Raw genomic sequence first — 105,020 nt, 5'->3', positions numbered from 1 at the left:
CGGCGGCCGCCTCGCCCCGGCCGTGCAGGAGGTCACCCCCGGCGGCGCCGCCGAGGAACGCGACGAGGATCAGCAGGATCGGCAGCAGCTTGCGGATCATCGCATCCCCTCAGTACGGCAGCACGATGTCGGCCAGCTGCTGGCCGTAGCGCGGCTGCTGGACGTCGCTGATCTGGCCGTGGCCGCCGTAGCTGATGCGGGCGCCGGCGATGCGGTCATAGGCGACCTCGTTCTCGCGGCTGATGTCCGAAGGGCGGACGAAGCCGCTGACTGTCAGCTCGCGCACCTCATAGTTCACCCGCACCTCCTGGCTGCCCTGGATGTGCAGCACGCCGTTCGGCAGCCGCTCGATCACCGTGGCCGCGACCCTGAGCGTCAGCTTGTCGCGCCGCGAGATGCTGCCGGTGCCCTTGAAGGTCGACGAGCCCTTGGCCGAGGCGAGCGTGTCCAGGCTCGCGCCCTCGGGCAGGATCTCGTTGATGCGCTGCGGGATGCCGATCATCTGCGGGATGCCGACGCTGTCGGCGGCGGCGCGCGAGCGCCCCGAGCTGTTCTGGATCTCGGCCTTGTCGTCGATCTCGATCACCACGGTCAGGATGTCGCCGCGGGCGGTGGCGCGGCGGTCGCCCACCAGCGACATCTGCTGGCCTGCCCAGAGCGAGGCCGCGCTGTCGGGGCGGACCGGCCCGGGCGGCAGCGGCAGCACCGGCTCGGCCATCGCCTGGAACTCGGGGGTGGCGTGGGTGTCGGTCAGGGCCGGGGTGCGGCCGACCTCGGCCACCCGCCCGCAGGCGGTGGCCGTGAGCAACGCGCAGAGGCCGAGGCCGGTCAGGATGAGGGGGGATTTCATGCGCGCGTGTCCTTCAGCGCTGGGCGACGGTGACAGAGCCGTCGGCGTTGACGCGGGCCATCAGCGTGGCGCGCGAGGAGATGTTCATGACCCGGATCACGTCGCCTTCGCCGCCCGCGCCGAGCGCCCGGCCCTCGGTCTCGATCCTGAGCGCGGCGCTTTCGTAGGCGAGCGTGACGAGCTGGTTGCGGGCGACGAGGGTGGGGGCGGTCAGCTGCCCCGCGGTGATCGGCCGGCCCTCGTAGACGGCGACGCGCAGCTGCTTGCCGATCGCGTCGGGCGGGGTCAGCCCGACCCGCGCCGTCACGGCGACCGAGAGATCCTCGGGGGCGAGCACGGTGCCGGCGGGCAGGGTGCGCGCCGCGGTGATCTCGTCTGCCGCGACCGACAGCGGCAGCAGCGCGAGCAGAAGGATGAGCCAGCCCATCAGCGCAGCTGCACGGTGGCGCCGAGCATCTGGTCGGCGGCGGTGATGACCTTCGAGTTCAGCTCGTATCCGCGCTGGGCCTTGATAAGCTCCGAGATCTCGCGCACCGGATCGACGGCGCTCTCCTCGAGATAGCCCTGCCGCAGGGTCCCGAGCCCCTGTTCGCCCGGCGTGGCGATCATCGGCGCGCCCGAGGCCGGGGTCTCGAGGAACAGGTTCGAGCCGGTCGCCTCGAGCCCCTTTTCGTTCACGAACCCCGCGAGGGTGATCTGGCCGAGGTTCTGCGGCTCGGTCTGGTCGGCGAAATAGGCGTTGACCTCGCCCGTGGCGCTGATCGAGACGCTGCGCGCCTCGGGCGGGATGGTGATGCCGGGGGCGACGGGGTAGCCGTCCGAGGTCACGATCTGCCCGTCCGCGGACCGCTTGAGCCCGCCGTCGCGGGTATAGCCCGAGGCGCCCGAGGGCAGCGTCACCTCGAGATAGCCGAACCCGTCGATGGCGAGGTCGAGATCGCCGCCCGTGGCGCTGAGCGAGCCCTGCGCGAGCGTGATCGTCACCGCCGTGGGGCGCACGCCGAGGCCCATCTGCACCCCGGCCGGGACCATGGTGCCGTCGGCGGCCGAGATGGTGCCCGGGCGCGTGACCTGCTGATAGGCAAGATCGGCGAACTCGGCCCGGCGGGCGTTGTAGCCGGTCGTGGACATGTTGGCGAGGTTCTGGGAAATCACCTCGACCCTCGTCTGCTGGGCCGCCATGCCGGTGGCCGCGATCTGGAGTGCTCTCATGGGCAGGTCGCCTTCTAGCGGGTGGTGGCGGCGATGGCCGCGCGGATGCGCTGGTCCTCGCCCTCAAGGAAGGACTGGCCGAGTTCGTAGGCGCGCTGGACCTCGATCATCCGGGCGATCTCGAGCACCGGGTTGACGTTCGAATCCTCGAGGAACCCCTGGCGCACCACGGCGTCGGGCATCGGCTCGGCGCCCTCGGCCGAGAACAGCGTGCCGCCCTCATGCGTGAGCTTCGCGCGGTCGGGCTGGTCGAAGACCCCGATGCGCCCGACCGGCTGGCCGTCGGCCGACAGCGTGCCGTCCGGCCCCACGCCGAGGCTGCGCGTCCCGGGCGGCACGGCGATCGGCGCCCCGCCCTCGTCGAGCACGCGGTAGCCGTCGGCATTGGTGATCTCGCCCTCGGGCGAGAGCAGGAAGGCGCCGGCGCGGGTCAGGCGGTTGCCCTGCGGCGTCTCGACCATGAAGAACCCGCCCTGCTCGAGCGCCAGGTCGAGCGAGCCGCCGGTCATCGTCAGGCTGCCGGGGGTGAGGTCGACCTCGCGGCCGCGGGCGTTGGCCATCGACAGGGTCTCGCGCCCGGCCCCGCGCGTGGCCAAGGGGGACATGTATTCCGAGAACACCACCCCCTCGCGCCGGAAGCCGGTGGTCGAACTGTTGGCCATGTTGTTGGCCACGGTGCGCATCTCGCGCATCAGGCCGGACTGTCGGGTGAGGGTGGCGTAGATGGCGTTGTCCATCTCAGCCCCCCGCGACCAGAGGCAGCACCCGGTCCGAGAAGAACCCGGCGAGCGTCTGGGTCATGAAGCTCATCGTGACCCAGAACACCACGAGCATCAGCCCGACCTTGGGCACGAAGGTCAGCGTCATCTCCTGCACCGAGGTCAGGGCCTGGAACAGACCAATGGCCACCCCCGTCACCAGCGCCACGATCAGCAGCGGCGCCGACATGGTGACGGCGACCCAGAGCGCCTGCCGGGTCAGGTCGAAGATCAGGTTCTCGTCCATCAGACCGGCATCCGCAGGATTTCCTGGTAGGCCTCGACGACGCGGTCGCGGATCGCGACGGCGGTCTCCATCGCCATCTGGGCCTCGGCGATGGACTGGACGAGCGCCTGGGTGTCGCTGGTGCCGCCCATCGCGCCGATGGCGGCGCGGTCGGCGCCCTCGATGACGCGGGTGAACTCGGCGGCGGCGCTGCCGATCCCGGCGGCGGGGCCGGCGGTGGCAGGCGCGGGGGCGGCGGCGGTGCGCGCCTCGGCATAGGCCGAGGCGGCGCGGCTGCCCGACTGGATCGCGGCGGTTGCGAGCGAGAACATGGCGGCTCCTTTCAGCGGCGGATCAGGTCGAGCAGCGAGGCCGACATCGCCCGCGACTGCTCGAACATCTTGAGATTGGCTTCGTAGCTGCGGCTCGCCTCGCGGGCGTCGGCGACCTCGACCACGAGATCGACGTTCGAGCCTAGATAATAGCCGTCCGGCCCCGCCATCGGGTTGCCGGGGTCATAGACCTCGGGCAGGGCGCGGGTGTCGTGCAGCGTCCGGCTGGCCGCGACGGCGCCGGTGGCGCGGCCGAAGTCACGCTCAGGCTCGAACCGGACCAGCTTGCGGCGATAGCCGGGGGTGTCGGCGTTGGCGATGTTCTCGGAGATGTGGCGCAGCCGCATCCCCTGGGCGCGCAGGGCCGAGGCCGAGATCGCGGTGGCGGACAGATCGGTCATCCCCGCCCCCTTCAGCCGCGGCGTCCGGCGGCGGTGCGCAGGAGCGTCATTCCCGACTGCACCACCGCGAGCGACAGGTCGAACTGCCGCTTGGCCTCGGCCGCGCGCATCATCTCGTCCTCGAGCGAGACGGTATTGCCGTCGGGCGAGGCCTCGCCGCCGGCGTCGATCCGCGCCGCCCTGACCCCGCTACCGCCGCTGCCCCAGTCGCCCGCGCCGACATGGCCGGGGCGGGTGGTGCGCAGCCCGACGCTGAGCGCGCCGGGCGGTTCGGGCGCGAAGGCCGCGAGGTCCGCCGCGCGGTAGCCGGGGGTGTCGGCGTTGGCGACGTTGGTGGCGATCACCCGCTGGCGGGCGGCCGCATGGGCGCCGAGTTCGCGCGCCATGCGCATCGTGTCGATTTGTCCGAACAAGGGATTCTCCTCGTGCCTGGCGATAAACCCGGTCTTAACCCCGAGAGGTTTATAAACCGTTTCGCGGCGCAGATTTTCTGACCGCCCACAGCGAAGCGGAGCGAACAGAGCCATGCTGGACAGGATCGAATCGGCCGCCGCACGCATCCGCGGCCTGCGGCTCGGGCGTCACTTCGGCCGCGTCTCGGCGATTCGCGCAGGCGTGGTCGAGGTCGACGGGCTGAGCCACTCGGCCTCGGTCGGGGACCGCGTGGGCTTCCTGCACGGGGCGCTCTTCGGCGAGATCATCGGGCTCACGCAGGATCATGCGTTGGTGCTGCCCGAGGGGGCGGCGGACGGGCTGTCGATCGGGGCGGTGGTCGAGCTCTTGTTCCGGCCGGTGCTGGCGCCCTGCGACGGCTGGATCGGGCGCATCGTCGACCCGCTCGGCCGGCCGCTCGACGGTCGCCCGCTGCCCTCGGGTCACGCCGACCGGCGCTATCGCGCCCCGCCGCCCCCGGCGGCGTCGCGCCGGCGGCTGGGGGGGCGGCTCGACACCGGGCTTGCGGTCTTCGACACGCTGCTGCCGATCGTCCGGGGCCAGCGGATCGGGCTCTTCGCGGGTTCGGGCGTGGGCAAGTCCACGCTGCTGTCGCTGCTGGCCCGCGGCGTCACGGCCGATGTCGTGGTGATCGCCATGGTGGGCGAGCGGGGCCGCGAGCTGCGCGAGTTCGTCGAACAGACGCTCGGCCCCGAGGGGATGGCGCGGGCGGTGGTCGTCGCCGCGACCTCGGACCAGTCGCCGCTGATGCGGCGGCGCTGCGCCTGGGCGGCGATGGCGGTGGCCGAGCATTTCCGCGACGCCGGCCGGCACGTGCTGTTCCTGGCCGATTCGATCACCCGTTTCGCCGAGGCGCACCGCGAGATCGCGCTCGCCTCGGGCGAGGCGCCGAGCCACCGCGGGTTTCCGCCCTCGACCGCGCAGATGATCATGGCGCTGGCCGAACGCTCGGGGCCGGGCCCGGACGGGCCGGGTCACGAGGGGTCGGGCGACATCACCGCGATCTTCTCGGTCCTCGTCGCCGGGTCGGACATGGAGGAGCCGGTCGCCGACATCCTGCGCGGCGTGCTTGACGGGCACGTCGTCCTCGACCGGGCCATTGCCGAGCGGGGGCGGTTTCCGGCGGTGGACGTGCTGCGCTCGGTCTCACGCTCGCTGCCCCACGCGGCGAGCGAGGCCGAGAATGCGCTGATCGCGCGCGCCCGGGCGGCGATGGGCCTTTATGCCGAGTCCGAACTGATGATCAAGGCGGGGCTCTATGCCCCCGGCACCGACCCGCGGCTGGACGAGGCGGTGCGGCTCTGGCCCGCGCTCGACGCGCTGGCGGCGCAGAAGGCGGCGAACGCGGGGGACAGTTTCCGGCTGTTGCGTGAGGCGCTGGCCGCGCGCGGGGGTGGGCCGGGGCTGTAAAGCGCGGAAGGCGCGGGATTGCGGCCGGCGGGTGCGTGGTCCGAGGGGCAAGCCGTGCGACCGCACGGGAAGTCGGCAAGCCGAGCCCCGGAACTTCGTTGATCGGCGTTGCGCCTGCCTCAGCACGAACACCCGACGGACAGATCACCAAGCGGAAACCGGCTCACATTTGTTAACCGCCTGAACCGGAGAGCACTGCCGGGGGTTCTCGTGCCGACTGCCAACGAAATCGGGCCGCTGCGTCGGCCCGTGTCACCCCAGGGCGAGCCGCATGACCTCTTCGACACCGCGCGACCCGTCGCTTCTTCGCCATGAAGGCTCTCACTTCAACGACTTGGCGCGCGACCGCGACCGGCAGACCGACACCATCGAGGTCGTGGAAGAGACCGCCCGCATCGGCATTCAGCGCCGCGAGACGGGCGGCGTCCGCGTCCGCCTGATGACCGAGGCGGTCGAGGAAATCCTGCAGGCGCAGCTCGGCTCGCAGCGTGTCGAGGTCTCTCGCCACCCCGTCGAGCGCGAGGTCGACGCGATCCCCGCCCCGCGCGAGGAAGGTGACCTGCTCATCATCCCCGTGGTCGAGGAGCGCGCGGTGGTGCGCACCGTCCTCGTCCTCACCGAAGAGATCCATGTTCGCCGGGTGCACGCGACCGAGACGGTCGACGTTCCGGTGAGCCTGCGACGCCAGCGCGCGGTGGTCGAGCCGCTGGAGCCTGGCCCGGCCGACCCGGGCGACCCCGACCCCGGACAGCCTCCGTCCGGCTTCGACGGGCGCGACGGCTGACCGACCGAACGTCGCCCAGACCCACCGCACCCCCCCCGACCCCCTGAAACAAGGACCAATCACAATGGCCATCGAAAACACCGGCTCCACCCGCTCGCTTTCGGCGATGTTCGACACCCGTGCCGAGGCCGATCGCGCCGTGTCGCGGCTCGAAGCCGCCGGCATCGCTGATGTCGTCCTGACGGGCGGCGAGAACGAAGGCTACGGCAGCGTCCAGCGCGATGCGGCCGTCGATACCCGCACCCACGACAAGGGCTTCTTCGAATCGATCGGCGACTTCTTCTTCCCTGAGGAAGACCGGTACGCCTATGCCGAGGGCCTGAACCGCGGCGGTTACCTCGTGACCGTCTCGAACCTCGCGGCCGGGCAGTACGACACCGCGCTCGACATCCTCGATGACGAGGGTGCGGTCGATCTGGACGCCCGCGAGGCCGAATGGCGCGAAGAGGGCTGGACCGGCTATGATCCCGTCCTCGGCACCGCGACCGCCGGCTACGCCGAGGGCCGGGTCGAGACCGAGCGTCATGCCACCCGCGCACCGCTCGAGGGTGACCTCGACGCCGACGGCAAGATCGACGTGGTGGAAGAGCGGCTGATGGTCTCGAAGCGCGAGGCCGAGGGCGGCCGCGTCCGCGTACGGTCCTACGTCCGCGAAACCCCGGTCGAGCAGGACGTCGAGCTGCGCAGCGAGCGCGTCAGCATCGAGCGCCGCCCGGTGGACCGCCCGGCCGACGGGGCGACCTTCGAGGACCGCACCATCGAGGCGCGCGAGTACGTCGAGGCGCCCGTGGTCCAGAAAGAGGCTCGCGTCGTCGAGGAGATCCACCTCAACAAGGACGTCGAGAGCCACGTCGAGACGGTGCGCGACAGCGTCCGCAAGACCGAGGTCGAGATCGAGGACGAGCGCGCCCCGGGCCTGGCCACCGACCGCGACCTCGATCGCCGCTGAGGCAAATCGCAAGATGTGAGGCGGGGGGCGGCGGCCGCGCTGCCCCCCGTTCGCCGTCCGGGTCCGGTGTAACTTTGTTAGCCGCCGGGCGCTGCGCATTGCATCATGTTGGTCCGCCTGACATTTATTCGTCCGCTGCGTCCCTGAAAGACCATCATGGCACTGACTGAATATTTCGTCCGCTATCTCCAGCGCCGCGATTCCCTGAGCGCTGCGGACCTTGAGAAGCTGCGGTCGATTCCCACCGAGACGCGCAGCTTTGCCCCCGGCGAGACGATGGTGTCCGCGGGCAACGACATCGACCGCAGCTGCCTGATGCTGCGCGGGATGGCGGGTCGCCTGCACATCCTGCGCGGAAACTCGACCCAGACGGTGATCACGGCGCTGCACGTCCCGGGCGATTTCGTGGACCTGCACGCCTTCGTCCTGAGCGGGATTGAGCACAGCGTCATCGCCGTGGGCCCGGCCGAGGCCGAGTTCATCGACCATGCGGTGCTAACCGAGATCACCGAGAACTACCCGCATCTGACGCGCCTGCTGTGGATGTCCACGGCCATCGACGCGGCGATCCACCGGCAGTGGCTGGTGGCGGCGAACGCGCTGCGGTCGAGCGCGCATCTCGCCCATTTGATCTGCGAGATCTACACGCGGCTCGCCGCCGTTGGCGCGGCCCGCGACCACCGGCTGACGCTGCCGCTGCTGCAGCGCGAGCTGGCGAACATCCTCGGCTACTCGTCGATCCACATCAACCGCGCGGTCCGCGACCTGCGCGACCGCGGGCTGGTGCGCTGGGCGGGAACCGACATCCAGATCCTCGACTGGCTGGGGCTGGCGCGGCTGGCGCGGTTCGACCCCGAGTATCTCGACCTCGAGCGCCGCCGCCGCTGAGCCCTACTGGCAGAGCCGGAACCCGCCGCGCCGGGCCTTGACGTCGAGGTGCAGGTGATCCTCGTGCGCGGCATTGCTGCCCGGGCCGAGCACGGTGGTGAAGTAGAGGCAGGCCGCCCCCTGCACCGCATTCTGGAACGCCACCGCGAGGTCGCCCCGGTCGCCGGGCGGCGTGATCGGCATCGGCGGCGCGGTGTCGAAGCGGAAGCCGGCGATGTCGATGGCGTTCCCGGTCGCGTGCTCGGAGAGGTTCTGCGGCGTGCCGTTCCCGACCACGCCCCGGCACTGGTAGGTAGTCCCGAGCGAGAGGCCCGTCACCCGCGGCGCACCGGGCAGGCGGCCCGCGGCGGGGACCACGACCTCCGCCATCCAGTGGGCCAGCGCCCGCGCGGTCTCGCAGCGCATCGGCGCGGGCTGGTCCAGCGTCACGCCGGGCAGGATCGCGGTGACCTCGACCGGTCGGGCGATGCCGCAGTCGCGCTGCCCGGGGTCCGAGAGGGCGGGGATTTCGCGGTACTCCACCCCCAGGCGGCGCAGTTCGAGCCGGCAGGCGGCGTGGGCAAAGTCGGTTTCGCGCAGGGTTTCGGGGACCGGAGGGCCTGCGGGGACGATCGGCTCGGGCGGGATCAGCGTGCCGGAGGACGCTGGCGGGACGGTCGGCTCTGCGGCCGTGGATTTTGCGTCGGCTTTGGCCGCCGGGGCCGCAGGGGGCGGCATCTCCTCGGGCGGGATCAGGTGGCCTTGCGCGGCGGGGCGCGGGGACTCGGCCGGACGCCGCGGCGGGGGGGCGGTGTCCGCCGCCCCGGCGTCGGCCTGCGCCGGGCGGGACTTCGGGGCGGGGGCGGGGGCCTTGGCATCGTCGGCCTGCGCCACGACCGGCGCGACGCCCATTACCACGCTCGCCGCCCCGCCGAGTGCGGCGAGCCCGGCGAGCGCCGCCGCGGCGGTCAGGCGGCGCATCAGTTCGTGGCGGCGGGCGCCGCGGCGCCGGGGGTGGGGAGCACATAGGGCTGCGCGCCGGGGGTGGCGCCGGTCGCCTGGTCGAGCGCCTGACCCAGCGGATCGGACCCCGCGCCGCTCGTTGCGGCGGGCACCGCGCCCGGCGTGGCCGCCGGAGTGGTGCCGGGGACCGGCGTAGCGGTGGTACCCGTGGCCGGGGCGGCTGCGCCGGAAGCCGTAGCCCCCGCTGCACCCGCGACCGCTGCCGACCGCGGCACCGGGCGGCCGGACACCGTCACCCCCGGGGTCGCTGCCGCGCCCTCGGCCGTGCCGGCCGCGTCAGCCTCGGGGATCACCGGCGGTTCGACCGGCTTCGTCACATCCGCAATCGCCACCCCGGGCGCGAGGAAGTCGACGATCGTCACCCCCGGCTGCACCATCTTGGCCAGCTCGCGGGCATCCCAATTCGTCAGCCGCACGCAGCCGTGGCTTTCGTTCACGAACAGCCGCGACGGCGTCGGCGTGCCGTGGATGCCGTAGGTCGGCTGCGACAGGTCGATCCAGACGTTGCCCACCGGCCCGTTCGGCCCCGGCGGGATGGTCAGCACCTTGTCGTTCTTGCCCTGCTTGAAGTTGACGTTGGGGTTGTAGGTATAGGTCGGGTCCAGCGCGACCGCCTCGACCAGGTGGCTGCCATGCGGGGACGGGGTGTCGGACGAGCCGACCGTGGCCGGGTAATCGGCCAGCATCTTGCCCGCGCCGTCATAGGCCGCGACCCGGCCGGTCGCCTTGTCCACCACGATCCGGGCCACCTTGCCGGTGATCGGCTTGGCCGGGACGGTGATGGCGATCGTCTCGCCCGGCGCGATCTTCTTGCCGGGGTTCAGCTGGATCAGGAACTTCTCGTCCATGTGGAAGCGCTCGGCCAGTTTCTCGGCGACCGAGGTATAGCCGAGCGTCTCCATCTGCGCCTTTTCGGCGTAGTCGGTGGGGATCTTGTCGACGAGGCCCTTCGCGTCCTCCTCGGTGACGGTATAGGTCGAGGTCAGCGGCTCGCCGGCAAAGCGCTCGAGCAGCGCCCAGACCTTGGGGTCGAGGTGGCCGTCCTGCGGCAGGCCGTGCATCCGCTCGAACGCCATGATGGCGCTTTCGCTCATGCCCCCGCGGAACCCGTCCACCACCCCGGGCGAGACGCCCGAGCGGTCGAGCAGCACCTGCAGCTTGGCGGTCAGCGCCGACTGGCCGGGCGGCAGCTCGCCGGTCCCCGAGAAGGTCGCGGCCTCGATGTCGGCGGGCGTCATCGCCACCCGCTTGTCCTGTGCCGCGGCGGGCGACGCCAGCGCCACCAGCGGTGCGAGCGCCAGCGCCAGCGCCAGCGGGTGCGCCCGCAGCCGGACCGCGCCCCCGTGGCCGCGACCGGGGGCAGAGGGGCGGGCGGCGGCGGGACGAGGGGTGCGGGACATCGGGGCAGGCTCCAGTTCAGGCAAGGATCGGGTCAGCGAGGTACGGTTCAGGCGAGGTTCGGGTCGCGCGACGGTCGAAGGGGCGTTGAAGGGCAATCCGATGGCATCCGCCGCGGTTCCTGCCAAGCCCCCGCCGCACAACAAAGTTTGACCAGCGGCGATTCCGGCCCACGCCTCGCGCCCCCAAGGCGGCCGCGCGCGCGTGACCTTGCGTGACCCGCGGCCCTTCCGCCGCAAGGCCGCTTGCACCCCGCGCCGCCACCCCGCAGATGGACCCATAGCGACGACGCCGCACGAACAGCTTCGGGGGAGGCACCGATGGAAAACTGCCAGATCATCGACCGCGACACCTATCTGGTGGTCGTCAACGACAACCCGACGCGCCGCAACGCGCTGAGCGCCGGGCTGTACGCCGGGCTGCGCGCGGCGCTGGCCCAGGCGGAGGCCGAGCCGCGGATCGGCGCGGTGGTGCTGACCGGGGCCGAAGGGTTCTTCTGCGCCGGCGGCGACCTGAACCTGCTGATGACCGCGCAGACCATGTCCGAGGACGAGCGCCGCGCCCGGATCGAGGATCTGGCCGACCTGATCCGCGCCATCCTCGACTGCCCGCGCCCGGTGATCGCCGCGGTCGAGGGCGGCGCCGCCGGGGCGGGCTTCTCGCTCGCGCTGGCCTGCGACCTGATCATCGCGGCCGAGGATGCGCGCTTCTCGGCGTCCTACGTCAACGCGGGGCTGGTGCCGGACGGGGGGCTGACGGGCAGCCTGCTCGGCGCCGTTCCCCCGGCGCTCGCGGCCGAGCTGTGCCTCGGCGGCCAGCCCGTCGCCGCCACGCGGCTGCACCAGATCGGGGCGATCAACGCGGTGGTGCCCGCCGGTGGCGCGCTCGCCGCGGCCGAGGCTGCCGCGGCGCAGCTGGCCCGCGGGCCAGCCGACTCGCAGGCGTCGATCAAGCGGCTGATCACGGGCGGGCGTCGGCAGCTGCTCGACCGCCAGCTCGAGGCCGAGGTCGCGCCGATGGCGACCGCGCTCGCCTCGGCCGAGGCGGCCGAGGGGATCGCGGCCTTCCTCGGCAAGCGCGCCCCCGACTTCGCCGCCCTGCGCCGCCGCGGCTGACCACCCGAGGTGGCCCGCCCCGCGCTCAGCGGATGCGGGTCGCCATGACTTCGCCCGGCTGCATGGCGTGGCGGGACAGGCTGACCGGGGCGCCGGCCGTCCAGAGGCAGGTCTCATATTGCAGCACGGCGGCCTCGGGCGGGCAGCCGAGCATCTCGGCGGCGTCGATCGCCCCGGCGAGATGGGCCGAGATCCGCTGCTCGATCCGGGTCACCGGCGCATTGCCCGACACCCAGTCGTTCGCCGTCGTCTCCTCCCCCAGTGCGGGCAGCAATTCGGGCAGCGCCCGGCTGTCGTGCCAGCGCCGCTCGGCGCAGATCAGCCGCTCGTCCGAGTAGAAGAGGGTGCAGGTCTCGACCAGCGCGGCGGGGTCGCTGCAGAACATCCGCTCGCACACGTCCGGGGGCGCGGCCCGCCCCGAGACGCCGAGGAACTGGAAGCGGAAGCGGCGGCCCTCGGCCTCGACCATGTCGCGCATCCGCGGCACGCGCTGGCAGGCGCCGGGATGGATGAGGTCGGGCGCGACCCGGGTGCCGATCCGCCGCCGCCGGTCCAGCACCCCGCGGTCGGCCAGCGCGGCGAGCGCCCGGTTCACCGTTGCGCGGGCGCAGCCGAACTCGGACGCGAGCTCGATTTCGGTCGGGATCAGCTCGCCGGGCGGATAGATGCCCTCGGCGATGCGGCTCATGATCACGCCGCGGACCTGCAGCCAGCTGGTCCGTTCGCGCTGCGACCGGCGCAGGCGCGGACGGGCATCGGTGCTGTCGCCGGCGGACGCCGTCATGGTCTTGACCCTCGCTGGATGCCGGGTTTGTGCCACCCCGACCGCCGTGCTGGCAATGCGGAATATGCAGCGCCATGTTCCCCGGCGGCGCCCCGCCGCCCGGCCGGACGCCCCATCCGCACGCCAGAGGCGGTGCGCCCGGCACCCCGGCCCCTTGCACTTTCGCCGCCGCCGTGACGGTCTGGCCGGACCAGCGGCACCCGGACCTGCGAGGGGGCGACGAGCATGATTCCCAGCGCCACGACGACACCCACGGCGGCGGTCCGCACCGGCCCGGTCTGGCCGGTGCTGATCGCCATCAGCGCCTGCCACATGATCAACGACGTGCTGCAGTCGCTGTTGTCCGCGATCTATCCGCTGCTCAGGGACGAGTTCACGCTGAGCTACGCCCAGATCGGCTGGATGACCTTCGCCTTTCAAGTCACGGCCTCGCTCTTGCAGCCGGTGGTCGGCATCGTCACCGACCGCCACCCGATGCCCAAGTCGCTGGCGCTGGGGATGCTGTCGAGCTTCGCCGGCGTCCTCACGCTGGCGCAGGCCGACAGCTATCCGATGCTTCTGGCCGGGGCGATGCTGATCGGCCTCGGCTCGTCGATCTTCCACCCCGAGAGCAGCCGGGTGGCGCGCACCGCCTCGGGCGGGCGGTTCGGCACCGCACAGTCGCTGTTCCAGCTGGGCGGGAACGGCGGGCAGGCGCTGGGGCCGCTGCTGGCGGCGTTCCTCGTCGTGCCGTTCGGGCGGCCGGTGCTGGGCTGGCTCGCGCTGATCGCGCTGGGCGGCGTCGCGGTGCTGTGGCGCGTCGGCGCCTGGGCCGAGGGGCGGCGCAAGGCCGGCGCGCTGCGCGTCCCGCCGGCGCCGAACCTGCCCCGGCGCCGGATCCTCATGGCCATCGGGGTGCTGGCGCTGCTGTCGATGACCAAGGCGTTCTATATGGCAAGCCTGACGAGCTATTACACCTTCTTCCTGATCGACAAGTTCGGGGTCTCGAACCAGACCTCGCAGATCATGCTGTTCCTGCTGCTCTTCGGCTCGGCCGCCGGGGTGATGCTGGGCGGGATCGTGGGCGACCGGGTGGGGACGCTCAAGGTGATCTGGTTCTCGATCCTCGGCGTGCTGCCCTTCACCCTGCTGCTGCCGCATGTAGGCCTCGCCGCGACCGGCGCGCTGACGGTGCTGATCGGGCTCATCATCGCCTCGGCCGCGCCCGCCATCGTCGTCTATGCGCAAGAGCTGGTGCCGGGCCGCACCGGGCTGATCGCGGGGCTCTTCTTCGGCTTTGCCTTCGGGATGGGCGGGATCGCGGCGGCGGTGCTGGGGCAGGTGGCCGACGCGCACGGCATCCGCTTCGTGTTCCTCATCTGCTCGTTCCTGCCGCTTCTGGGGCTCTTCACCGCCTTCCTGCCCCGGCCGCGGGACATGCTGCCCGCGGGCTGACCCGGCCCCGTCCCGGCGTTGCCGCCTGCCGGAAAGCGCGGGCGGGGCGGCTGGACATCGCCCGCCCGGCGCGTGACCCTGCCGGTCGTTCGACGCGAAAGGACCGACGATGCGCTACAGCCGCGACCTGCGAGGCTACGGAGAAACTCCGCCCGACCCGCGCTGGCCGGGGGGCGCACGGATCGCCGTGCAGATCGTCGTCAACTACGAGGAGGGCGGCGAGAACTCGATCGAGCACGGCGACGCCGCGTCCGAGGCGTTCCTTTCGGAGATCATCGGCGCCCAGCCCTGGCCCGGCCAGCGGCACTGGAACATGGAATCGATCTACGACTACGGCGCCCGGGCCGGGTTCTGGCGGCTCTACCGGATGCTCAGGGACGTGCCGGTGACCGTCTACGGCGTCGCCACCGCGCTCGAGCGGTCGCCCGAACAGGTCGCCGCGATGCAGGCGGCGGGGTGGGAGATCGCCACCCACGGGCTGAAGTGGATCGACTACCGCAACATCGACCGCGAGACCGAGGCCGCCCACATTGCCGAGGCGATCCGCCTGCACACCGCCGTGACGGGCGCGCGACCGCTGGGCTTCTACCAAGGCCGGACCTCGATGAACACGGTGGCGCTGGGGTGCGAGGAGGGGGGCTTTGCCTATCTCGCCGACAGCATCGCCGACGACCTGCCCTATTGGCACGTCCACGAGGGGCGGCCGCAGCTCATGGTGCCCTATACGATGGACGCCAACGACATGCGCTTCTCGTCCGGGCAGGGGTTCGGAACGGGCACGGATTTCTTTGACTACCTGCGCGACAGCTTCGACGTGCTCTATGCCGAGGGCGCGGCGGGGGCGCCGAAGATGATGTCGGTCGGGCTGCACTGCCGCCTCGCCGGGCGGCCGGGGCGGGCGGCGGCGCTGCAGCGGTTCCTCGACCATGCCCGCGCGCATGACGGGGTTTGGTTCGCCACCCGGCTCGACATCGCCCGGCACTGGGCGGCCGATCACCCGTTCTGCGATGTGGAACGCCCCTCGGCGATGGACCGCGCGGCCTTCGTGGCCCGCTTTGGCGGGGTCTATGAGCACTCGCCCTGGGTGGCCGAGCGGGTCTGGGACGCCGAGATGGGGGCGGTGCACGACAGCGCCGCGGGGCTGGCTGCGCGCATGGCGCAGATGTTCCGGCAGGGCACCGACGCCGAGCGCCTCGCGGTGCTGAACGCCCACCCGGACCTTGCCGGCAAGCTGGCCGCGGCCAAGCGGCTGACCGCCGAGTCGACCGCCGAGCAGGCGAGCGCCGGGCTCGACGCGCTGACCGACGCCGAGCGGGCCGAGTTCACCCGGCTGAACGAGGCCTATACCGCCCGCCACGGCTTTCCGTTCATCATCGCCGTGCGCGACCACGACAAGGCGGGGATCATGGCGGCGATGGCGCAGCGGGTCGCCAACGACAGCGCCACCGAGCGGGCCGAGGCCGAGCGTCAGGTGGCGCGCATCGCGGCGCTGCGGCTCGAGGTGGCACTGGGGGAGGGGGGCGCTGCCCCCCGCCGCTGACGCGGCCCCCCCGGGATATTTGGGCAAAAGAGAATGGGTCCTGGGGCCGCAGCCATTCCCGGGGGCAACCGTCCGGCAGGGTGAGCCGGGGCAGGCGGGCCCTTCGACCAACGAGACAGAGTGAGGCGCAGATGATCGACGACACCACCCCGACCGGCAACATCGCCCCGATCCCCGGCGAGGACGCGGCGCCCCACCCCCCCGCGCCGCCCGCCGCGCGCGGGCCGCAATACGCCGGCCCGGTTGCCGGGCTGCCGCCGCAGACGGGGCTGACCACCGACACCGCCGTCTTCACCGAGGCCTACGCCGTCATCCCCCGCAGCGTCATGCGCGACATCGTGACCAGCTTCCTGCCCGGCTGGACCGGGATGCGGATGTGGATCATCGCTCGCCCGCTCTCGGGCTTCGCCGAGACCTTCAGCCAGTACATCGTCGAACTCGCCGAGGGTGGCGGCTGCGACGCGCCCGAGGACGACCCCGAGATCCAGTCGGCGCTGTTCGTCACCGGCGGTGAGATGGACGTGACCATCGACGGCACGACCCACCGGCTGACCCCCGGGGGCTTCGCCTATGTCCCGCCGGGGGTGGCGTGGGCGGTCCGCAACGCCTCGCCTGGGAACTGCGGCTTCCACTGGATCCGCAAGCGCTGGCAGCCCGCCGCGGGGGTCGAGCGCCCCGACCCCATCGTCACCAACGAATCCGAGGTCGCCCCCAGCCCGATGCCCGACACCGAGGGTGCCTGGGCCACCACCCGCTTCGTCGATCCGGCCGACCTGCGCCACGACATGCACGTGACGCTCGTGACCTTCCAGCCCGGCGGCTCGATCCCGTTCGCCGAGACGCACGTGATGGAGCACGGGCTCTTCGTGCTCGAGGGCAAGGCGGTCTATCGGCTCAACCGCGACTGGGTCGAGGTGGGGCCGGGGGACTTCATGTGGCTGCGCGCCTTCTGCCCGCAGGCCTGCTATGCCGGCGGGCCGGGGCGGTTCCGCTATCTGCTCTACAAGGACGTGAACCGGCACGCGCCGCTGTGGTTCGGCACCCACGGCTCGGGGCGGTAGGCGGCGCGTCAGGCGCCGCTCACCCGCCACACCGCGTTGCCGACGTCGTCGGCGACCAGCAGCGACCGTCCGTCGGGGCCGACCGCCACGCCGACCGGGCGGCCCCAGGCCTCGCGTTCGTCGGGCGACAGGAACCCGTCGAGGATGTCGCGCGGCGGACCGGCGGGGCGACCGCCCGCGAAGGGGACGTGGATCACGCGGTAGCCTGACAGCTTGGCGCGGTTCCACGACCCGTGCTGGCCGATCACCATGCCGGAGGCGTAGCCGGGCAGCACCCCCTCGGGCAGCCAGCAGAGCCCCAGCGAGGCGGTGTGGCCGCCGAGCGCATAGTCGGGGGTGATCGCGCGGGCGACGGCCTCGGGGTTCGGGGGCACGCGGTCGTCCACCACCCGGTCCCAGTAGCACCAGGGCCAGCCGTAGAACCCGCCCTCGCGCACCGAGGTCAGGTAGTCGGGCGGGGTCTCGTCGCCCAGCCCGTCGCGCTCGTTCACCACGGTCCAGAGCGCGCCGGTCTCGGGCTCGAACGCCAGCCCCACGGCGTTCCGCAGCCCCGTCGCGTATTCGCGCGCGGCGCCGGTGGTCAGGTCCAGCTCCCAGATCGAGGCGCGGCCCGCCTCGGCCTCCATCCCCTCGTCGGCGATGTTGGTGAGCGAGCCGACCCCGGCGTAGAGCCGCCGCCCGTCCGGGGACGCGAGCAGGCTGCGCGTCCAGTGGCCGCCGGGCTTGAAGCGAGCCAGCCGCTCGCCCGGCCCGTCGAGGTGCGTGGCGCTCTCGCGGTAGTCGAAGGCCACCACCCCGTCGGTGTTGCCGACGTAGAAGCGCCCGTCCACCAGCGCCATGCCGAAGGGCTGGTTCAGACCGTCGCGGAAGACGTGGCGGTGCTCGGCCCGCCCGTCGCCGTCCGCGTCGCGCCACAGCGAGATCCGGTTGGCGCTGGGGCCGAGCGCGCTCGCCCGGCGCATGGTGGCGTGCTTGGCGCGGTCGAAGAGCGACTCGGGCTCGCCCGCCTGCTCGCGCGATTCGGCCACCAGCACGTCGCCGTTCGGCAGCACCTCGAGCCAGCGCGGATGCGCGAGCCCCTCGGCGAAGGCGTTGACCGCCAGCCCCTCGGCCGCGCGCGGGGTGCGGCCGCCGGACCACCCCACCGCGGTCGGCATCTTGAGCGTCATCACCCGCTGCGGGCGCGCCTCGGGGATCGCGGGACGGGTGCCCACCGCCTGCTCGGCCGGGGTGGCGCCGCGGCGCAGCGCCACCATGACGCCGCCCACCATCTCTGCCGCCTTGCCGATCCAGTCCGCCATGCCGTCCTCCCCTTGCGTTTCGCCCCACAACGCGCGCCACGGGCCGGGCCGTTCCGCCCGCAGTGCGCGCCTTCCACCCTGCGGCGGGGTGTGGGAAAGTGGCAAGCCCTCCCGCCCCGGCCTGTCCGGGGTGCCCCACCCTCCAAGGCCCTGCCCATGCCCGTCTCTCCCGCACCCCGCCCGCGCCGCCAGCGCCCCACCCTGCGGCACGAGCGCGCCTGCCTAGCCGAGGGCGCCACGCTGGTCTGCGGCGTGGACGAGGCCGGGCGCGGGCCGCTCGCCGGGCCGGTCACGGCGGCGGCGGTGATCCTGCCGGCGCGCGGCATCCCGCGGGGGCTCGACGATTCCAAGAAGCTCGAGGCCCCTGAGCGCGCGCGCCTCGCCGCGCGGATCGAGGCCTGCGCCATCTGGGCCGTCGCCCATGCGAGCGTCGAGGAGATCGCCGCGCTCAACATCTATCACGCCAGCCATCTGGCCATGTGCCGGGCGGTGGCGGCGCTGGCGCAGACCCCGTGCGTGGTGCTGGTGGACGGCAACCGCATCCCGCGCGACCTCGGCCGCCCGGCCCGCGCCATCGTCGGCGGCGACGCGCTGAGCCTGTCGATCGCCGCGGCCTCGATCCTGGCCAAGGTGGCGCGCGACCGGATCATGGTGGATTTGGCGCAACAGCACCCCGGCTATGGGTGGGAGCGGAACATGGGCTACCCCACGGCCGAGCACCGGACCGCGCTGCGCGACCTTGGCCCCACCCCATTCCATAGGCGCGGCTTTCCCGCGGTTCACAAGATATTGTGTCCAGAACTATCGCTAACAGACTGATTCAAAATACTATTTGACGCCGAATCACCTCTGACTCATCTTGGGGGCAAGAAACGGGCGGCCCATGCAGCCGACCCGGACCAGAGAGCAGAGATGACCCGCACCACCACACACCCGCGCGTTTCGCGCGCCGCCCCCGGCGTGCCGGACGACAGCCCCGCCACGCTGCCGCTGAACCAGATCCTCGCCGGAGACTGCATCGAGGTGATGAACGCCCTGCCCGCGGGCTCGGTGGACCTCATCTTCGCCGACCCGCCCTATAACCTGCAGCTGCGGGGCGAGCTGCACCGCCCCGACAACAGCCGGGTGGACGCGGTGGACGACCACTGGGACCAGTTCGGCAGCTTCGCCCATTACGACCGCTTCACCCGCGACTGGCTGGCGGCGGCGCGGCGGCTCTTGAAGCCCGACGGGGCGATCTGGGTGATCGGCAGCTATCACAACATCTTCCGCGTCGGCGCCGAGCTGCAGAACCAGGGGTTCTGGCTTCTGAACGACGTGGTGTGGCGCAAGTCGAACCCGATGCCGAACTTCCGCGGCAAGCGGTTGACCAACGCGCATGAGACGCTGATCTGGGCCTCGAAATCCGAGGGGGCGAAATACACCTTCAACTACGAGGCGCTGAAGTCGCTGAACGAGGGCATCCAGATGCGCTCGGACTGGACGCTGCCGATCTGCACCGGCGGTGAGCGGCTGAAGGGCGAGGACGGCGCCAAGGCCCATCCGACGCAGAAGCCCGAAAGCCTGCTGCACCGGGTGCTGGTCGGGACCACGAACCCCGGCGACGTGGTGCTGGACCCGTTCTTCGGCACCGGGACCACGGGGGCGGTGGCCAAGATGCTGGGCCGCGACTGGATCGGGATCGAGCGCGAGGAGGCCTATCGCGAGGTCGCCACCCGCCGCCTCTCGCGCGTGCGCCGGCTGGACGCCTCGGCGCTGGCCACGACGACCGCCAAGCGGGCCGAGCCGCGGGTGCCCTTCGGCCAGGTGGTCGAGCGGGCGATGCTGCGGCCGGGAGAGGAGCTGGTGTCGATCAACGGCCGCCACACGGCGCGGGTGCGGGCGGACGGCTCGCTGATCGGGCGCGACGTGCGCGGCTCGATCCACCAGGTCGGCGCCGCGCTTGAGGGCGCACCGTCATGCAATGGCTGGACATATTGGCATTTTCGCCGCGACGGACAGATGATACCGATCGACATCCTGCGCCAGCAGATTCGGTCGGAGCTGGCCGCTGACGGCTGACGCAGGGTTCGCCGGTGTCTCGGGCGACCGGGGTTTCCCCCCGCGCGCCGCGGGACGAACTTGCCCCGCCAGGGTGACCTGGCGGGGTTTTTTTTCCGCGCCGGCCCCGGTCAGCCCGGTCCGTTGCGCAGCAGCGCCTTGAGCGCCGCGACCGAGGGGGCGGCGGCGGCGGACGCGTCCGCCTCGATCCGGCGGTAGAGGGCGAGGACGCGCTGTCCGGTTTCGGTCAGCGTCGCCCCGCCGCCGCCCGGCCCGCCGCGGGCGCTGTCCACCAGCGGGGCCTCGAACATCGCGTTCATCGTCTCGACCAGCGACCAGGCGCGCTTGTAGCTCATCCCCATCTCGCGCCCGGCGGCCGAGATCGAGCCGGTGCGGTCGATCCCCGCCAGCAGCGCGGCCTTGCCCGGCCCGAGCATCGCGTCGGGGGCAAGGTAGAGGCGCAGGAACAGTTCGGGGCGCAGATGCGGGTCGGCCATGCCCGATCATCGCCCGCCCGGCGCGGCGCGGCAACCGGGGCCGGCGACGCAATCGGGCCCTGCCGCGGGGTCGGTGCCCTTTTCCCCACCCCGCCGATCCCCCATATTCGCAGCGCACCGGCCGCTGGCCGGAGGGTTGCCCGGCCGGGCGGCCCGAGCCGCAAGGAAGGTCCGCCGATGTCCCGTCGCGCCATGCAGCGCCTGTCGTTCTTCCTGCTGATGGGCGTCACGCTCTACGCCTCGCTGGGGCTGGGCTGATGGCGCGTCGGTTCGGCGGCCCGCACTCGCCCGTCCCGGGGCAGACCGGCGGCGCTTTGCCGCGGCCGCCCGAGCGGCTGCGCCACCCCTACGAGTCGCGCACCTCGTGGGTGACGGCGATGGCCACGCCCTTCCTGCTCGCCGCGCCGTTCCATGACCCGGTCGGCATGGCCGCGAACCTCGCCGCCTTCGGGATCACGGCGGGGGCAATGTGGGTCACCCGCGAGGGGCTGCAGGCCGAGGCCGCCTATGACGCCCGCCGCGTGGCGCGGCGGCCGGCGATCCCGCGCAAGCTCTTCGGCGGTATCCTGACCGGGCTCGGCCTTGCCGTGGGCGTCGCCGAGCCGGGCAGCTTCGGGCCGGCGGCGGTGACGGGGGTGACGGGGGCGATCCTGCACTGGCTCGCCTTCGGCCCCGATCCGATGACCGACAAGGGGATGGAGGGGGTGGACGCCTTCCAGCAGGACCGCGCCGCGCGCATGGTCGAGGCGGCCGAGGCGAACCTGCGCGCCATGTCGCAGGCGATCCTGCGGACCGGCGACCGGCGGCTCGAGGCGCGGGTGGCGCTCTTCGCCGCCACCGCCCGGCAGCTCTTCGAGCAGGTCGAGCAGAACCCCGGCGGGCTGGCGCCGGCGCGGCGCTATCTGGGCGTCTACCTCGAGGGGGCGCGCGACGCGACGATCAAGTTCGCCGATCTGTACGCCCAGACCCGCGACCCGCGCGCGCTCGCGGATTACGAGGCGCTGCTGGCCGATCTCGAGGCGAGCTTCTCGGCCTTGGCCCAGCGGCTGCACGAGGGCGGGCGCACCGACATGGACATCGAGATCGAGGTGCTGCGCGACCGGCTGGCGCGCGAGGGCGTCCGCCCCGCGCCCGACGCCCCCGCCCGCCCCGCGCTCGAGGCGCGGTCCGAGCCTACGGCCGCCGAGACCTTCGGCCAGAAGCTGCGCGAGAGCCTGCGCGACCGCTCGCGCTGACCATGCCCCGTTTCGCGCTGTGGATCGAATATGACGGCGGGCCGTTCGCGGGCTGGCAGGCGCAGGCCGACCAGCCCTCGGTGCAGGGCGCGCTCGAGGCGGCGCTGGCGAGGGTCGACCCCGGCTTCGCGGCCGGGGCGCGGGTGGCGGCGGCCGGGCGCACCGATGCGGGCGTCCACGCCACGGCGCAGGTGGCCCACGCGGACCTGGTGCGCGACTGGGACCCGTTCCGGCTCTCCGAGGCGCTCAACTGGCATTTGAAGCCCGCCCCGGTCGCGGTGCTGGCGGCGGCGCGGGTGGGGGACGAGTTCCACGCCCGCTTCTCGGCCACCGGGCGGCGCTATCTCTTCCGGCTGCTGTCGCGGCGCGCGCCGGCCACCCATGACCGCGGGCGGGTCTGGCAGGTGACGCATCCGCTGGACCTTACGGCGATGCGGGCGGGCGCGGCGCATCTGCTCGGGCGGCACGATTTCACCACCTTCCGCTCGACCATGTGCCAGGCGGCGAGCCCGATCAAGACGCTCGACCGGATCGAGATCACGGCCCATCCAGTGCCGCGCGGGACCGAGTACCGCTTCCACCTCGCCGCGCGGTCCTTCCTGCACAACCAGGTGCGGTCGATCGTGGGCACGCTCGAACGGGTGGGGCAGGGGGCGTGGGCGCCCGCGCGGGTGGCCGAGGCGCTCGCCGCGCGCGACCGGGCGGCTTGCGGGCCGGTCTGCCCGCCCGCGGGTCTGTATCTGAGCGGGGTGGACTACCCCGACCACCCCTTCGCCGGGATCAGCGACGCCGGACCCAGCCCGGACGGATGACGGTCATCACCGTGTTGGCGATGATCCACAGATCCAGCCCCAGCGTCCGTCGCCGCTGGTAGATGCGGTCGAGCCGCAGCTTGGTCGGGATGCAGCGGCGGTAATAGGCGGCCTCGGTCGCCTCGGCCGTGTGGCACTTGGCGAGGATGCGGTCCTCGTGGGCGTGATAGATCAGCGTGGCGAGGCCGGTGACGCCGGGCCGCGTCCGCAGCACCTCGGAATAGCGGCGCGGGAAGCGCTCGACATATTCGCGCAGCGGCGGGCGCGGGCCGACGAAGCTCATGTCGCCGCGCAGGATGTTGAAGAGCTGCGGCAGTTCGTCGATCCGGGTGCGCCGCAGGAACTTGCCCAGCCGCGTGATCCGCCACGCCTTGTGGGCGCCGGTCGCGCCCGCGTCCTCGTCCACCTGCGCCATGGTGCGGAACTTGATGAGGTTGAAGGCCTCGCCCGGGGCGCGCATCCGCTCGGACACGTAGAAGATCGGCCGCCCCTCGTAGATGGCGAGGATCGTGGCCACGGCCAGCATCACGACCGACAGCGGGATCAGCAGCAGCAGCGCGAAGACGATATCGAACAGCCGCTTCGACCAGGTCATACCGGCGCGGCGATCGGCGACCCAGTCATCCGGACACACGCCGGGGCGGACGGGACGCATCCCGACCGCTTCGGTCGCATTCCAGTCATGATGGATCGTCACGCGTCCAGACTCCCGGCCGGTTAACGGGCGATTAACACAGAGGCACGCCAATGGAAACGCGACGCGCACCGAATTGTTCGTGACCCTTGCGCGGATGGGGCGCATTTGTCACGCTGTCGGGCCGGCCTGTCGCCCGGCGCGCCATCGCGCGCCCCCGGCAGGCAGGCGGATAACGGCGGGGAGTGGTCGGGCGATGCGCAAGTTTCTGGTGGTGCTGGACGACAGCAAGGAATGCCTGAACGCGATCCGCTATGCGGCCCTTCGGGCGGCCTCGACCGCGGGCGGGGTGCAGGTCCTGTCGGTGATCCCGGCGGCCGAGATCCAGCACGGCTTCGGCGTGGCCGAGGTCATGCGCGCCGAAGCCCGCGACCGGATCGAGGCGCAGTTCGAGGTCTATGCCAAGTGGATGCGCGACCGCCCGGGGATCGAGCCCGAGCTGGTGGTGCGCGAGGGCGACCCGGGGGGCGAGCTGCTGGCCCAGATCGCCGACGACGCCGACATCGGGGTGGTGGTGCTGGCCGCGGCCTCGGGCAGCGGCGGGCCGGGGCCGCTCATCACCCGGCTGATGCGCGACCTTGCCCTGCTGCCCTGTCCGTTGACCATCGTGCCCGGCGACATCACCCGCGAGCGGCTGGAAGAGATCACCTGACGGCAACCCGGCCTGCCGCTGCTGCGGGCTTGACGAAGCCGGGTGCGGGCAACCATATCGGTCAGGCATGAGGAGCCGCCGATGTTCATCCAGACCGAGACCACGCCGAACCCCGCGACGCTGAAGTTCCTGCCCGGCGAGACGGTGCTGGCCTCCGGCACCGCCGATTTCCCCGCGGCCACCGCGGCGGGCACCAGCCCGCTGGCGCGCCGCATCTTTGCCGTACCCGGTGTGACGGGCGTGTTCCTCGGGTCCGACTTCGTGACCGTGACCAAGGGCGACGCGGCGATCTGGGACCAGATCAAGCCGTCGATCCTCGGTGCGATCATGGACCATTTCCAGTCCGGCGAGCCGGCGCTCGACACCGGCGCCGCCCCGGCCGCCGGCGGCCACGCGACCCACGACGGCCCGGACGCCGAGATCGTGAGCCAGATCAAGGAACTGCTCGACACCCGCGTGCGGCCTGCGGTCGCCCAGGATGGCGGCGACATCACCTTCCACGGCTTCGACCGGGGGGTGGTCTATCTGCACATGCAGGGCGCCTGCGCCGGCTGCCCGTCCTCGACCCTGACGCTGAAGATGGGGATCGAGAACCTGCTGCGCCACTACATCCCCGAGGTGACCGAGGTCCGTCCGGTTGCCTGACGCCGCGCCGCTCGTCCTGGGGTTCGACACATCGGCCGCGCATTGCGCGGCCGCCGTCGTCTCGGGCGGGGGCGTTCTGGGCGACGGCGCCGGGGTGCAGGTCCTCGCCTGCCGCACGGTGCCGATGAGCCGGGGTCAGGCCGAGGCACTGATGCCGCTGCTCGAGGCGGTGCTGCGCGAGGCCGGCGTCGACTGGCCCGCGCTCTCGGCGATCGGCGTGGGGGTGGGGCCGGGCAATTTCACCGGCATCCGCATCTCGGTCGCGGCCGCGAGGGGGTTGGCGCTGGCGCTGAAGGTCCCCGCCATCGGCGTCACCGCCACCGAGGCCGCCGCCGCCGGTCATCCCCGGCCCTGCCGCGCCGTCGTCCCGCTGCGCGGCGACGATGTGGTGTGGGAGGATTTCGGCGCCGAGGCGGGCACTGGCCCTGCGCTGGCCCCGGCCGGGACGCTTCCGCCGGGGCCGGCGGCGCGGACGCCGCGCTGGCCGCTGCCCGTGGGCATCGCCCTCGTCGCCGCCGGGCGCCTGGGCCACGGTGCGCCGCTGCCCCGACCGGCGCCCCTCTACCTGCGTCCCGCCGACGCCGCGCCACCACGCGACGCGCCGCCGGTGTTGCTGGCGTGACTGGGAGGGTGGTTTGGTTTGGCCGAGCGCGGTGCGTCGAGCGTGTGCAGGCCGCTGCGCTGGGGTCGGCTGCCCGGACTGGATTTACGCGGGGCGCGGCGACTGGCTCAGCATCAGCGGGGCTGTGCTTCTGCAGGGCGCCGCTCTACCTGCGCCCCACAGACGCCGCCCCACGCCGCCACGCGCCGCCGGTGTTGCTGGCGCGGCGTTGGGGTCGGCTTGCCTCTTTCGATTTGCGCGGGGCGCGGCTACTCCCCCGGCATGGGCGGCCCGGGGTTCGGCGGTGACCGTGCAGACGGCGAGATGAGCGTTGGGATCGGTTGTGTGCGCGGCCGCATGGCGCCGGTGCGTCCAGTCAGCGATGCACCACTTCGATTGGTGGTGCCCATCAACGGGTTTCCCCATTGCCCTCGCAAATAGTTATCCTCGCATGACCCCTGAAGACCTCGCCCGGCTGCACGCCCAATGTTTCACGCGCCCCCGGCCATGGAGCGCGACCGACTTCCGCAATCTGTCCAATGCGCAGGGATCGCTACTTCTGACGGGCGGCGCCGCCTTTCTCCTCGGACGCGTGATCGGACCTGAGGCCGAACTCCTCACCCTCGCCGTGGACCCCGCCGCGCGCCGGCGAGGTCAGGGCCGCGCCCTCGTCACCCGCTTCCTCGCCGCCGCTCGCGCGCAAGGCGCCGAGACGGCCTTCCTGGAGGTCGCCGCCGACAACACCGCCGCGATTGCTCTCTATGCCGCGACCGGCTGGACCGAGGTGGGCCGCCGCCGCGGCTACTATGGCGATGGGATCGACGCGCTGGTCCTGCGGCGTGACCTGAAACGGTAGTATGCAAGTTGACGAGATGTGGGGAGGTGCTCTGCGGCGCGCTAATCTCAACGACCGGGAAGGCGGTGAGGCGTTTAACAATGCGTCGCCCGAGGTTCCACAGTGCGGCTGACCGCGTCGTCGTGACTACGGGATTGGCAGAAATGGTAATTCCCCCCCCCCGCTCGGGTGGGGGTTTGACACCAATTGCGACTGCCGGCTGGGCGCCCTTTTAAGGCCGGCAGGAAAGTCACGTGTGCTTTGACCCGCGTATTTCTGGAGAGCATCACACTCGACCTTCATCAGCATCTCGAGTCCGGGAAATAAATCGGCGTTGAAGTTACTGATCTCAAGATTGATGCCGCGGCGCGCAATGAATTGCTCGCGTGCTGGCGCACGTGCGAGCGATGTGACCGTTGTCGCCTGAGCGAACACTGATCACGCCGCGTTCAAGGATCCAAAGATTGGGCGCGGAGTGTTGTCTGACACAACGGCTCCTGCTCCACGCCATACCCCGCCGCACCCCGTCATTCGCTCCGCCTTGCCCGCGACTGAGTGTCTGCGCTGCGCTGGAGGGAGCGAAGCTCGCTCATCGCCTCCGCACGGCCAAAAGCCTGCGCTGCGGCCGCCCGGGCCGCGTCGACGGCAGGCTGCATCCGGGCTAGTGCGCCCTCAGCGCGTTGAACCTCATCGGCCCTGTAGGCGACGAGGGCCGTGGTCAGCCGCCACTGGTCCACCGAGTCCGCGACGGGCGCCCCGATCGCGGCAGCGAGCTCCGCGCGGATCGCCTCCACATGAGCGCGCAGCGCGTCGGACTGCGCCCGGCAGGCGGCATAGCGGCGCAATTCCATGTCCGCCCGCGCCCGCGCGATCCGCGCGAGTTGCCCCAGCTGCTCTGCTTTCGCTCTCATGCGCGGACCCCGGTTCCGCCAGAGGGCCCCGCCGCAGAATGGCGTTCTCGCGAGCCGCTCGCATCCGCGGGATCGCGCAACGGGCGGCCCGGCACGGACACCCTTGCGCCTGTCGCCCTACCCGGCACAGACTCGCGCATCGCTCGGCAGCGACTGTCCCTTCCGCTCCCGGCCCACCCGCCGGCCGCGCCCGTGCCCTGCCTCACGAAACATCGCCTTCTACGGCACCGCGAGCCCGGGTCAGAACCGACGCGCCGCCTACCAGCACCCGCCCGCCAAATCACGCCACACCTACCCGTCACTCTCACCGCACACCCCCCTCGAGCACCCCGCCGTACCCCCGCCGCGCTTTGAGCCGCATCGCCTCGGCAAAGCGGATCGCCGCAGCCACGGGGCCGAACTGGGCGCGCGGGACCTCCTCGCCGATCTTTGTCGTGGCGTGCAGCGCGCGGGCGCAGGGCGGATCGGACCAGATCGGCACCTGATGGCTGCGGGCGCGCTCACGGATGCGGGCGGCCACCTCGTCCACTCCCTTGGCCAGGCAGACCGGCGCCTTGCCGCTTCCCCGCTTCCATTCCAGCGCCACGGCGTAATGCGTCGGGTTCACGATCACCACGTCGGCGCGCTCGACATCCGCCAGCATCGAGCCGAGCGCGAGGTCCACCGCCTTCTGTCGCCGCGCCGCCTTGAGATGCGGGTCGCCCTCGCTCTCCTTGTGCTCGTCCTCCATCTCCTTGCGGGTCATCCGGTTGCGCTGGCGGAAGTCGAGATGCTTCCAGACGAGATCGACGGCGGCAAAGACGATCGCCACCGCCAGCGCCAGCATGAGCACCTGCCGGATCAGGACCGGCAGCGCGGCGATCCACGCCGCAGCGGTCGTCGCCGCCGCAGCGGCGATCAGCGATCCAAGCGTGACGAACAGCACCACCCCGCCTGCCGACACGGCCGCAAGCTTGCCCAGCGAGATCGCAAAGCCGACCAGCCCCGTGCGGCCGAATTTCTGGCCCGCATTGTGGAGGGGGTTTATCCGCTTGAGGTCGGGCGCCAGCCGCGACGGCGTGAACAGAAGTGCGCGCTGCAGCACCAGCCCCAGCACCACCAGCATCGCCGGCAGCAGGGCCGCCCCCAGGACGGCCCCCATCGACAGAAGCGCCGCCCCCCGGACGGCCGCCGCGGAGGTCTCGGGGCTCGCCGCGGCGGCGATCAGCTGCGACGCGCTGGCCATCCACGACGGCAGCAGCGCCGGGACGCCAACCACGAAGACCCCGAAAAAGCCAAGCCAGACGAGCGCCGTCGTGGCCTCGGTCGAGCGCGGCACGTCCCCCTTCTCACGCGCGCGGCGCAGCTTCTGCTCGCTCGGCTCATACTGCTTGTCGTCCTTGTCCGGGGTCTCGCTCATTGCGGCACCGGCAGCTGGATCGACAGCACGTCGCGGGCCCAGATCGCGAGGATGCCGGGGACCAGCAGCGCCATCGCCGCGAGCGCCAGCAGCACCGCGCCGGGCGCGGCCACGAAGACCACCGGCATCGCCGGCATGACCCGCGCGACGACGCCCGAGAGCATCTGGAACAGCAGCCCGCCGAGGATGAACGGAGACGCCAGAAGCATCGCCAGCACGAAGCCGTGGGTCACGAGGCCGAGAAAGCCGGGCCAGAGCGACCCGATCGCGGGCGGCGTGCCGGGGGGGAGAAGCGCGAAACTGTCGGCCAGCAGCTGGCAGATCAGCACCGGCAACCCCATCGCCATCAACACCGCAAGGCCCGCGAGATGCATGAGGTGTCCCATCGGGTGCGGCGGCATGTCCTCGGACACCCCCAGCATCGCCGACAGCGAGGCGCTCTGCGCGAGCGTGGTCGAGGCGATGTCGAGCGCCATGGCCACCACCCGGACCATGAGCCCCAGGGCCAGCCCGGTGACGATCTCGGCTGCCATGAGGGCCGCAAGCTCGGTTGGGGAGGCCGCCACCGGCGCCGGAACCGCGGCGAACAGCGGCGTGATGGCCATGGCGAGCGCCGCCCGCACCCTGACCGGAAGCAGTCTCTCACCGGTGCCGGGCATGGCCAGCAGAAAGGCTTGGACCCGCCCGTAGATCAGCAGGATCGGCAGAGCCCAGGCGGGCAGGTCGATGCCGCTCATGTCTCGACCGTGCCGACCAGTCTCACCCGCGCCTGCGGGTCCACCTCGTCGAAGCCCAGCACCGGCCAGCCGAGGCCTGCCGCGGCCACCATCGCCCGCACCATCCGTCGCCTGTGGTCGGGCACGACCAGCGCCGGCTGACCGTCGGGCGTGAGACCGCCGGCCGTCAGGCGCAGCTTTTCGGTCATGCGCTGCATGAGCGGCGCCGTCAGCAGCCCGGCCCCGCGGCCGGTTTCGGCCTCGGCGCGCAGGAACTCGGCCTCCCACCCCGGCTGAAGCTGGACCACGTCGAGCCGCCCGTCGGGGTCGCAGAGCGCCTCGGTGATCTGCCCGCGCAGGCGGCGGCGGACGAACTCGGCGGCGACCTCGGGGTCGGAGCTGCGGGATTCGTGAATGGCCTCGATGATCAGACCGAGGTTGCGGATCGACACGCGGTCCTCGAGCAGGATCCGCAACACCGCCAGCAACTGCTCGGGCGCGACCTTTTCGGGCACGAGATTGTCGAACACACGCTGGTAGGACTGGGCGCGGCCCTCGTCGCTGAGGCCGCGCAGCTCCTGCATCAACCGCTGCAGCGAGCCGAGCGTCAGCAGCGCCGGAAGCTGCGACTTCACCGTCTCCATCAGATGGGTCGAGAGCACTTCCATCGGGGTCACGACGCTCGCCCCGGCGATCGAGGCCTCGTCCTGGTGCGCGGGCGTGATCCAGCGGGCCGGGCTGTCATAGACGGGCTCGCGCGTCGGCTCTCCGGGGATGTCGGCGAGGATGTCCTCGCCGCCGAGCGCGAGGACGAGATTGGGGATGAGGCGCCCGCGCGCCCGGATGACCCCGTGGACGCGGATGACGTAGTCGCCGCCCGGCAACCCGACCGCGTCGGTGATCCGGACCTCGGGCAGGATCACGCCGTAGCTGCGGGCGATGTGGATGCGCAGGTTGTTGATGCGCCCGCCGAGGCCCCGGGTCGGATCGAGCGCCGCGGCGATCAGGTCGGCCCCGATCTCGACGCAGATCTCGTCGGTGTCGATGACATCCCCGATCCGCGGGCGGGTATCGGCGGGCAGGACGGGGGCCGCGGCGGCCTCGGGCTGGGGCGGGGGGCGGGTGGCGTTGCGCCAGGAGAACCAGCCCGCAGTGCCCGCGATGGCAAGGAAGACCAGCGTCGGCATCCCCGGCACGAAACCCAGCACCCCCATCCCCATCGCCACCAGTGCCGGCGCGTGCCAGCCTTGGGTGAACTGGTGCGACAGCAGGTCGGCGGTGGAATCGGTCGAGCCGCCGCGCGACAAGAGCAGCGCCGCCGCCATCGAGGTGATCAGCGCCGGCACCTGGCTCACCAGACCGTCGCCGATGGTGAGCTGGGAATAGGTCGCCAGCGCCTCGGAGATCGGCACGCCGTGCGAGACCACCCCTACCGCCAGCCCGACGAAGAAGTTGACCGCCGTGATCACCAGACCTGCGACCGCGTCGCCCTTGACGAACTTGGACGCCCCGTCGAGCGACCCGTAGAAGCTGATCTCGCGCTGGTCCTGCAGCCGGCGGCGCTTGGCCTCATCGTGGGTGATTGCGCCCGAGTTCAGGTCGCCGTCGATGGCCAGCTGCTTGCCGGGCAGTGAATCGAGCGCAAAGCGCGCCGAGACCTCGGCCATCCGCCCCGAGCCCTTGGTGATGACCATGAAGTTGACGATCGAGATCACCGCAAAGACGGTGATGCCGACCATCAGCGAACCGCCGGCGACGAATTCCGAGAACCCGCTGATGACCTCGCCCGCCGCATCCGGGCCGGTGTGCCCCTCGGTGAGGATGAGTCGCGTCGACGAGACGTTCAGCGACAAGCGGATCAGCAGCGAGATGAGCAGCATCACCGGGAAGGCCTGGAAGTCGGTGGGCCGGGTGACCACGCTGGCCATGACGAGGATCAGCGTGGCCGTGGCGATCGACAGCGCGATCCCCACGTCGAGCAGCGCGGCCGGGATCGGAATGACCATCGACATGACGACGAGGACCAGCGCGCCGGTGATGACGAGCGGCTTTCCCGACGCGCCGATCCGGCCGCTGACGGCGGAGACGGCGCTCATCGCGTCGTCTCGGACTTTGGGGCCGTCGCCTGGGGCACCGCTGCCGGTTGGGCGGACGGGGGGACTGCGGGGTCCATCACCCAGTCGATCGGCATCTCGACCGTCGTGAGGAAACCCATGCGGCGCAGGTGCACGATGACCAGCAGCCGGTCGGCAGGCGGAAGGCTCTTGAGGGTAATGGGATAATCGCGCGGCAGCTCGTCGCCGGCGATCAGCCGGTTGGTGGCGTCATCGATGAAGCGTTGGGCCTCGGCGGACAGCAGCGTCTCGGGTGTCGCGGGGCTTTGGAGCGGGGACACCTGCACGGCGGGGGTTAAGCCTGGAGCGATCACGGCGGGCGGCGAGGCTGTGGCAGTCTCGGCGTGAACGGTGCCAGATGCGACTGCGTCCACAGCGACGATTGCGAGCGAGAGAGCCAGAACAGACCTTGGGATCCGCGAAACCCGATGCGGGAGATGACCAGCAGGTAGACGCAACCCGGCGCAGTTCGCGACGATCCTGAGAGGGAAGCTGACGACGACCGGAAATGATCGCCGGCCCGACAGCGCGGCGCAAAGATCGTCCAGGCCCCGCCCACCCGACCGGCCAATCAGCCGCCGATCCGTGTCCATCGCCACCATCCCCGCCCGACGCTGAATACCCCGACCCATCCCGGCCCGCCGCCCGACCCTCCGCGCGCCGGATCGCACCTGCCCGCCCATCACGCCGCCTTCTTCATGTCGCGCAGCGCCGTCTCGACGTCGACGAAGCTCGGGCGCAGATGCTCGGGCGCTGCCTGCCTGCCGACCTCGACGCAGAGGTTGGTGGCGTGGTGGTGGAGCCCCGCGATCAGCACCGACTTGATGACGTCGTAGAACGCGAGGTCCTGCTTCATCACCGCGCCGAGCCGCTGCGCCAGCGGCGCGACCAGCCCGTAGGCGAGGAACACACCGAGGAACGTCCCGACGAGCGCCCCGCCGATCATCCCGCCCAGCACCTCGGGCGGTTGGTCGATCGAGGCCATCGTCTTGATCACCCCCAGCACCGCCGCCACGATCCCCAGCGCCGGCAGCGCATCGGCCATGTTCTGCAGAGCGTGGGGGACGTGCATCGCCTCTTCCTTCATCAGATTGATGCGCCGCGTCAGCATGTCCTCGACCTGATAGGGGTCGTCGTAGTTCAGGCTCGCCGAGCGCAGCGTGTCGGTGATCAGCGTCACGGCGTTCTCGTCGTTCAGCACCGCCGGGTAGGCCTGGAAGATCGACGAGCTGTGCGGGTTCTCGACGTGCTCCTCCAGCTCGACCGGGTTGGCTCGGGCGAGCTTGAGCAGCTGGAACAGCAGGCAGAGGACCTGGGTGTTGTCGCTCTCGTGCCAGCGCGGCCCCTTGAAGGCGCGCAGGATGCCCGGAACCGTGTGCTTGAGCACCGCGCCGTCGTTCGACAGCAGATAGGACCCGATCGCCGCCCCGCCGATCATCATCATCTCGTAGGGCAGCGAGTGGGTGATGACGGCCATCTTGCCGCCGGCCATGACATAGCCGCCGAAGACCATGGCGAAGGTGAGGACGATGCCGATGATGGCGAACACGTCAGCCTCCTGTCGGGCGGCGCGCGCCCATGTGGGCGGTCAGCACGGCGGCCTGACCGGGGTCGATGCGGGCGATGATGCGGGCGCCGGTCTCGGGCTGGACGCGCATCAGGATCTCGGCGGCGAAGTCGGGGGGCAGGGCCGCGAGGATGGTCGCGGCCTCGGCCGGCTTCATCGCGTCATAGACCGCGATCAGCCGCTCGATCCCCGCCGCAGTGCCGTCGGCGCGGGCGCCGCGCGCGTCGCTCAGCGCCGCCTTGGCGGCCTTGAGCGCGTCGAGCCGGGTTTTGATCCGCGCCTCGGCGGCGGCAAGCTCCTGCTTGCGGCGGTCGAGGTCGGCGAGCGCGCGGTCCACGGCGATGCCGCGCTGGCGCAGCCGGTCGGCCAGCGCCATCGCCTCGGGGACGTCGGTGCACCCGTCAAGCAGCGCCGCCGGCGCCGCCTGCGCGGTCAGGGGCCCGAGCCAGGACTGGCCGGCGAGCGCCGCAAACCCGGCGAGCGAGAGGCCCGCGGCCCACAGGACGGGGCTAGACATCCTTCACCTCGACCGGACGGCGGCGGCGCAGGGTGCGGCGCGGCTCTGCCCCCGGGGGCAGGAACTGGCGCTGCAGCGCCCAATAGGCGCGCTCGGACCGGGCCTTCTCGATCTCGCGCGCGAGCCCGTCGCTGGCGGTCGTGGCGCCCGAGCGGGCGGCGGCGAGCGCCGACTCGAGCCGGGCGATCTCGGCCGCCATCACCGCGATGGCCCCGCCGAGCCCGGTCTCGAGGTCGTTGAGCTTGCGCAGGCGGCGCGACAGCTCCCAGCAGAAGGCGGCGAGCACCAGCCCGGCGGCCACCAGCGCCGCCTGCAGGGCGAGAGCGAGTGTCATTGGATCCTGAACTCCGTGATCAGAAGGTCGCGGACGGCGGCATCGCCCAGCACGAAGCGGGTGCGGGTCGCCAGCTCGGCGCGGATGATTTCGAGGATGCCGCGGCGGCTGAAGGCGGCGGCGTCGATGCGCGACAGGAACTCGTTAAAACTGTCGGTGATCCGCGGCATCATCGCCTCGGCCTGGGCGCGGCCCTCGGGCGGCACCTCGATCATGACCGTGAGCGCGAGGGTCCGGGTGCGTTCCCCCGGCACGGTCAGGATGATTCGCGGCACGTCGACGAAGGTGACCGCCGGCGCCACCGCCACCGCCTCGGGGGGCGGGGCGCCCCCGCCGATCAGCCCCATCGGCGACCACAACCCCATGTAGGTGCTGGCAAAACCCGCCCCCAGCGCCAGCAGCGGCACGGCCAGCGGCAGCATCCGGCGCAACCGCGACCGCGGCGGATCGGCTGGGGTGGGCAGGGCGATGTCGGTCATCTGATTCTCCGTCCTTGCCGGATCGGTCTAACAGCAGCCCACTAACCGAATCTTAATCCGCGCCGTGCCATCACCCTCCCTGTCGAGCCGAGAACGATTCGAGACACCGGGGGACGGATGCAGAAGCTGGCCGAATACTGGAGCGAGCGGTCCATCAGCCAGAAGGCGCTGATCGCGGCCGCCTTTGTGCTGACCTTTCTGGCCGTCGCAGGCTTCGCCTGGGTGGCGAACCGCCCGTCGATGGCGCTGCTTTATGCCGGGCTCGACCCGGCGCGGGCGGGCGAGGTCATGGCCGAGCTCGACAAGACCGGCGTCCCCTCGGAAATCCGCGGCGACGCGATCTGGGTCGAATCGGGCGAGCGCGACCGGCTGCGGATGGTCATGGCGGGCCTCGGCCTGCCCTCGGCGGGGGGCGCGGGCTACGAGATCCTGGACGGGATGTCGGGGTTCGGCACCACCTCGCAGATGTTCGACGCCGCCTACTGGCGCGCGAAAGAGGGTGAGCTGGCCCGCACCATCCTCGCCGTGCCCGGCGTCAAGGCCGCGCGGGTCCATATCGCCGTCCCCGCCACCCGCGGCTACCGGCGCGAATCGGGCGGCGCGGCTTCGGTCACCGTGACGATGGCCAGCGGCACGCTCGACAGCCGGCAGGCGCGGTCGCTGCAATACCTCGTGGCCTCGGGCGTGCCGGGGCTGGACCCCGAGAAGGTCAAGGTGATCGACAGCGCCCGCGGCATCGTCTCGACCGGCGAGGAGACCGTGGCCGCCGACCGCGCCGCCGAGATGAAGCGCAACGTCGAGCGCATCCTTGAGCCGCACGTCGGCCCCGGCAACGCCATTGTCGAGCTGAACCTCGATCTGGTGACCGAGAGCGAGCAGCTCTCGGAGCAGAAATTCGATCCGAACGCCCGGGCGCTGGTCTCGCAGGAGAACGAAGAGACGACGGATCAGTCCTCGAACGCCGACAAGGGGGCGGTGACGGCGTCGTCGAACCTGCCCGAGGGCACCGGCAGCCAGGGCGAGCAGAGCAAGTCCGCGAGCTCCGAGACCCGGCAGCGGCAGAACTATGAGGTGAGCAAGCTGACCCGCGAGGTGGTGCGCCAGCCCGGCGCGACGCGGCGGATGACGGTGGCAGTGCTGGTCAACGGCACGGTCATGACCGCGCCGGACGGAACGCAGAGCATCGTGCCGCGGGCCGAACCCGAGCTGGAGGCGCTGCGCGAGCTGGTCGCCTCGGCGGTGGGGTTTGACGAGGCGCGGGGCGACGTGATCACCGTCAAGTCGCTGCCCTTCTCGGCGGTGGGTGGCGAGGGGACCGCGGCCGAGGCGGGCGGGCTTCTGAACCGGCTTGCGCTGAACGATCTGGCGCGGCTCGCGATCATCGGGTTCTTCGCGCTCGCGCTCGCCTTCGTGGTGATGCGCCCGGTCCTGCGGGCCCGCGCCGCGGCCGCCCTGCCGGTGCCGGCGCTGGATAGCTCGGGGCCGGCGATGCCCGAGCTGCTCGCCCCGGCCGCGTTGAGCCCGCGCGAGCTCGAGCCGTCCGACGGCGCGCTGGCCTTGCCCAACCTCGCCCTCAACGTCCCGGATTTCGAGTTCACGCCGGCCGGCACGGTGGCCGACCCCGTAGCGCGGCTGCGCGACCTGATGCGCGAGCGGCAGGATGAGAGCCTGCGGCTGCTGTCGGGCTGGATCGGCGCGCGGGAGGAGGCGTGATCATGGGCGCCGTCCTGCAACTCGAGCGGTTCGACGTGGCCACCCCGTCCGCGGCCCCGGAGCTTTATGGCCCCGCCGAGCTGGCCGCTGCCTATGCCCGCGGCCGGGCCGACGGCGAGGCTGCTGCGCGCACGGCCGAAAGCGACGCCCTGCGCGCGGCCCTCTCTGACGCCGTCGCGGCGATGGCCGCGGGGGATGCCCGGCGCCGCGAGGAGGGTCGGGCCGCCGGGGCGGCTCTCGCCCCGCTGGTGCGGGCCCTGGTGGACGGCGTGCTGCCGGCACTGGCGCGCGCCCGGCTCGAGGCGGCGCTGCTCGACGAACTCCTCCGGCTTGCCGAGACGGTCACGCCGCTCGAACTGCGCCTCTGCTGCGGGGCGGACCTCGAGCCGTTCGTGTCCGCAAGCCTGACCGCGGCGGGCATCGCGGCGGTCGAGATCGACACCACCGGCCCCGCGGGGACGGTCACGGCCGAAGTCCTGGGCGGCGTCATCGCCTGGGACGAGGCGGCGGTCGCGGCGCAGCTGCGCGGCATCGTTCAGGACATCATGGAAGCGAACTGACATGGACGTGGAACCCGGCCTCATCCCCACCCATCACATCCAGGTCGAGATCAGCATCCGGCTTGGCCGGACCCGCCTCTCGGTCGCCGAATTGGCCCGGCTTAAGCCGGACGATGTGCTGCCTCTGGACCAGGACGCCCTCGACGGCGTCGAGATCTGCATCGGTGACCGGGTGGTGGCCCGGGGCGAACTGGTGGAGGAAGGCGACGACGGGCGGCTGTCGGTGCGGATCGTCGGACCGGCGGCGCCATGAGCTGCGGCAGGGCAGGGCGACGGCTAGGGCAGCAGTGGTGGGGCTCGCGAGGATTTGCCGCGCGGGGCGCCGGCGCGGGGTTGGTGGGGGTGGCCGGCCTGCGGACCCGGCCGCTGAGGGACCAGAGCAGCAACAGGCGTGCCGCAACGTGCGTCGTCGTGGGCGTTTCTCTGTTCTCAAGATTGCTGGCGATGCTGGTGTCGTTCGCGGTCTCGTGTTTCTCGGCACGCTCGGGGCTGTTCGTTATCCCGATCCATTCCGGCGGATCCCCGTCGCAGACCGGGGTTTCGCGCCTCCCGGAACGCGGGTCCTCGTCGCACGGCGAGAGCCGGTCGCTTTTCCCGTGCTGCACAGGTGAGCTGCGTCTAACCCTGTGGCGCATGGCGATCTGTCTGCGCACAGGCGTTTTCGGATCAGTTCCGGCGTCCCGCTTCGCCTCACGGTTCGCTGCCGCCATCGCTGCATTTCTGATCGGACTCGCGCTGTCCGGTCCGGCTGCGGCGCAGGACCTCCCGGGCTTCGGCGCAGGGGGCGAGGCGCTGGGCGGGCTCGGGCGGAATGCGATCCTGCTGGTGGGCGGGCTAACGCTGCTGTCGCTGGCGCCGGGGCTTGCGATCATGGTGACGTGCTTTCCCTTCGTCGTCACCGTGCTGTCGATCCTGCGCCAGTCGATCGGGCTGCAGCAGTCGCCGCCGAACATGCTGATCGTGAGCCTCGCCATCTTCCTCAGCTGGTATGTCATGGACCCGGTGCTGCGCGACGCCTGGCAGGTCGCGGGCGCCCCCCTCCAGCGGGGCGAGATCACCCTCCCCGTCGCATTCGAGCGCGGGGTCGAGCCGTTCCGACGGTTCATGGCAGAGCGCATCGACCCCGACACCATGGCGGCCCTCGCCGACGTGGCACCGACCCCGGGCGCCGCGCCTGTGACTGACGACCCCCAGACGGCGCCGCTGTCGCTAATCGTGCCGTCGTTCATGCTGTCCGAGATCCAGAAGGCGTTCGCCATCGGCTTCCTCGTGTCGCTGCCGTTCCTGATCATCGACCTAGTGGTCTCGGCGATCCTCATGTCGATGGGCATGATGATGGTGCCGCCGACCGTGGTCGCGCTGCCCTTCAAGCTCGCGTTCTTCGTGGCGGTCGACGGCTGGGGGCTGCTCGCGTCCGCGCTGGTGCGGGGATATCAGGGGGGAGGGTAGCGGCGTCCGGTCGGTGGGAACGCGAAGGCGGGGCGGGTGGAACGCTGCGCAGCTGTCAGTGCGCTTGGGGCGTCTGTCGTGGGCGTCTGATTTGCGTTAGATGTCAGTTTTCGTGAGGTGTGAGTTTTGCTTGATGTGTGAGTCTTGCCTGAGGTGTCAGATTTGCGTGAGGTTAAAGTTCCGGGCGAGGTGTCAGGCGTCGAGCATCAACCGCCGGTGCGTAACGCGGTTTCGCGCTGAAGCGAAGAACGCATCTCGCGCGCAGGTAAAAACGCTTCGTGCGTAGCCGAGAACGCCTCGTGCGCGACCGTAAGACGGCTTCCCACTCGCAAGTATGAACACTTGGGCCGAGCAGATGAACGCTTCGGTCGAGCAGGCATGGACGCGTCGCGGGGTCCAATGAACCCGTATCGGGCCAGCGCCAATGCTTCGGCGGGACCAGTGCGGCCCGACCACCGCCCCCGCTCAAGCGTTCATGCCGCGAGGCCCTTCGCACCCATCTCGACGTATTTCCGGCGCCGGGCGCGCAGAAGCTCGGCGGGTTTGCGGCCGGAGAGTTCCTTGAGAAACCGGGCGATCTCGTCGCCGACCCGGGCGACGGCCTCGGCGGGGGCGCGCTGGGCGCCGCCGACCGGCTCGGGGATGATCGCGTCCACGACGCCCAGCCGGGTCAGGTCCTGCGCGGTCAGGCGCAACGCCTCGGCGGCCTCGCGCATCTTCTCGGCGTCCTTCCACAGGATCGAGGCGCAGCCCTCGGGCGAGATCACCGAGTAGATCGAGTGCTCGAGCATCGCCACCCGGTCCGCCGTCGCAAACGCCACTGCCCCGCCCGAGCCACCCTCGCCGATGATAACGCTGACCAGCGGCACCCCGATCTGCAGGCACTTCTCGGTCGAGCGGGCGATCGCCTCGGACTGGCCGCGCTCTTCGGCGCCCTTGCCGGGATAGGCGCCGGGGGTGTCCACCAGCGTCACCACCGGCAGCCCGAAGCGGTCGGCCATGTCCATCAGACGGATCGCCTTGCGGTACCCCTCGGGCCGGGCCATGCCGAAGTTGCGGTGGATGCGCGACTTGGTGTCGTTGCCCTTTTCATGCCCGATCACCACCACCGGCTGGTCGCGGAAGCGTGCGAGGCCGCCCATGACCGCGTGGTCGTCGCCGAAGGTCCGGTCGCCGGCCAGCGGCGTCCACTCGGAAAACAGCGCGTTGATGTAGTCGATGCAGTGCGGCCGGTCGGGGTGGCGCGCGACCAGCGTCTTCCGCCACGGATCAAGGTTGCGGTAGAGGTCGCGCAGCAGGTCCTCGGCCTTGCGGTCGAGCGCGGCGGCCTCCTTTTCCAGATCGACGCCCTCGCCCTTGCGGGCCAGCACCCGCAACTCCTCGGCCTTGCCCTCGAGATCGGCGAGGGGCTTTTCAAACTCGAGATAGGTCATGGACGGCCTTTCCGCTGTTCGCCGGATATATGATCCGCCGCCCGGTGGATTGCAACGCGGGCGGGGAGGGGGCACCGGCGCGGGGCCGGCAGCCAGCGTCGGCCGGCACGGCGGGTGACGCGCCGGCGCCCATGCTACCGCGGAACCGCGGCGCCGCTGGGATGAGTGACACTGGCAGAGGCGGGCACGCTGCTCACGGTGCATCGGCTCTGGTTCACTCATATCAGCCGACAGCGTCGGTATGGAAAGCGTCGGCATGGGCACCTGAGCCTCCCCTGCGCTTTGCCGATCTGCACGAGGCTTCGCCGCGTCCCAGCGGGAGGAGCCTTCGCCGCACTTCCCGTTCCCCGTGCTATAAGGCGCTACCGGACCGCTCCGGGAAATGGACCATTAAACAGGCGCGACTGCGGGGGGCGGCAGAACGCAACGCCATGCGAACCGGATGGCCTCGCTCCCCCGCCGCCCAGCCCCGTCCCCCCGGCTCAGCCCTTGTCCACCCGCACCCGCGGCGCCGGAAGCCCGCGCGCCGTGGACTGCACGACGAAGCAGCACCCGGCCTGCGGGTCGGCGGCCCGGGCGGCGGCGTCCAGCCCCTCCCACGCCGAGGTGGCCATCAGCGCGCCGAGGTCGGGGCCGCCGAAGGCCGGGCAGCTCACCTGCCGCGCGGGCACGGGGACCGAGCCGACGCGCCGCCCCTCGGGGTCGAAGGCGTCGATCCGCCCCGCCCCCCAGAGCGCGATCCACACCCGCCCCTCGGCGTCCGTCACCGCCCCGTCCGGGTTCAGCCCCTCGAGGCCGAGGTCCAGGAACACCCGGTGCGGCCCCGCGGGCCAGCCCGCCGCGTCGAGCGGCTGGACCCAGACCACCTGCGCCGCGGTGTCGGCGAAATAGGCAAGCCGCCGCCCCTCGTCGAAGCAGATCGCGTTCGGGATGGTGATGTTGCGATAGAGATGGCGCAGCGTGCCGCGGTGCCAGCGCCAGATGCCGCCCGCGCCCGGTTCGGCCGCCTTGCCCATCGTCGAGTGCCAGAACCCGCCCCACGGGTCGGCGCGCCCGTCGTTCGAACGCAGCGCGGGCTGGTCGGCGGCGATCGCGACGAGCGGCTCGCGCAGCCTGCGGTCGAGGTCGAAGAGCCAGAGCCCGCTCTCGGACGACAGCACCACCAGCCCGCCGCCGACCCAGCCCATCGCCGAGGTCAGCTCGGGCATCTCCCACTCGGTGCGGCCGGCGGGGCCGCGCTCGTAGAGGCGGCGGCCGAGGATGTCGAACCAGAAGAAGCTCTGCCGCTCGGGGTGCCACAGGGCGCCCTCGCCCAGCTCGCAGCGCGTGTCGTCGAAAATCTGCATGGAAGGCTCCGTAAGGTCCGGGCAGGGGCGCGGGGTCGCGGCGGGGTCAGCCGCTGGCGTCCCAGGCGGCGGCGATCTCGGCCCCGGCGCGGGCGGTGGCCTCGACCGGCTGGCCGGGGCGGTAGAGGGCGGTGCCGATGCCGAAGCCCGCGGCCCCCGCGCGGCGCCACGCGGCGAAATTGGCGGGGCCGGCGCCGCCCACGGCGTAGACCGGCAGCTCGGGCGGCAGTACCGCGCGCAGCGCCGACAGCCCCGCCGCGCCGATCAGCGACGCGGGAAAGAGCTTCAGCCCGGTCGCGCCGGCGGCGTGGGCGGCGAAGCACTCGGTCGGCGTCATCACCCCCGGCCAGCTCTCCATCCCCGCGGCGCGGGTGGCGGCGATCACCGCCGGGTCGGCGTTGGGCGAGACGACCAGATGCGCGCCCATCCCGGCGAGGCGCTGGACCTGCGCCGGGGTCAGCACCGTGCCGGCCCCGATCCGCGCCTGCGCGCCGAAGCGCGCCAGCAGCCGCGCGATGCTGTCCCACGGGTCGGGCGAATTCAGCGGCACCTCGAGCGTGGTGATCCCGGCGGCGATCAGGGCCGCGGCATGGGCCTCGGCCTCGGCGGGCGTGATGCCGCGCAGGATGGCGATGAGGGGGCGGGTCATGGGGCACCTGCGGCGGCGGGGGGCGGGGCGAGGCTGCGGGCGCGGGCGAGCCCGGCGAGGGTGGCCGCCTCGGCCGGCGCGCGCCGCGCGGCCACCCCCTGCGCGGCGAGCCCGCGGGCGTAGAGCGCGGCGAGCCGCCCCTCGCCCACGATCACCACGTCACGGCCGAGCCACCACGGCTTCGCCGCGGCCAGTTCGGCGCCGATCAGCAGCCCCGACAGCCGGGCGCGGGCGGTGTCGGGCGCAAGGCCGGACAGCAGCCCCTCGGCGCGCAGCCCGAACAGCCGCGCGGTCAGCGCCTCGGGCCGGGCCATGCCCTCGGCGAGGCCCGCGTCGAACCCGGCCTCGTCCCAGCCGTCGCCCATCCCGTGGCGCAGCACCGAGTGGCCGGCGAGCAGGGCGAACAGCTCTCCGGTCAAAAAGCTGCGGAAGCTGACCACCTCACCGGCCGAGACCTCGGCCCATTTGCTGTGGGTGCCGGGCAGGCAGACCACCCCGTCCCAGTTCGGCGCGGCGGCGAGGACGCCGGCGATCTGCGTTTCCTCGCCGCGCATCACATCCGCCGCGGGGCGGGTCTGCGAGAGGCCGGGGACGATGGCGACGCTGAGCCGGGGGTCGGAGACGGGGGCCGGGGTCAGCGGCGGGCCGACGGGCGGGCAGGGGAGGGGGCGATAGGCGGCCTCGACCCAGCCCTGCCTTGCGCCGACCATGCCGCAGGCGATGACCTGGGTGCTGCGGCCGGGGGTGAGCCAGTCGTGGATCAGGGCCAGCAGCGCCGGCTCGAACCCTTCGGGGGCGAGGCCGCCCATGCCCGCGTCGCTCTCGCGCCGGTCGAGGACGGCGCCGTCCGCGCCCATCGCCCAGACCCGCAGCCGCGAGGTGCCCCAATCCGCCGCGATCCAGTCGGCCGCGATCAAGTCCGGCACCGCCCCGCCTACCATGCGAAATCGTCGGCCGGCGCCCAGCGGGCGGCGAGGAAGGCGTCGGCGGTCAGTTGCAGCGGCGCCGCGTCCACGTCCGAGCGGCGCAGCGCGATCAGGTCGGCGAAGCGTTCGTAGATGCGCCGGTATTCGTCGGGCAGCGCCCCGCCGGTGCGCGCGACGTCCAGCCCCGGCGCCGACACCACTGCCCCCCCGCGCGAGAGCCTCAGCTCGCCCCGGTCGGTGCGGATCACCATGTCCCAGCGCGCCTCGCCCGCCTCGCGGAAATCCATGTCCATCGTGACCGGCGCGCCGTCCTCGGTCGCCATGACCAGCCGGGCGCCGATCGGCGCGGCGCGATTGGCGGGCAGGTCGTGCTCGGCCGAGACGACCCGCAGGTCGGCAGGAACGATCCGGGTCAGGATCGACAGGGCGTTGATGCCGGGGTCATAGACGCCGGTGCCGCCGGGCTCGAAGATCCAGTCCTGGCCGGGGTGCGACCAGCGCACGTCCTCGCGCCAGATCACCTCGATCCCGGTGATGCGGCGGGAGGCGAGCCAGTCGCGCGCCGCCTCGATCCCCGGGGCGAACTGCGAGTGCCAGGCGGTGAAGAGCACCCGCCCGCGCGCGGCGGCGAGCCGTTCCAGCGTCTGCACCTCGGCCACGGTCACGCCGGGCGGCTTTTCCAGCAGCACGTCGCGCCCGGCCATCAGGGCCGCACGCGCCAGCTCGAAGCGCACCTGCGGCGGGGTGCAGAGCGCCACCGCCGTCACGTCGGGCCGCGCGGCGAGCAGCGCGTCGAGGTCGCCGTAGCCCTCGACCCCCTCGAGCCGCGCCACCGGGTCCACCGTCGCGGCGAGGGTAAAGGCGGGCGAGGCCGCGATCTCGGGGACGTGCTGGTCGCGGGCGATCTTGCCCATCCCGACGATGGCAATCCGCGTGGCGGCGATCCGTGTGGTGTCGATCCGTGTGGGGTCGGGCATCCCGGCTCAGCCCTGCTTGTTGCGGTTGTAGACGTCAAAGATCACCGCGGCGAGCAGCACAAGCCCCTTGATGACCTGCTGGTAGTCGATGCCGATCCCCATGATCGACATCCCGTTGTTCATCACCCCCATGATCAGCGCGCCGACCACCACCCCGATGATCCGCCCCGAGCCGCCGGCCATCGACGCCCCGCCGATGAACACAGCGGCGATCACGTCGAGCTCGAACCCCGTGCCCGCCTTTGGGGTCGCGCTGTTAAGCCGCGCGGTCACGATCATCCCTGCCAGCGCCGCCAGCACCCCCATGTTGGCGAAGGTGGCGAACACCAGCCGGTCGGTCTTGATCCCCGAGAGGCGCGCGGCCTTTTCGTTGCCGCCGAGCGCATAGATGCGCCGCCCGATCACCGTCTGCTCGGTGAAGAAGGCGTAAAGGACGATCAGCACCGACATGACGATCAGCACGTTCGGCAGGCCGCGGAACTGCGCGAGCTTCCAGCCGACGAACATCAGCGCCGCGACGACGATCAGGTGGCGGCCCCAGAACAGTGCCGAGGGCTCGGGCTCGATCCCGAAGCTCGCGTCGGCGCGCCGGCCGCGGACGCCCGACCAGACGATGGCGAGCGCCGCGAGGCCGACCATCACCAGCGCGGTGATGTTGGGCCGCCCGGCGCCGAACACGTCGGGCAGGAACCCGGTCGACATGGCCTGGAAGGAGCGCGGGAAGGGACCGATGTTCTGGCCCTGCAAGAGCCACAGCGTCAGCCCGCGGAACACCAGCATCCCCGCCAGGGTGACGATGAAGCTGGGGATCTTCCAGAAAGCGATCCAGTAGCCCTGCGCCGCCCCGATCAGCCCGCCCATCAGCAGCGTGGCCGGGATCACCGCCCAGACCGGCCAGCCCAGCTTGACCGTGAGGAAGGCCGAGACCGCCCCGGTGAAGGCCGCGACCGAGCCCACCGACAGGTCGATGTGGCCCGAGACGATCACCAAGAGCATCCCCAGCGCCATGATGATGACGTAGGAGTTCTGCAAAAACAGGTTGGTGATGTTCTGCGCCGACAGGAAATCGACGCCCTGCATCGACCGGATCAGCACCGTGAAGAAGAGCACGATGACCAGTAGCGCCAGCACCATGCCGTTCTCGCGCAGATGCCCGCCGAGCTGGGCGCCGATGCCGGGCTGCTGCCCCTCGCGGTCGGTGGTGGTCATGCGGCTTTCCCCTCGCTTTGCAGGATCAGCGCCATGATCCTTTCCTGGCTCGCCTCGGCGCGGGTCAGCTCACCCACGAAGCGGCCCTCGTTCATCACATGGATGCGGTCGCACATCCCCAGCAGCTCGGGCATCTCGGACGAGATCATCACCACGCCCCGCCCCTGCGCCACCAGCTCGTTCATCAGGGCGTAGATCTCGAACTTGGCGCCGACGTCGATGCCGCGGGTCGGCTCGTCGAGGATCAGCACCTGCGGGTCGGTGAACAGCCACTTGGCGAGCACGACCTTCTGCTGGTTGCCGCCCGAGAGGTTCATCACCCGCTGCGCCACGCTGGGGGTGCGGATGCGCAGGTCGCGGCGATAGCGTTCCGCCACCGCCTGCTCGCGCCCCGCCGAGAGCACGCCCGAGGACGAGATGCCGGCGAGGTTCGCCAGGCTGATGTTGCGCTGGACCGGTTCCTCGAGGATCAGCCCCAGCTCCTTGCGGTCCTCGGTGACGTAGGCGAGGCCCGAGGCGATGGCCTCGGTGACCGAGCCGAGCCGGGCGGGCCGGCCCGCGATCTCGGCGTGGCCGGTGATGTCGCGCCCGTAGCTGCGGCCGAAGAGGCTCATGGCCAGTTCGGTGCGCCCCGATCCCATCAGCCCGGCGATGCCGAGGATCTCGCCGCGGCGCACGTCGAAGGATACGTCGTCGATCACCTTGCGCGGCTGGTCGGGGTGCCACACGGTCCAGTCGCGGACCCGCATCAGCACCTCGCCGATCTGCGGGGTGCGGTCGGGATAGCGGTGGGCGAGGTCGCGGCCGACCATGTCGCGGATGATCCGCTCTTCGGTGATCTCGCCCCGCTCGAGCGTCGAGACGGTCGAGCCGTCGCGGATCACCGTCACCCGGTCGGCCACCCGGCGAATCTCGTTCAGCTTGTGGCTGATGAGGATCTGCGTGACCCCCTGCGCCTTGAGTTCCAGCATCAGGTCCAGCAGCTTGGCGCTGTCGTTTTCCTGCAGGGCGGCGGTCGGTTCGTCGAGGATCAGCAGCTGCACATCCTTGGCCAGCGCCTTGGCGATCTCGATCAGCTGCTGCTTGCCGACGCCCAGCTTGCCGACCGGCGTGGTCGGCGCCTCGCGCAGCCCCACCTTGGCGAGGTGGCGGCGGGTCTCGGCCCAGCTGCGCTTCCAGTCGATGACGCCGCCGCGGGCGACCTCGTTGCCGAGGAACATGTTCTCGGCCACCGAAAGCTGCGGCACCAGCGCCAGCTCCTGGTGGATGATGATGATCCCCTCGCGCTCACTGTCGCGGATGTCGCGGAAGGCGACGGGGTGGCCTTCGTAGCGGATCTCTCCGTCATAGCTGCCGTGCGGATAGACGCCCGACAGCACCTTCATCAGCGTCGATTTCCCGGCCCCGTTCTCGCCGCAGATGGCGTGGATCTCGCCGGGTGCGACGCTGAGGTTGACCTGATCGAGCGCGCGGACGCCCGGAAAGCTTTTCCCGATGCCGCGCATTTCCAGAATCGCCGTCATGGCGCGTCCCCCTGTCGCGGTGGCGCGGCCCGGCCGGGGACGGCGGGCCGCGCGCGCCCTTACTTGAGCTGGTCCTCGGTGTAGTAGCCCGAGTCGACCAGCACCTGCTTCCAGTTGGCGGCGGTGACCGACACGGGCTCCAGCAGGTAGGACGGCACGACCTTGACGCCGTTGTCATAGGTCTTGGTGTCGTTCACCTCGGGTTCCTTGCCGGCCATCATGGCGTCGACCATGCCGACCGTGACCTTGGCCAGCTCGCGGGTGTCCTTGAACACCGTCGCATACTGGTCGCCGTCGATGATCGCCTTGATGCCGGGGATCTCGGCGTCCTGGCCGGTGATGATCGGCATCTTGAGGTCGCCCGAGCCTTAGCCGACGCCCTTGACCGACGAGATGATGCCGCGCGCCAGCCCGTCGTTGGCCGACAGCACCCCGTGCACGGGCTTGTCGCCGTAGTTGGCGGACAGGATGTTGTCCATCCGCGCCTGCGCCGTGGCCGCGTCCCAGCGCAGCGTCCCGACCTTGTCGAGCCCCATCTGCCCCGAGGGCACCGCGATCTCGCCCGCGTCGGTCAGCGGCTGAAGGACGCTCATCGCGCCGTCGTAGAAGAAATAGGCGTTGTTATCGTCGGGGCTGCCGCCGAACAGCTCGACGTTCCAGGGCTTCTGGTCGGGGAAGCGCTCCTTCAGGCCCTCGACGAGTGCGGTGCCCTGCATGACGCCGACCTTGTAGTTGTCGAAGGTGGCGTAATAGTCGACGTTCGGCGTCTCGCGGATCAGCCGGTCGTAGGCGATGACCTTGACTCCCGCCGCGTGCGCGCTTTCCAGCGCGTTCGAGAGGGTGGTGCCGTCGAGCGCCGCGATCACCAGCGCCTTGGCGCCCTTGGTGACCATGTTCTCGATCTGGCTCAGCTGCGCGGGGATGTCGTCGTTGGCGTATTGCAGGTCGGTCTGATAGCCGGCGGCCTCGAAATCCTTGACCATGTTGTCGCCGTCCGCGACCCAGCGTGCGGTGACCTTTTCGGGCATCGAGATGCCCACGAGGCCCCCGCCCTGGGCCAGAGCCGCGGCCGGCAGTCCCAGCGCCAGCGCGCCGGCAAGCATCCAGTGTCTGCGTGTCGTCATGGCAATCTCCTCCCCAGGGTGCCGTTACGCTCGCGTATGTCATGCCGGCATCTGCGGCCGGCTTTGTCGTGGGGGCGGGGCGGCCGTGCGCCCCGCCCGCCGGATCACTTCAGCTGATCTTCCTTGTAGTAGCCCGAGTCGACCAGAACCTGCTTGTAGTTGTCCTTGAACACCGGCACCGGCTCGAGCAGGTAGGACGGCACCACCATCTTGCCGTTGTCATAGGTCTTGGTGTCGTTGATCTGCGGCTCTTTCCCGCCGAGCACCGCGTCCACCATCCCGACCGTGACCTTGGCGAGTTCGCGCGTGTCCTTGAAGATCGTCGCGTACTGCTCGCCCGCCTCGATCGACTTCACCGAGGGCACCTCGGCGTCCTGGCCGGTGACGACGGGCATCTTGAGGTCGCCCGAGCCGTAGCCCACGCCCTTGACCGACGACAGGATGCCGATCGACAGCCCGTCATAGGGCGACAGCACCCCGTGCAGCGGCTTGTCGCCGTAGTTCGCCGACAGGATGTTGTCCATCCGCGACTGCGCCGTGGCCGGGTCCCAGCGCAGCGTGCCGACCTTGTCCATGCCCGTCTGGCCCGACGGGATGGCAATCTCGCCCGCGTCGATCATCGGTTGCAGGACGCTCATCGCGCCGTCGTAGAAGAAGAAGGCGTTGTTGTCGTCGGGCGAGCCGCCGAACAGCTCGACGTTCCAGGGCTTCACGTCCGGGAACCGCTCCTTGAGGCCGCGGACGAGCGATTCCGCCTGCTGGACGCCCACCTTGAAGTTGTCGAAGGTCGCGTAATAGCTGACCGCGTCGCTGTCGCGGATCAGCCGGTCATAGGCGATCACCTTGATGTCGGCGGCCTTGGCGTTTTCCAGCGCGTTGGTCAGCGTGGTGCCGTCGATCGAGGCGATGACCAGCGCCTTGGCGCCCTTGGTGATCATGTTCTCGACCTGGCTCAGCTGGGTCGGGATGTCGTCCTCGGCATACTGCAGGTCGGTCTGGTAGCCGGCGGCCTGCAGCTCCTTCACCATGTTGTTGCCGTCGTCGATCCAGCGGGCCGAGGACTTGGTCGGCATGGCGATGCCGACGAGGCCCTTGTCCTGCGCGAACGCGCCGGTGGACAGCAGCGCGAGGCCCATCGCCGCGCTGGCGATCAGGGTCTTGAACGTCATGGGTTTCCTCCCCGTGTTGGTCGCAGGGCGGCCGGTTCCCCGCCGGCTGGCCCTTGCCCCTCACGCTAGCGGGCATTTGCCCGCGCCGGCAAATGCGATTACACGCGGTCGGTATGACATTTCCGGTATGTCAGGGGGGCTGATGTCCGTCCGCGCCGTCCAGTCGCTGAAGCTCTCGCAGTTGCGGCTGATCGCGGCCATCGACCGGCATCGCCAGATCATCCATGCCGCCGAGGCGCTGGGGATCAGCCAGCCCGCCGCCTCGCGCAGCCTGGCCGAGATCGAGCGGCTGCTCGACGCGGCGCTGTTCGACCGCCACCCCCGCGGCATGACCCCGACCGCGGCGGGCGAGATCGTCGCCCGGCGCGCCCATGCGCTGCTGACCGGGCTCAGCGACCTCGGCCGCGAGCTGGACGAGATGGGGGACGGGCTGTCCGGCGTGGTCCGCGTGGGGGCCGTGACCGGCCCGGCGCTGGGCTGCGTGGTGCCCGCGCTGCGCCGCCTCAAGGCGCTGGCCCCGCGGATCGAGATCGCCGTCGAGGTCGCGCCGTCCGCCGCGCTGCTGACGCTGCTCGAGCAGGGGGCGCTCGATTTCCTGCTGGCGCGGGTGCCCGACGGCCACCCCGCCGACGGGCTGCGGGTCGAGCCGGGGGTGGCCGAGACGCTCTGCTGCCTGATCCGCCGCAGCCACCCGCTGGCCGGGCGCGACGGCGTGCCGATGGCCGAGGCGGCGCGCTATCCGTGGGTGCTGCAGGACCGCGGCGCGCCGATCCGCGTCGCGGTCGAGCGCGCCTTCTGGGCCGAGGGGCTGGACCCGCCGGCCGACATCACCGCCTCGTCCTCGCCGCTGCTGGCGCTGGCGCTGGTGCAGGACACCGATGCGCTGTGCCCTGTCTCGGCCGAGGTGGCGCGGCTGGCGCAGGGCGAGGGGCACCGCTTCACCACGCTGTCGCTCGCCCGGCCGTTCGAGCTGTCGCCCTGCCAGCTCATCTCGCGCGCCGCCCGCAGCCTCTCGCCCGCCGCCGAGCGGATGCGGGCGCTGGTGCGCGAGGAGATCGCGCGAGGCGGGCAGGGGCGGTGAGGTGGGCTAGTGGTTGGGGATGGTGCTGGCCTGCGGGGGCGGCGCGGTGAGGCGGCGAAGCGTCGGTTTTCGTCCGAGAACGGACACCTCCTAGTCTCTCTAGCAGCCGCAATCCCCCGGACCGACGCGTAACGCCTCCCACCGCCCCCCCCCCCGCGCAGGGTTGCGGCACGCCCCCCGCTCCGGCACATCCGGGGGGTGGAGACCCCGATGCCCGCCAAGCCCCCCCGCGCCCCGCGCCCCGCCGCGTCTGCTCCCGCCGCCTCTGCCGCCGGGGCGACGCTGCTGCTCATCCGCCACGGGCCGGTCGAGGATCAGGGCCGGCTCGTCGGACGCCGCGACCTGACCATCCGCATCGACCCCGCCGCGGTGGCGCGGCTGGGGCGCCGGATCGGGCCGGTGGACCGGATCGCCGTGTCGCCCGCGATGCGCTGCCGCCAGACCGCCGCCGCCCTCTGGCCCGACCGCGACGCCGCGCAGCTTCCCGCGCTCTGGGAACAGGATTTCGGCGCGTGGGAGGGGGCGTCCTACGCCCATCTGCCCGACCTCGGGCCGCTCTCGGCCGACGACCTCGCCACCACCGCGCCGCCGGGGGGCGAAAGCTTCGCCGACGCCTGCGCCCGCATCGTCCCGGCGCTCGAAGCGCTGGCTGCCGGCGGGGGCCGGGTCGCGGTCGTGGCGCACGCGGGCACCGTCCGGGCGGCGCTCGCCCGCGCGCTGGACAGCCCCGGCGCGGCGCTCGCGTTCCGCATCGCGCCGCTGTCGCTGACCCGGATCGAGGCGTCCCCCGCCGGCTGGGCGGTCAGCTTCGTCAACCTGACCGCGGACGAAAGCACCAACGAGAGCACCGACGAGGCCGGGTGATCGCCGCCCCGCTTCGCGCTATCCCTCGGCCCGAGGAGAGCCCCCATGACCGATTCGCCCGACCCGACCCTGCCGCTTGCCGGCCTCACCTGCGTCTGCATGGCCGCCAACGTCCCGGGCCCCGCGGCCGCGGCGCTGCTGGCCGCGCAGGGCATGGCGGTGATCAAGATCGAGCCGCCCGCCGGCGACATGACCGCCACGATCATGCCCGGCTGGTATGCCGAGCTGAACGCCGCCGCCCGCGTCGAGACCGTGGACCTGCGCGCCGAGGCCGGGCAGGCGCGGTTCCGCGCGCTGCTGGAAGGCGCCGATGTGCTGATCTCCAGCCACCGTCCCGCGGCGCTGGCGCGGCTGGGGATTACCGTCCCGGCGCTCGCGCAGGTCAATCCGGCGCTGGTGTGGGTCGAGATCGTCGGCGACACCGAGGCGCCCGAGGTGCCGGGCCACGACCTGACCTATCAGGCCGCCGCCGGCCTCGTCGATCCGCGCGCCATGCCCCGCACGCTGCTGGCCGATCTCGGCGGGGCCGAGGCCGCCGCGGCCGCTGCCTGCGCCCTGCTTCTGGGCCGCGAGCGCGGGCTGCCGGGGCGGCACGCGCGCGTCGGCCTCGCGCAGGTGGCGCAGCGCTTTGCCGCCGCGGTGCGGCACGGGGCGACGGTGGGGGGCGGGCTTCTGTCGGGCGCGGGGCGGGACTACCGCATCTACCCCTGCGCCGACGGGTTCGTCGCCTGCGCGGCGCTCGAGCCGCATTTCTCGGCCCGGCTGACCGAGGTGGCGGGCGAAGACGTGGCTGGCTTCCTCGCCGCCCGCAGCATGGACGAGGTCCGCGCGCTGGCCGAGGCGCACGACCTGCCGCTCGAACCCTTCAGCGGGTAGCGCGCCGCACCCGGACCTGCCGCCACCCCAGCGCGGCGAGGAACATCGCCGTCAGGATCAGCACGATGGTCGGCGCGGGCGCGCTGTCGAGCCGGAAGCTCAGCGCCACCCCGCCGGCCATCGCCGCAAGGCAGATGACCCAGGCCGCCGCCATCATCTCGCCCATCCGCCGGGTCAGCAGGAAGGCCGTCGCCCCCGGTGCGATCAGCAACCCGACCGCGAGGATCAGCCCGATCGCCGACAGCATCGCCACGATCATCGCCGACAGCATCGCCAGCATCCCGTAGTGCAGAACCCCCGTCCGCAGCCCCGAGGCGCGCGCCTGCACCGGGTCGAACGCCGCCAGCAGCCAGTCGCGCCACTTGACCAGCAGCAGCCCGGCCACCGCGACCGAGATCGCGCCGGCGGTCCAAAGCTCCGCCGGCTCGATCCCCAGCATGTTGCCGAAGAGGATATGGTCGAGATGCAGCCCCGAGCCGGTGGCCGTGTGCAGCACGATGCCGGCCGCGAACATCCCCGCGAAGACCACGCCCATCACCGTGTCGGGCTTGACCCGGCTGTTGTCCGAGATGAACCCGACCGCGACGGTGCAGGCCATCGCGGCCAGGAACCCGCCCACCGCGTAGGGCCAGCCCAGCAGCCACGCGACGACGACGCCCGGCACCGTGGCGTGGCTCGCCGCGTCGCCCATCAGCGCCCAGCCCTTGAGGACCAGAAAGCACGACAGCATCGCCGCCGCCGGCGCGATCAGCATCGCCGCGATCAGCGCGTTCTGCATGAAGTCGAACTGGAACGCGGCGAGCGTACTCATTCCGCCCTCGCCGCCGGGTGGGGCTTCAGCGCGGCGCGCGCCCGGGCGCGGGCGGCCAGCAGCCCGTGGGTGGGGGCGAGGACGAACGCCGCGACGAACAGCGCCGTCTGCAGCAGCACGATGATCCCCCCCGTCGCCCCGTCGAGGAAATAGCTGAGATAGGCGCCGAGCGCGCTCGTCCCCGCCCCAATCGCCACCGCCAGCGCCAGAAGCCGGGGGAAGCGGTCGGTCAGCAGATACGCCGTCGCCCCCGGCGTCACCACCAGCGCGATGACGAGGAACGCCCCCACCGTCTGCATCCCCGCCACCACCGAGGCCGCGAGCAGCGCGAAGAACAGCGCCTTGAGGCGGCGCGGGTTGAGGCCGATGGTGCGCGCGTGGATCTCGTCGAAGAACACCGCCACGAGGTCGCGCCAGCGGACCAGCAGGACGGCGAGCGTCACCCCGCCGATCAGCGCCAGCTGCACCGTGTCGGCGGGGGTGATGGCGAGGATGTTGCCCATCACGATGGTCTGGATCGACACCGCCATCGGCGCGACCGAGACGATGAAGAGGCCGAGCCCGAAGAAGGCGGTGAAGATCAGCCCGATCACCACGTCGCTCTTGAGCCCCGAGCGGTCCTGCAGCGCCAGCATCGCAGCGGCGGCGAGGCCGCCTGCGACGAAGGCGCCGAGCGCGAAGGGCAGGCCCAATAGGCCCGCGATGGCGACGCCGGGCACGACGGAATGGCTCAGCGCGTCGCCGATCAGCGACCAGCCCTTGAGCATGAGATAGCAGGACAGGAACCCGCAGACCCCGCCGACCAGCGCCGCCACCCAGATCGCGTCGATCATGTAGCGGTAGGCGAAGGGCTCGAATGCCGCGCTCATCCCTCGTCCCCCGGCACCAGCGGGCGGCCGCCGTAATGGACGACCGCGCGATCGTCGTCGGTCAGGATCGTCAGCCGCCGGTCGTCGGCGTGGTCGTCGTGGTGCAGGTCCGGCCCGCCCAGCGAGACCTCGCGCAGTTGCCCGCCGAAGGCTGTGGCGAGGTTGGCGCGGGTGAAGGTCGTCTCGGTCGGGCCGTAGGCCAGCACCGTGCCCTTGACCAGCACCACCCGGTCGCAGAACCGCGGGACCGAGCCGAGGTTGTGGGTCGAGACCAGCATCACCCGCCCCTCGGCCCTGAGTTCGCCCAAGAGCGCCACGATCTGTTCCTCGGTCGTCACGTCGACGCCAGTGAAGGGCTCGTCGAGCAGGATCACCTGCCCGTCCTGCGCCAGCGCCCGGGCGAGGAACACGCGCTTCTTCTGGCCGCCGGACAGCTCGCCTATCTGGCGGTGGCGGAACGCCTCCATCCCGACCCGCGCCAGCGCCGCGGTGACGGCGGCGCGGTCGGCGGCGCGGGGGCGGCGCATCAGCCCCATGTGGCCGTAGCGGCCCATCATCACCACGTCCTCGACCAGCACCGGAAAGGACCAGTCCACCTCTTCGGCCTGCGGGACATAGGCCACGAGGTTCTCGCGCAGCGCCCGCGCGACGGGGCGGCCCATCAGCGTGATCTCGCCCGCGCCGGTCGGCACGAAGCCCATGATCGCCTTGAAGAGCGTGGATTTCCCGGCGCCGTTGGCGCCGACCAGCGCGGTGACGGTGCCGCGCGGGACGGCGAAACTCGCGTGCGACAGCGCGGTCAGGCCGTTGCGGTAGGTCACGGTCACGTCGCGGGCGACGATGCCGTCCATCGGGACGTCCGGGTTGGCGTCCATGGGGGGCGGGGGGGTCATGAGGCGGCTCCGGTCAGCCCGCGGGCGATGGTGTCGGTGGTGACCCGCAAGAGGTCGAGGTAGCTCGGCACCGCCCCGTCGGCGGGGGTCAGGCTGTCGACGTAAAGGACGCCGCCATAGGCCGCGCCCGTCTCGCGCGCGACCTGGCGGGCGGGCTTCTGGCTGACGGTGCTTTCGCAGAACACCGCCGGCACGCGATGGGCGCGCACCCCGTCCACCACCGCGCGGACCTGCTGCGGGGTGCCAGTCTGGTCGGCATTGATCGGCCACAGGTAAAGCTCGCGCAGCCCCAGGTCGCGGGCGAGATAGGGGAACGCGCCCTCGCAGGTCACGAGCCAGCGCCGCTCGGGCGGCAGCGCCGCGATCCGGGCGCGGGCCGGGGCGAGCGCGGCCTCGATCCGGTTCAGATAGGCGCTCGCGTTGGCGCGGTAGGCGTCGGCGTTGGCCGGGTTCGCCGCCGCCAGCGCGGCGGCGATGTTGGTGACATAGACGCGCGCGCCCTCGACCCCCATCCAGCCGTGCGGGTTGGGGGCGCCCGCCGTGTGGCCCCCGGCGATGGCGATCGGCGCCAGCCCGTCCGAGACGACCGCCGCGGGCGTCGGCGGCAGGGTCGAGAGGAACTGCGCGAACCAGCGCTCGAGCCCCAGCCCGTTCCACAGGATCAGGTCGGCGCGGGTGGCGCGCACGATGTCCTGCGGGGTGGGCTCGTAGCCATGGATCTCGGCCCCGGGCTTGGTGATCGAGACGACCTCGGCGTGGTCGCCCGCCACGTTGCGGGCCATGTCGGCGAGCACCGTGAAGGTGGTCACGACGACCAGACGCCCGTCCGCCGCGCGGGCCGCGGGCGCCGTGCCGGCGCCAGAACCGCCGGCGGCGAGCATCAGCCCCGCGAGCAGCGCCATCAGCGCCGCCCCTGCCGCCAGCCATCTGCCCGTCGCCGTCACGCCTGCACCCTCATCCTTCGCGCGCCAGCGGGCAGCGCTGTCCGCCAGTTATCGGGAACGATTCTCAACTGTCAAGCCAGACGAGAACTGCTCGCATCTTGATCGGCCCGGCCCGCGGCGCTACCCTTGCCCCATGACCGACCGCGACCCGCCCCTCACCCCTCCACCCGCCGCGCCCCCGCTGCCCGACCATCCCGCCGCGGCGCGGGCGCAGATCGACGAGATGCTGCGCGGCGCCGGGCTGCGCGTCACCCGCCAGCGCCAGGCCATCGCCGAGGTGCTGCTGCGCGCCGCCGACCACCCCGACGCCGAGGCGGTGCTGGACCGCGCCCGCCGCATCGACCCGAGCGTCTCGCAGGCGACGACCTACCGCACGCTCGCCACGCTCACCGACAAGGGCTTCCTGCGCCAGCACCGCTTCGACGCCGGCCCCGCCCGTTTCGAGGCCGAGCCCGCGGCCCACCACGACCACCTGATCGACGTCGATTCGGGCGAGGTGATCGAGTTCGTCTCGGCCGAGATCGAGGCGCTGCAGGCGCGCGTCGCGGCGCGCTACGGCTACCGCATCGTGGACCACCACCTGGTGCTCTTCGGGCGCCGGATCGAGCCCGCACCCGAGCCCGCACCAGACGCCTGAGCGCTTGCGTCCGGGGCGCTTCTCGCTTATGGCCCCCGGGTTCGCCCTCGGCACACGTCCGCGGGCGATTCCTACCCATCAGGCCGTGTGCGTCCCGCCCTTCGCTTCCGGGGACGTTTCCGGCATCAGGAGAAGCGACATGAAACTGAACGAACTGCGCGACAACGACGGCGCCAACCGCAAGAAGAAGCGCGTGGCGCGCGGCCCGGGTTCGGGCAAGGGCAAGACCGCCGGCCGCGGCATCAAGGGCCAGACCTCGCGCTCGGGCGTGGCGCTCGGGGGCTACGAGGGCGGCCAGATGCCGCTCTACCGCCGCCTGCCGAAGCGCGGCTTCAACAAGCCGAACCGGCTCGAGTTCGCGGTGGTCAACCTCGGCCAGCTGCAGGCGATGGTCGATGCGGGCAAGCTGAACGCGGGCGACGCGATCACCGAGGACGCGCTGATCGAAGCCGGCGCCACCAAGCGCAAGCTGGACGGCATCCGCCTGCTCGCCAAGGGCGAACTGACCGCGGCGCTGAACCTGACCCTCGCGGGGGCGTCGAAGGCTGCGGCCGAGGCGGTGGAAAAGGCCGGCGGCTCGCTGACCCTGACCCGTCCGGTGCGCGAGACCGCCACCGACGCGAGCGCCGAGGCCTGAGGCCCGGCGCAGCGGAGGGGCGGAAAGCTGTTGAAGGGGCGCGCGCCGCCCCATAGATAGCGTCCGAGTTGACGGACAGCGCCGCCGCGACCGGAACGGGTCCGGCGGCGCTGCCAAATCCGGCCACGGCCGGACACATATGCCGACCCGCGGGCCGGAACGACAAGGGGCAGTCATGGCGTCAGCCGCAGAACAGATGGCCGCAAACCTGAGCTGGGGCCAGCTCGGCAAGGCGACCGAACTCCGCCAGCGGATCTGGTTCACCATCGGGTTGCTCATCATCTATCGCCTGGGCACCTATATCCCGGTGCCGGGCATCGACGGCGGCGCGCTGCGCAACTTCATGGAGCAGGCGCAGGCCGGCATCGGCGGCATCCTGTCGATGTTCACCGGCGGCGCGCTGGGCCGGATGGGCGTCTTCGCCCTCGGCATCATGCCCTACATCTCGGCCTCGATCATCGTGCAGCTTCTGGCGTCGATGGTCCCCTCGCTCGAGCAGCTCAAGAAAGAGGGCGAACAGGGCCGCAAGAAGATCAACCAGTACACCCGCTACGGCACCGTGCTGCTGGCGCTGTTCCAGGCCTACGGCCTCGCCGTCAGCCTCGAGGCGGGCGGCATGGCGCACGAGCCGGGCTGGTTCTTCCGCGCCGCGGTGGTCATCACGCTGGTCGGCGGGACGATGTTCCTGATGTGGCTGGGCGAGCAGATCACCGCCCGCGGCATCGGCAACGGCATCTCGCTGATCATCTACGTCGGCATCCTGGCCGAGATCCCCGGCCACCTCGCGCAGTTCTTCGCGCAAGGCCGTTCGGGCGCGATCTCGACCCCGGTGATCCTCGGCGTGATCGTGCTGGTCGTCGTCGTCATGGCCTTCGTGGTGTTCATGGAGCGGGCCTTGCGCAAGATCCGCATCCAGTATCCCCGCCGCCAGGTCGGCATGAAGGTCTATGACGGCCAGTCGAGCCACCTGCCGATCAAGGTCAACCCGGCCGGCGTGATCCCGGCGATCTTCGCCAGCTCGCTGCTGCTGCTGCCGATCACCATCTCGACCTTCTCGGGCAACCAGACCGGCCCGGTGATGTCGACGATCCTTGCCTACTTCGGCCCCGGACAGCCGCTCTACCTGCTGTTCTTCGCGGCGATGATCATCTTCTTCAGCTACTTCTACACCCAGAACGTGGCCTTCAAGTCCGACGACGTGGCCGAGAACCTCAAGAACCAGGGCGGCTTCATCCCCGGCATCCGGCCGGGCAAGCGGACCGAGGAATACCTCGACTACGTGGTGAACCGGGTGCTGGTGATCGGCTCGCTCTACCTCGCCGCGGTCTGCATGCTGCCCGAGGTGATCCGCCACCAGCTGTCGATCCCGTTCTACTTCGGGGGCACGTCGGTGCTGATCATCGTCTCGGTGACGATGGACACCATCAACCAGATCCAAAGCCACTTGCTCGCGCATCAATACGAGGCTTTGATCGAGCGGTCGCAGCTGCGCGGCAAGCGCAAGCCGGGCGAGGCCAAGCCGAAACGCCTGCCGGCCCGCCGCTGACGCAACCTTCGCGCGTGCCCGGTCCGGGCGCGCGCGGTGTCATGTTAAAGGGGGGGACGAATTGACCATCAACATCATCCTGCTGGGTCCGCCCGGCGCCGGGAAGGGCACCCAGGCCCGCACGCTCGTCGAGGATCGTGGCCTCGTCCAGTTGTCCACGGGCGACATGCTGCGCGAGGCGCGCACCTCGGGGACCGAGATGGGCCGCGTGGTGGCCGATGTGATGGACAAGGGCCAGCTCGTCACGGACGAGATCGTGATCGGCCTGATCCGCGAGAAGCTTGAGACCGTGGACGCCCCCGGCTTCATCTTCGACGGCTTCCCCCGCACCCTGCCGCAGGCCGACGCGCTCGAGGATCTGCTCGCCGGCATGGGCCGCAAGATCGACGCGGTGATCGAGATGCAGGTGGACGACGCCGCCCTCGTGGACCGGATCAGCGGCCGCTTCACCTGCGGCAACTGCGGCGAGGTCTATCACGACACCACCAAGCCGACGACCGAGCCGGGCAAGTGCGACGTCTGCGGCTCGACCGACCTGCGCCGCCGCGCCGACGACAACGCCGACAGCCTGCGGACCCGGCTGCTGGAGTACTACAAGAAGACCTCGCCGCTGATCGGCTACTACTACGCCAAGGGCCAGCTGCACCCGGTCGACGGCATGGCCGAGATGGACGCCGTAGGCCGGCAGGTCGCAGGCATCATGGACGGTCTGAAGGGGTGAGCCACGGCGGTGCGGCGCTCGCGGCGCTGCTCGTCGCGGTGCCGTTCGGGGCGGCGCGGGCCGACGCGCCGCCACCCACGCTCAGGCTTCTGGCGCCCTGCGGGCACGAGCTGGTCTATCCGGCCGAGGGCGACGACCCCGGCAGCACCTGGCACATCGGGCCCGCGCGGGACGAGGGGGGCGGGTTCGTCAGCCAGCTCACCGAGGTCTCCGGGCACTTCGCCTCGCGCGAGATCGAGCTGGTGGACTGCCGCGCCGGCGCCGAGCTCTTCGTCTCGGACCGCGCCATTGCCCCCGGCATGGCCTGGCCGCTGCCCGCCGCGACTGCCTTCGCCACGCGCCTCGCGGCGCTGCGGGACGCGGGGGGCCTGCGCGACCTTTCGGCGGTCGAGCAGGGGATCGGCGACGCCGGCAACCCCATCCCGCTGGCGGTGGACTGGGGCCAGAACCTTCGCGCCGCCTGCGCCTGCGAGCACTTTTATCCCGGCTCCAGCGGCCTGCCGCCCGACCAGATCCCGGCGCCCGACAGGGTCCACGGGGTTGACGCTCCGGTCACCAGCGACTAAAGACCGCCATCTCCATGCGAGAATCACCCATCCGGGGTGAGCCCTGGCCCGACGGCTGACCGCCGCGGGCCATTGGTTGTGAAAAAAGGGTCTGGTGCTACGGACCCGCAACGAAAAGGAAGACCGGACTTGGCCCGTATCGCTGGCGTCAACATCCCGACCGGCAAGCGTGTTCCGATCGCGCTGCAATATATCCACGGCATTGGCGCCATGTACGCCGAACAGATCTGCGAGGCCGTCGGCATCGACCGCGCCCGCCGCGTCAACGAGCTTTCGGATGCGGAAGTGCTGCAGATCCGCGAATACATCGACGCGAACCTCACCGTCGAGGGCGACCTGCGCCGCGAGACGCAGATGAACATCAAGCGGATGATGGACCTTGGTTCGTACCGCGGGCTGCGCCACCGCCGCGGCCTGCCGGTGCGCGGCCAGCGCACCCACACCAACGCCCGCACCCGCAAGGGCCCGGCGAAACCCATCGCCGGCAAGAAGAAATAAGGAGAGCGCAACATGGCACGCGACAAGACGCGCATGAAGCGCAAGGAACGCAAGAACATCGCCACCGGCGTGGCGCATGTGAACTCGTCGTTCAACAACACCAAGATCCTGATTTCGGACGTGCAGGGCAACGCCATTGCCTGGTCGTCGGCCGGCACCATGGGCTTCAAGGGGTCGCGCAAATCGACCCCCTACGCCGCCCAGATGGCCGCCGAGGACGCCGGCAAGAAGGCGCAGGAGCACGGGATGCGGACCATCGAGGTCGAGGTCCAGGGCCCCGGCTCGGGCCGCGAATCGGCGCTGCGCGCGCTGGCCGCCGTCGGCTTCAACATCACCGCGATCCGCGACGTGACGCCGATCGCCCACAACGGTGTCCGCCCGCCCAAGCGCCGGCGCGTCTGACCCGACCGATTTCTGCCCGGCCCCCGCCCGTCCCGGCGGGGGCCGGTCGTCGCATTTTATACCTCGGGCGTTTCCGGCGGCTGGACATGGGGCCGGAAACAGGAATGGAGGCAATCGCATGATCCACAAGAATTGGGCCGAGCTGATCAAGCCGGCGCAGCTTGACGTCCGTCCGGGCGCACAGGCCGCGCGCGTGGCCACCGTCGTCGCCGAACCGCTCGAGCGCGGCTTCGGCCTCACGCTCGGCAACGCGCTGCGCCGGGTGCTGATGTCGTCGCTGCAGGGCGCCGCGATCACCTCGGTGCAGATCGACAACGTGCTGCACGAGTTCTCGTCGGTTGCCGGCGTCCGCGAGGACGTGACCGACATCGTGCTGAACCTCAAGGGCGTGACGCTCAAGATGGACGTGGACGGGCCGAAGCGCCTGACCCTCTCGGCCAAGGGGCCGGGGGCGGTCACCGCCGGCCAGATCTCCGAGACCGCGGGCATCACGGTGCTGAACCGCGACCACGTGATCTGCCACCTCGACGAGGGCGCGGACCTGCACATGGAGCTGACCGTCGCGGTCGGCAAGGGCTACGTCGCCGCCGACAAGAACCGCCCCGAGGACGCCCCCATCGGGCTGATCCCGATCGACGCGATCTTCTCGCCGGTCAAGCGGGTCAGCTACGAGGTCACGCCCACCCGCGAGGGCCAGGTGCTGGACTACGACAAGCTGACCATGCGGGTCGAGACCGACGGCTCGCTGTCGCCCGAGGACGCGGTGGCCTATGCCGCCCGCATCCTGCAGGACCAGCTTGCGGTGTTCGTCAACTTCGAGGAACCCGAATCGGCCCGCAGCTCGGACGCCGAGGACGGGCTCGAGTTCGACCCGCGGCTGCTGAAGAAGGTCGACGAGCTCGAGCTGTCGGTGCGTTCGGCCAACTGCCTGAAGAACGACAACATCGTCTACATCGGCGACCTCATCCAGAAGACCGAGGCCGAGATGCTGCGGACCCCGAACTTCGGCCGCAAGTCCCTCAACGAGATCAAGGAAGTGCTCTCGGGCATGGGCCTGCACCTCGGCATGGACGTGGTCGAGTGGCCGCCCGAGAACATCGAGGACCTCGCCAAGCGGTTCGACGACCAGTTTTGAGCAGTCGGCGGGGGGGGCACCCCCCGCCGCACCACCCCGGGCAATCCCGCCCCAAGGAGAGTCCCCGCCACGCACGGGGGCCGGACAAAGCAAAACGCTAGGAGACCATCATGCGTCACGCCCGCGGCTACCGCCGCCTCAACCGCACCCACGAGCACCGCAAGGCGCTGTTTGCCAACATGGCCGGCTCGCTGATCGAGCATGAGCAGATCAAGACGACCCTGCCCAAGGCCAAGGAACTGCGCCCGGTGATCGAGAAGTTGATCACGCTGGCCAAGCGCGGCGATCTGCACGCCCGCCGCCAGGCCGCGGCCCGGCTCAAGCAGGACCAGCACGTCGCGCGCCTGTTCGAGATCCTCGGCCCGCGCTACAAGGACCGCCAGGGCGGCTACGTCCGCGTCCTCAAGGCCGGGTTCCGCTATGGCGACATGGCGCCGATGGCGATCATCGAGTTCGTCGACCGCGACGTGAGCGCCAAGGGCGCCGCCGACCGCGCCCGGCTCGAGGCGGAAGCCGAGGCCGAGACCGAATACGAGGCCTGATTCGCGCCCCGCGGGTGCGCAAGTTTGCCGCACCCGCCCGAGGCGAAAATCGTCGCAACGTCGAAAAGAATCCCGCCCCGACCCGGGCGGGATTCTCTTTTTGTTAACGAGTTATGTGCAAGAAAGCCTCAGTCCGGCGAAATTGGGCCGGGTGGTCGGGGCGAGGCGTGGAAAGATGGATCGGATGCGGCGGACCTCCTGTATCCGATTGACGTTAGTGTGTGCAGTTTATCTAAAAAGATATGTCCTCCAGAGCAGAAATCACCGCGATCCTCGCCCGCCTGCGCAAGCTGGCGCCGATGGGGTATTTCATCGGGCTCCATATCCGCTATGCGGCGCCGATCATGCAGTTCCAGGCCTATCCCAAGGCCTGGACCGATCACTACGCCGAGCGCGGCTACGCGCTGCGCGACCCGACGATCGCCTGGGGATTCTCGACCACCGGCTCGATCCGCTGGTCGGTGCTGCCGATCCCCGACCCGTTCGGGATCATCGCCGAAGGCGCGCGATTCGGGCTCAACTACGGTGTCATCGTGTCGTGCGGCGCGCTCAAGTCGCGCACGATCGCCGGTTGCGCGCATGACAAGCGTGAATTCACGGATGACGAGATCGAGGCGATCTCGACACTGGTACGACGGCTCCACGATGCGACAGAGCCGCCGGAGAGCCTGACGAAGGCTCAGCAAGAAGCCCTTCGGTGCATCGCGGAGGGGGACCGTCACGCGGCGGCGGCGGCGAAACTTGGGATCACCGAAAGCGCGTTCAAGGCCCGGCTCATCTCGGTCCGCGAACGCCTGATGGCCAAGACGACGGCTGAGGCGCTGCAACGCGCCAAGGACTACCGCTTGCTGTAAGGCCACGGGACTTTCGACGCGGGCGCTCCGACGGGTTGACACGATCAACCAGGAGAAGACCCATGCAAACCACGACCCTCTCGTTCACCAACCTCCACAACTACGGCGAGCTGTTCGCCAATTTCTTCCGTGCCCGCCGCCAGAGCTTCATCATCCAGCGCAACTGGGACCTTCCCCAGGTCGACGGGATGGAGTTCGACCAGTACGACACCCCCCAGTCGCGTTGGGTAGCCGTGCATGACGGCGGCAAGGTGCTGGCCGGGATGCGGTTGACCCCCACCACTGCAAGCTGCGGCATCTATTCCTACATGATCCGGGACGCGCAGCGCGGCATCCTCGGCGGCTCGATCCCGCAGGACCTGCTCTATGGCGAGGCCCCGGTCGACGACCACACATGGGAGGCGACGCGCCTCTTTGTCAGCCACGATACCCCCCAGTCGATCCGCCGCCGGGTGCACGCCCAGCTCGTGGACACGATGGTGAGCTGCGCCCGCGGCGTCGGCGCGACCCGGCTGCTGTCGCTCAACGGCGAGGCGTGGCCGCGGGTGTTCTCGCGCTGCAAGATCGAGGCCGAGGCGATCGGCCGTCTCTGCTGGATCGACGATGGGTATTACCAGTGCACCGCCATCAATCTCGCCGGGAAGATGCACTGAGGCGACACCGCCGGCGGGGGATACACTCTGCCGGCGGTCGGGCATAGTCTCGCGCCATGCCCGACCTGTTCGATTCCGCGCCCGCCCCGACCCCGCTGCAGCCCCACGGCAGCGGGAAGGGTGGGTCACGGGATCGCCAACCCGCCGCGGACGGGGGCAGGGGCGCCCACCGGCCGCTGGCCGACCGGCTGCGGCCGCAACGCCTGTCCGAGGTCATCGGCCAGGACGAGGTCCTGGGCGAGGCCGGCCCGCTGGGCGCGATGCTCGCCGCGGGCAGCCTGTCCTCGCTGATCCTTTGGGGCCCGCCCGGGGTCGGCAAGACCACCATCGCCCGGCTGCTGGCCGACCAGACCGACCGGGTGTTCGTCCAGATTTCCGCGATCTTCTCGGGCGTGGCCGAGCTGCGGCGCGTGTTCGACGCCGCCCGCCTGCGCCGCGAGCAGCCCGACGGCAAGGGGACGCTGCTTTTCGTCGACGAGATCCACCGCTTCAACAAGGCCCAGCAGGACAGCTTCCTGCCGCATATGGAGGACGGCACGATCCTCCTCGTCGGGGCCACCACCGAGAATCCCTCGTTCGAGCTGAACGCCGCGCTCCTGAGCCGCGCGCAGGTGGTGGTGCTGCGCCGTCTCGAACTCGCCGACCTCGAACTGCTCGCCCAGCGGGCCGAGCGCGAGATGGGGCGCGCCCTGCCGCTCGACGGCCCGGCCCGCGACGCGCTGCTCGAGATGGCGGACGGCGACGGCCGGGCGGCCCTGAACCTCATCGAGCAGGTGATGGCGTGGAAGACCGACGCCAAACTCGACCGCGAGGCGCTGGCGCAGCGGCTCATGCGCCGCGCCGCGCGCTATGACAAGTCGGGCGACGAGCACTTCAACCTGATCTCGGCGCTGCACAAGTCGGTGCGCGGCTCGGACCCGGATGCGGCGCTCTATTGGCTGGCGCGGATGCTCGAGGGGGGCGAGGACCCGCGCTACCTCGCCCGCCGCCTGACGCGCATGGCGATCGAGGACATCGGCCTCGCCGACCCGGCCGCGCAGCGCCACTGCCTCGACGCCTGGGCGCTCTACGAGCGGCTGGGCAGCCCCGAGGGCGAGCTGGCGCTGGCGCAGGCGGTGATCTACCTCGCGCTGGCGCCGAAATCGAACGCCGGCTACCTCGCCTACAAGGCCGCCCGCGCCGAGGCGAAGCGCACCGGCAGCCTCAACCCCCCGGCGCATATCCTTAACGCGCCCACGAAGCTGATGAAGGAACAGGGCTACGGCGCCGGCTACGCCTACGACCACGACGCCGAGGACGGGTTCTCGGGCCAGAACTACTTCCCCGAGGGCATGAAGCGCCCGGTCCTCTACGTCCCCGTCGAGCGCGGGTTCGAGCGCGAGCTGAAGAAGCGCCTCGACTGGTTCGTGGGCCAGCGGGCGAAGCGCGGGGGGTAGGCCTGCCGCGCGACCGTGCCCTGCGCCCTGCCCATACCCGCAGTCCCCCCTGAACCACACCCCGCGCCACCCGGACGCGCGGCACCCACGCCCCCCGAAGCCCCCCCCCTTTCTTCCCTGCCCAAATATCCTCGGGGGGTCCGGGGGGCGAAGCGCCCCCGGCCTCCGGGGCGTTCCGGTTGACTTTGAGCGCAACCCCCCTAGAGGTCAGCCCATGATGAACCCCATTCTCCAGGTCGCGCTCGGCGGGGCGGCGGGCTCGGTGGCGCGCTACGGCGTCACCCGGGCGGCCGCCGCCGTCTCGCCCGGCTTCCCGCTCGGCACGCTGATCGTCAACGTCGCGGGCTCGCTGGCCATGGGCGTGCTCGCCGCGGCGCTGCTGCCGCGCGCGGGCGCCCACGCGCCGCTGCTGATGACCGGGCTGCTTGGCGGCTTCACCACCTTCTCGGCCTTCTCGCTCGACGCGGTGACGCTGTGGACCCGCGGCGCGCAGGGGCTGGCGGTCGGCTATGTCGCCGCCTCGGTGGCGCTCTCGCTCGCCGCGCTGGCGCTCGGCCTCAGCCTCGGGCGGCCGGCATGAGCGGCGTCCAGACCCTGCGCGTGGCCGAGGACGAGGGCGACCAGCGCCTCGACCGCTGGCTGCGGAAACGCTTTCCGCAACTCAACCAGATCGCCATCGAGAAGATGTGCCGCAAGGGCGAGCTGCGGGTGGACGGCGCCCGCGCCAAGCCCGCCACCCGCATCGAGGCCGGGCAGGACATCCGCATCCCGCCGCTGCCCGACGCAGCGCCCGAGGCGCCCCGCGCCCCCGCCCAGGCCCGTTCCCCGCGCGAGGATGACGCGCGGATGATCCAGTCAGCCGTCCTCTGGAAGGACGAGCACATCATCGCGCTGAACAAGCCCGCGGGGCTGCCGAGCCAGGGCGGTTCGGGGCAGGGCGACCGGCACGTGGACGGCCTGACCCCGGCGCTGATGTTCGGCTACAAGGACCGGCCGAAGCTGGTCCACCGGCTCGACAAGGACACCTCGGGGGTGCTGCTGCTCGCCCGCACCGACCGGGTGGCGCGGCGGCTCTCGGAATCCTTCCGCGCCCGCACCACCCGCAAGATCTACTGGGCCGCGGTCGCGGGCGTGCCCTCGCCCGCGATGGGCACGGTCCGCTTCGGTCTCGTCAAGGCCCCCGGCCATGGCCGCGGCGGCGAGGGCGAGAAGATGGTCGCCGTCCACCCCGCCAAGGTCGACCAGACCGAGGGCGCCAAGCGCGCCACCACCGACTATGCGGTGCTCGACCGGCTCGGCACCCGCGTCTCGTGGTGCGCGCTCGTCCCCGTCACCGGCCGCACCCACCAGCTGCGCGCGCACATGGCCGAACTCGGCCACCCGATCATCGGCGACGGCAAGTACGGCGGGTCGGGGCAGGAAAACCTCGGCGACGGCTGGGGCGCGCAGCTGGGCGGAGAGATCAGCCGCAAGCTGCACCTGCACGCCCGGCAGATCAGCTTCGACCACCCGATCACGGGCAAGCGGATCACCCTGACCGCCCCGCTGCCGGACCACATGGCGCGGACCTGGAAAACCCTCGGCTGGCACGAGAACGACGTGCCCGCCGACCCGTTCGAGGACGCGTGATGCGGCTGATCATCTGGGACGTGGACGGCACGCTGGTCGACAGCCACGCGATCATCATGGATTCGATGAACGCGGGCATCGCCGCGGCCAACCTGCCGCCGCTGCCCTCGGCCGCGATCAGCGGCATCGTCGGGCTGTCGCTGCCGGTCGCGGTCGCCACGCTTCTGCCCGAGGCGGACGAACCCGCCCGCGCCCGCGTGGTCGAGACCTACCGCAGCCACTATTTCACCGCCCGCAGCGGCGGCGAATCGCCCCTGTTTCAGGGCGCCCGCGACCTCCTCGACCGGCTGGCCGCGCGCGAGGACGTGCTGATGGCCATCGCCACCGGCAAGTCGCGCCGCGGGCTCGACGCGCTGCTGGCGGCGCACGGGATCGCGGGGCTGTTCGTGACCACCCAGACCGCCGACGACCACCCCTCGAAACCCGCGCCGGGCATGGTGCTCGCCTGCCTTCAGGCCGCCGGCGTGGACGCGGGTGACGCGCTGATGATCGGCGACACCAGCTTCGACATCCAGATGGCGGGCAACGCCGGCGTCCGCGCCCTCGGGGTCGCCTGGGGCCACCACACGCCCGAGGCGCTGCGCGCCGCAGGCGCGGCGGACGTCGCCCCCGACATGGACGCCCTCGGCCGCATGATCGACGCGTGGCTGGCATGAGCGAGTGGGCCCCGCGCCGCTTCTGGACCCGGGCCGCGGCCGAGCCGGTCGCGGGCGGCTGGCAGGTCACGCTCGACGGCAAGCCGATCCGCACGCCGGGCAAGCTGCCCCTCGTGCTGCCGACCGAGGCGCTGGCCCGCGCCATCGCCGAGGAATGGGACGCCCAGACCGACCGCATCGACCCCGGCGCGATGCCGCTGACGCGGGCCGCGAACTCGGCCATCGAGAAGGTCGCGCCGCAGTTCGCCGCGGTCGCCGACATGCTGGCCGAGTATGGCGGCACCGACCTGCTCAGCTACCGCGCCGACCACCCCGAGGTGCTGGCGACCCGGCAGGCGGCCGAGTGGGACCCGCTGATCGACTGGGCGGCGGTGGCGCTCAAGGCGCCGCTCAGGATCACCGAAGGGGTGATCCCGGTGCCGCAGGACCCCGCGACGCTCGCCCGCCTGCGCGACCGGCTGGACCGGCTGACCCCGTGGCAGCTCACCGCGCTGCATGACCTCGTGACGCTGCCCGGCTCGCTCATCCTCGGGCTCGCGGTCCTCGAGGGGCGGATCGACGCGGCCACCGCGCACCGGCTCGCCCGCCTCGACGAGGACTACCAGGCCGAGCAATGGGGCCGCGACGACGAGGCCGAGGCCGCCGCCGCCGCCCGGCTCGACGCGATGCGGGTGGCCGAGCGGCTGCTCGCGCTGCTCGTGCCTGCGGTCTGACCAGCGCCGGATCGGGACGGGGCCGGCCTGCGCGACAGGGTTGACCTGTGGGGAGGGACCGGCAAGATGCTGCCGATACGGTGCGACGCCGCGGGGGGACATCCCGCGCGACCGGGCCGGAGCGATCCAAGAAAACCGCACCGGGCAACACAGTCCGGGCGCCCAACAGAGAGGAATCCCATGCTCAACAAGCTGTTCCTGGCCACCGCCGCCACCGCGGCGCTCGCGGCGGGCGCCGCGATGGCCGCCGAAGGCGAGACGCTGGCGCAGGTCAAGTCGCGCGGCGTGCTGAACTGCGGCGTCAACACCGGCCTCGTCGGCTTCGCCGCACCGGACGCCAACGGCAACTGGTCGGGCTTCGACATCGCCATCTGCAAGGCCGTCGCCGCCGCCGTGCTGGGTGACGCGACCAAGGTGAAATACATCCCCACCACCGGCCAGACCCGCTTCACCGCGCTCTCCTCGGGTGAGGTCGACGTGCTCGCCCGCAACTCGACCTGGACCTTCCAGCGCGACACCGACCTCAAGCTCGATTTCGCCGGGGTGAACTACTACGACGGCCAGGGCTTCATGGTCCGCAAGGACCTGGGCGTGTCGTCGGCCAAGGAACTCGACGGGGCGACGATCTGCATCCAGACCGGCACTTCGACCGAGCTGAACCTCGCCGACTGGTTCCGCGCCAACAACATGACCTACCAGCCGGTCAACATCGACTCGAACGCCGAGGGCGAGCAGCAGTACATGGCCGGCGCCTGCGACGCCTACACCACCGACGCCTCGGGCCTCGCGGCGACCCGGGCGGCCTTCGCCGACCCCGACAACCACATCATCCTGCCCGAGATCATCTCGAAAGAGCCGCTCGGGCCGGCGGTGCGCCACGGCGACAACAACTGGGGCGACATCGTCCGCTGGGTGCTCTACGCGCTCATCTCGGGCGAGGAATACGGCGTGACCTCGGCCAACATCGAGGAGCTGTCGAAGTCCTCGACCAACCCCGACGTGCAGCGGATGCTGGGCGCGACCGACGACTACGGCGCGATGCTGGGGCTGGACAAGGAATGGGCCAAGCGCGCCATCGCCGCCTCGGGCAACTATGGCGAGATCTTCGCCGCCAACATCGGCGAGCAGACCCCGATCGGGCTGGCGCGCGGGCTGAACGCGCTCTGGACCCAGGGCGGGCTGATGTACGCGATGCCCTTCCGCTGAGGGCTGGGGCCGTCCCCCCGCGCGCCCGGCGCGCGCGGGGCGGCCTGACCTGAGCCGGGTCGCGGGCGGCCCTCGCGCCGCCCCGGCCCCCCACCACGACCCAACACGACGCGCGGTCCAAGGCGGACGACAGAGCCGCCGCCCCGCAGGGAGAGTCGACGATGGCGCCCAAGTCGCCCATGTCACCGGTCGCCGCGCCGGGGGACCGCCCGTTCCGGCTGTCCATGCTGATCTACGACCGCAAGTTCCGGTCGCTCACCATCCAGACGCTGGTGTTCATCATCGTCATGCTGTTCGCGGCGTGGCTGGTGAACAACACCGTCCAGAACCTCGCCCGGCAGGGCAAGACCTTCGACTTCGGCTTCCTGTGGAACCGGGCGGGCTACGACATCCCGTTCCACATCATCCCCTATTCCTCGGCCGACACGCATCTGCGCGCCGCGATGGTGGGGCTGACCAACACGCTGCTCGTCTCGGCCCTCGGCTGCGTGCTGGCGACGATCATCGGGGTGCTGGTGGGGGTGCTGCGCTTGTCGCGCAACTGGCTCGTGGCGCGGCTGATGACCGTCTATGTCGAGATCTTCCGCAACGTCCCCCTGCTGCTCTGGATCCTCGTGATCCTCGCACTCTTCACCGAGGTGATGCCGGGCCCGCGCGACTACCGCCCCGACGCGGACGGCAACGCCAAGGCCGAGATGATCCTCTTCGACAGCGTGGCGCCGACCAACCGCTACACCGCCGTGCCACGGCTCGCCGTGGACCACGACCCGGGCAGCGTGGCGCTGGGGCCGGTCAGCCTCGACACGGTGTTCCTCGCCTTCGTCGTGGCGCTGGTGGCGGCCTGGCTGATCCACCGCTGGCTCAGGGGCTGGGCGCAGGCGCGGCAGGACGCGACGGGGCGGCGGCCGCTCACCTGGCCGTTCTCGCTCGCCCTCTATCTCGTGCCGCTCATCGTGCTGTCGCGCGTCTTCGGCGTCCACTTCATCCGCCCCGAGCTCACCGGCTTCAACTTCTCGGGCGGGCTCAACCTCGACAACGGCTTCGTCGTCCTGCTGCTGGCGCTCTCGCTCTACACCGGCGCCTTCATCGCCGAGATCGTCCGCGCCGGCATCCTCGCCGTCAGCCGCGGCCAGTCCGAGGCCGCCGCCGCCCTCGGCCTGCAACCGCGCGGGATCATGGGCCTCGTCATCCTGCCGCAGGCGCTCAGGGTCATCATCCCGCCGCTGATCTCGCAGTTCCTCAACCTGACCAAGAACTCGTCGCTCGCTATCGCCGTGGGCTACCCGGACCTGCGCGCCACGCTGGGCGGCACGACGCTGAACCAGACCGGGCGCGAGATGGAATCGATGATCGTGATGATGGGGATCTACCTCGCCATCAGCCTCGCCATCTCGGGGGTGATGAACGTCTACAACGCCCGCGTGAAGCTGAAGGAGCGCTGAGATGTCCGAGCTGCACGCCGAAACCGTCCCCTTCGTCCGCGACACGATGCTGCCGCAGGCCGCCCCGCCCGCGCGCCAGTCCGGCGCCGTGCTGTGGCTGCGCGAGAACCTGTTTTCGGGGCCGCTGAACACGATCCTGACCCTCGCGGGGTTGGCGGCGGTCTGGTACCTCGTCTCGCACCTCTGGCCGTGGTTCGCCAACGCCGTCTGGAACGCCGGCAGCATGGGCGAATGCCGCCGCATCATCGCCGAGCGCGCGGGCGAGGGCGCCACCGGCGCCTGCTTCGCCGTGATCCGCGAGCGCTGGAACCAGTTCCTCTACGGCTTCTACCCCGCGCAGCTCTACTGGCGCCCGACCGCGACCTGGGGGCTGCTGCTCTTCGCCGTGGCTCCGGTGCTGTTCTCGGAAAGCCCGCGGCTCAGGCGCGGGGTGCTGGCGGTGGCGGGCATCACCGCCTTCGCCGCCTGTGTGGCGCTCGGCGCGCCGCCGCGGGTGCTGATGATCCTCGCCGCGACCATCGTGCTCTGGACCGCGCTGATCGAATACCGCCCCGGCTGGTCGCTGCTGGCGAGCCTGCTCTTTCCCTTCCTCGGGGTCTGGCTGCTCTGGGGCGGCTCGGCCTGGGGGCCGCTCATGGCGCTCGCCGGGTTCGTCGCGGGCTTCCTCGTCTGGCGCGTGACCGCACGGCTCGGCTTCCTCGCCCCGGCCCTCGGCATCGCCGCGGCCATCGGCTGGTGGCTCTGGCTCGGCCCGCAAGCCGCCACCGACCTCCAGGCGATGCTGCCGCTCTCCATCCCTTACGTCGAATCGCGGATGTTCGGCGGCTTCCTCCTCGCCATCACCATCGGCGTCGCCGGCATCGTCATGTCGCTGCCGCTCGGCATCATCCTCGCGCTGGCCCGGCAATCCAACATGCCCGTGGTCAAGATGCTCGCCGTGATGTTCATCGAGTTCATCCGCGGCGTCCCGCTGATCACCCTGCTCTTCGTCGCCTCGATCCTGCTCAACTACTTCCTGCCGCCGGGGACGAGCTTCGACATCATCCTGCGGGTCATCATCATGGTGACGCTGTTCGCCAGCGCCTACATGGCCGAGGTGATCCGCGGCGGGCTCGCCGCGCTGCCCCGCGGCCAGTACGAGGCCGCCGATTCGCTCGGCCTCGACTACTGGAAGGCGCAGCGCCTCATCATCCTGCCGCAGGCGCTCAAGATCTCGATCCCCGGCATCGTCGGCACCTTCATCGGGATGTTCAAGGACACCACCCTCGTGACCTTCGTCGGCCTCTTCGACCCGCTGAAGCAGATGGCCGACACGATCCGCGCCACCTTCGAATGGAAGGGCGCCTATTGGGAGCCCTACGTCTTCACCGGCACCATCTTCTTCTTCATCTGCTTCGCCATGTCCCGCTATGCCATGCATCTGGAACAGCGGCTGAAGCGCGAGCACCGCTGAGAGGCCCAAGACCATGACCCAGACCGACCTCTCCCACCCGTCCGAGCGTCTTGCCGAGCGCCTGCCCGACCGGGCCGTCGACCGCAGCCACATGACCGTCAGCGATCAGGTGGCGATCGAGATCGACAAGATGAACAAGTGGTACGGCACCTTCCACGTCCTGCGCGACATCGACCTGACCGTGCGCCGTGGCGAACGGATCGTCATCGCCGGCCCCTCGGGGTCGGGCAAGTCGACGCTGATCCGCTGCATCAACCGGCTTGAGGAACACCAGTCCGGCCGCATCGTGGTGGACGGGACGGAACTCACCAACGACCTCAAGAACATCGACAAGGTGCGCTCCGAAGTCGGGATGGTGTTCCAGCACTTCAACCTGTTCCCGCACCTGACCGTGCTCGAGAACTGCACCCTTGCCCCGATCTGGGTCCGCAAGGTGCCCCGGCGCGAGGCCGAGGAGACCGCGATGCATTTCCTGCGCGAGGTCCGCATCCCCGAGCAGGCGCACAAGTACCCCGGCCAGCTCTCGGGCGGCCAGCAGCAGCGCGTGGCCATCGCCCGCTCGCTCTGCATGAAGCCGCGGATCATGCTGTTCGATGAGCCGACGTCCGCCCTCGACCCCGAGATGATCAAGGAGGTGCTCGACACCATGATCGAACTCGCCGAGGGCGGCATGACCATGCTCTGCGTCACCCACGAGATGGGCTTCGCGCAGGCGGTGGCGAACCGGGTGATCTTCATGGACCAGGGCCAGATCGTCGAAGAGAACACCCCCACCGAATTCTTCAACAATCCGAAATCCGAACGCACCAAACTGTTCTTGTCGCAGATTCTCGGGCATTGATTCGGAAAACGCGCATAACGCTCGGGGGACGTGATGAACCAGATGTACATGCTGCTGCTCGGGGTGCTCGGCATTGCCGCGGTGGGCAGCCTGCTCAGCACCGGCGACGATGACCCGATCGACGAGGGCACGCCAGTCCCCGATCTGCCGATGATCGACGGCACCGAGGGGCCGGACGAGCTCGACGGCACCGCCGGGGACGAGATCCTGCGCGGCCTCGCGGGCGAGGATACCATCGACGCGGGCGAAGGCGACGACTGGATCTACGGCGGCCTCGGCGACGACACGGTGATCGCGGACGCGGGCGACGACCGGGTGTTCCTCGGACAGGGCGACGACCTCTACGGCGACCCGGACGCAGGCCCCGACGTGGCCGACGGCAACGACACGATCGAGGGCGGCACCGGCGACGACACCGTCTATGCGGGCGCGGGCGACGACCTGATCCTGCCCGGCGACAACGACGACGGCGACGACGTGCTGAACGGCGGGGCGGGCCGCGACACCATCGACGGCGGCGACGGCAACGACACCATCGGCGCCGCCGACCAGGCCGACGACGCCGCCGATTCGCTGATGGGCGGCGAGGGCGACGACCGCATCGTGCTCGGCGCCGGCGACTTCGCCGACGGCGGCGAGGACCGCGACGACTACCTCGTCCATACCTCCTATCCCGACTCGAGCATCGCCTATTCGCCCGAGGACCGGGTGGTGATCCAGTACGTGGGCCCGGCCGAGGCCCCGCCGCGGATCGAACTGGTCCAGGACGGCGACAACGTGCGGGTGATGGCCGACGGCGATCTGGTCACCACGCTGCGCGACACGCTGGTGCGCGACGTGAGCTACCAGGTCCAGGCCCAGCCGGCGGCCGAGAGCACCGCAACCGGCGCCTGAGCGCTCCGCTGCGGCGACCTCCCCGGCGCCGCCGTGACGGCCTGACCGTTCACGCGCGGCAGGTCGCCTCCGCCGCCGGCGCGCGTCGCCTCGGGCTGGAAAAAAATATCCTCAGGGGGTGAGGCCGCGCCCGCGGCCGAGGGGGCGCGAGCGCCCCCTTCTGCGTCGGTCCCGACCCGCAAAACCGTTCGCATGAACTGTGCATGAACATCGCACGAACGATGCACGAACCCTGCATGGGCCGTGCATCGTGATTTTCGCCGATTTCCCGGGAAAACGCCCCGAACCGCCGCCGGCGCGCCGCCACCGTTGCGCGGCGCAGCGCGCGCTGCCGTTGCGCCTCAGACCGCGGTCTTGCGCGACTCCTCGAGGTAGATCTCGCGCAGCCGCCGGGCGAGCTTGCCGGGGGTGCCGTCGCCCAGCGTCGCGCCGTCGATCTCGACCACCGGCATGACGAAGGCCGAGGCCGAGGTGATGAACGCCTCGTCCGCCGCCTGCGCCTCCGCGACGGTGAAATTGCGTTCCTCGACAGTCATTTGCGCCTCGCGCGCCAGCCGCAGCACGGCCGCACGGGTGATCCCGTGCAGGATGTCGTGCGACAGCGCCCGGGTGACGATCGCGCCGCCCGTGACGATATAGGCGTTGTTCGAGGTGCCCTCGGTCACAAACCCGTCCTCGACCAGCCAAGCATCGTCGCAACCCTTTGCTTTCGCTTCCATTTTCGCCATCGACGGATAGAGCAGCTGCACCGTCTTGATGTCGCGGCGGTGCCAGCGGATGTCGGGCAGGGTGCAGACCTTCCAGCCCGTCTGCGCCGCCGGGTTGTCCGCGAGCCCCGGCTTCGACTGCGTGAACATCACGACGGTCGGCGGCAACTCCTTGGGCGGAAAGGCGAAATCCCGGTCGCCCGGATTGCCGCGGGTGACCTGCAGATAGACCATCCCGTCCTCGAGCGCGTTCTCGGCGACGAGCTGGCGGTGCAACTCCAGCCAGGTCGCCTCGTCATGCGGGTTGGCGATCCCCAGCTCCCCCAGCGATCGCGCCAGCCGCGTCATATGCCCCTGAAAGTCCAGCAGTTTCCCGCCGAGGACGCTCACCACCTCATAGACCCCGTCGGCCATCAGGAAGCCGCGGTCGAACACCGAGACGGTCGCCTGATCCTCGGGCAGCAGGGCGCCGTTGACATGGACGATGCGGGACATGGGCTTTCTCCGGGGTTTCTCTGGTCGGGGATGTTCTGCGCCAATCCGCGCGGTGCTTCAATGCCCGCGGGCGCCAGTGCAGCCGCAGAACCGCTTGATGCTGGCGCAGCAACTATCTATCACCGGCGCAGCTCACGACGAAACATCCTTGCCTTACCGAGGTCCGAATGTCCTTCCGCCTGCAACCCCAGCCGCCCGCCCGCCTCAACCGCTGCCAGCTCTTCGGGCCGGGGTCGCGGACGCAACTGTTTGAAAAGATGGCGGCCTCGGCGGCGGACGTGATCAACCTCGACCTCGAGGACTCGGTCGCGCCCGACGACAAGGAACAGGCCCGCAAGAATGTCATCCAGGCCATCGGCGACGTCGACTGGGGCACCAAGACGCTGTCGGTGCGCATCAACGGGCTCGACACCGGCTGGTGGTACCGGGACGTGGTGGACCTGCTGGAACAGGCCTCGGACCGCATCGACCAGATCATGATTCCCAAAGTCGGCAACGCGATGGACCTCTACGCCGTCGACGCGCTGGTGACCGGGATCGAGAAGGCCAGGGGCCGCACCAAGCCCATCGCCTTCGAGGTCATCATCGAATCCGCCGCCGGCATCTCCCATGTCGAGGAGATCGCCGCCGCCACCCCGCGCCTGCAGGCGATGAGCCTCGGCGCCGCGGATTTCGCCGCCTCGATGGGGATGGCCACGACGGGAATCGGCGGCACCCAGGAAAACTATTACATGGCGCGCGAGGGGCAGAAATACTGGTCCGACCCGTGGCACTGGGCGCAGGCCGCCATCGTCGCCGCCTGTCGTACCCACGGGGTGCTGCCGGTCGACGGCCCGTTCGGCGATTTCAGCGACCAGGACGGGTTCCGCGCCCAGGCGCTGCGCTCGGCGACGCTGGGCATGGTCGGGAAGTGGGCGATCCACCCGAGCCAGGTGGCGCTCGCCAACGAGGTGTTCTCGCCGTCCGAAGCGGCGGTGGGCGAAGCGCGCGAGATCCTCGCCGCGATGGACGCGGCGCAGAAATCAGGGGCCGGGGCTGCGGTATACAAAGGTCGACTGGTTGACATCGCGTCGATTCGTCAGGCACAAGTGATCGTGCGTCAGGCGGAGTTGATCGCCGAGGCGGCAACGCGCTGACGAGACGAATACCCGGGCGGCACGGAGGGGAGGCCCAGCCGCCAATCGGGGGAGGAGCGACAGGTCCCGCTGCATTGCGGGGCCTGTCTCTGTTGAAGGGCCCGGTTCGCGCGAGGCGGCGAGGTCCACAATCCCCCGGCATCACTGACACGCTGGAACGTTCTGCCGCACCATCGCTCCGGTGGGCTTGAACCCAAAGCTTTGTTCAAAAACAAAAAAGGCCCGGCACGCGCCGGGCCTTCGTTCTTCGCGGACGACCTCAATCCGCCGCCTTGACCTCGCGGCGCTCGCCCATCAGCCCCTTGATGATCGCGTAGCACGCCCCGAGCAGCACCAGCGTGAACGGCAGTCCGGTCGAGACCGCCATCGCCTGCAGTGCGGTGAGGCCGCCGCCGAGCATCAGCGCGATGGCCAGCATCCCCTCGACACTCACCCAGAACAGCCGTTGCGGCACCGGGGCGTCGACCTTGCCGCCGGCGGCGATGGTGTCGATCACCAGCGACCCCGAATCGGCCGAGGTGATGAAAAACACCATCACCAGCACGATGCCGATCAGGCTGGTCACCTGCGCGAGCGGCAGTTGCCCGAGCATCTGGAAGAGCTGCAGCTCGAGCGCCGCGTCCACCGCGCCGGTGAACCCGCCGAGATACTGCGTGATCGCCGTCCCGCCGAGCGCGGTCATCCACAGCACCGAGATCAGCGCCGGGATCACCAGCACCGCGGTCAGGAACTGCCGCACCGTGCGCCCGCGCGAGACGCGGGCGATGAACATCCCCACGAACGGCGACCAGCTGATCCACCATGCCCAATAGAAGGCCGTCCAGCCCTGGCGGAAGTTGTCGTCGGTGCGCCCGAAGGGGTTCGACAGCGGAATGAAGTCCCGCGCATAGGCCGACAGGTTGCCGAAGAAGCCGGTGGCGATCTGCCAGGTCGGCCCGACCGCGATGATGAACGCCAGCAGCAGCATGGCGAGGATCATGTTGGCCTGCGACAGGATCTTGACCCCGCGTTCGACCCCCAGCCCGACCGACAGCCCGGCGACGATGGTAATGGCGATGATCACCACGATCTTGGTCGTCAGCGAGGCCGGGATGCCGAACAGGTAATGCAGCCCCGCCGTCGCCTGCTCGGCCCCGAAGCCGAGCGAGGTCGCCAGCCCAAAGATCGTCGCGAACACCGCGAGGATGTCGATGATGTGGCCGGGCCAGCCCCAGATCCGCTCGCCGAAGAGCGGGTAGAAGACCGAGCGCATCGTCAGCGGCAGGCCCTTGTTGTAGGAAAACAGCGCCAGCGCCAGCGCCACCACGGCATAGATCGCCCAGGGGTGCAGCCCCCAGTGGAAGATCGTGGCCGCCATCGCCAGCCGGCGGGCGGCCACGGGATCGCCCGCGGCACCCTCGAGCGGGGCCCAGTCGGTGCGCACGCCGTCCTCGATCACCACGCCGCCGAGGGCCGCGTCGAAGTGGCCCAGCGGCTCGCTGACGCCGTAGAACATGAGCCCGATGCCCATCCCGGCCGCAAACAGCATCGCGAACCAGCCGAAGAGCGAGAAGTCGGGCGACGCCTCGGGGCCGCCCAGCCGCACGCTGCCCAGCGGCGAGACGATCAGCCCGAGGCAGAGCAGCACGAAGACGTTGCCGGCGGCGAGGAAGAACCAGTCGAGGTTGCCGGTCAGCGCGCCGCGCAGGCTGGTGAAGGCGGTCTCGACCCCGCTCGGCTGGGCGACGCCGTCGATGGGGGGCTGGGCGGTCAGGATCTGCCCGACCAGGGTGCCGACGGTGAAGAGCGCGATCACCACGGCCGAGACGATGAAGACCACCTTGTGGATGTCGATCTCGAACGTGACGGCGCGGCTGACGTTGTCCTGTCCGATCTCGTAGGGGGTCTCGATGATCTCGGTCGGCCCCTCGGGTTCGGGCAGGGGCTCTGTTGCCGTCTCGGCCAGGTCCGCCTCGGGGACGAGGCGATCCGCGGCGGGGTCGGTCGGGTCGGTGTCGGCGCGTGTCAGGTCACGCGCCCCGGGTTGGCGGGTGGGGTCTGTCATCTCATCCTCGTCATCGGGACTCGCAGGGTTGTGAAGGGGGCGAACCTGTCACAACCCGTCGGCCCAATCCAACCGTCTAGGCGCAGGAGATTGAGAAACCGTTAAGAGCCAGGGACTTGCAGTCGAGAATCAAGGCAGGCGATAGGGCGGGGCCGGGTGAACGGCCCCGTTCAGAAGTCGAAGAGGTCCGACAGGAACGACTCGCGCTTGCGCTTGCGATAGCGGCGGTCGTCGTCGTCATCATCGTCGCGGTCACGGTCGCGGCGGCGTCCGTCGTGCCGGTCGCCGTAGCGGGCGGCCTCGCGCCGCTCGTCGTGGCGCCGGTCGTCTGAGCGCCACTCGTCAGGGCGACCACCGCCCGGCTCGCCCCGGAACTGCGGGGCGCCGTGCAGGTCGGGCGCGGCGGCGGGGTGGGCGGCGGGCGCGGGGGCGAAGGCGCCCGAGCCGTGCGGGGCGCCGAAGCCCGGCTGGGGCGGCGGCTGCATCACCACCGGCGGCTCGGGCGGCGCGGCGCGGTCGATGATCTTGTCCAGCTCGCCGCGGTCGAGCCACACGCCCCGGCACTTGGGGCAGTAGTCGATCTCGACCCCGCTGCGTTCGGTCATCACCAGGGTCTCGCCGTCAACGGGGCACTGCATGGCCGCTCCTCACCTCTGTTCAGGCAGAGTTAGGGCAGGCGGGGCCGCCTGCAAGGGGGGAATGGCGGCGGCGAGGCCCGCATCGTCGGGGGGCGTCCAGTCGGCGGGAATCCGCGGCGTCGCGGCCACCAGCCGCCTTGTATAGGGGTGGCAGGGGGCGGTCAGGATCGCCTCGGTCGGGCCGTCCTCGACGATCCGCCCCTTCTCCATCACCAGCACCCGGTCGGTGATCCGGCGCACCACCGACAGGTCGTGGCTGATGAACAGCCACGCCATCCCGTGCGACGCCCTGAGCCGCGCCAGCAAGTCGAGCACCTGCGCCCGCACCTGCACGTCGAGCGCGCTCACCGCCTCGTCGAGGATCACCAGCCGCGGGCGGATGATGAGCGCCCGGGCGATGGCGATGCGCTGGCGCTGCCCGCCCGAGAACTGGTGGATGTGGCGGGACATGGCCTCGGCGGGAATGCCGACCTCGGCCAGCGCCTCGGCCACGCGGTCGCGCCAGTTCCGGGGGCGGCCGGTCAGGTGGAAGGGCTCGGCCACCAGCCGGTCCACCCGCCAGCGCGGGTCGAAGCTGCCGTAGGGGTCCTGGAACACCACCTGCACCTTGGCCCTGAGCGCGCGCGGCATCCGTGCGGTCACGGGCGCGCCGTCCAAGAGGATGCGGCCCCCCTGCAACGGGTCGAGCCCGAGGATGGCGCGGGTCAGCGTGGACTTGCCGCAGCCGGACTCGCCCACGAGCCCCACCGACTCGCCGTCCGCGACGCTGAGCGAGACCCCGTCCACCGCGCGCAGCACCCCATGCGGCGCGCCGATCCGCGGGCGGGGCAGGCGGTAGGCGCGCACCGCGCCCTCGACCCGCAGGATCGGGGTGTCGTCGGGCGCGACCGCCACCCGCGGCGGCTGGTGGCGGGCGGCGGCGAAGAGGGCGCGGGTGTAGGGGTGGGATTGGGTGCGGAACAGCGCCTCGGTCTCGCCCTGCTCGACGATGCGGCCGGACTGCATCACCGCCACCCGGTCGGCCACCCCCGCCACCACCGCGAGGTCGTGGGTGATGAGCATGAGCGCCATGCCCTCGTCGCGCACCAGCCCGGCCAGCAGGTCGAGGATCTGTGCCTGCGTGGTCACATCCAGCGCCGTGGTCGGCTCATCCGCGATGAGCAGATCGGGGGCGTCGGCGATGGCCATGGCGATCGCCACCCGCTGCCGCTGTCCGCCCGACAGCTCGTGCGGATAGAGCGTCAGCGGAAAGCGCGGCGCCGCCAGCCCCACCCGGTCGAGCCGCGCTCGCGCCACCGCCAGCGCCTCGGTCCGGCCCATGCCGTGATGCCGGGTCAGCACCTCGGCCACCTGGTCACCGATGGTCATCAGCGGGTTGAGCGCCGTCATCGGCTCCTGAAAGATCATCCCGATGCGTCGGCCGCGCAGATCGTTCAGCGCCCGCTCGGGCAGGGTCAGCAGGTTGGTGCCGTCCAGCACGACCTCGCCGGTTGCCGCGGCGCCCTCGGGCAAGAGGCCGATCACCGCCAGCGCGGTCATCGACTTGCCCGACCCGCTCTCGCCCACCAGCCCGGTGACGCGGCCGGGGGCGAGGTCGAGCGTCACCCCCTCGAGCACCCGCTGCCCGCCGATGGTCACGCCGAGGTCGCGGACCGAGATCATTCGACCCCCACGCCGGTGGACCGCAACCGCAGCCGCGGGTCGAGCGCGTCGCGCAGCGCGTCGCCCAGCAGGTTCAGCCCCAGCACCGTGCCGACGATGGCGAGGCCCGGGGCGATGGCGACGTGCGGGGCCACCGTGACCAGCGTCTGCGCCTCGGCCAGCATCCGCCCCCAGCTCGGCGTCGGTGGCTGCGCGCCGAGGCCGACGTAGCTCAGCCCCGCCTCGGCGAGGATGCCGAGGCTGAACTGGATGGTGCCCTGCACGATCAGCAGGTTGGCGATGTTGGGCAGGATATGCTCGAGGCTGATGCGCGCAGGCCCCTTGCCCGCCACCTGCGCCGCGCGGATGTAATCGAGCGTCCACAAGGGCATCGCCCCGGCCCGGGTGACGCGGGCGAAGACGGGGATGTTGAAGATCCCGATGGCGAGGATGGCGTTGACCGCCGAGGGCCCCAGCGCCGCGGTGATCAGGATGGCGATCACCAGCGAGGGGAAAGCGAAGATCAGGTCGTTGCCGCGCATGATCGCCTCGTCCAGCCACCCCCCGCGGCGGGCGGCGGCGACAAGGCCGAGCGGCACCCCGACCAGCACGCCGATCCCCACCGCGACCAGCGCCACGGCCAGCGAGGTGCGCGCCCCCACCATCACCATCGACAGGATGTCGCGGCCGAAATGGTCGGTCCCGAACGGGTGCGCCGCCGAGGGCGGTTTCAGCTTGTCGGCGATGCTGATGCCGGTCACGCCGTAGGGCGTCCAGACCCACGACAGCAGCGCCGCCCCGAGCGCCAGCGCGGTCAGCGCCAGTCCAAGGATGAGGCCCAGCCGGCGCGTCATCGCCGCCTCAGCCGCGGGTCGACGGCCGCATAGGCCAGATCGACGAGGAAGGTGACGAGGATCACCGCCGCGACCAGCACCAGCACCGCCGACTGCACCACCACCAGGTCGCGCTGGGTGATGGCCTGGAAGATCAGCCTGCCGAGGCCGGGCAGGTAGAACACGTTCTCGATGATGATCGCGCCGGCCATGAGGAACGAGAACTGCATCCCGAGGATCGTCAGCACCGGGATCAGCGCGTTCCTCAGGGCGTGGCGCCTGAGCGCCTGCCCGCGCGACAGACCCTTGGCGCGGGCCGAGCGGATGTAGTCCTGTCCCAGCGTCTCGATCAGCGCCGAGCGCAGCACGCGGGCGAGGATCGCCGCCTGCGGCAGGGCCAGCGCGATGGCCGGCAGGATCAGCGACTTCAGCGCCGCGCCGGGGTGGGACCAGCCGGGGAAGCCGCCGGCCGGCAGCCAGCGCAGCTTCACCGCGAAGACCAGCACCAGCAGCATGGCGAACCAGAAGTTCGGCAGCGCGATGCCAAGCTGCGTGGCCCCCATCACCGCCGCATCCGCCGGCCCGCCGCGCCTGCGGGCGGCCAGCATACCGACCGGGAACGCCACCGCCACCGCCAGCCCCAGCGCCATCAGCGCCAGCGGCAGCGAGACCTGCACCCGGGCGAGGATCATCCCCGCAACCGGCGTCTTGTAGGCGAGGCTGGTGCCCAGATCGCCCGTCAGCACCCCGCCGAGCCAGCGCGCGTAGCGGACCGGCCACGGCAGGTCGAGGCCCATCTGCTCGCGCAGCGCCGCCACCGTGTCGGGCTGGGCGCCGGTGCCGAGCATGAAACTCGCCGGGTCGCCGGGGACCAGATCGACGACGGCAAAGATCACCGCCGAGGCGACAGCGAGGCTGAGGATCAGCGAGAGCAGGCGGCGGAGGATCGGCGACATGGCCCGGACGCTAGGCGGCGTCCGGCGTCAGGTCCAGCGCCATGAACATCGCGCGGGGCAAGGGGTTGTCGTTGTAGCGCGCGGTCTCGGCAAAGCCGAGGCTGCGGTAAAGCGCCACCGCCGCGCCGAAGTCGCGCTGGGTGTCGAGCCGGATGCGACGATACCCGCCCGCGCGCGCCGCGGCGACGATCGCCTCGGCCAGCGCCCGCCCGACGCCGCGCCCGCGGGCCGCGGGGCGCAGGTACATCCGCTTCATCTCGGCGCTGCCGCAGGGCAGGGGGCGCATCGCGGCAAGGCCGACGACCGAGCCGTCCAACTCGGCCAGCAACAGCGCGCCCTGCGGCGGGGCGTAGGCGCCGGGCAGGGCGGCCAACTCGGCCTCGACGTTCTGGAACCCGAGGTCGAGGCCGAAGTCCTGGCACAGGCTGTCGATGTAGGCCTTGAAGAGCGCCCGCACCGCCGGCAGGTCGCCGGGCAGGTCGACGGGGCGGATGGAGATCATGTTGCGCGGCTTGCCTCAGCCCTTGGCCTTCTTCCCCTTGCCGCCCTTGTCCTTCTTCTTCTTGCCCTTGGGCGGCGTTTCGGACGATGCGCCGGATGCCGCGGACGCTGCCTTCCGATCGGCCTTTTCGGCCTGCTTGGCCCGCTTGCGCTCGGCCTTCTCAGCCTCTTTCACGCGTTTGCGCTCGGCTTTTTCGGCCGCCTTCACACGCTTCCGCTCGGCCTTCTCGGCGGCCTTGCGGGCCTTGGCGTCGTCGGCGGGATCGGTGGAAGGGGCAACCTTCGCGCTCTCGGGCCGACGGGCTGTGTCGGGATCAGGACCCGGATTGGCGTGACGCCCGGCGGATTTCCCGGTCGTGCGATCGGCGGCTCGGTCGGAGGCTGCCTCGGATTTGGGACGCGGCGCACGGGCGGGCTCGGCCGGGCGCGGGGCCGAGGCTGTGACGGCCGCGCGTCCGCGACCGCGTGTGGCGGCGGCGTCCCGTTCGGCGGCGCGGCGCGTGGCCGGCCGGCCCGTGCCGCGCGCGGTCTCGTCTGAAGTCGTGCGCGGGGTCGCGGTTGGCGCGGTGGCTGAAGCTTCGGCGGGGGCCTGCGGGTCCGATCCGCGAGCAGGGCGGGTTCGGACAGCGGCCGGGGTGCCCGCGGTAGCCTTGCCGCGCGCGGGGGTAGCCTTGGCCGTGCCGACCTTGCCGCGCCGCCCGGCGGGGGGCGCCGCCTCGGGCATCGCATCCGCCGGCGTGTCGGTCGGCCCGACCTTCGCCGCCTTCCCTGTCCGCGTCCCGCGCCCCGCCGGTGTCGTCGCCCCGGCAGCCCGCGCGCGGCCTTTCGCCGGGACGCCGTTCTCGGCCGTGTCCGGCGTATCGAGGCGGCGCTGCGCCTCGGCCTTCACCCGGCGCAGCGCGGCAGCCAATGCGCGAGACGCCTCGGGATCGGCGCCGGCCTTGGCGGCCGCCGCGGCGCTGTCGAGCTTGCGCATCAACCCGGTCAACGTCCGGTCGGCGTGGCGGCCGAGCGCTGGCGCGCGGCTTTTCTCGATCAACGCCGCCACGTCCGGCTGGCGGTCGTCAGAAGGGGTCTTGGCCATGAGGTCGCGTCCTTTTCGGCGCCACGCGGGGCGGAGGGGCCATGCCGCGGGGCGGCAGGCAGGATGGCCGGAATCAACCCGCACGCCGCCGCAAATGCAAGACGCCCGGCGATGGCTCGCCGGGCGTCCGTTGCGTTCGTTCGGTGCCTCAGCGCCCGATCAGCGCCCGATCAGCGCCACGCGGCCGGCACAGCGCTTTCCACGACCGGCACGCCGGCGGGCGACATCGCCACGACCGGGGCGGCGGCGGCGGGCTCGAGATACCCGTCCGGGGTCTCGACCAGCGGCCCCTCGAGCGCGCGGGACTCGGCGGCGGTACGGACCTTGACGCGGGTGCCGGTCGGCACGCGGTCGAACAGGTCCATGATGTCCTGGTTGAACAGCCGGATGCAGCCGGCCGAGGTCGCCTTGCCGATCGACGAGGGGTCCATCGTGCCGTGGATCCGGTACAGCGTGTCGCGGCTGCCCTGGTACAGGTACAGCGCGCGCGAGCCCAGCGGGTTGTCCAGACCGCCGGCCTTGCCGTCCTTCACCGGGCCGTACAGATCCGGCTCGGTCGCGACCATGTTGGCGGTGGGGGTCCAGGACGGCCAGCGGGCCTTGCGGCCGACGGTGGCGGTGCCCGAAAAGCCCAGGCCCGCCTTGCCCACGGCGATGCCGACGCGGGTGGCGGTGCCGCCCGGCTCGACGAGATACAGGAAGCGCGCGTAGGGATCGACGACGATGCTGCCGGCCGGATCGGGCCCGTTGTAGGGCACCTGGGCGCGGACGTTGCGGTCGCGCAGGTAGGCGGGCTTGATCGCCGCGATCGGCAGCGGCTCACCGCCGGGGCCGGTATCGGTGCGGGCCTGATAGATCGCCGGCGTGACGGCCGGGGTGGCGGGGGTGGCGGGGGCGACCTGCGCGGCGGGGTCGGGGCCGCAGGCGGCCAGACCGAGCACGGCAGCGAGCAGGACGGCATAGGCGATGCGCATCGCGAGATCCTCATGATTCGGGACGGCCCTCGGCGGCGGACCGCGACGGGCAGTGAGGTGGCAGCTCACATCGGGCGAATCGCGCGCAAGCAGGGCGCGCAGCCCGACGACAGGACGTCCCCATAGGCGGCGCGGGGGCGGAAAGGTCAAGGCAAACCGCCGTTCGAACGGCCTGCGGACGCCGGTTTGCGTTGCAAGAATGTCGCGCGCGCAGGATTTTTACCGGCCGTGATCTGTGGCCCTGATGTCACAGCGCGCGGAGTTCCCACGACCATCACGCCGAAAACACCCCATCGGCGGAACCCTGCCGGTTTTCATGGGGTTGTGCCGCCGTCTCCGCCAATGACGGCGGTCAGGAACTGCGCTTCGAAAGGGAATCCCATGGGTCTCATCATCGCCATCATCATCGGCGCCATCGCGGGCTGGCTCGCTGGCCAGATCGTCAAGGGCCACGGCCAGGGCACGCTGATGAACATCATCGTCGGCGTCGTCGGCGCGGTCATCGCCTCGCTGCTCTTCCCGGCCCTCGGCTGGAACCTCGGCGCGGCCCCCGCCACCGGCAACACCGTGGCCGGCACCAACATCCTCGGCTCGATCGTGTTCGCCACCATTGGTGCCGTGATCCTGCTGCTGGTGCTGCGCCTCTTCAACCGGAACTGATCGGCGCCTCGCGCTGAGCAAAGAGCGGCCCCGCCCAGCGCGGGGCCGTTTTCGTTTCACCGCCCGGCGTGTCCCGCCACCTGGCGGCGGATGACCGCCCCGAGATCGAGCGCCTCGCCCGCGGCCAGTCCACCGCTGCCGTCATGCCCGACGACCCGTGCAGCGCGGCACAGGGTGCCCGCCGCCTCGGCCTCGTCCACGGCCACCCGCACCTCCGTCGCCGTGACCAGCAGCACCGTGCCGCCGGGCAGCTCCGCGCCGCCGTAATGCGCCACCAGCGCCGGATCGCGCAGCACCACCACCTCGGCGCCGCGGCCATCCATGATCGCCCTCAGCGCCATCTGCCGGGTCCGCAGCACGGCCGGGTCGGTGTCGGGCTCGTCCATCTCGCTCTCCCCCCCTTCCGGGCCTGTTGCCCCACGCGCGGGGGCGGGTCAGAGTGCCGGGCGAGCGCCGATGATGTCCAGACCCGCCCCGCCCCCCTTGCGCGATCCCGCCCCGCCTGCGTCGTCCTCGGCGCTGGCGCCGTTCCGGCACGCGGCCTTCCGCAACCTCTGGGCGGCGACGCTGGTGTCGAACTTCGGCGGGCTGGTGCAGGCGGTGGGCGCGGCATGGATGATGACGCAGCTCACCGACAGCGCCACGCTGGTGGCGCTGGTGCAGGCGTCGAACACCCTGCCGATCATGCTGTTCGCGCTGCTCTCCGGCGCGCTGGCCGACATCTTCGAGCGCAAGCGGCTGCTGCTCGCGGCGCTGGCGATCATGGCGGGGGTGTCGCTGTTGCTGGCCGTGGTGGCGTGGCGGGGGTGGCTCGACCCCTATTCGCTGCTGGCGCTGACCTTCCTGATCGGCGTCGGGCAGGCGCTCTACAACCCGCCGTGGCAGGCGAGCATGGGCGACCTCGTGCCCCGCGCCGACCTGCCGGCTGCGGTGACGCTGAACTCGGTTGGGTTCAACCTGATGCGCTCGGTCGGGCCGGCGGCGGGGGGGCTGATCGTCGCGGCCTGGGGGGCGGCGGCGGCCTTTGCGGTCAACGCGGCCAGCTATCTGCCGCTGATCGTGGCGATGCTGCGCTGGCGCCCCCCGGTGCGCGAGCGCGCCTATGCGCCCGAGCCGCTCGGTCCCGCGGTCGCGGCGGGGCTGCGCTACGTGGTCCTGTCCCCGAACCTCATGCGAGTGCTGGCGCGGGGTGCGCTCTTCGGGTTCTCCGCCGTCGCGGTGCTGGCGCTTCTGCCGCTGATCGCCAAGAGCCACCCCGAGGGCGGGTCGCTGATGCTGGGGCTGCTGCTCGGCTGCTACGGCTTCGGCGCCATCCTCGGCGCCGCAGCCAACCCGCGGTTGCGCGAGCGGATGAACAACGAGAACGTCGTCCGGCTGGCGTTTCTGGGCTTTGCCGTCGCCTGCGCCACGCTGGCCCTGACCGACAACGTCTGGCTGCAGGGGCTGGCGCTCTTGCCCGCCGGGGCCTCGTGGGTGCTGGCGCTGTCGCTCTTCAACGTGACCGTGCAGCTCTCGACCCCGCGCTGGGTCGTGGCGCGGGCGCTGGCGCTCTATCAGACCGCGACCTTCGGGGGGATGGCCGCGGGGGCCTGGGTCTGGGGGATGGTGGCGGGCGCGCAGGGCGTCTCGCAGGCGATGCTGTGGGCGGCCGCGCTGCTGGTCGCCGGGGCGGTGATCGGGCGCTGGTTCAGCCAGCCCGAGTTCGGCAAGCTCGACCTCGACCCCGCCAACCGCTTCCGCGAGCCGGCGCTGGCGCTCGACCTGCGGGGACGCTCGGGGCCGATCATGGTGATGGTGGATTACGTCATCGCCCACGCTGACACGGCCGAGTTCCTGCGCCTGATGGCGCGGCGCCGCGCGATCCGCCGCCGCGACGGGGCGCGGAACTGGGCGCTGCTGCGCGACCTCGAGAACCCCGACCACTGGAGCGAGTCCTATCACATCGCCACCTGGGACGAGTACGTCCGCCACAACCTGCGCCGCACCAAGTCGGACGCCGAGGTGACGCTGTCCCTGAGGGCGCTGCACCGGGGCGAGGGCGACCCCAGCGTCCACCGGATGATCGAGCGCCACAGCGTCACCCCGGCTGACGACCTGCCGCTGCTGGGCAAGATCAACGTGCCGGGGGCGTGAGGGGGAGAACCGCCGGTTCCCATGCCCCCGGCGGTCTGCTATTTCAGAGGCGGACAACCGCGATCGGGGGCAGGGTGGGCTGGCGATACCGCATAGGCGTGGCGATGCTGCTGGGCCTGCCGCTCGCGGCAGAGGCCGCAGGCGTGGCCGCGGCGCCGGACGGCTCGGTGATGCTCGTGCCCGCGACGCCCGGAGCGGCCGCGCCGACGCCCGGGGCAGCCGCGCCCACCCCCGCTGAGGAAGCAGCCGCGCCCACCCCCGCTGAGGAAGCGCCCACGCCCGCTGCCTCGCCAGACACCACCGCTCCCGCGCCGCAGGCTGAGGTCAGCCCCGACGCCGGGCTGCCGCCGGAGGACGCCGCGGCCGGTGCCGCGCCTGCGCCCGCACCCGCGACCGCTGCCGCACCCGCGACCGACGCACCCGCACCCGCAACCGACACCAATCCGCCCGCCACCGCGGCCGCGAACGCCCCGGCGCGCGCCGCCGACCCGGCGCCCGAGGCGCCCGCCGATCCCACCGCGTCGGCCCCGCCCCCGGCGATGGCCGGCCCGCACCAGCCCGCCGACACCCGCACCGAGCGCTGCACGGCGGACCGGCGAAGCTGCATCAAGGTCGCCTCCTACGTCTCCGACGTCTGCACGGTAATCGAGCGGGCCGCGACCGAGAACCGGCTCGACCCGAACTTCCTCGCCCGCCTGCTCTGGAAGGAATCGATGTTCGAGCCCGAGGCGGTCTCGCCGGTCGGCGCGCAGGGCATCGCCCAGTTCATGCCCGAGACCGCGCGCATCCGCCGGCTCGACGACCCGTTCAACCCGGCCAAGGCGATCCACGCCTCGGCCGACTATCTGCGCTACCTCATCGACGGGTTCGGTAACATGGGGCTGGCCGCGGTGGCCTATAACGGCGGCGAGGGCCGGGCCCTGCGGTTCTACAACGGCGGCCAGGTGCTGCCCTACGAGACGCAGGACTACGTCGAGGCGATCACTGGCCACAACGCCTGGAAATGGCGCGACGAGCCGCCCGGCACGCTCGACCTGCGGCTCGACAAGGACCGGCCCTTCCGCGAGGCCTGCATCAAGCTCGCCGGCAACCGTTCGCTCAAGGAGTTCACGACCAAGCAGCGGGCGTGGCCGTGGGGCGTGATCCTCGCCTCGCACCCCAAGCAGTCGGGGGCGCAGAGCCAGGTGAGCCGGCTGAACCGGCAACTGCGCCCGATCCTCGGCGGCAAGCGGGTGAGCTACGTGCGCAAGACGATGACCGGATCGGGGCGGAAGGTCTACACCGCCCAGATCGGCTATTCCTCGCGCGGCGAGGCCAACGCCTTCTGCAACCAGTTCCGCGCCCTCGGCGGCCGCTGCATCGTGCTGAAGAACTAGGCGCGCGCCGCCTGTCGCCCCCCACCGCCTGCGCCTCGCGTTCCAGATCGCTGAACGTGCCCCGGGCCGCGTCCGCGCCCCCAGGTTCCGCGATGTGAAACGGGCGGCGCCCCCAGGCACCGCCCGCCTCCATCTTCTTTCAGCCTAATCCTGCACCCGCGCCCCGAGGCGCGGCGCCGGGATCACTCTTTCCAGTGCACCTTGGTCAGGTCATTGGCAGGCGAGGGCGCGTTCTCCCACAGGCCCTCGATCCGGGCATCGGCCACCCCGGTCTTGGCGAGCTGGAAGAGGAACGCCACCGGGTGATCGTCGGCCAGCATCTCCTGCGCCTCTTTCAGGATCGCGCTGCGCTCGGCCGGGTCCAGCGCCGCCTTGAGCTTCTCCATCAGCGCGTTGAAGGCGGGGTTCTGATAGCCGATGTAATAGCCGTCGCGGGCGTAGATGCCGATGTCCATCGGCTCGACATGGCTGATGATGGTCAGGTCGAAATCGTGGTTCTTGTAGACCGTCTCGAGCCACTGGGCCCATTCCATGTTGGTGGTCTGGGTCTCGATCCCGACCTCGCGCAGCTGCGCCGCGACGATCTCGCCCCCGCGCCGGGCATAGGGCGGCGGCGGCAGGGCAAGGCGCAGCTTCAGCCCCGACACCCCCGCCTCGGCGAGCAGCGCCTTGGCCTTCTCAGGGTCATGCGGCGAGCGGTCGAGCAGGTCGACGTAGTCCGGGTGATGCGGGGCGAAATGGCTGCCGATGGGGGTGCCATAGCCGAACATCGCCCCGTCGATGATCGCCTGCCGGTCCACGGCCAGCGCAATCGCCTCGCGCACCTTGGGATTGTCCAGCGGCGCGTTGCGGTTGTTCATCGACAGGATCGTCTCGCCCTCGGTCGTCCCCACGATCACCTTGAACCGCGGGTCGGCCTTGAGCTGGTCGAGCGTCTCGGGCGCGGGATAGATCGGGAAGGCGTCGACGTCCCCCGCCATCATCGCCGCGAACGCCGCCGTCGGATCGGCGATGAAGCGGAAGGTCGCGGTCTTCAGCGCCGGTTTCTCGCCCCAGTAGCCGTCAAAGGCGGTCAGCGTGACGTGATCGCCCTGGGTCCACTCGCCCAGCTTGAAGGGCCCGGTGCCGACCGGCTTCGTCGCCGCATCCGCTGCCGAGGCCGGGTCCATCATCACCGCGTCGCCCCAGGCCATCTTCCACGGGAAATCCGCGTCCGGCGCCTTCAGCGTCACGCGCACGAGGTCGGGGGCCACCGCCTCGACCGCCTCGATGTCGGCAAACAGCGCCTTCTGCGCGTTGACCGAGTCGGGCGCCCGCGCGCGGTCGAGCGAGAACACCACGTCCGAGGCGTCGAAGTCCGCGCCGTCGTGAAACTTGACCCCGCCGTGCAGCTTGAACTCGTAGACGCGGCCGCCCTCCTTCGCCTCCCAGCTTTCGGCGAGGGCGGGGGCGATGCTGCCGTCGGGGGCGAAGCGGGTCAGCCCCTCGAAGAGGTTGGCATAGGTGATCTCGTCGATGGCGGCGGCGGCGTTGGCGGTCGGGTCGAGGCCCGGCGGCTCGAGCACCATGCCCAGCCGGATGGCGTCCTGCGCGGCAAGCGCCGGCCCCGAGATGAGCGCCACGGCGGCCGCGGTGGTCAGCAGAAAACGTTGAAACATCGGTCCCCTCCGGGGGGCGGCACGATGCCGCCCGCTGCGGGGGGAAGCTTAGGCGGCGCGGGCGCGCCCGATCAAGCGCGGCGGCGTTGGGGCGGGATGATCTGCTGGGCGATCCCGGCCAGCATCAGCCACAGCGAGCTGACGACCAGCCCCCAGAGCGCCCAGCTCTGCGGGTGGAACCCGACCGCGATGGCCCAGCCGGCCGAGACGACCCAGGCGATGGTCATCGGCAGCGAGACGGCGCGCCAGCGCTCGGTCCGCACCGGGTGGATGAACTTGACGGGCAGGAACATCGCCACGGTCAGCGCCACGACGATGATGGCGATCACCCAGAACGAGGGCTTGAGCGCGAAGAGCACCAGCACCACCATGTTCCAGCAGGCCGGAAAGCCGGAAAAGCTGTTGTCCACCGTCTTCATCCGGGTGTCGGCGAAATAGATCACCGAGCCGTAGACGATGGCGATGATGCAGAGCCAGCCGGTCCAGCCGCTCAGCAGCCCCGACTTGAAGAGCGCATAGGCCGGGATGAACACATAGGTGAGGTAGTCGATGATGAGGTCCATGAGGACGCCGTCATGCGTCGGCCAGTTCTCCTTGACGCGGTAGCGTCGCGCCAGCGGCCCGTCGAGCCCGTCCACGACCAGCGCCACGATGAGCCAGGCGAACATGGTGGACCATTTCCCGTCGACCGCGGCGAGCAGCGCGAGCATCGACAGGACGGCCCCGGTGGCCGTGAACAGATGAACCCCAAGGGCCTTGAGACGCAAATCCATCCCGCCTTGTGTCACCGCCCGTGCGGGCGCGCAACCGTGGCCGCACGAGGGGGGCGGCCCGGGACGACCGCAGGGCAGGGGACGCGGCCCGCTGCCCGCTGCGGCCCCCTTCGCCTTTCGAGTGGGCGGCACGGCAGGATGATGGGGCGCCGCCCACGCCAGCTTCTCTTTTGACCCAAATATCCCGGGGGACGCGTCCGGTACGGACGCGGGGGGCAGAGCCCCCGCGGCGGGTGGCTCTCACGCCTCGGGAATGGGCAGGGCGGTGGTGGCCTTCATCTCCTCCATCGACAGCAGCGCGGTGACGTTCTGGATCCGCACCTCGGCGATCAGCGACTGGTAGAAGCGGTCGTAGGCGCGGGCGTTCTTCACCATCACCTTGAGGATATAGTCGATGTCGCCGGCCAGCCGGTGCGCCTCGATCACCTCGGGGCGGGCACGGACCGCGGCGAGGAAACGGGCGGCCCAGTCGGCGTCGTGCTCGGTCGTGCGGATCAGCACGAAGAAGCACGCCTCGAGCCCGAGCGATTCGGCATCGAGCAGCGCCACCTGTCCGCGGATCACCCCCTGCTCGCGCATCCGCCGGATGCGGTTCCAGACAGGGGTGCGCGAGGCGCCGATGCGGGTCGCCACCTCCTCCAGCGGCAGGCTCGAATCCTGCTGGAGAAGGGAGAGTATCTTGCGGTCGGTGTCGTCCAGCCGGACGGGCGTTTGCGGCGTCTGCGCCATGAGGAATATTTTTCCGATTGAGGGGGAGGCGGGGGGAGGGACGGTCTTTTTTCTGCCGGAGACTGGCGGAATGCAACATGATTTTCCTATTCTCTGGTCATTGCCGAAAGGGTCCGACCATGTCCAAGAGCTTCACCCCCTCGCCCGCCACGCCCGCGGTGCTGACTGCCAACACGCTGCGCGACGGGCGCTGCGTGTGGATGGGGGCGGGTGGCTGGACCACCGACCCGCGCGCGGCGACGCTCTATGAGGACGCGGGGCTGGCCGAGTTCGCGCTGCTCGAGGCGCAGGCCCAGGGCCACGTCGTCGTCGGCCCCTACCTGATCGAGGCGAACCGCACCGCCGACGGCCGCGCCGCGCCCGCCCATTTCCGCGAGGCCTTCCGCCACAGCGGCCCGACGACCGAGCCCGCCGCCCGCGCCGCGCAGGCCGCCGCCAATTCCGCCGACCCCCTGACCGCCCCCCTGACCGCCCCCCTGACCGCCGAGGCCGCCCATGTTTGACGCAGCCCCCCACGACAGCGCCCGCCAGGATACCGACGGGCAGGCCTATCTGCGGCATCGCGCGGCCCAGTTCCGCGCGCAGGTGGCGCGGCGGCTCGACGGCAGCCTGACCGAGGACGAGTTCCGGCCGCTGCGGCTGATGAACGGCGTCTACCTGCAGCTGCACGCCTACATGCTGCGGGTGGCGATTCCCTACGGGACGATCTCGCCCGACCAGATGCGCGGGCTCGCCGCCATCGCCGACCGCTGGGACCGCGGCTACGGGCATTTCACCACCCGCCAGAACATCCAGTTCAACTGGCCGGCGCTGGTGGACATCCCCGACATCCTCGACGCGCTGGCGGACGTGGGGCTGCACGCGATCCAGACCTCGGGCAACACCATCCGCAACGTGACGACCGACGCCTTTGCCGGCGCCGCCGCCGACGAGGCCGACGATCCGCGCCCCTGGGCCGAGCTGCTGCGCGTCTGGTCCACCGACCACGCCGAGTTCCAGTTCCTGCCGCGCAAGTTCAAGATCGCCGTCTCGGGCGGGGCGAAGGACCGGGCGGTGATCCCGGCCCATGACATCGGCCTGCGGCTCAAGCGGCAGGACGGGGCGCTGGGCTTCGAGGTGTGGATCGGCGGCGGCCTCGGCCGGACGCCGATGCTGGGGCAGGTGGTGCGCGACTTCCTGCCCGCCGCCGACCTTTTGCCCTACGTCGAGGCGATCCTCGCCGCCTACAACCTGAGCGGCCGGCGCGACAACAAGTACAAGGCGCGGATCAAGATCACCGTGGCCGAGCGCGGGCTGGACGTGATGCGCGCCGAGATCGAGGCCGAGTTCGCCCGCCGCCGCGCCGTCTTCCGAGGCGTGGATACGGCGCTGCTGGACGGGCTGCGCGCCCGCTTCGCCCCGCCCGCCTTCCGCGAGGTGGACGCGTCGGGGTATGAGGCCGCCCGCGCCGCCGACCCGGCCTTCCGGTCCTTCACCGACACCAACCTGTCGCCCCACCGGGTGCCGGGCCATGCGAGCGTCACCGTCACGCTCAAGGCCGCCGGCGCCACGCCGGGCGACGCGACCTCGGACCAGATGCGCACCCTCGCCGACCTGGCCGAGCGGCACGGCTATGGCGACCTGCGGATCGCGCATGACCAGAACGTGGTGCTGCCGCACGTCCCGCTCGACGCGCTGCCCGCGCTCTATGCGGGGCTGCGGGCGGCGGGGCTCGCCACCGCCAATGCCGGGCGGATCACCGACATCGTGGCCTGCCCGGGGATGGACTTCTGCACGCTGGCCACCGCCCGCTCGATCCCCGTCGCGCAGGAGATCGCGGCCTATGTCCGCGCCCGCGACCTCGACGACGAGATCGGGGCCTTCGACCTGCGCATCTCGGGCTGCATCAACGCCTGCGGGCATCACCACCTGGGCCACGTGGGCATCCTCGGGCTGGATCGCGCCGGGGTCGAGAACTACCAGATCACGCTCGGCGGCGACGGCTACGACGCGCCTGCGATCGGCGAGCGGGCCGGGGCGGGCTTCCCCTACGACCAGGTGGTGCCCGCCATCGGACGGCTGCTCGACGCCTATCTCGCCGTCCGCGAGACGCCGGACGAGCGGTTCATCGACGCGCTGCGCCGGCTGGGGCCCGCGCCCTTCAAGGCCGCGCTCTACCCCGAGGCCGTCCATGCTTGACCTGCCGCTCGAGGACCGGGCGCGGGCGCTCAACGACCGCTACCGCAACCACGCGGCGGTGTCGGTGCTGCGCCATGCGCTCGCCGACCCCGACCTCGGCCGGGTGGCGCTGGTGTCGTCCTTCGGCGCCGAGTCGGTGGTGCTGCTGCACATGCTCTCGGTCGCGGCGCCGGATACGCCGGTGCTGTTCGTGGACACCGGGATGCTGTTCCCCGAGACGCTCGCCTATCAGCGCGAGATCGCCGCGCGGCTGCCCTTGACGGACATCCGGGTGATCCGCGCCTCGGACGACGAGATCGCCGCCGCCGACCCAGACGGCACGCTGAACACGCGCGACACCGACGCCTGCTGCAACGCCCGCAAGGTGGTGCCGCTCGAGCGCGCGCTCGCGGGCTTCGACGGCTGGATCACGGGGCGCAAGCGCTTTCAGGGCGGCCAGCGGGTCGAACTCGAGTTCTTCGAGCCCGAGGCGCCCTCGCGGCTGCGGGTCAATCCGCTGGCGCACTGGCGGGCGCAGGACGTGGTCGAGTACATGGACGAGAACGCGCTGCCCCGGCACCCGCTGGTGGCGCGCGGCTACCCCTCGATCGGCTGCGCGCCCTGCACCTCGCCGGTGAAGCCGGGCGAGGACCCCCGCGCCGGGCGCTGGCGCGGCTCGGCCAAGACCGAGTGCGGCATCCACTTCATCGGCGGCAAGATCGTCCGCGGGCCGCTCGCGCCCGAGGCGGTGCCTGATGCCGAGCCCGCACCCGCCCCCGAGCCCGTGCCCGCCGCCGCGATCACCCCCGTCCCGACCGATTCCGTCCCGACCCAGCCCGAGGCCCCGACGATGACCCCGACCCCGCGCCCCCGTGCCGACGCCGACCCCGTGGCGCCCCTGCCGGCGTCCTCGGCCACCATCGTGACCCTGCCCGGCGCCGAGGCGGCCGACGCCCCGGTGCTGGTGCGCGACGACGGCTTCCACCCCGTCGAGGGCACGCCGGACGTCAGCCTGCCGCCCGACACCGATCCGGCGAGCCTCGGCCAGCATCTTGGCGCGGCGCTGATCGCGGTCGAGTTTCCGGCGATGACCGACGGGCGCGGCTTCTCGCTCGCCCGCATCCTGCGCGAGCTGGGCTACGGCGGGCGGCTGCGCGCCACCGGCGGGCTGATCGCCGACCAGTATGCGATGGCCCGCCGCGTGGGCTTCGACGAGGTCGAGATCCCCGCCGCGCTCTCGCGCCGTCAGCCGGCCCCGCAGTGGCTCGCCCGCGCCGACTGGCGCGACTGGGACCACAGGTCGCGGCTCGCGGGCTAGAAGCCCGGGCCGCTTTGCACTAGATATTCCGGGACACTGATATGACGCTGGATTTCCCCGTGGCCGATGACACCGCCTCGAACCCGACCGTTGCGCCTGCGGCGCCCGCGGCCAAGCCCGCCTCGACCGCGGCGCTGATGCCCGATGCGCAGACGGTGACGGCGCTGCACCACTGGACCGACCGGCTGTTCTCGTTCCGGGTCACGCGACCGGCCAGCCTGCGCTTCCGCTCGGGCGAGTTCGTGATGATTGGCCTGCCCGACGACAACGGCAAGCCGATCCTGCGGGCCTATTCCATCGCCTCGCCCAACTGGGACGAAGAGCTCGAGTTCTACTCGATCAAGGTGCCGGACGGGCCGCTGACCTCGCGCCTGCAGCACATCCGCGAGGGCGACCAGATCATCCTGCGGCCGAAGCCGGTGGGCACGCTCGTGCTCGACGCGCTGCTGCCCGGCAAGCGGCTGTGGTTCCTCGCCACCGGCACGGGCATCGCGCCGTTCGCCTCGCTCATGCGCGACCCCGAGACGTTCGAGCGCTACGAGCAGGTGATCATGATGCACACCTGCCGCGAGGCCGCCGAGCTGGACTATGGCCGCGAGCTGGTGGCGAACCTGCACGGCGACGAACTGCTGACCGAGATGTTCGGCGCCGACTTCGACAAGCGGCTGATCTATTACCCGACGACCACCCGCGAGGCGACCGCGCGGATGGGCCGGATCACCGACAACCTGACCTCGGGCAAGGTCTTCGCCGACCTCGGCCTGCCGGCGATGAACCCGGCCGAGGACCGGGCGATGGTCTGCGGCAGCCTCGCCTTCAACGTCGACGTCAAGGCGGTGCTGGAAGGCTTCGGGCTGCGCGAGGGCGCCAACAGCGAGCCAAAGGAGTTCGTGGTCGAAAAGGCCTTCGTCGGCGACGGGATCTGATGCCCCTGCGGGTGCGGGCGCTCGACCACCTGGTGCTGACCGTGGCCGACATCGAGGCCACGGTGGCGTTCTACGAGGCGCTGGGGATGACGTGGGTCCGCTTCGGCGAGGGGCGCGTGGCGCTGGCCTTCGGGGGCCAGAAGATCAACCTGCATCCGGCCGGCGCCGAGATCGCCCCCCATGCCGCCCACCCCCGCCCCGGCAGCGCCGACCTGTGTTTCCTGGTCGAGGGCGACGTGGCGGACCTCTCCGCCCAGCTCTCTGCGGCGGGGCTGACCGTCGAACTCGGGCCGGTGCCGCGGACCGGGGCGCAGGGGCCGCTGACCTCGGTCTATCTGCGCGATCCCGATGGCAATCTGGTCGAGCTGAGCGTCCCCGCCGCGCCCTGATCCGCGGCCCGCCGGCGGCTGCCGCCCCCGTCTCCGGCCGGGGACTCCTGCGCGGGTCCTTGCGCCGGAAAGATGCGCCCCGCCCGCCTCCGGCCCCAAGGCCGCCGCAGGGGCCGGCGTTGACACCCCCCGCCGGGGTGCCCATGTTCCCCGCCCGAATCGTCCCCCGGAGAGCCCCATGCCCGTCGTCGTCGTCGAATCCCCCGCCAAGGCCAAGACGATCAACAAGTATCTGGGCGACGACTACACCGTCCTGGCCTCGTTCGGTCACGTCCGCGACCTGCCGCCCAAGGACGGCTCGGTCGATACCGACGCCGATTTCGCCATGACGTGGGAGGTCGCGGCGGACTCGAAGAAGCACGTCAAGGCGATCAAGGACGCGCTCGCCCGCGACCCGAACCTGATCCTCGCCACCGACCCCGACCGCGAGGGCGAGGCGATCTCGTGGCACCTCAAGGAGGCGCTGGCGTCGTCGCTGAAGACGGCGCAGGTGAGCCGCGTCACCTTCAACGCCATCACCAAGAGCGCCGTGACCGAGGCGATGGCCCACCCGCGCGAGATCGACCAGCCGCTGGTCGATGCCTATCTGGCCCGCCGGGCGCTGGATTACCTCGTCGGCTTCAACCTGTCGCCGGTGCTGTGGCGCAAGCTGCCCGGCTCGCGCTCGGCGGGGCGGGTGCAGTCGGTGGCGCTGCGCATCATCGTCGACCGCGAGATGGAAATCGAGGCGTTCCGGGCCCGCGAATACTGGTCCGTCCACGCCGCGCTCGCCACGCCCTCGGGGGCGCCCTATCAGGCGCAACTGGTCAGCTACGCCGGCAAGAAGCTCGAGCGGTTCGACCTCGCCGACGCCGAACGCGCCGCGCTGGCGGTCGCCGCGGTGGAGAGCCGCGACCTGACGGTGACCTCGGTGGCGAGCAAGCCCGCGAGCCGCAACCCGTGGCCGCCGTTCATGACCTCGACCCTGCAGCAAGAGGCGTCGCGCAAGCTCGGCATGGGTGCCAAGGCCTGCATGGGCGCGGCGCAGCGGCTCTATGAGGCGGGCTACATCACCTACATGCGGACCGACGGGATCGACATGGCGCCCGAGGCGGTGATGGCCGCCCGCGATGCGATCAGGGCGCGGTTCGGGGCGGATTACCTGCCGGCCTCGCCGCGGATGTACAAGAACAAGGCCAAGAACGCGCAAGAGGCGCATGAGTGCATCCGTCCGACCGACATGATGCGCTCGCCCGACAAGCTGTCGGCCGAACCCGAGCAGAAGCGGCTCTACGACCTGATCTGGAAGCGCACGCTGGCAAGCCAGATGGAAGCCGCGCGGATGGAGCGCACGACCGTCGAGATCGGCTCGGCCGACGGCCAGGTGGGCTTGCGCGCGACGGGGCAGGTGATGCTCTTCGACGGGTTCCTTAAGGTCTATGACCAGGGCCACGACGACGGCGAGGACGGCGAGGACAGCGCCCGCCTGCCGCAGATCGCTCAGGGCGAGCCCGCGGCCAAGGTCGCGGGCGGCTTCGCGGGCGAACTCGACGCCGGGTCCGAGGGGCTGGTCGCCGACGCCGTCCGCGCCGTGCTGGGCCGCCAGCATTTCACCCAACCCCCGCCCCGCTATACCGAGGCGACGCTGGTCAAGCGCATGGAGGAGCTCGGCATCGGCCGGCCCTCGACCTATGCCTCGATCGTCACCACGATCCAGGACCGCGACTATGTGCGCAAGGACAAGAACCGGCTGATCCCCGAGGACAAGGGGCGGCTCGTCACCATCTTCCTGACCAAGTATTTCCCGCGCTACGTCTCGTACGACTTCACCGCCGACATGGAGGGCGAACTCGACGACATCTCGTCCGGGTCGCGCGAATACCGCGAGGTGCTGCGGCGGTTCTGGCGCGACTTCACCGCGGCGCTGGCGGGGACGAGCGAGCTGCGCATCTCCGAGGTGCTGACGGCGATCGACGAGGCCTTGGCGCCGCATCTCTACCCGCCGCGGGCGGACGGGGGCGATCCGCGCGAATGCCCGCTCTGCCACCGCGGGCGGCTGAACCTCAAGACGGCGCGTTCGGGCGGGGCGTTCATCGGCTGCTCGAACTACCCCGAGTGCCGCTATACCCGGCCGCTGTCCGGCCCCGAGGGCGAGGCGCTGGGCGACGCGGTGCTGGGCACCGACCCCGAGGGCCGCGAGATCAGCCTGCGGAACGGCCGCTTCGGGCCTTACGTCCAGCGCGGCGAGGCGACGGCCGAGGTGCCCAAGCCGCCGCGCGCCTCGATCCCCAAGGGGTGGGAGGCGGCGAGCGTCGACCTCGAGCGGGCGCTGATGCTGCTGGACCTGCCGCGCGAAATCGGCCCGCACCCCGAGGACGGTGTGGTGGTCGAGGCCGGGATCGGGCGCTACGGCCCCTTCGTCAAGCACGGGGCGAAATACGCCAACCTGCCCGAGGTGGACGAGGTGTTCACCATCGGCATGAACCGCGCGGTCGAGGTGCTGGCGCAGAAGGCCTCGCGCGGGCGGGCGCCGGCGGCGGCGCCGCTGGCGGAACTGGGCGAGCACCCGGACGGCGGGCCGGTGCAGGTGCTGAATGGCCGGTTCGGGCCTTACGTCAAGTGGGGCAAGGTCAACGCCACCCTGCCGCGCGACATGGCGCCCGAGGCGGTGACGCTCGAGGCGGCGCTGGAGCTGATCGCGGCGAAGGCGGCGAAGGGCGGCAAGGCGCCGCGCAAGGCGGCGGCGAAGAAGCCGGCGGCGAAGGCCAGCACAACGAAGGCTGGTGCGGCGAAGAAGCCTGCGGCCAAGAAGACCACGGCGAAAGCCGGGACGGCCAAGGCCGCCGCGAAGAAGCCGGCGGCCGGCAAGGCGGCGGCCACGTCGGATGCCGCAGAGGATGCGGCGCCGGTCAAGGCCGCGGCGAAGAAGCCCGCCGCCAAATCCGCGACCAAGGCCAAGCCCGCCGCCAAGCCCAAGGCGGCCAAACCCGCCGACCCCGCCGACTGACCGCCGATCCCCGAGCGGGGCGCCCCGCGCCCCCTCCCACGGCCTGACATCCCCCAAGGCGCCCGCCAACCCGCCCCGCCGGGACGGCGCGCCGCGCCCGCCTCGGGCTGGACCCAAATATCCCCGCCGGAGGCTCCTGCCCGCGCCACCCGCGCGCCGGTCGGGGCTGCGCGCGGCGGGCGCCTCACGCCATCGTGCCGCCGGGCGGGTTGTCCGTGGCGGTGGCTCGGCCTACCCCTCAAGGTGAACGCGCAACCCTGAAAGGGATATCATATGCGGACTTCTGCCCTGATCCTCGCCGCGCTCTGCGCCGCCGCGCCCGCGCTGGCCGAAACCCCCGCGCCCGCCGCCGCGCCTGCCGCCGAGGCGGCCGCCGCGGCCGCCACCACCCCGCCCTCGACCGAACCGGCGCCGGGCGACAGCATCGAGGCGGTCAGCTACGCCTGCGCCGGCAACAAGATCCTGCACGCGGTGTTCGTGAACACCGCCGGCGGGTCGAGCTTCGCCACCATCCTCCAGCAGGACGAGCTGATCCCGATGCAGATCGCCGTCTCGGCGTCGGGCGCGCGCTATACCGCCATCAACCCCGACTACACCTACGAGCTGGTGACCAAGGGCGACTCGGCTGACCTTTACGCCACGACCAACGGCAAGGAAGAGCGGGTGCTCGAGGACTGCACCGCCTCGAACTGAGGCCCCCGCCATACCCTCCGCCCCGCCGCCCGACCCGGTGGCGGGGCGCGCCTGCCGGGGCCACGCCCCGACCCGCAGGGTGCCCCCCACGTGCGCGCACCCTCGCCCTCCCATCCCCGAAGTGACGCTGCGTTGACACGCCCTTTCCCCCCGTGCAGAACCGGGCGTGACCGGGATTTGGGGACAGGCGGGGGGCCATGCAGAAGATCTACGACAACGCCGACGCAGCACTCGAGGGGGTGCTCAAGGACGGGATGTCCATCGCCGCGGGCGGCTTCGGCCTCTGCGGCATCCCCGAGCTGCTGATTGCCGCGATCCACAAGGCGGGGGTGAAGAACCTCACCATCGCGTCGAACAACTGCGGCGTGGACGGGTTCGGCCTCGGCATCCTGCTCGACAGCAAGCAGATCGCCAAGATGCAGTCCTCGTACGTGGGCGAGAACGCCGAGTTCATGCGCCAGTATCTCTCGGGCGAGCTGGAACTCGAGTTCAACCCGCAGGGCACGCTGGCCGAGCGGATGCGCGCCGGCGGCGCCGGGATCCCCGGCTTCTACACCAAGACCGGGGTGGGGACGGTCATCGCCGAGGGGAAAGAGGTCAAGAACTTCGACGGCGAGGATTACATCCTCGAGCGCGGGATCGTCACCGACCTCTCCATCGTCAAGGCGTGGAAGGCCGACGAGACCGGCAACCTCGTGTTCCGCAAGACGGCGCGGAACTTCAACGTGCCGGCGGCGACCTGCGGCCGCATCTGCGTGGTCGAGGTCGAGGAGATCGTGCCCGCCGGTTCGCTCGACCCCGATCACGTCCACCTGCCGGGGATCTACGTCCACCGGTTGATCCAGGGCCAGCACGAGAAACGCATCGAACAGCGCACGGTGAGGAAGCGGCCCGAGGCCGCGGCGACGAACGGGGGGAACGCCTGATGGCCTGGGACCGCAACCAGATGGCGGCACGGGCCGCGCAGGAGCTGCAGGACGGCTGGTACGTCAACCTCGGGATCGGCATCCCGACGCTGGTGTCGAACTACATCCCCGAGGGGGTGCACGTCACCCTGCAGTCCGAGAACGGGATGCTCGGCATGGGCCCCTTCCCCTATGAGGGCGAGGAGGACGCCGACCTCATCAACGCCGGCAAGCAGACCATCACCGAACTGCCGCACTCGGCCTATTTCGACAGCGCCCAGAGCTTTGCGATGATCCGCGGCGGCAAGATCGCCATGGCCATCCTCGGCGCGATGGAGGTGGCCGAGAACGGCGACCTCGCCAACTGGATGATCCCCGGCAAGCTGGTCAAGGGCATGGGCGGGGCGATGGACCTCGTCGCGGGCGTCGGCCGCGTGGTGGTGGTGATGGACCACACCAACAAGGCGGGCGAATCCAAGGTGCTGCGCGCCTGCACCCTGCCGCTGACCGGCAAGGGCGTGGTCGACCGGATCATCACCAACCTCGGCGTGCTCGACGTGGTGCCGGGCGGGCTCAGGATCGTCGAATGCGCCGACGGCGTGACCGAGGCCGAGCTGCGCGCCGCGACCGAGGCGACCATCGTCTCGTAAGCGGCTGGGAGGGGCGGCTCATGCGGCGGCAACTGCGCTGGACCGGGTGGGACGGGCAGGGGCTCGACCATTGCGACGTCACCACCGGGCCGGACGGGCTGACGCTCGACGGGGTGGTGGCGGGCCAGCGCGGCAGCCTCTACGGCGCGCATTACCGGGTCCGCACGGATGCCGCGGGCGCCACCCGCGAGGTCTGGCTCTGCTACGCCGGCGGCCCGGCGCTGAAGCTGCGGGCCGACGGGCAGGGGGGCTGGACCGACGCCCTGACCGGGGCGGCGATCCCGGCGCTCGACGGCTGCCTTGACGTGGACATCGGCGTGACGCCCGCCACCAACGCGCTGCCGATCCGGCGCCTCGGCCTCGCCGCCCGGCAGTCGGCCGAGATCGCCGTGGCCTATGTCCCGCTGCCCTGCCAGATCGAGGGCCCCTTCGTCCCCACCCGCGCGGCGCAGCGCTACACCTGCCTCGACGAGGGCCGCTATCGCTACGAGGGGCTGTTCCGCCACTTCACCGCCGAGCTGCCCGTCGACGCGGACGGGATGGTGCGCGACTACCCGGGTTACTTCCGCCGCCTGCCGGAGCCGGGGGCGTGATCGCCGCGAGGCAGGGTGCGTGAGGGGGCGGGCGCGTGAGGGGGCAGGGCGCGATGACGGCCGATGAGATCGCGGCGCTCTTCACCGGTGCGGACGGCGGGTTCCTGTGCGCGCGCTGGGGGCGGCCGGTGGCGCCGGTGGTGTTCGGGCTGGACGATGCCTCGCTGACGGTGTTCCGCGCTGCGATGGCGGCGGCGCTGGCCCATGCGCGGCATCCGATGGCCGAGACCGACCCCGAGATGGGCGCCAACCTCATGGTCTTCGCCGTGCGCGAGTGGGCGGAGCTGGCCGAGCTTCCCGACCTCGACCGGCTGACCGGGCGGGCGGGGCTGCCCGCGCGGCTGGCCGAGGGGGGCGCCGACCGCTACCGCCTGCTGCGCTTCGACGCGGACGGCGGCATCCGCGCCTGCCTGAGCTTCCTGCGCCTCGGCGGCGCGCTGGCGGGCGCCCATCCCGCGGCGCTGGCCGAGGATGTGGCGGTCAACGCCCTGCTGAGCTTTGCCGCCCACGTCACCCCCACGCCGGACCTCGCGGCGCTGATCCGGGCGGCCTATGACCCGCTTCTGCCGCTTGCGGCGACGGACCCGGCGCACGCGCTGCGGCTCGCGGCGCGGATGTAGGCGCGGCGCGTCCGGGCGGCGGCTGCGCGGGTGGTCAGGTCGGCTGCCCCCGGCGGGGATATTTGGGTCCAGCCCGAGGCGGGCGGGAGGTGCTTGTCACCCCACGTGGGGCGTGGTTTAGGGCGGGTCATGTCCGATACGACCCCCACCACGACCCCCTCCGCCCACCGCCTTCCCGTCCGCGTCTATTACGAGGACACCGATCTCGGGCAGGTGGTCTATTACGCCAACTACCTCAAGTTCATCGAGCGCGGCCGCAGCGAGTGGCTGCGTGCGGCGGGCGTGGACCAGAGCCGGCTTTACGCCGAGCACGGGCTCGGCTTCGTCGTCCGCCGGGTCGAGGCCGACTATCTGCGCCCCGGCCGCTTCGACGACCTGCTCGAGGTCGTCACCCGGCCGGTGGGGCTGGACGGGCCGCGGATGCTGCTCGACCAGTCGGTCGAGCGTGACGGCACGGTGCTGTTCACCGCCCGCGTGACGCTGGTCTGCGTGGACCTGTCGGTCATGCGCCCGCAGCGCCCGCCCGCCGCCGTTGCCGCAGCGTTAGGGGTCTGAGGGGCGCCCCGCGGCAGCGGTGCGCCGCCGACGCGGCGTCCCCCGCACGCAACTGTGTTGCGCCAAGGCTGGCCTTCCGCGACCCTCTTGCGGCAAAACGCCGCCCATCGCGCGGTCATCCGACCGCCCGGCCCATGGCAAGGGGACAGACCGCATGGACACCGTCGCTCTCGGCGCGCCCACCGATTTCTCGCTGATCGCGCTGTTCCTGCGCGCCACGCTGACGGTCAAGATCGTCATGGTGCTGCTGGTGCTGGCCTCGGTCTGGTCATGGACGATCATCATCCAGAAGCTGCTGGTGCAGACCGCGACCCGCCGCGACACGGCGGGCTTCGACCGCCGCTTCTGGTCGGGCGAGCCGCTCGACGACATCTTCGACCGCATGAACGGCCGCGCCCGCGGCGCCGCCGAGCGGGTGTTCACCGCCGGCATGACCGAGTGGCGGCGCTCGCAGAAGGATGACGGGGCGCTGATCCCCGGCGCCTCGTCGCGCATCGACCGGGCCATGTCGGTCGCCATCAACCGCGAGAACGACCGCCTGACCCGCGGGCTGCCGTTCCTCGCCACCGTCGGCTCGACCGCGCCGTTCATCGGGCTCTTCGGCACCGTCTGGGGGATCAAGACCGCGTTCGAGGGGATCGCGCTCAGCCAGAACACCAGCCTGGCCGTGGTCGCGCCCGGCATCGCCGAAGCGCTGGTGGCGACCGCGCTGGGTCTGCTCGCCGCGATCCCGGCGGTGGTGTTCTACAACAAGCTCGCCACGGACGCCGACCGCATCACCGGCGCGCACGAGGCGTTCGCCGACGAGTTCTCGACCATCCTCTCGCGCCAGATCGAGGACAGCTGATGGGCGCCGGACCCCTGCCCGGCAAGGGAAGCCGCAAGACGGCCCTTGCCGGCGCCGCGCAATCGGGCCGCCGCGGGCGGCGCCGCAGCGCGCCGATGGCCGAGATCAACGTCACCCCCTTCGTGGACGTGATGCTGGTGCTGCTGATCATCTTCATGGTCGCTGCGCCGCTGCTGACCGTGGGCGTCCCGCTGCAACTGCCGCAGACCGCCGCCGAGGCGGTGCGGGCCGAGCCGGAAGAGCCGCTGACCGTCTCGATCCCCGCCGACGGCCCGCTGGTCTTGATGACCACGACCGTCCCCGAGGACGAGTTCGTCACCCGCCTGCGCGCGGTGGCGGCCGAGCGTGCCTCGCCGCGGATCTATCTGCGCGCGGACGGGGCGGTGGCTTACGCGCGGGTGATGCAGGTGATGGGGGCGCTGAACGCCGCCGGCTACCACGACATCGTGCTGGTGACCGACGCGGGCGGGCCGACGATGGATGCCGGTGCGCCGGTCGCCGTCCAGCCCGCGGCCCAGCCCGCAGCCGTCCCTGCCGCCCAGCCCGCAGCCCAGCCCGCCGCCCCTTCCGCCACGCCTCCCACCGTCCAGCCCCAGCCGGGCGCCCCGGGGAATGGCTGATCCCTTCCCCCCGACCGAGGCGCGTGAGCGCCGGATCGGCGCCTGGATCTCGGGCGTCGCGCACGCGGGGCTGATCGCCTCGGTGGCGCTGGGGGGCGCGCTGTTCCGCGCCCCGCAGGCCCCGGCGATCCGCATGGCCCCGGTCGAGACGATGAGCTCGGTCGAGTTCGAGGCGATGGCGGCGGCGAGCCGCGGCGCGGGGCCGGTGGGCGACACCGCCAGCGCCACCCCCGCCCAGCCGCGCCCGCCCTCGGCCGAGGTCGTGGCCGGCGGCCCGGTCGCCATGTCGCCGCCCGCGCCGAACGCCGATCCGACCGCGCTGCCCGCGCCCGAGGTGTCGGGCGAGGCGGCGCCGAACCTCTCGGACCTGCAGGTGCCGCAGACGCCGGTGGCGGTGGCGACGGTGGCGCCCTCGCCACAGCAGCCCTCGACCGAGACCGAGGCCTCGCCCTTGGGCGCCGTGGTCGCGGGGCTGGCGCAGCCGCGCCCGACCGGCGCCGCCCCGACGCTCGAGCAGCCGCCGCCGAGCGCGCCCGACATCCCCGACGTGCCGCCGCCGCCCCCGCCGCTGACCAGCTCGCGCGCCCCCTTCGACGTGGC

Annotated in this window: 109 protein-coding genes and 4 pseudogenes; 64 read left to right on the top strand and 49 right to left on the bottom strand. The window is 71.4% G+C overall.

Features of this window, described 5'->3' with window-relative positions; translation table 11 throughout:
• Positions 1-109: 109 nt before the first annotated feature.
• The 8 genes from flgH to ACFHYO_RS04705 are packed head-to-tail and all read right to left on the bottom strand — an operon-like array spanning position 110 to position 4,192.
• A complete protein-coding gene (gene flgH / locus ACFHYO_RS04740; RefSeq protein WP_394318724.1) occupies positions 110-850 on the bottom strand; it encodes a flagellar basal body L-ring protein FlgH in 741 nt (246 codons plus the stop codon).
• Between the two features lie 13 nt (positions 851-863).
• The gene (flgA, locus tag ACFHYO_RS04735) at positions 864-1,277 is read right to left on the bottom strand and encodes a flagellar basal body P-ring formation chaperone FlgA (RefSeq protein ID WP_394318722.1); all 414 of its coding nucleotides are present in this window, start codon (positions 1,275-1,277) and stop codon (positions 864-866) included.
• Positions 1,277-2,062, bottom strand: a complete 786-nt coding sequence (gene flgG / locus ACFHYO_RS04730) for a flagellar basal-body rod protein FlgG (protein ID WP_036702630.1) — start codon at positions 2,060-2,062, stop codon at positions 1,277-1,279. The genes flgA and flgG overlap by 1 nt, the downstream gene beginning before the upstream one ends.
• 14 nt (positions 2,063-2,076) lie before the next feature.
• Positions 2,077-2,799, bottom strand: coding sequence for a flagellar hook-basal body complex protein (locus tag ACFHYO_RS04725; RefSeq protein WP_394318720.1), 723 nt, complete (start codon positions 2,797-2,799; stop codon positions 2,077-2,079).
• Between the two features lies 1 nt (position 2,800).
• Complete coding sequence (locus tag ACFHYO_RS04720; protein ID WP_036734994.1) at positions 2,801-3,067, bottom strand: flagellar biosynthetic protein FliQ; 267 nt, start codon at positions 3,065-3,067, stop codon at positions 2,801-2,803.
• The gene (gene fliE / locus ACFHYO_RS04715; RefSeq protein ID WP_036708427.1) at positions 3,067-3,378 is read right to left on the bottom strand and encodes a flagellar hook-basal body complex protein FliE; all 312 of its coding nucleotides are present in this window, start codon (positions 3,376-3,378) and stop codon (positions 3,067-3,069) included. The genes ACFHYO_RS04720 and fliE overlap by 1 nt, the downstream gene beginning before the upstream one ends.
• Before the next feature lie 11 nt (positions 3,379-3,389).
• Entirely contained in the window at positions 3,390-3,779 is a 390-nt protein-coding gene (flgC, locus tag ACFHYO_RS04710) for a flagellar basal body rod protein FlgC (RefSeq protein WP_036708429.1), read from the bottom strand.
• An 11-nt stretch (positions 3,780-3,790) separates the two neighbouring features.
• Entirely contained in the window at positions 3,791-4,192 is a 402-nt protein-coding gene (locus ACFHYO_RS04705; RefSeq protein WP_036708430.1) for a FlgB family protein, read from the bottom strand.
• Between the two features lie 112 nt (positions 4,193-4,304).
• On the opposite strand from ACFHYO_RS04705, the gene ACFHYO_RS04700 reads away from it, so the two are divergent.
• The 4 genes from ACFHYO_RS04700 to ACFHYO_RS04685 all read left to right on the top strand — a co-directional run bounded on the left by ACFHYO_RS04700 (position 4,305) and on the right by ACFHYO_RS04685 (position 8,263).
• Positions 4,305-5,642 carry a FliI/YscN family ATPase gene (locus ACFHYO_RS04700; protein WP_394318717.1) on the top strand — a complete coding sequence of 446 codons (1,338 nt, stop codon included), beginning with the start codon at positions 4,305-4,307 and terminating at the stop codon, positions 5,640-5,642.
• A 271-nt stretch (positions 5,643-5,913) separates the two neighbouring features.
• Complete coding sequence (locus ACFHYO_RS04695) at positions 5,914-6,426, top strand: YsnF/AvaK domain-containing protein (protein ID WP_394318715.1); 513 nt, start codon at positions 5,914-5,916, stop codon at positions 6,424-6,426.
• 64 nt (positions 6,427-6,490) lie between these two features.
• On the top strand, positions 6,491-7,375 hold the full coding sequence (locus ACFHYO_RS04690; protein WP_052174882.1) for a YsnF/AvaK domain-containing protein: 885 nt from the start codon (positions 6,491-6,493) through the stop codon (positions 7,373-7,375).
• Between the two features lie 156 nt (positions 7,376-7,531).
• Positions 7,532-8,263: a Crp/Fnr family transcriptional regulator gene (locus ACFHYO_RS04685; protein ID WP_052174883.1), complete on the top strand. Its 732-nt coding sequence runs from the start codon at positions 7,532-7,534 to the stop codon at positions 8,261-8,263.
• A gap of 3 nt (positions 8,264-8,266) precedes the next feature.
• On the opposite strand, the gene ACFHYO_RS04680 is transcribed toward ACFHYO_RS04685, so the two are convergent.
• Positions 8,267-9,223 carry an extensin-like domain-containing protein gene (locus tag ACFHYO_RS04680; RefSeq protein ID WP_244507309.1) on the bottom strand — a complete coding sequence of 319 codons (957 nt, stop codon included), beginning with the start codon at positions 9,221-9,223 and terminating at the stop codon, positions 8,267-8,269.
• Positions 9,223-10,665 carry a L,D-transpeptidase family protein gene (locus ACFHYO_RS04675; protein ID WP_394318712.1) on the bottom strand — a complete coding sequence of 481 codons (1,443 nt, stop codon included), beginning with the start codon at positions 10,663-10,665 and terminating at the stop codon, positions 9,223-9,225. The genes ACFHYO_RS04680 and ACFHYO_RS04675 overlap by 1 nt, the downstream gene beginning before the upstream one ends.
• A 318-nt stretch (positions 10,666-10,983) precedes the next feature.
• On the opposite strand from ACFHYO_RS04675, the gene ACFHYO_RS04670 reads away from it, so the two are divergent.
• On the top strand, positions 10,984-11,778 hold the full coding sequence (locus ACFHYO_RS04670; protein ID WP_394318710.1) for an oxepin-CoA hydrolase, alternative type: 795 nt from the start codon (positions 10,984-10,986) through the stop codon (positions 11,776-11,778).
• 25 nt (positions 11,779-11,803) lie between these two features.
• Here ACFHYO_RS04670 and ACFHYO_RS04665 read toward each other — a convergent pair whose 3' ends face one another.
• Positions 11,804-12,562, bottom strand: a complete 759-nt coding sequence (locus ACFHYO_RS04665) for a GntR family transcriptional regulator (protein ID WP_052512968.1) — start codon at positions 12,560-12,562, stop codon at positions 11,804-11,806.
• A gap of 225 nt (positions 12,563-12,787) precedes the next feature.
• Between ACFHYO_RS04665 and ACFHYO_RS04660 the strand changes: the two genes are divergently transcribed.
• From ACFHYO_RS04660 to ACFHYO_RS04650, 3 genes are all read left to right on the top strand, one after another.
• The gene (locus tag ACFHYO_RS04660) at positions 12,788-13,996 is read left to right on the top strand and encodes an MFS transporter (RefSeq protein WP_394318708.1); all 1,209 of its coding nucleotides are present in this window, start codon (positions 12,788-12,790) and stop codon (positions 13,994-13,996) included.
• Between the two features lie 109 nt (positions 13,997-14,105).
• Entirely contained in the window at positions 14,106-15,536 is a 1,431-nt protein-coding gene (puuE, locus tag ACFHYO_RS04655; RefSeq protein WP_394318706.1) for an allantoinase PuuE, read from the top strand.
• Between the two features lie 131 nt (positions 15,537-15,667).
• The gene (locus tag ACFHYO_RS04650; protein ID WP_394318704.1) at positions 15,668-16,597 is read left to right on the top strand and encodes a bifunctional allantoicase/(S)-ureidoglycine aminohydrolase; all 930 of its coding nucleotides are present in this window, start codon (positions 15,668-15,670) and stop codon (positions 16,595-16,597) included.
• Positions 16,598-16,605: 8 nt separating this feature from the next.
• Here the strand turns inward: ACFHYO_RS04650 and ACFHYO_RS04645 are convergent, their stop codons facing one another.
• Positions 16,606-17,898 carry a PQQ-dependent sugar dehydrogenase gene (locus ACFHYO_RS04645; RefSeq protein WP_394318702.1) on the bottom strand — a complete coding sequence of 431 codons (1,293 nt, stop codon included), beginning with the start codon at positions 17,896-17,898 and terminating at the stop codon, positions 16,606-16,608.
• Positions 17,899-18,054: 156 nt separating this feature from the next.
• Between ACFHYO_RS04645 and rnhB the strand changes: the two genes are divergently transcribed.
• Together rnhB and ACFHYO_RS04635 are read left to right on the top strand one after the other, a co-directional pair.
• Entirely contained in the window at positions 18,055-18,717 is a 663-nt protein-coding gene (gene rnhB / locus ACFHYO_RS04640; RefSeq protein WP_394318700.1) for a ribonuclease HII, read from the top strand.
• Positions 18,718-18,810: 93 nt separating this feature from the next.
• Entirely contained in the window at positions 18,811-19,959 is a 1,149-nt protein-coding gene (locus ACFHYO_RS04635; protein ID WP_081973129.1) for a site-specific DNA-methyltransferase, read from the top strand.
• Between the two features lie 110 nt (positions 19,960-20,069).
• Here ACFHYO_RS04635 and ACFHYO_RS04630 read toward each other — a convergent pair whose 3' ends face one another.
• Positions 20,070-20,435, bottom strand: a complete 366-nt coding sequence (locus ACFHYO_RS04630; RefSeq protein WP_036708446.1) for a winged helix-turn-helix domain-containing protein — start codon at positions 20,433-20,435, stop codon at positions 20,070-20,072.
• 257 nt (positions 20,436-20,692) lie between these two features.
• On the opposite strand from ACFHYO_RS04630, the gene ACFHYO_RS04625 reads away from it, so the two are divergent.
• Positions 20,693-21,670 carry a 5-bromo-4-chloroindolyl phosphate hydrolysis family protein gene (locus ACFHYO_RS04625; RefSeq protein WP_394318698.1) on the top strand — a complete coding sequence of 326 codons (978 nt, stop codon included), beginning with the start codon at positions 20,693-20,695 and terminating at the stop codon, positions 21,668-21,670.
• A 2-nt stretch (positions 21,671-21,672) separates the two neighbouring features.
• A complete protein-coding gene (gene truA, locus ACFHYO_RS04620) occupies positions 21,673-22,482 on the top strand; it encodes a tRNA pseudouridine(38-40) synthase TruA (protein WP_394318696.1) in 810 nt (269 codons plus the stop codon).
• Here the strand turns inward: truA and ACFHYO_RS04615 are convergent.
• Entirely contained in the window at positions 22,451-23,179 is a 729-nt protein-coding gene (locus ACFHYO_RS04615) for a sugar transferase (protein ID WP_394318694.1), read from the bottom strand. The two genes, truA and ACFHYO_RS04615, sit on opposite strands and share 32 nt — an antisense overlap.
• Positions 23,180-23,372: 193 nt before the next feature.
• On the opposite strand from ACFHYO_RS04615, the gene ACFHYO_RS04610 reads away from it, so the two are divergent.
• The 4 genes from ACFHYO_RS04610 to ACFHYO_RS04595 all read left to right on the top strand — a co-directional run bounded on the left by ACFHYO_RS04610 (position 23,373) and on the right by ACFHYO_RS04595 (position 25,930).
• On the top strand, positions 23,373-23,828 hold the full coding sequence (locus tag ACFHYO_RS04610) for a universal stress protein (protein ID WP_036704707.1): 456 nt from the start codon (positions 23,373-23,375) through the stop codon (positions 23,826-23,828).
• A gap of 81 nt (positions 23,829-23,909) precedes the next feature.
• Positions 23,910-24,473 carry a NifU family protein gene (locus tag ACFHYO_RS04605; protein WP_036704706.1) on the top strand — a complete coding sequence of 188 codons (564 nt, stop codon included), beginning with the start codon at positions 23,910-23,912 and terminating at the stop codon, positions 24,471-24,473.
• Complete coding sequence (gene tsaB / locus ACFHYO_RS04600; RefSeq protein WP_394318692.1) at positions 24,466-25,095, top strand: tRNA (adenosine(37)-N6)-threonylcarbamoyltransferase complex dimerization subunit type 1 TsaB; 630 nt, start codon at positions 24,466-24,468, stop codon at positions 25,093-25,095. The genes ACFHYO_RS04605 and tsaB overlap by 8 nt, the downstream gene beginning before the upstream one ends.
• A gap of 430 nt (positions 25,096-25,525) precedes the next feature.
• Positions 25,526-25,930: a GNAT family N-acetyltransferase gene (locus tag ACFHYO_RS04595; RefSeq protein ID WP_394318690.1), complete on the top strand. Its 405-nt coding sequence runs from the start codon at positions 25,526-25,528 to the stop codon at positions 25,928-25,930.
• 506 nt (positions 25,931-26,436) lie between these two features.
• On the opposite strand, the gene ACFHYO_RS04590 is transcribed toward ACFHYO_RS04595, so the two are convergent.
• The 9 genes from ACFHYO_RS04590 to ACFHYO_RS04550 form a co-directional block, all read right to left on the bottom strand.
• Positions 26,437-26,820 (bottom strand): hypothetical protein, encoded by a 384-nt coding sequence (locus ACFHYO_RS04590; protein WP_394318688.1) that lies wholly within the window; start codon positions 26,818-26,820, stop codon positions 26,437-26,439.
• 304 nt (positions 26,821-27,124) lie between these two features.
• Positions 27,125-28,219, bottom strand: a complete 1,095-nt coding sequence (flhB, locus tag ACFHYO_RS04585) for a flagellar type III secretion system protein FlhB (RefSeq protein WP_394318686.1) — start codon at positions 28,217-28,219, stop codon at positions 27,125-27,127.
• The gene (locus tag ACFHYO_RS04580) at positions 28,216-28,956 is read right to left on the bottom strand and encodes a flagellar biosynthetic protein FliR (RefSeq protein WP_394318684.1); all 741 of its coding nucleotides are present in this window, start codon (positions 28,954-28,956) and stop codon (positions 28,216-28,218) included. The genes flhB and ACFHYO_RS04580 overlap by 4 nt, the downstream gene beginning before the upstream one ends.
• Positions 28,953-31,031, bottom strand: coding sequence for a flagellar biosynthesis protein FlhA (locus ACFHYO_RS04575; protein WP_394318682.1), 2,079 nt, complete (start codon positions 31,029-31,031; stop codon positions 28,953-28,955). Before ACFHYO_RS04575 ends, ACFHYO_RS04580 begins: the two co-directional genes overlap by 4 nt.
• Positions 31,028-31,642 (bottom strand): hypothetical protein, encoded by a 615-nt coding sequence (locus ACFHYO_RS04570; protein ID WP_139305977.1) that lies wholly within the window; start codon positions 31,640-31,642, stop codon positions 31,028-31,030. Before ACFHYO_RS04570 ends, ACFHYO_RS04575 begins: the two co-directional genes overlap by 4 nt.
• An 89-nt stretch (positions 31,643-31,731) precedes the next feature.
• On the bottom strand, positions 31,732-32,598 hold the full coding sequence (motA, locus tag ACFHYO_RS04565; RefSeq protein ID WP_036704617.1) for a flagellar motor stator protein MotA: 867 nt from the start codon (positions 32,596-32,598) through the stop codon (positions 31,732-31,734).
• Between the two features lies 1 nt (position 32,599).
• On the bottom strand, positions 32,600-33,133 hold the full coding sequence (locus tag ACFHYO_RS04560; RefSeq protein WP_394318680.1) for a MotE family protein: 534 nt from the start codon (positions 33,131-33,133) through the stop codon (positions 32,600-32,602).
• Positions 33,126-33,467 (bottom strand): hypothetical protein, encoded by a 342-nt coding sequence (locus ACFHYO_RS04555; protein ID WP_394318678.1) that lies wholly within the window; start codon positions 33,465-33,467, stop codon positions 33,126-33,128. The genes ACFHYO_RS04560 and ACFHYO_RS04555 overlap by 8 nt, the downstream gene beginning before the upstream one ends.
• Positions 33,464-33,946: a flagellar basal body-associated FliL family protein gene (locus tag ACFHYO_RS04550; RefSeq protein ID WP_394318676.1), complete on the bottom strand. Its 483-nt coding sequence runs from the start codon at positions 33,944-33,946 to the stop codon at positions 33,464-33,466. The genes ACFHYO_RS04555 and ACFHYO_RS04550 overlap by 4 nt, the downstream gene beginning before the upstream one ends.
• Before the next feature lie 117 nt (positions 33,947-34,063).
• On the opposite strand from ACFHYO_RS04550, the gene fliF reads away from it, so the two are divergent.
• The 4 genes from fliF (at position 34,064) to fliP (ending at position 37,668) form a co-directional block, all read left to right on the top strand.
• Positions 34,064-35,659 (top strand): flagellar basal-body MS-ring/collar protein FliF, encoded by a 1,596-nt coding sequence (gene fliF / locus ACFHYO_RS04545; protein WP_394318674.1) that lies wholly within the window; start codon positions 34,064-34,066, stop codon positions 35,657-35,659.
• 2 nt (positions 35,660-35,661) lie between these two features.
• On the top strand, positions 35,662-36,219 hold the full coding sequence (locus ACFHYO_RS04540) for a hypothetical protein (RefSeq protein WP_394318672.1): 558 nt from the start codon (positions 35,662-35,664) through the stop codon (positions 36,217-36,219).
• A 1-nt stretch (position 36,220) separates the two neighbouring features.
• Positions 36,221-36,472, top strand: a complete 252-nt coding sequence (locus ACFHYO_RS04535; protein ID WP_394318670.1) for a FliM/FliN family flagellar motor switch protein — start codon at positions 36,221-36,223, stop codon at positions 36,470-36,472.
• A gap of 380 nt (positions 36,473-36,852) precedes the next feature.
• A complete protein-coding gene (gene fliP / locus ACFHYO_RS04530) occupies positions 36,853-37,668 on the top strand; it encodes a flagellar type III secretion system pore protein FliP (RefSeq protein WP_394318668.1) in 816 nt (271 codons plus the stop codon).
• Between the two features lie 473 nt (positions 37,669-38,141).
• Here fliP and ACFHYO_RS04525 read toward each other — a convergent pair whose 3' ends face one another.
• The 9 genes and pseudogenes from ACFHYO_RS04525 to chvE (ACFHYO_RS04485) all read right to left on the bottom strand — a co-directional run bounded on the left by ACFHYO_RS04525 (position 38,142) and on the right by chvE (ACFHYO_RS04485) (position 48,024).
• The gene (locus ACFHYO_RS04525; RefSeq protein ID WP_168782629.1) at positions 38,142-39,101 is read right to left on the bottom strand and encodes an acetyl-CoA carboxylase carboxyltransferase subunit alpha; all 960 of its coding nucleotides are present in this window, start codon (positions 39,099-39,101) and stop codon (positions 38,142-38,144) included.
• A 482-nt stretch (positions 39,102-39,583) separates the two neighbouring features.
• Positions 39,584-40,447 (bottom strand): SMP-30/gluconolactonase/LRE family protein, encoded by an 864-nt coding sequence (locus ACFHYO_RS04520; RefSeq protein ID WP_394318665.1) that lies wholly within the window; start codon positions 40,445-40,447, stop codon positions 39,584-39,586.
• A 46-nt stretch (positions 40,448-40,493) separates the two neighbouring features.
• Positions 40,494-41,096, bottom strand: coding sequence for a 2-dehydro-3-deoxy-6-phosphogalactonate aldolase (locus ACFHYO_RS04515; protein WP_036712960.1), 603 nt, complete (start codon positions 41,094-41,096; stop codon positions 40,494-40,496).
• Positions 41,093-42,010, bottom strand: coding sequence for a 2-dehydro-3-deoxygalactonokinase (locus ACFHYO_RS04510; RefSeq protein ID WP_394318734.1), 918 nt, complete (start codon positions 42,008-42,010; stop codon positions 41,093-41,095). The genes ACFHYO_RS04515 and ACFHYO_RS04510 overlap by 4 nt, the downstream gene beginning before the upstream one ends.
• Positions 42,011-42,030: 20 nt before the next feature.
• Positions 42,031-42,999 (bottom strand): Gfo/Idh/MocA family protein, encoded by a 969-nt coding sequence (locus ACFHYO_RS04505; protein WP_394318664.1) that lies wholly within the window; start codon positions 42,997-42,999, stop codon positions 42,031-42,033.
• Between the two features lie 6 nt (positions 43,000-43,005).
• Positions 43,006-44,208, bottom strand: coding sequence for a multiple monosaccharide ABC transporter permease (gene mmsB, locus ACFHYO_RS04500; protein ID WP_394318662.1), 1,203 nt, complete (start codon positions 44,206-44,208; stop codon positions 43,006-43,008).
• Entirely contained in the window at positions 44,205-45,731 is a 1,527-nt protein-coding gene (gene mmsA / locus ACFHYO_RS04495; RefSeq protein ID WP_394318660.1) for a multiple monosaccharide ABC transporter ATP-binding protein, read from the bottom strand. Before mmsA ends, mmsB begins: the two co-directional genes overlap by 4 nt.
• 59 nt (positions 45,732-45,790) lie before the next feature.
• Positions 45,791-46,855 (bottom strand): annotated as a pseudogene (chvE, locus tag ACFHYO_RS04490) (multiple monosaccharide ABC transporter substrate-binding protein).
• A 104-nt stretch (positions 46,856-46,959) separates the two neighbouring features.
• Positions 46,960-48,024, bottom strand: a complete 1,065-nt coding sequence (gene chvE, locus ACFHYO_RS04485; RefSeq protein WP_036735895.1) for a multiple monosaccharide ABC transporter substrate-binding protein — start codon at positions 48,022-48,024, stop codon at positions 46,960-46,962.
• 142 nt (positions 48,025-48,166) lie between these two features.
• Between chvE (ACFHYO_RS04485) and ACFHYO_RS04480 the strand changes: the two genes are divergently transcribed.
• The 3 genes from ACFHYO_RS04480 (at position 48,167) to ACFHYO_RS04470 (ending at position 50,845) form a co-directional block, all read left to right on the top strand.
• Complete coding sequence (locus tag ACFHYO_RS04480; protein WP_394318658.1) at positions 48,167-49,105, top strand: LysR family transcriptional regulator; 939 nt, start codon at positions 48,167-48,169, stop codon at positions 49,103-49,105.
• A gap of 210 nt (positions 49,106-49,315) precedes the next feature.
• Positions 49,316-49,969 (top strand): histidine phosphatase family protein, encoded by a 654-nt coding sequence (locus ACFHYO_RS04475; RefSeq protein WP_394318656.1) that lies wholly within the window; start codon positions 49,316-49,318, stop codon positions 49,967-49,969.
• A gap of 45 nt (positions 49,970-50,014) precedes the next feature.
• Positions 50,015-50,845, top strand: a complete 831-nt coding sequence (locus ACFHYO_RS04470; RefSeq protein ID WP_394318654.1) for a CoA transferase — start codon at positions 50,015-50,017, stop codon at positions 50,843-50,845.
• Here the strand turns inward: ACFHYO_RS04470 and ACFHYO_RS04465 are convergent.
• From ACFHYO_RS04465 to ACFHYO_RS04450, 4 genes are read right to left on the bottom strand one after another with little or no spacing between them, the layout of a single operon-like run.
• A complete protein-coding gene (locus ACFHYO_RS04465; RefSeq protein ID WP_394318652.1) occupies positions 50,835-51,656 on the bottom strand; it encodes a metal ABC transporter permease in 822 nt (273 codons plus the stop codon). The two genes, ACFHYO_RS04470 and ACFHYO_RS04465, sit on opposite strands and share 11 nt — an antisense overlap.
• Positions 51,653-52,525 carry a metal ABC transporter permease gene (locus ACFHYO_RS04460; RefSeq protein WP_394318650.1) on the bottom strand — a complete coding sequence of 291 codons (873 nt, stop codon included), beginning with the start codon at positions 52,523-52,525 and terminating at the stop codon, positions 51,653-51,655. The genes ACFHYO_RS04465 and ACFHYO_RS04460 overlap by 4 nt, the downstream gene beginning before the upstream one ends.
• Complete coding sequence (locus ACFHYO_RS04455; protein WP_394318648.1) at positions 52,522-53,418, bottom strand: manganese/iron ABC transporter ATP-binding protein; 897 nt, start codon at positions 53,416-53,418, stop codon at positions 52,522-52,524. Before ACFHYO_RS04455 ends, ACFHYO_RS04460 begins: the two co-directional genes overlap by 4 nt.
• A complete protein-coding gene (locus ACFHYO_RS04450; protein WP_394318732.1) occupies positions 53,415-54,320 on the bottom strand; it encodes a metal ABC transporter substrate-binding protein in 906 nt (301 codons plus the stop codon). Before ACFHYO_RS04450 ends, ACFHYO_RS04455 begins: the two co-directional genes overlap by 4 nt.
• A 265-nt stretch (positions 54,321-54,585) precedes the next feature.
• Between ACFHYO_RS04450 and ACFHYO_RS04445 the strand changes: the two genes are divergently transcribed.
• The 21 genes from ACFHYO_RS04445 (at position 54,586) to ACFHYO_RS04345 (ending at position 72,823) form a co-directional block, all read left to right on the top strand.
• Entirely contained in the window at positions 54,586-54,999 is a 414-nt protein-coding gene (locus ACFHYO_RS04445) for a Fur family transcriptional regulator (RefSeq protein WP_446728964.1), read from the top strand.
• A gap of 139 nt (positions 55,000-55,138) precedes the next feature.
• On the top strand, positions 55,139-55,636 hold the full coding sequence (rplO, locus tag ACFHYO_RS04440; RefSeq protein WP_394318644.1) for a 50S ribosomal protein L15: 498 nt from the start codon (positions 55,139-55,141) through the stop codon (positions 55,634-55,636).
• Between the two features lie 175 nt (positions 55,637-55,811).
• Positions 55,812-57,182: a preprotein translocase subunit SecY gene (gene secY / locus ACFHYO_RS04435; protein ID WP_036711910.1), complete on the top strand. Its 1,371-nt coding sequence runs from the start codon at positions 55,812-55,814 to the stop codon at positions 57,180-57,182.
• 61 nt (positions 57,183-57,243) lie between these two features.
• A complete protein-coding gene (locus tag ACFHYO_RS04430; protein WP_394318641.1) occupies positions 57,244-57,903 on the top strand; it encodes an adenylate kinase in 660 nt (219 codons plus the stop codon).
• Positions 57,900-58,469 carry a hypothetical protein gene (locus ACFHYO_RS04425; protein WP_394318639.1) on the top strand — a complete coding sequence of 190 codons (570 nt, stop codon included), beginning with the start codon at positions 57,900-57,902 and terminating at the stop codon, positions 58,467-58,469. The genes ACFHYO_RS04430 and ACFHYO_RS04425 overlap by 4 nt, the downstream gene beginning before the upstream one ends.
• A gap of 129 nt (positions 58,470-58,598) precedes the next feature.
• A complete protein-coding gene (gene rpsM, locus ACFHYO_RS04420; protein ID WP_036704565.1) occupies positions 58,599-58,967 on the top strand; it encodes a 30S ribosomal protein S13 in 369 nt (122 codons plus the stop codon).
• 12 nt (positions 58,968-58,979) lie between these two features.
• A complete protein-coding gene (rpsK, locus tag ACFHYO_RS04415) occupies positions 58,980-59,369 on the top strand; it encodes a 30S ribosomal protein S11 (protein ID WP_036704563.1) in 390 nt (129 codons plus the stop codon).
• Positions 59,370-59,487: 118 nt separating this feature from the next.
• Entirely contained in the window at positions 59,488-60,504 is a 1,017-nt protein-coding gene (locus ACFHYO_RS04410) for a DNA-directed RNA polymerase subunit alpha (RefSeq protein WP_036704562.1), read from the top strand.
• A gap of 110 nt (positions 60,505-60,614) precedes the next feature.
• The gene (gene rplQ, locus ACFHYO_RS04405) at positions 60,615-61,046 is read left to right on the top strand and encodes a 50S ribosomal protein L17 (protein ID WP_394318637.1); all 432 of its coding nucleotides are present in this window, start codon (positions 60,615-60,617) and stop codon (positions 61,044-61,046) included.
• A gap of 242 nt (positions 61,047-61,288) precedes the next feature.
• Complete coding sequence (locus tag ACFHYO_RS04400; RefSeq protein WP_394318635.1) at positions 61,289-61,900, top strand: autoinducer binding domain-containing protein; 612 nt, start codon at positions 61,289-61,291, stop codon at positions 61,898-61,900.
• A gap of 62 nt (positions 61,901-61,962) precedes the next feature.
• Positions 61,963-62,553: an acyl-homoserine-lactone synthase gene (locus tag ACFHYO_RS04395; protein WP_036704559.1), complete on the top strand. Its 591-nt coding sequence runs from the start codon at positions 61,963-61,965 to the stop codon at positions 62,551-62,553.
• A 56-nt stretch (positions 62,554-62,609) separates the two neighbouring features.
• Positions 62,610-63,989: a replication-associated recombination protein A gene (locus ACFHYO_RS04390; RefSeq protein WP_394318633.1), complete on the top strand. Its 1,380-nt coding sequence runs from the start codon at positions 62,610-62,612 to the stop codon at positions 63,987-63,989.
• A gap of 214 nt (positions 63,990-64,203) precedes the next feature.
• Entirely contained in the window at positions 64,204-64,569 is a 366-nt protein-coding gene (crcB, locus tag ACFHYO_RS04385) for a fluoride efflux transporter CrcB (protein WP_043133135.1), read from the top strand.
• On the top strand, positions 64,566-65,618 hold the full coding sequence (locus ACFHYO_RS04380; protein ID WP_394318631.1) for an RluA family pseudouridine synthase: 1,053 nt from the start codon (positions 64,566-64,568) through the stop codon (positions 65,616-65,618). The genes crcB and ACFHYO_RS04380 overlap by 4 nt, the downstream gene beginning before the upstream one ends.
• The gene (locus ACFHYO_RS04375) at positions 65,618-66,274 is read left to right on the top strand and encodes an HAD-IA family hydrolase (RefSeq protein ID WP_394318629.1); all 657 of its coding nucleotides are present in this window, start codon (positions 65,618-65,620) and stop codon (positions 66,272-66,274) included. The genes ACFHYO_RS04380 and ACFHYO_RS04375 overlap by 1 nt, the downstream gene beginning before the upstream one ends.
• Entirely contained in the window at positions 66,271-66,987 is a 717-nt protein-coding gene (locus ACFHYO_RS04370) for an ATP12 family chaperone protein (RefSeq protein WP_394318627.1), read from the top strand. The genes ACFHYO_RS04375 and ACFHYO_RS04370 overlap by 4 nt, the downstream gene beginning before the upstream one ends.
• Positions 66,988-67,167: 180 nt before the next feature.
• Positions 67,168-68,193 carry an amino acid ABC transporter substrate-binding protein gene (locus tag ACFHYO_RS04365; protein ID WP_036703421.1) on the top strand — a complete coding sequence of 342 codons (1,026 nt, stop codon included), beginning with the start codon at positions 67,168-67,170 and terminating at the stop codon, positions 68,191-68,193.
• 179 nt (positions 68,194-68,372) lie between these two features.
• Positions 68,373-69,635: an amino acid ABC transporter permease gene (locus ACFHYO_RS04360; protein WP_394318730.1), complete on the top strand. Its 1,263-nt coding sequence runs from the start codon at positions 68,373-68,375 to the stop codon at positions 69,633-69,635.
• A gap of 1 nt (position 69,636) precedes the next feature.
• Positions 69,637-71,088, top strand: a complete 1,452-nt coding sequence (locus ACFHYO_RS04355) for an amino acid ABC transporter permease (protein WP_394318624.1) — start codon at positions 69,637-69,639, stop codon at positions 71,086-71,088.
• Positions 71,089-71,101: 13 nt separating this feature from the next.
• A complete protein-coding gene (locus ACFHYO_RS04350) occupies positions 71,102-71,929 on the top strand; it encodes an amino acid ABC transporter ATP-binding protein (RefSeq protein WP_052171906.1) in 828 nt (275 codons plus the stop codon).
• 33 nt (positions 71,930-71,962) lie between these two features.
• Positions 71,963-72,823, top strand: a complete 861-nt coding sequence (locus ACFHYO_RS04345) for a calcium-binding protein (RefSeq protein WP_394318621.1) — start codon at positions 71,963-71,965, stop codon at positions 72,821-72,823.
• A 341-nt stretch (positions 72,824-73,164) separates the two neighbouring features.
• Here the strand turns inward: ACFHYO_RS04345 and ACFHYO_RS04340 are convergent, their stop codons facing one another.
• Positions 73,165-74,025, bottom strand: a complete 861-nt coding sequence (locus tag ACFHYO_RS04340) for a D-amino-acid transaminase (protein ID WP_394318619.1) — start codon at positions 74,023-74,025, stop codon at positions 73,165-73,167.
• Positions 74,026-74,192: 167 nt separating this feature from the next.
• On the opposite strand from ACFHYO_RS04340, the gene ACFHYO_RS04335 reads away from it, so the two are divergent.
• Positions 74,193-75,161: an L-malyl-CoA/beta-methylmalyl-CoA lyase gene (locus tag ACFHYO_RS04335; RefSeq protein WP_036733857.1), complete on the top strand. Its 969-nt coding sequence runs from the start codon at positions 74,193-74,195 to the stop codon at positions 75,159-75,161.
• A 259-nt stretch (positions 75,162-75,420) separates the two neighbouring features.
• Here the strand turns inward: ACFHYO_RS04335 and ACFHYO_RS04330 are convergent, their stop codons facing one another.
• From ACFHYO_RS04330 to ACFHYO_RS04295, 8 genes are all read right to left on the bottom strand, one after another.
• The gene (locus ACFHYO_RS04330; protein WP_394318617.1) at positions 75,421-77,205 is read right to left on the bottom strand and encodes a BCCT family transporter; all 1,785 of its coding nucleotides are present in this window, start codon (positions 77,203-77,205) and stop codon (positions 75,421-75,423) included.
• A gap of 170 nt (positions 77,206-77,375) precedes the next feature.
• Entirely contained in the window at positions 77,376-77,843 is a 468-nt protein-coding gene (locus ACFHYO_RS04325) for a TFIIB-type zinc ribbon-containing protein (protein ID WP_394318615.1), read from the bottom strand.
• 9 nt (positions 77,844-77,852) lie between these two features.
• Positions 77,853-79,505 carry an ABC transporter ATP-binding protein gene (locus tag ACFHYO_RS04320; protein WP_394318613.1) on the bottom strand — a complete coding sequence of 551 codons (1,653 nt, stop codon included), beginning with the start codon at positions 79,503-79,505 and terminating at the stop codon, positions 77,853-77,855.
• A complete protein-coding gene (locus ACFHYO_RS04315; RefSeq protein WP_394318611.1) occupies positions 79,502-80,338 on the bottom strand; it encodes an ABC transporter permease in 837 nt (278 codons plus the stop codon). The genes ACFHYO_RS04320 and ACFHYO_RS04315 overlap by 4 nt, the downstream gene beginning before the upstream one ends.
• Positions 80,335-81,273, bottom strand: coding sequence for an ABC transporter permease (locus ACFHYO_RS04310; protein ID WP_394318609.1), 939 nt, complete (start codon positions 81,271-81,273; stop codon positions 80,335-80,337). Before ACFHYO_RS04310 ends, ACFHYO_RS04315 begins: the two co-directional genes overlap by 4 nt.
• A 10-nt stretch (positions 81,274-81,283) precedes the next feature.
• Positions 81,284-81,775, bottom strand: coding sequence for a GNAT family N-acetyltransferase (locus ACFHYO_RS04305; protein ID WP_394318607.1), 492 nt, complete (start codon positions 81,773-81,775; stop codon positions 81,284-81,286).
• A gap of 15 nt (positions 81,776-81,790) precedes the next feature.
• Complete coding sequence (locus ACFHYO_RS04300) at positions 81,791-82,858, bottom strand: hypothetical protein (protein WP_394318605.1); 1,068 nt, start codon at positions 82,856-82,858, stop codon at positions 81,791-81,793.
• Between the two features lie 170 nt (positions 82,859-83,028).
• A complete protein-coding gene (locus tag ACFHYO_RS04295) occupies positions 83,029-83,832 on the bottom strand; it encodes a L,D-transpeptidase (protein WP_394318603.1) in 804 nt (267 codons plus the stop codon).
• 381 nt (positions 83,833-84,213) lie between these two features.
• Here ACFHYO_RS04295 and ACFHYO_RS04290 point away from each other — a divergent pair, with 381 nt between their 5' ends.
• A complete protein-coding gene (locus ACFHYO_RS04290) occupies positions 84,214-84,492 on the top strand; it encodes a GlsB/YeaQ/YmgE family stress response membrane protein (protein ID WP_036705893.1) in 279 nt (92 codons plus the stop codon).
• Between the two features lie 56 nt (positions 84,493-84,548).
• Here ACFHYO_RS04290 and ACFHYO_RS04285 read toward each other — a convergent pair whose 3' ends face one another.
• Complete coding sequence (locus ACFHYO_RS04285) at positions 84,549-84,878, bottom strand: hypothetical protein (RefSeq protein ID WP_394318601.1); 330 nt, start codon at positions 84,876-84,878, stop codon at positions 84,549-84,551.
• 73 nt (positions 84,879-84,951) lie between these two features.
• Between ACFHYO_RS04285 and ACFHYO_RS04280 the strand changes: the two genes are divergently transcribed.
• On the top strand, positions 84,952-86,625 hold the full coding sequence (locus ACFHYO_RS04280; RefSeq protein ID WP_394318728.1) for an MFS transporter: 1,674 nt from the start codon (positions 84,952-84,954) through the stop codon (positions 86,623-86,625).
• A 104-nt stretch (positions 86,626-86,729) separates the two neighbouring features.
• A complete protein-coding gene (locus tag ACFHYO_RS04275) occupies positions 86,730-88,001 on the top strand; it encodes a transglycosylase SLT domain-containing protein (protein ID WP_394318599.1) in 1,272 nt (423 codons plus the stop codon).
• Between the two features lie 182 nt (positions 88,002-88,183).
• Here ACFHYO_RS04275 and ACFHYO_RS04270 read toward each other — a convergent pair whose 3' ends face one another.
• The 3 genes from ACFHYO_RS04270 to ACFHYO_RS04260 all read right to left on the bottom strand — a co-directional run bounded on the left by ACFHYO_RS04270 (position 88,184) and on the right by ACFHYO_RS04260 (position 91,161).
• Positions 88,184-89,659, bottom strand: coding sequence for an ABC transporter substrate-binding protein (locus ACFHYO_RS04270; RefSeq protein WP_394318597.1), 1,476 nt, complete (start codon positions 89,657-89,659; stop codon positions 88,184-88,186).
• Positions 89,660-89,730: 71 nt separating this feature from the next.
• Positions 89,731-90,432 carry a CDP-alcohol phosphatidyltransferase family protein gene (locus tag ACFHYO_RS04265; RefSeq protein ID WP_036705434.1) on the bottom strand — a complete coding sequence of 234 codons (702 nt, stop codon included), beginning with the start codon at positions 90,430-90,432 and terminating at the stop codon, positions 89,731-89,733.
• Between the two features lie 240 nt (positions 90,433-90,672).
• On the bottom strand, positions 90,673-91,161 hold the full coding sequence (locus ACFHYO_RS04260; protein WP_036712621.1) for an Lrp/AsnC family transcriptional regulator: 489 nt from the start codon (positions 91,159-91,161) through the stop codon (positions 90,673-90,675).
• A 119-nt stretch (positions 91,162-91,280) separates the two neighbouring features.
• Here ACFHYO_RS04260 and ACFHYO_RS04255 point away from each other — a divergent pair, with 119 nt between their 5' ends.
• The 16 genes and pseudogenes from ACFHYO_RS04255 to ACFHYO_RS04180 form a co-directional block, all read left to right on the top strand.
• The gene (locus ACFHYO_RS04255) at positions 91,281-91,664 is read left to right on the top strand and encodes a DUF2849 domain-containing protein (protein ID WP_052176588.1); all 384 of its coding nucleotides are present in this window, start codon (positions 91,281-91,283) and stop codon (positions 91,662-91,664) included.
• The gene (locus ACFHYO_RS04250) at positions 91,657-93,339 is read left to right on the top strand and encodes a nitrite/sulfite reductase (protein ID WP_394318594.1); all 1,683 of its coding nucleotides are present in this window, start codon (positions 91,657-91,659) and stop codon (positions 93,337-93,339) included. Before ACFHYO_RS04255 ends, ACFHYO_RS04250 begins: the two co-directional genes overlap by 8 nt.
• Positions 93,332-94,057 (top strand): annotated as a pseudogene (locus ACFHYO_RS04245) (phosphoadenylyl-sulfate reductase); the annotation flags it as partial. The gene ACFHYO_RS04250 and the pseudogene ACFHYO_RS04245, both read left to right, overlap by 8 nt.
• Before the next feature lie 111 nt (positions 94,058-94,168).
• On the top strand, positions 94,169-94,636 hold the full coding sequence (locus ACFHYO_RS04240; protein ID WP_168783823.1) for a DUF934 domain-containing protein: 468 nt from the start codon (positions 94,169-94,171) through the stop codon (positions 94,634-94,636).
• 137 nt (positions 94,637-94,773) lie between these two features.
• Positions 94,774-95,562, top strand: a complete 789-nt coding sequence (locus tag ACFHYO_RS04235; protein ID WP_394318726.1) for a ferredoxin--NADP reductase — start codon at positions 94,774-94,776, stop codon at positions 95,560-95,562.
• Positions 95,562-95,951 (top strand): VOC family protein, encoded by a 390-nt coding sequence (locus tag ACFHYO_RS04230; protein ID WP_394318592.1) that lies wholly within the window; start codon positions 95,562-95,564, stop codon positions 95,949-95,951. Before ACFHYO_RS04235 ends, ACFHYO_RS04230 begins: the two co-directional genes overlap by 1 nt.
• Before the next feature lie 178 nt (positions 95,952-96,129).
• On the top strand, positions 96,130-98,937 hold the full coding sequence (gene topA / locus ACFHYO_RS04225) for a type I DNA topoisomerase (protein ID WP_394318590.1): 2,808 nt from the start codon (positions 96,130-96,132) through the stop codon (positions 98,935-98,937).
• 273 nt (positions 98,938-99,210) lie between these two features.
• On the top strand, positions 99,211-99,630 hold the full coding sequence (locus ACFHYO_RS04220; RefSeq protein ID WP_394318588.1) for an MliC family protein: 420 nt from the start codon (positions 99,211-99,213) through the stop codon (positions 99,628-99,630).
• A 197-nt stretch (positions 99,631-99,827) separates the two neighbouring features.
• Entirely contained in the window at positions 99,828-100,556 is a 729-nt protein-coding gene (locus ACFHYO_RS04215; RefSeq protein WP_043134182.1) for a CoA transferase subunit A, read from the top strand.
• Positions 100,556-101,185 carry a 3-oxoacid CoA-transferase subunit B gene (locus ACFHYO_RS04210; RefSeq protein ID WP_036705695.1) on the top strand — a complete coding sequence of 210 codons (630 nt, stop codon included), beginning with the start codon at positions 100,556-100,558 and terminating at the stop codon, positions 101,183-101,185. Before ACFHYO_RS04215 ends, ACFHYO_RS04210 begins: the two co-directional genes overlap by 1 nt.
• 20 nt (positions 101,186-101,205) lie before the next feature.
• Positions 101,206-101,778: a putative glycolipid-binding domain-containing protein gene (locus tag ACFHYO_RS04205; protein WP_036712470.1), complete on the top strand. Its 573-nt coding sequence runs from the start codon at positions 101,206-101,208 to the stop codon at positions 101,776-101,778.
• A 53-nt stretch (positions 101,779-101,831) separates the two neighbouring features.
• Entirely contained in the window at positions 101,832-102,398 is a 567-nt protein-coding gene (locus tag ACFHYO_RS04200; protein ID WP_036712862.1) for a hypothetical protein, read from the top strand.
• Positions 102,399-102,527: 129 nt separating this feature from the next.
• Complete coding sequence (gene ybgC / locus ACFHYO_RS04195; RefSeq protein ID WP_043133817.1) at positions 102,528-102,953, top strand: tol-pal system-associated acyl-CoA thioesterase; 426 nt, start codon at positions 102,528-102,530, stop codon at positions 102,951-102,953.
• Positions 102,954-103,107: 154 nt separating this feature from the next.
• On the top strand, positions 103,108-103,800 hold the full coding sequence (gene tolQ, locus ACFHYO_RS04190) for a protein TolQ (RefSeq protein WP_036705851.1): 693 nt from the start codon (positions 103,108-103,110) through the stop codon (positions 103,798-103,800).
• A gap of 95 nt (positions 103,801-103,895) precedes the next feature.
• Positions 103,896-104,288, top strand: a pseudogene (locus tag ACFHYO_RS04185) (ExbD/TolR family protein); the annotation flags it as partial.
• A 124-nt stretch (positions 104,289-104,412) separates the two neighbouring features.
• Positions 104,413-105,020, top strand: a pseudogene (locus tag ACFHYO_RS04180) (hypothetical protein); the annotation flags it as partial.

The sequence above is a fragment of the Paracoccus panacisoli genome, from assembly GCF_042435015.1.
Lineage (GTDB): Bacteria > Pseudomonadota > Alphaproteobacteria > Rhodobacterales > Rhodobacteraceae > Paracoccus > Paracoccus panacisoli.
This window is presented reverse-complemented; position numbering and strand designations above follow the sequence as displayed.

What these genes read in the sequence shown, in the direction of transcription:
- flgH (WP_394318724.1), bottom strand. Translation starts at nt 850, where the DNA reads ATGAAATCCCCCCTCATCCTGACCGGCCTCGGCCTCTGCGCGTTGCTC.
- flgA (WP_394318722.1), bottom strand. Translation starts at nt 1,277, where the DNA reads ATGGGCTGGCTCATCCTTCTGCTCGCGCTGCTGCCGCTGTCGGTCGCG.
- flgG (WP_036702630.1), bottom strand. Translation starts at nt 2,062, where the DNA reads ATGAGAGCACTCCAGATCGCGGCCACCGGCATGGCGGCCCAGCAGACG.
- ACFHYO_RS04725 (WP_394318720.1), bottom strand. Translation starts at nt 2,799, where the DNA reads ATGGACAACGCCATCTACGCCACCCTCACCCGACAGTCCGGCCTGATG.
- ACFHYO_RS04720 (WP_036734994.1), bottom strand. Translation starts at nt 3,067, where the DNA reads ATGGACGAGAACCTGATCTTCGACCTGACCCGGCAGGCGCTCTGGGTC.
- fliE (WP_036708427.1), bottom strand. Translation starts at nt 3,378, where the DNA reads ATGTTCTCGCTCGCAACCGCCGCGATCCAGTCGGGCAGCCGCGCCGCC.
- flgC (WP_036708429.1), bottom strand. Translation starts at nt 3,779, where the DNA reads ATGACCGATCTGTCCGCCACCGCGATCTCGGCCTCGGCCCTGCGCGCC.
- ACFHYO_RS04700 (WP_394318717.1), top strand. Translation starts at nt 4,305, where the DNA reads ATGCTGGACAGGATCGAATCGGCCGCCGCACGCATCCGCGGCCTGCGG.
- ACFHYO_RS04695 (WP_394318715.1), top strand. Translation starts at nt 5,914, where the DNA reads ATGACCTCTTCGACACCGCGCGACCCGTCGCTTCTTCGCCATGAAGGC.
- ACFHYO_RS04690 (WP_052174882.1), top strand. Translation starts at nt 6,491, where the DNA reads ATGGCCATCGAAAACACCGGCTCCACCCGCTCGCTTTCGGCGATGTTC.
- ACFHYO_RS04685 (WP_052174883.1), top strand. Translation starts at nt 7,532, where the DNA reads ATGGCACTGACTGAATATTTCGTCCGCTATCTCCAGCGCCGCGATTCC.
- ACFHYO_RS04680 (WP_244507309.1), bottom strand. Translation starts at nt 9,223, where the DNA reads ATGCGCCGCCTGACCGCCGCGGCGGCGCTCGCCGGGCTCGCCGCACTC.
- ACFHYO_RS04675 (WP_394318712.1), bottom strand. Translation starts at nt 10,665, where the DNA reads ATGTCCCGCACCCCTCGTCCCGCCGCCGCCCGCCCCTCTGCCCCCGGT.
- ACFHYO_RS04670 (WP_394318710.1), top strand. Translation starts at nt 10,984, where the DNA reads ATGGAAAACTGCCAGATCATCGACCGCGACACCTATCTGGTGGTCGTC.
- ACFHYO_RS04665 (WP_052512968.1), bottom strand. Translation starts at nt 12,562, where the DNA reads ATGACGGCGTCCGCCGGCGACAGCACCGATGCCCGTCCGCGCCTGCGC.
- ACFHYO_RS04660 (WP_394318708.1), top strand. Translation starts at nt 12,788, where the DNA reads ATGATTCCCAGCGCCACGACGACACCCACGGCGGCGGTCCGCACCGGC.
- puuE (WP_394318706.1), top strand. Translation starts at nt 14,106, where the DNA reads ATGCGCTACAGCCGCGACCTGCGAGGCTACGGAGAAACTCCGCCCGAC.
- ACFHYO_RS04650 (WP_394318704.1), top strand. Translation starts at nt 15,668, where the DNA reads ATGATCGACGACACCACCCCGACCGGCAACATCGCCCCGATCCCCGGC.
- ACFHYO_RS04645 (WP_394318702.1), bottom strand. Translation starts at nt 17,898, where the DNA reads ATGGCGGACTGGATCGGCAAGGCGGCAGAGATGGTGGGCGGCGTCATG.
- rnhB (WP_394318700.1), top strand. Translation starts at nt 18,055, where the DNA reads ATGCCCGTCTCTCCCGCACCCCGCCCGCGCCGCCAGCGCCCCACCCTG.
- ACFHYO_RS04635 (WP_081973129.1), top strand. Translation starts at nt 18,811, where the DNA reads ATGACCCGCACCACCACACACCCGCGCGTTTCGCGCGCCGCCCCCGGC.
- ACFHYO_RS04630 (WP_036708446.1), bottom strand. Translation starts at nt 20,435, where the DNA reads ATGGCCGACCCGCATCTGCGCCCCGAACTGTTCCTGCGCCTCTACCTT.
- ACFHYO_RS04625 (WP_394318698.1), top strand. Translation starts at nt 20,693, where the DNA reads ATGGCGCGTCGGTTCGGCGGCCCGCACTCGCCCGTCCCGGGGCAGACC.
- truA (WP_394318696.1), top strand. Translation starts at nt 21,673, where the DNA reads ATGCCCCGTTTCGCGCTGTGGATCGAATATGACGGCGGGCCGTTCGCG.
- ACFHYO_RS04610 (WP_036704707.1), top strand. Translation starts at nt 23,373, where the DNA reads ATGCGCAAGTTTCTGGTGGTGCTGGACGACAGCAAGGAATGCCTGAAC.
- ACFHYO_RS04605 (WP_036704706.1), top strand. Translation starts at nt 23,910, where the DNA reads ATGTTCATCCAGACCGAGACCACGCCGAACCCCGCGACGCTGAAGTTC.
- ACFHYO_RS04595 (WP_394318690.1), top strand. Translation starts at nt 25,526, where the DNA reads ATGACCCCTGAAGACCTCGCCCGGCTGCACGCCCAATGTTTCACGCGC.
- ACFHYO_RS04590 (WP_394318688.1), bottom strand. Translation starts at nt 26,820, where the DNA reads ATGAGAGCGAAAGCAGAGCAGCTGGGGCAACTCGCGCGGATCGCGCGG.
- flhB (WP_394318686.1), bottom strand. Translation starts at nt 28,219, where the DNA reads ATGAGCGAGACCCCGGACAAGGACGACAAGCAGTATGAGCCGAGCGAG.
- ACFHYO_RS04580 (WP_394318684.1), bottom strand. Translation starts at nt 28,956, where the DNA reads ATGAGCGGCATCGACCTGCCCGCCTGGGCTCTGCCGATCCTGCTGATC.
- ACFHYO_RS04575 (WP_394318682.1), bottom strand. Translation starts at nt 31,031, where the DNA reads ATGAGCGCCGTCTCCGCCGTCAGCGGCCGGATCGGCGCGTCGGGAAAG.
- ACFHYO_RS04570 (WP_139305977.1), bottom strand. Translation starts at nt 31,642, where the DNA reads ATGGACACGGATCGGCGGCTGATTGGCCGGTCGGGTGGGCGGGGCCTG.
- ACFHYO_RS04560 (WP_394318680.1), bottom strand. Translation starts at nt 33,133, where the DNA reads ATGTCTAGCCCCGTCCTGTGGGCCGCGGGCCTCTCGCTCGCCGGGTTT.
- ACFHYO_RS04555 (WP_394318678.1), bottom strand. Translation starts at nt 33,467, where the DNA reads ATGACACTCGCTCTCGCCCTGCAGGCGGCGCTGGTGGCCGCCGGGCTG.
- ACFHYO_RS04550 (WP_394318676.1), bottom strand. Translation starts at nt 33,946, where the DNA reads ATGACCGACATCGCCCTGCCCACCCCAGCCGATCCGCCGCGGTCGCGG.
- fliF (WP_394318674.1), top strand. Translation starts at nt 34,064, where the DNA reads ATGCAGAAGCTGGCCGAATACTGGAGCGAGCGGTCCATCAGCCAGAAG.
- ACFHYO_RS04540 (WP_394318672.1), top strand. Translation starts at nt 35,662, where the DNA reads ATGGGCGCCGTCCTGCAACTCGAGCGGTTCGACGTGGCCACCCCGTCC.
- ACFHYO_RS04535 (WP_394318670.1), top strand. Translation starts at nt 36,221, where the DNA reads ATGGACGTGGAACCCGGCCTCATCCCCACCCATCACATCCAGGTCGAG.
- fliP (WP_394318668.1), top strand. Translation starts at nt 36,853, where the DNA reads ATGGCGATCTGTCTGCGCACAGGCGTTTTCGGATCAGTTCCGGCGTCC.
- ACFHYO_RS04525 (WP_168782629.1), bottom strand. Translation starts at nt 39,101, where the DNA reads ATGACCTATCTCGAGTTTGAAAAGCCCCTCGCCGATCTCGAGGGCAAG.
- ACFHYO_RS04520 (WP_394318665.1), bottom strand. Translation starts at nt 40,447, where the DNA reads ATGCAGATTTTCGACGACACGCGCTGCGAGCTGGGCGAGGGCGCCCTG.
- ACFHYO_RS04515 (WP_036712960.1), bottom strand. Translation starts at nt 41,096, where the DNA reads ATGACCCGCCCCCTCATCGCCATCCTGCGCGGCATCACGCCCGCCGAG.
- ACFHYO_RS04505 (WP_394318664.1), bottom strand. Translation starts at nt 42,999, where the DNA reads ATGCCCGACCCCACACGGATCGACACCACACGGATCGCCGCCACGCGG.
- mmsB (WP_394318662.1), bottom strand. Translation starts at nt 44,208, where the DNA reads ATGACCACCACCGACCGCGAGGGGCAGCAGCCCGGCATCGGCGCCCAG.
- mmsA (WP_394318660.1), bottom strand. Translation starts at nt 45,731, where the DNA reads ATGACGGCGATTCTGGAAATGCGCGGCATCGGGAAAAGCTTTCCGGGC.
- chvE (WP_036735895.1), bottom strand. Translation starts at nt 48,024, where the DNA reads ATGACGTTCAAGACCCTGATCGCCAGCGCGGCGATGGGCCTCGCGCTG.
- ACFHYO_RS04480 (WP_394318658.1), top strand. Translation starts at nt 48,167, where the DNA reads ATGTCCGTCCGCGCCGTCCAGTCGCTGAAGCTCTCGCAGTTGCGGCTG.
- ACFHYO_RS04475 (WP_394318656.1), top strand. Translation starts at nt 49,316, where the DNA reads ATGCCCGCCAAGCCCCCCCGCGCCCCGCGCCCCGCCGCGTCTGCTCCC.
- ACFHYO_RS04470 (WP_394318654.1), top strand. Translation starts at nt 50,015, where the DNA reads ATGACCGATTCGCCCGACCCGACCCTGCCGCTTGCCGGCCTCACCTGC.
- ACFHYO_RS04465 (WP_394318652.1), bottom strand. Translation starts at nt 51,656, where the DNA reads ATGAGTACGCTCGCCGCGTTCCAGTTCGACTTCATGCAGAACGCGCTG.
- ACFHYO_RS04460 (WP_394318650.1), bottom strand. Translation starts at nt 52,525, where the DNA reads ATGAGCGCGGCATTCGAGCCCTTCGCCTACCGCTACATGATCGACGCG.
- ACFHYO_RS04455 (WP_394318648.1), bottom strand. Translation starts at nt 53,418, where the DNA reads ATGACCCCCCCGCCCCCCATGGACGCCAACCCGGACGTCCCGATGGAC.
- ACFHYO_RS04450 (WP_394318732.1), bottom strand. Translation starts at nt 54,320, where the DNA reads ATGGCGCTGCTCGCGGGGCTGATGCTCGCCGCCGGCGGTTCTGGCGCC.
- ACFHYO_RS04445 (WP_446728964.1), top strand. Translation starts at nt 54,586, where the DNA reads ATGCTGCGCGGCGCCGGGCTGCGCGTCACCCGCCAGCGCCAGGCCATC.
- rplO (WP_394318644.1), top strand. Translation starts at nt 55,139, where the DNA reads ATGAAACTGAACGAACTGCGCGACAACGACGGCGCCAACCGCAAGAAG.
- secY (WP_036711910.1), top strand. Translation starts at nt 55,812, where the DNA reads ATGGCGTCAGCCGCAGAACAGATGGCCGCAAACCTGAGCTGGGGCCAG.
- rpsK (WP_036704563.1), top strand. Translation starts at nt 58,980, where the DNA reads ATGGCACGCGACAAGACGCGCATGAAGCGCAAGGAACGCAAGAACATC.
- ACFHYO_RS04410 (WP_036704562.1), top strand. Translation starts at nt 59,488, where the DNA reads ATGATCCACAAGAATTGGGCCGAGCTGATCAAGCCGGCGCAGCTTGAC.
- rplQ (WP_394318637.1), top strand. Translation starts at nt 60,615, where the DNA reads ATGCGTCACGCCCGCGGCTACCGCCGCCTCAACCGCACCCACGAGCAC.
- ACFHYO_RS04400 (WP_394318635.1), top strand. Translation starts at nt 61,289, where the DNA reads ATGTCCTCCAGAGCAGAAATCACCGCGATCCTCGCCCGCCTGCGCAAG.
- ACFHYO_RS04395 (WP_036704559.1), top strand. Translation starts at nt 61,963, where the DNA reads ATGCAAACCACGACCCTCTCGTTCACCAACCTCCACAACTACGGCGAG.
- ACFHYO_RS04390 (WP_394318633.1), top strand. Translation starts at nt 62,610, where the DNA reads ATGCCCGACCTGTTCGATTCCGCGCCCGCCCCGACCCCGCTGCAGCCC.
- crcB (WP_043133135.1), top strand. Translation starts at nt 64,204, where the DNA reads ATGATGAACCCCATTCTCCAGGTCGCGCTCGGCGGGGCGGCGGGCTCG.
- ACFHYO_RS04380 (WP_394318631.1), top strand. Translation starts at nt 64,566, where the DNA reads ATGAGCGGCGTCCAGACCCTGCGCGTGGCCGAGGACGAGGGCGACCAG.
- ACFHYO_RS04375 (WP_394318629.1), top strand. Translation starts at nt 65,618, where the DNA reads ATGCGGCTGATCATCTGGGACGTGGACGGCACGCTGGTCGACAGCCAC.
- ACFHYO_RS04370 (WP_394318627.1), top strand. Translation starts at nt 66,271, where the DNA reads ATGAGCGAGTGGGCCCCGCGCCGCTTCTGGACCCGGGCCGCGGCCGAG.
- ACFHYO_RS04365 (WP_036703421.1), top strand. Translation starts at nt 67,168, where the DNA reads ATGCTCAACAAGCTGTTCCTGGCCACCGCCGCCACCGCGGCGCTCGCG.
- ACFHYO_RS04360 (WP_394318730.1), top strand. Translation starts at nt 68,373, where the DNA reads ATGTCACCGGTCGCCGCGCCGGGGGACCGCCCGTTCCGGCTGTCCATG.
- ACFHYO_RS04355 (WP_394318624.1), top strand. Translation starts at nt 69,637, where the DNA reads ATGTCCGAGCTGCACGCCGAAACCGTCCCCTTCGTCCGCGACACGATG.
- ACFHYO_RS04350 (WP_052171906.1), top strand. Translation starts at nt 71,102, where the DNA reads ATGACCCAGACCGACCTCTCCCACCCGTCCGAGCGTCTTGCCGAGCGC.
- ACFHYO_RS04345 (WP_394318621.1), top strand. Translation starts at nt 71,963, where the DNA reads ATGAACCAGATGTACATGCTGCTGCTCGGGGTGCTCGGCATTGCCGCG.
- ACFHYO_RS04340 (WP_394318619.1), bottom strand. Translation starts at nt 74,025, where the DNA reads ATGTCCCGCATCGTCCATGTCAACGGCGCCCTGCTGCCCGAGGATCAG.
- ACFHYO_RS04335 (WP_036733857.1), top strand. Translation starts at nt 74,193, where the DNA reads ATGTCCTTCCGCCTGCAACCCCAGCCGCCCGCCCGCCTCAACCGCTGC.
- ACFHYO_RS04330 (WP_394318617.1), bottom strand. Translation starts at nt 77,205, where the DNA reads ATGACAGACCCCACCCGCCAACCCGGGGCGCGTGACCTGACACGCGCC.
- ACFHYO_RS04325 (WP_394318615.1), bottom strand. Translation starts at nt 77,843, where the DNA reads ATGCAGTGCCCCGTTGACGGCGAGACCCTGGTGATGACCGAACGCAGC.
- ACFHYO_RS04320 (WP_394318613.1), bottom strand. Translation starts at nt 79,505, where the DNA reads ATGATCTCGGTCCGCGACCTCGGCGTGACCATCGGCGGGCAGCGGGTG.
- ACFHYO_RS04315 (WP_394318611.1), bottom strand. Translation starts at nt 80,338, where the DNA reads ATGACGCGCCGGCTGGGCCTCATCCTTGGACTGGCGCTGACCGCGCTG.
- ACFHYO_RS04310 (WP_394318609.1), bottom strand. Translation starts at nt 81,273, where the DNA reads ATGTCGCCGATCCTCCGCCGCCTGCTCTCGCTGATCCTCAGCCTCGCT.
- ACFHYO_RS04305 (WP_394318607.1), bottom strand. Translation starts at nt 81,775, where the DNA reads ATGATCTCCATCCGCCCCGTCGACCTGCCCGGCGACCTGCCGGCGGTG.
- ACFHYO_RS04300 (WP_394318605.1), bottom strand. Translation starts at nt 82,858, where the DNA reads ATGGCCAAGACCCCTTCTGACGACCGCCAGCCGGACGTGGCGGCGTTG.
- ACFHYO_RS04295 (WP_394318603.1), bottom strand. Translation starts at nt 83,832, where the DNA reads ATGCGCATCGCCTATGCCGTCCTGCTCGCTGCCGTGCTCGGTCTGGCC.
- ACFHYO_RS04290 (WP_036705893.1), top strand. Translation starts at nt 84,214, where the DNA reads ATGGGTCTCATCATCGCCATCATCATCGGCGCCATCGCGGGCTGGCTC.
- ACFHYO_RS04285 (WP_394318601.1), bottom strand. Translation starts at nt 84,878, where the DNA reads ATGGACGAGCCCGACACCGACCCGGCCGTGCTGCGGACCCGGCAGATG.
- ACFHYO_RS04280 (WP_394318728.1), top strand. Translation starts at nt 84,952, where the DNA reads ATGTCCAGACCCGCCCCGCCCCCCTTGCGCGATCCCGCCCCGCCTGCG.
- ACFHYO_RS04275 (WP_394318599.1), top strand. Translation starts at nt 86,730, where the DNA reads ATGCTGCTGGGCCTGCCGCTCGCGGCAGAGGCCGCAGGCGTGGCCGCG.
- ACFHYO_RS04270 (WP_394318597.1), bottom strand. Translation starts at nt 89,659, where the DNA reads ATGTTTCAACGTTTTCTGCTGACCACCGCGGCCGCCGTGGCGCTCATC.
- ACFHYO_RS04265 (WP_036705434.1), bottom strand. Translation starts at nt 90,432, where the DNA reads ATGGATTTGCGTCTCAAGGCCCTTGGGGTTCATCTGTTCACGGCCACC.
- ACFHYO_RS04260 (WP_036712621.1), bottom strand. Translation starts at nt 91,161, where the DNA reads ATGGCGCAGACGCCGCAAACGCCCGTCCGGCTGGACGACACCGACCGC.
- ACFHYO_RS04255 (WP_052176588.1), top strand. Translation starts at nt 91,281, where the DNA reads ATGTCCAAGAGCTTCACCCCCTCGCCCGCCACGCCCGCGGTGCTGACT.
- ACFHYO_RS04250 (WP_394318594.1), top strand. Translation starts at nt 91,657, where the DNA reads ATGTTTGACGCAGCCCCCCACGACAGCGCCCGCCAGGATACCGACGGG.
- ACFHYO_RS04240 (WP_168783823.1), top strand. Translation starts at nt 94,169, where the DNA reads ATGACCCCGACCCCGCGCCCCCGTGCCGACGCCGACCCCGTGGCGCCC.
- ACFHYO_RS04235 (WP_394318726.1), top strand. Translation starts at nt 94,774, where the DNA reads ATGCCCGATGCGCAGACGGTGACGGCGCTGCACCACTGGACCGACCGG.
- ACFHYO_RS04230 (WP_394318592.1), top strand. Translation starts at nt 95,562, where the DNA reads ATGCCCCTGCGGGTGCGGGCGCTCGACCACCTGGTGCTGACCGTGGCC.
- topA (WP_394318590.1), top strand. Translation starts at nt 96,130, where the DNA reads ATGCCCGTCGTCGTCGTCGAATCCCCCGCCAAGGCCAAGACGATCAAC.
- ACFHYO_RS04220 (WP_394318588.1), top strand. Translation starts at nt 99,211, where the DNA reads ATGCGGACTTCTGCCCTGATCCTCGCCGCGCTCTGCGCCGCCGCGCCC.
- ACFHYO_RS04215 (WP_043134182.1), top strand. Translation starts at nt 99,828, where the DNA reads ATGCAGAAGATCTACGACAACGCCGACGCAGCACTCGAGGGGGTGCTC.
- ACFHYO_RS04210 (WP_036705695.1), top strand. Translation starts at nt 100,556, where the DNA reads ATGGCCTGGGACCGCAACCAGATGGCGGCACGGGCCGCGCAGGAGCTG.
- ACFHYO_RS04205 (WP_036712470.1), top strand. Translation starts at nt 101,206, where the DNA reads ATGCGGCGGCAACTGCGCTGGACCGGGTGGGACGGGCAGGGGCTCGAC.
- ACFHYO_RS04200 (WP_036712862.1), top strand. Translation starts at nt 101,832, where the DNA reads ATGACGGCCGATGAGATCGCGGCGCTCTTCACCGGTGCGGACGGCGGG.
- ybgC (WP_043133817.1), top strand. Translation starts at nt 102,528, where the DNA reads ATGTCCGATACGACCCCCACCACGACCCCCTCCGCCCACCGCCTTCCC.
- tolQ (WP_036705851.1), top strand. Translation starts at nt 103,108, where the DNA reads ATGGACACCGTCGCTCTCGGCGCGCCCACCGATTTCTCGCTGATCGCG.